Raw genomic sequence first — 115,343 nt, 5'->3', positions numbered from 1 at the left:
ATTTTGATTTGCAAGTTACACATTTCTTCCTATATTTGCACCCGTTAAAACAACGGCCTCGTGGCGCAACTGAATAGCGCATCTGATTACGGCTCAGAAGGTTACAGGTTTGAATCCTGTCGAGGTCACAAAACCCTGCTAAAGCAGGGTTTTTTTTTGCCTCCCCAAATTTAAAGCTTACCCTCAATTTTAATCATAATTAACTGATTTTTAGTTATATTTATAATAAATAATCTGTTAGGTCCTTCAAAATGATTTTTGAGAAAATAAGCAGCTGGTTTCTAAAACGCCCTAAAACTTCAGGGCTGTTTATCTTTTTGATTATTCTCGTTGGATTAAACTCAACCATATTCCTCCAGTATCTCGTTGTTAAAAACAAACAGCTCGACGAAATGAACAATATTCTAGCAGTGGTGCATCAGAATATTGAGCAAACTTTAAAAAACAGCTACGCAACTACCATAAGTTTGGCCCTTACCGTAGATGATGAAGGAAACGTCAACAATTTTGAAGAACTTGGAAAAAAACTGGTAACCGCCAACAATGCCATTGATGCTGTACAACTTGTACCCAACGGGGTCATTAAATACACCTATCCGCTGAAAGGCAATGAAGCCGCAAGAGATTTCGATATTTTAAACAGCCCCCTGCATCGCGAAGCCGCACTCAAAGCAATCGAAACCCAGAAGATGTATTATGTCGGCCCCATTAAGCTAAAACAAGGCGGTATCGGTATTGTAGGACGACTTCCGGTTTACAAAAAAGGTAAATTCTGGGGATTCTCTGCGGTTGTCATTCATTTTTCCACGTTTATTAAATCGTCAGGGATTCAGAATTTCAGCAGCGACAAATACTATTTCCAGCTTTCCAAAAAGAACGGAACAGAAGGAAAAGAAGTTTTCTTCATGGAAGACAAATCCAATTTCAGAGACAAAACCTATAAAAGCGTAACCATTCCTGAGGGCGATTGGACACTGTATATGATTCAGAAAAACGAATCCAAACTCCTGTGGCTTACCCTCCCTATTTTCATACTGGCTTTCATTCTGGCCCTGATTTGCGGGATGTTTGTAACCCACATTCTTCAAAAACCTTCCGATTTACAAAAACTGGTCAAAGAGCAAACGGAAAAACTGGTTAAAAGCCAATTGCTTTTCAAATCTATTTTTGACAATGCCGGACTGGGGATAACCCATACGGATTCCAACACCGGTGAATACATCAAAGTGAATGATAAATTTGCGGAATTAACCGGTTATAGCCGTGAAGAACTGGAAAAAATGACCGTTATGATGATTACCCATAAAGATGATCATGAAAACGACACCAAACAAATGAACCTACTCAAAGAAGGTAAAATTGACAGTTTCTCACTTGAAAAAAGATACCATCATAAAACCGGTCATTTAATCTGGGTAAACATAACAGTAACACCGCTTTGGCGAAAAGGCGAAACCCCTAACGCCCACATGACCATAGTGGAAGACATCACCAAAAGAAAACAGTACGAAAGAGACCTGCTTCAATCACGATTAAGTCTGGAATCCCTCATCAATACTATTGACGGAATTGTTTGGGAAGGTTACCCGGACAAACCCGGCGTTACGTTTATCAGCAAGCAATCGGAATCTATTTTAGGTTACACGGCTGAGGAATGGAAAAGCAACGATAACTTCTGGTACGATCATCTGTACCCTGAAGACCGGGACAAAGTAATTGAACTCACCAAAGAATGGTCAAGTTTGAAAAAACCGCATATACACGAATACCGCATGATCGGTAAAAAAGGGAATCTTATCTGGGTAAGGGACATCGTTAATGTATTTATCGAGAAAAACGGTTCTTTCAAATTCAGAGGGATTTTGATCGACATCACCAAATCGAAGGAAACGGAAATCGAACTCAACAATTCGTTCAAACTGGTATCGGAACAAAACAAAAGATTGCTTAATTTTTCACATATTGTTTCCCATAACCTTCGTTCCCACACCAGCAACATCCAGTCACTTATCAACCTGATTGAAATGAGTGAAGACAAAACGGAGCAACAGGAATTGTTAGGCTTGCTGAAATCGGTTTCTGAAACACTGGACGAAACCATGGACAATCTGAACGAAGTGGTATCGATCCAAACCAACATCAATCCGTTGGTTGAAGAGCTGAACCTAAACCGATTCATCAAACGTGTTCAGGAAATATTGCGAGATCAGATCCTTAAAAACGAAGCGACGATAATCAATCATGTTTCCGAGGATGTTTCCGTAAAATTCAATGCTGCTTATCTTGAAAGTATATTGCTTAACTTTATATCCAATTCGATTCGTTACAGGCATCCGGACAGAAAACCGGTTATAGAGCTTTCGTATCTTGAAAGAGATAATTATAAAATATTGGAAATCAGCGATAACGGCATCGGAATTGATTTAAAAAAGAACGGCGAAAAACTCTTCGGGATGTACAAAACCTTTACCAACAACCCGGAATCAAGAGGAATTGGACTGTTCATCACCAAAAATCAGATTGAAGCCATGCACGGAAAGGTTGAAGTGGAAAGCGAAATAAACAAAGGAACCCTATTCAGAATTTATTTTAAGTAAAATGCCGCAGGACAAAACCATATGTATTATAGATGATGACCCTATCTATCAGTTAGTCACCAAAAAGATGATTGATAAATCCGGGCTGTTCCACGATGTTTATTCTTTTACCAACGCCCTGGACGCCATACATCATTTTAAAGAAAACGAAAACCTTCCGGATGCCATACTGCTGGATATCGAAATGCCGCAGATGGATGCCTGGGATTTTCTTGATGAACTGATAACCGTTCAGCCTTCTTTTCAAAACCAAAAAATAATTTACATTGTAAGTTCCTCCATTGCTTCTGAAGACAAACAGAAAGCCGAACATTACAATTGTGTCAAAAATTTCCTGAGTAAACCGGTAAATTTAGAAAAACTGCAAACCATCGCAGAAGGTTAATAGCTATATTTGTACTTTAATTATGTGCAATGACAGCTGATTTCATCTACGACAAAGAATACAAAAACAACATTTTTTCGGCCTACGAACTCCAGTACAAGGAATTCGAAAACTGTACTTTCATCAACTGTGATTTTACTGAGGCCGGATTTTCAGGTACCGTTTTTATTGATTGTACCTTTTACGAATGCAATTTTAAGGATGCCAAAATAGGTCACGTTAGTTTCCGAAACAGCATTTTCAACCATTGCAATTTCACGGCTGTAAACTTTGCGATGACCGATCAGGTGATTCACGAGTTCCATTTTAATACCTGCCTTTTGGATTATGCCCAATTCTATGCGTTGAAACTCCGTAAAATCAGTTTTACCAATTGCAGTATGGTCAGTGTGGATTTTATGCAAACCGATTTGTCCGATGCCTTATTTGACAACTGCAACCTGCGTTTAGCCGTTTTTACGGATGCCAACTGTGAAAAAGCCGATTTTTACACCAGTTATGATTATTCCATCGATCCTGAAAAAACAAAACTGAAGAAAGCGATTTTCTCTTCGGATGGCATAAAGGGATTGTTAGCCAAGTACAACCTTGTGATAAAAGATTAATTATGATGATCAGACGTTATCAGAAAGAGGATTTCAACGAGCTAATCGCCTTACTCAAACGCAATATTCCGGAATATTTCGCACCGGAAGAAGAAGCGGATTACAGTGACTATCTCACCCATCATCTGGAAGATTATTTTGTGGTAACTGAAGACGACACTATCATCGGAGCTGGCGGTATCAACTATTTCCCGGAAGAAAAAACTGCCAGAATTTCCTGGGATGCCATACATCCTGATTTTCACGGAAAAGGTGTCGGACGCAAACTAACCCAATACCGAATCGACCTGCTGAAAAACAATCCCGAAATCAATCTGATTGTAGTGAGAACCACACAATTGGTTTATAAATTCTATGAAAAAATGGGGTTTCAGTTGGAAAAAACAGAGAAAGATTTTTGGGCGGAAGGCTTCGATTTATACCAAATGAGCATCCGTCTTAAGTAACGGTGTTACTCTTTGATAATCATAACAGAACCTTTAAAACCTGTCGCTAGATCCCACTGATTTCCGGTAATCAGCGCTCCTTTTTCATCAACAATATAGAATTCTGCTGTGTTTGGCCCTGAAGTCCCTTGGTTTAGCGCCTCAAATTCAATTTTATTAAAGCCTTCGGTCAACCCAATCTCAATGGATCTTGATTGATTAATCAGCTGAACCTGATCAACAACCACCATATTGTTGATGTAGATTTTAATCTTATCACCGTCTTCCGCCATATGGTCACGGTAGAGGATTTTCACAACTTTGGATTTGGTCTTAAATTCACCAAAAGACTGGTTTCTCCTGAAAACCTTGGTGTTTTCATCACCTTGCTGCTTCGGTAAAGCATTTTTAGGTATTTCTCTCGGATTGGCAAACACTTCTTTTTTTACGGAAGCCTGATCCCCTCCTATTTCAAAGGATTTGTTTTCTTTAGGAAAGGTAAGCGGTTTATGTTCATCATAAATAGACGGACTGAAATCAATGGCTTTAAACCTTGATTCGGCTTCTTTTTGCGGTACAAGTTCTACATCGGGGTTCTTAGTCTGTGGAATTACGATGGAATTCAATCCTTTATCTTTTTGAGCAAATGCTTTAAAAGAAAAGGTTGACAGCAACAATAACCCAATTATAATTTGTTTCACTTGTTTAGGATTCGTTTACATCACAAAACATTATTTTTAAACAGCGTTCTGTGAATTACATTTTCAAAAATAGTAAATCAAAAACTATTCCATTCATAAAATTTTCACAGAAATCGTTAAAAATGGTTAAATTTGATTACAAACCAATTTGCAAATGGAAGAACTTTTACTCTTTTTTGCTTTAGCATTACTTGCTGAAATAATTGGAACTGTAAGCGGTTTTGGTTCTTCAATACTATTTGTTCCGCTAGCCGCTTTATTTTTTGATTTTAAAACTGTACTTGGAATTACCGCTGTATTTCATGTATTCAGTAATATTTCTAAAATCATGTTGTTCCGCAAAGGCATTGACAAAGCTATTTTTATCAAACTGGGACTGCCGGCAATTGTTTTTGTGATTATAGGTGCTTTTTTAACCAAATACATTCCACAGAAAGAAATTGAACTCGGCATGAGCTTTGTATTACTATCATTATCCGTCTACTTAATTTTTAACATCCATAAAACACTTAACAGGACCGACAAGAATCTTTTTATTGGGGGAACTTTATCCGGGTTTCTGGCCGGCTTAATCGGTACTGGTGGTGCCATTCGCGGACTTACTTTAAGCGCTTTCAATCTGGAGAAAGACATTTTTATTGCCACATCTGCTTTAATCGATTTAGGAGTTGACTCCAGCAGGGCTGCAATTTATATATACAACGGTTATTTCCTCAAAGAACATCTCATTTATATTCCCGGACTGGTTATTATTAGCATTTTAGGGACCTGGATTGGGAAAAAGATTTTAGAGAAAACCTTGCAAAAGTACTTTCGTTATATTGTTTTGGGAGTGATTCTGATTACCTCAGTGTTACAATCGGTGAATTATTTTTACAAATAAAAAAGTCCCTCAAAAATGAGAGACTTTCTTTTATAATTTAAATGATGACTAGAAAACGAACATCGCTCTTTCGCTCATCATGTCGTTTACCTCATCGGCAACCTGTTCCAGTACTTCTTCGTTGGTATGGTTCATGATAACACGGTCGATCATGTCCACAACCGTTTCCATATCTGCTTCCACCAAACCACGAGTTGTGATTGCAGGCGTTCCCACACGGATACCTGAAGTTACGAATGGTGATTTATCATCAAAAGGCACCATGTTTTTGTTCACGGTGATTTCCGCTTTTACTAACGCGTTTTCAGCTTCTTTACCGGAAATTCCTTTGTTTCTCAAGTCGATTAACATCATGTGATTGTCTGTTCCTCCGGAGATGATGTTGTAGCCTCTTTTTACGAAAGCTTCCGCCATTGCTTTAGCGTTTTTCTGCACCTGCATTGCATATTGGAAGAACTCATCTGTTAAAGCCTCACCGAAAGCAACTGCTTTAGCCGCAATAATGTGCTCTAACGGACCACCTTGATTTCCTGGGAAAACCGACATATCCAATACGTGTGACATCATACGGATTTCTCCTTTTGGAGTGGTTAAGCCCCAAGGGTTTTCAAAATCTTTCCCCATCATGATCATTCCACCGCGAGGCCCACGCAACGTTTTGTGCGTAGTTGTTGTAATAATGTGACAATGAGGAACAGGGTCGTTCATTAATCCTTTAGCGATTAGACCTGCAGGATGCGCGATGTCTGCCATTAAAATTGCTCCAACAGAATCCGCGATTTCACGGAAACGTTTGAAATCCATATCACGGGAATAAGCTGAAGCACCGGCAATGATTAATTTTGGCTGTTCTTTAGTAGCTATTTCCTGGATTTTATCGTAGTTCAGACGACCTGTCTCCTGCTCTACACCGTAAAAAACAGGTTGGTATAATTTTCCTGAGAAGTTAACCGGAGAACCATGTGTTAAGTGACCACCGTGCGATAAATCGAAACCTAAAATTTTATCACCTGGCTTTAAACAAGCTGACAAAACAGCTGTATTTGCCTGTGAACCAGAATGTGGCTGCACGTTTACGTATTCAGCTCCGAAAAGTTCTTTGGCTCTGTCGATAGCGATCTGCTCGATAACGTCTACCACCTCACAACCACCGTAATATCTTTTACCCGGATAGCCTTCTGCATATTTGTTGGTTAAAACAGAACCAGCAGCTTCCATCACCTGGTCGCTTACAAAGTTTTCTGATGCAATAAGTTCTAATCCGTGGATTTGTCTGTCTTGTTCTTCAAGAATTAAGTCGAAAATTTGTTCGTCGCGTTGCATTTTCAATAAAGTTTGTTAAATCGAGTTCAAAAATACAAAAAGTGTTTGGTAAAATCCCAATTGAAAGTATATTTGATGATTGAAAATTCAACATTTACTAAAAACACGACATCATGCCTATAACAGCAAACGATCCTAATAGAACATCATGGTTATCAGTTCCTGAAAATTGTGATTTCCCCATTCAGAATATTCCTTTCGGAGTTTTTATCACTAAAGAAGATGTGGTGACCATCGGTACACGAATCGGTGATTTTGCCATCGATATGGGAGCGCTTCAGCAATTGGGCTATTTTGAAGGTATCGACTTAACTGACGATATGTTCATGCAGGACACTTTAAACGATTTTATCGGAGACGGAAAAAAAACCTGGAGACTGGTTCGTAACCGTTTAGCTGATATTTTCGATGCCAACAATTCCGAATTACGCGATAATAAAGCACACCGCGACGTAGTGGTTTTCAAGATCAGCGATGTGGAAATGCAATTACCGGTTCATATCGGAGATTACACAGATTTCTACTCCAGCAGAGAACATGCTACCAACGTAGGTAAAATGTTCCGTGACCCGGCAAATGCCTTGTTGCCGAACTGGTTACACATTCCGGTTGGGTACCACGGAAGAAGCTCTACGATTGTGCCTTCAGGGATTCCGGTACACCGTCCAATGGGACAAACATTACCAAATGACGCTACAGAGCCTGTTTTCGGACCATCCCGCTTAGTGGATTTCGAATTGGAAACCGCTTTCATCACTACCGATGCCAACATCATGGGGGAAAATATCCCGGTTGGTGAAGCTGAGGATTATATCTTCGGAATGGTATTATTGAACGACTGGTCTGCGCGTGATATCCAGAAATGGGAATATGTACCACTTGGACCCTTCTTAGCGAAAAACTTCGCTTCGTCAATTTCACCATGGATTGTAACGATGGATGCTTTGGAGCCTTTCCGTTGTGCATCCCCTAAACAGGAGCCTACGCCGCTTCCGTATTTACAGCAAACAGGAGATCACGCTTTTGATATCAACTTAGAAGTGTCGATTACTCCGGAAAATAATCAGGAGACTTTGGTTTGTAAATCAAACTTTAAATACATGTACTGGACCATGAGCCAGCAATTGGCACACCATACTATCAACGGATGCCGAATCAATTCCGGGGATATGATGGGCTCAGGAACTATTTCGGGATCGGCCGAAGATTCTTTCGGATCGATGTTGGAACTTACCTGGGGCGGGAAAAACCCAATCCAGATGAAAGACGGTTCTGAGCGTAAATTCATCAACGACGGGGATACGGTTATCATGAAAGGTTTCTGTAAAAATGATACAGTACGAATTGGTTTTGGAGAAGTTTCCAGCAAGTTGCTTCCTCCTATTCCAACGAAATAATTTCAATTTCAAAAACTCCGAAAATCGTCTTCGGAGTTTTTTTTTTTGCCATTTTTCAGATAATGCCCTAGCCCCGATAGAAACGGCATCCTTTTTGTATTACTTTTTCTGTAAGACAAAAAGATATAGTGAATAGCGGGAAAAGCTCCTGAAAAATTATATTTTTGCTAAAATTTATCGTTTATGAAGAAAATTACTTCTCTGGTTTTATTATTGGTATTTGCTTATTCCTGCGGTGTAAAACAAACACAAAGCATGTTGAGCGATGGTGACTACGACGGTGCCATTTCCCGTGCTGCGGAAGCCTTAAAAACGAACAAGACTTCTAAAGGAAAACAAGATTATATCTACCTGATGGAAGAGGCTTTTGCCAAAGCGAAAGAGCGCGATTTACGTGCCGTGGATTTGCTGGCGAAAGACGGTAACCCTGCCAATCTTGAGAAAATATACAATACGTATTTACAATTGAATTCGCGTCAGGAAAAAATCCGACCGTTATTGCCTTTGCGTTTGATCAAAGAAGGCAGAAATGCGATTTTCCCTTTTGAGGATTATTCCACGGAGATTGTAAACAGTAAAAACGCTTTATCGAAACATCTTTACGACAACTCCAAATTACTGTTGAAAACCAATGACAAAATGAGTTTCCGTCGTGCTTATGATGATTTCGCCTATCTGGAAAACATTAATCCGGGTTACAAGGATGTGAAACAATTGATGGACGAGGCGCAGTTTAAAGGAACTGATTTTGTGCACGTTTACACTAAAAATGAAACCAACATGGTGATTCCTGCGCGTTTACAGAACGACTTACTGGATTTCAGCACGTTCGGGCTTAACGATAAATGGACCGTTTACCACAACAACCGCCAGAAAGGGATTAATTACGATTACGGCATGATCGTGAATTTCCGTCAGATCAACATTTCTCCGGAGCAGGTTAAAGAGAAAGAGTTCATCAAGGAAAAACAAGTTAAAGACGGTACAAAACCTTTATTGGATGCTAACGGGAACCCGGTTAAAGACAGTTTAGGGAATCCAATCCGCGTGGATAATTTCAAAACCATCCGTGCCAATATTTATGAATTCCGCCAGTTCAAAGCCTGCCAGGTAACCGCTAAAGTGGATTATATTGATTTCAGAACCAATCAGTTGATCGACGCTTTCCCTATCGCAAGTGAATTCAACTTCGAATATATTTATGCTAATTACAATGGAGACAAACGCGCTTGCGAAGACAATTATCTTCCTTATTTCGAAAGAAGAGCGGTTCCGTTCCCAAGCAACGAACAAATGGTTTACGATACGGGTGAAGACCTGAAAGCAAAACTGAAGAACATCATTACGCGAAACAAGTTCAGAAGATAAAATCTAAAATTTTTGTATTAAATTACAGTAAACACCTTGTTATCAAGGTGTTTTTTTTTGTTCCTAATTTATTTTTGTAATATATTTACTACTTAATATTTAATTTTTTATTTATGAAAACAAAATTTTTATTGTGCGCCACATTACTTCTCGGACTTCAGTTTCAGGCACAGGAGCTCTCCAAACCAAGGGAAATTGCAATTAAGGGGGCCTATTCCAATCCCGTTGCTTCTCCGGACGGTAAGTATGTTTTGCTGACCAAAGAACACAACAAAGGCGTTTATCTGCTTGAAATGAAAACCAAAAGAATAACCGTGGTGTCCGACAAAGACGGAAGCGGTTACGCCTACACCTGGAATAAGGACAGCAAAACCTTCTATTACAAAGAAAAAGGTGAAAAAGCGTATTTCTCCGATTCAAAAGTGAAAGCGTTTTCCGTAACACAGAAGAAAGCAAAACCACTAAACCTGAACCACAATTTCCTGCCATCCTTCAAAGGCAATAGCAAAAAGGTTGTCCACACGAATCCATCAACTTTAAAAATTGAAGCCACGGATTTAGAATCTTCCAAAAACTGGGTGGTAACCAATGACGAAGGCCAATTCTACAATGCAATCCTCTCCAACGACGGCACAAAAGTAGCCGTTCATAAAGGAGCTGATATTTACCTTTATAATGTTGACGGAAACGATAAAGGAAAATACATCGGTACAGGATTGGCAACGGCTTGGTCTAAAGATGATAAGTACTTAATCGGTTTTTTAGATGAAAGCAAAGACGGGCATTCGGTAAGCAATGCCGAAATACTGTTGTTCGATGTTAGAACTTCGAAAACGATAAAACTGACCACCACTGAAAATCAAATCGAAATGCTCCCTTCGCTTTACGGAAACAATCAGGTGATTTTCTCCGATGAAAAAACCGGTAAACTATTCGTCTCACAATTAAAATTCTAAGCCATGAAAAAACTATTCACTATACTTTTCGCCCTCTTTGCCGCCTTTACACTAAAGGCTCAAATTGTAGTTATCGATCCGGGGCATGGCTACGGAGCCACCACAAGCGACAATCCCGACGGAAGAACCGCTACCGAAATCGAAACTTCACTGGAAGTAGGTTTACGCACCCGAACCTTGATCCAGAATTCCTGTTCTGCCTGGACGGTTCAAATGACACGAACCACCAACCTAAACAGCTGGATTTCCGTAACGCAACGTGCCCAGATGGCCAATAACTGGAATGCCGACCGTTTGTTAAGCATCCATTGCAATGCCGGTGGAGGAACCGGAACGGAAACTTTCTATTGTACCGATTCTGATACTAATACAGCACCTGATATTGCTTTCGCACAGAAAATCCAAAACGATATGGCCACAAACGGCGCCTGGAACAACCGCAGATGTGTGGAAGACAATAGCTTTTTAGCGTATCATTTGGGGGTATTGAAATACTCTTCTGCAACGGGCTGTTTGAACGAAATCGGTTTTGTGGATTCTGCGGATGCTACGAAACTTACTAGTTCTGCCTGGCGTGATACGTTTGCCCTCTCCTATTTTAATTCCTTAAAATCAAACTTAGGCGTTACCTGTTCGGCTCCGCTTCCGGGTGCTTTTACACTTACAGCAACTCCGGAATGCAGTGGAACAACCAGTCAAATACGATTGAACTGGACGGCTTCTTCCAATGCGAATTCTTACGATATTTACCGAAACGGAAATCTATATGCCAGTGACATAACCGGAACCCAGTTTCTGAATACCTACATTACAGTCGGAACAAATTACACTTATTATATCAAAGCCAAAAACACCACCGGTTCCACCAATAATTCAAATGGGACTTTATCGGCAACGGCCATTACTTGTGCTCCGGGAAGTTTTACTTTAACAGCAACAGCCACGTGCAGCGGAACTACAAGCGCCATCAATTTAACATGGACGGCTTCGGCAAATGCGACCAGTTATGATATTTACAGAAACGGCAATTTATACGCTGCCGATGTTACCGGAACGTCTTTTTTAAATACCTATCTGATTACCGCCGGTTCAACGTATACCTATTACTTAAAAGCTAAAAACAGTGTGGGTTCCATTACTAATTCCAACGGAACAAGATCGGTTACGGCGATTAGTTGTGCAAAAATATCTGATGAAACTGCAACCTCTAATGAGCCGGAATTTACATTTTATCCTAATCCAGCCAGTGATTTTATAACATTGGAGTTTGAAAAACCAACTGTTGAGAATATTGAAGTAACGATAATGGATGTAAACGGCAAAACAATTTTTACAGACAATATCCCTTCGGACAAACAGACTAAAACCATTGATATCAGCGGATTTTCATCCGGAATTTACTTTCTGAAAGCAGCCAGCAACGGCAAACAACATTTCAGGAAAATCATTAAAAAATAATCTTAAAAATCCGGAGTTAACCACTCCGGATTTTTTTTTGCTTTTTTATTTTACAAAATCCCTTTTCAATCGTCTTCCTTTTGACAAAGCAAAATATTTTAAAATAAATAGTACCTTGTATTGCATAGTATTATTTTTTGCATTAGCTTTGCACCATCATCATCAATCAACCCGAGGCGCAGCCGAACTGTTTGGAGCGTAGCGGAAAAAAAATTAATCAAAATGAAAGTAAAAGCGATCATGCTTTGCTTATTAGCTTCTGTTGCTACTATGCAGGCTCAACAATCCGTTCCCCCAACAATTACAACTTCTGTTAAAATGGATGCCACGGGAACTTTATCCGGAAAAATAATCGACCGGAAAACAAATGAACCTTTACCTTATGCGACCGTTACGGTCAAAGAGGGAAACAATGTAATTTCCGGCAGTCTTACTAAAGAAAACGGGACCTTTAGCCTAAACAATTTACCGTTAAAAACATTAACCGTTGAAATTGGTTTCATGGGTTATAAGAAATTTGAAACCACCCTGAATTTTTCAAAAGAGGAAAACACTATCAATTTAAAAAACATTGCGTTAGAAGAAGAAGCAAGACAATTGAGCGAAGTAGTGATTACCAAAGAGAAAACGGCTATTGTTCAAAAGATTGACAGAAAAGTCGTTACCGTTGGAAAAGATTTACAGGCTACGGGTGCCACTGCTGCCGAAATAATGAACAACATCCCAACAGTAAACGTTGATTTACAAAACAATACGGTAAGTTTAAGAGGCAACGAAAATGTAAAAATCCTTATTAACGGAAAGCCTTCAAATTTAACGGCACTTCAGGCTTTGCAACAAATTCCGTCTACATCCATCAAACAAATTGAGTTGATTACCAATCCATCGGCAAAATACAATCCGGAAGGAATGAGCGGGATTATCAATATCGTTCTGAATAAAAATTCAATGATGGGTTTTAACGGGAATGTAAATTCGGGAGTGGTTTTCGGTATCGTTCCGAAGTTCAACGGTTCCATCGACATGAATTACAAAGTAAATAAATTCAATTTTTACAGTACCTATTCTTTAAATCACGGGAAAAGAATAAACGAGGGCATTGTGCATTGGGACAAATATAACAGTGCCGAGGATTATGATTTGACCTTTAAAATCACGGAATTCAACAAAGAACATTTTACCAAATTAGGCACGGATTATTACATCAACGATAAAAATACTTTGTCATTTTATACTTTACAAACGTTTAACAGCCCGGTTTTTAAATTTGAAAATGGTGTAAATTATTACAATCCGGCTACTGCTGATCAGGTTCAAAATCAAAATGCTACAGGTAAAACCAAAAATCAAACTTATAATGTAGCCTTCAAACATATTTTTGACAAAGAGGAAAAAACATTAGACATCGAATTAAATTACAATACAGACAAATCGCCTGAAAACAGTATATATGTAGACGGAAATGATACTTTTTTACGTAAAAACGATGTCACCAAAAACGGAAAAAACTTTATCGGGAATATTGATTTTGTCAATCCGATAAACGAAACAACCAAGATTGAATTAGGTCTTGAAAGCCGATTAGACGAAACGTCCAACAACTTTTTTGTAAACGATGCTTTTGATGCCGACTTTAACTTTAAAAGAGATATTCAGTCTGCCTACGGAAACATTAGCAAACAATATACAAAATGGAGTTATCAGCTTGGATTGCGTCTGGAAAGTTATAACGTAAACGGAACCTTCAATAAAACTGGGTTTTCGAATGAAACCTTCACGGATTATATTTTTACAGCCTATCCCTCAGCATTTTTGACGTATACTCCTTCTGAAAACAATTCCTTCAATTTTAATTATTCAAGAAGAGTTGACCGTCCAAACATGGAGCAGGTAAATAAAATCAGACAATGGAGCACTTCAACTGTTGAACAGATAGGAAATTCGGAATTAAAACCTCAGTTCACAAATTCAATAGAAGCAAATTACACCCGAAAACTGGAAAAAGGGAACATTACAGCCGGTGCTTTTGTAAGACTTATCAAAGACGACATCAATCAGGTGTTAACAAGTAATCCTTACGATCCAACAAAGCAGTTGATGACCTTTAGAAACTTTGACAAAAATCAGGAATATGGCTTAGAACTTTCAGGTAGTTATGAATTCAAAAAATGGTGGAATGTAAACTTTGGACTGGACAATTATTTTACCAATTCAAGAGGAGTCCTTGAGAAAAGAGACGGGAATTTATACGAAGAAAAGTTAAATGCTGTCATTTTCAATTCAAGAATGAATCACACTTTTAAAGTAACTAAAAACTTCAGATTGATTTGGTTTACCATGTATTCCGGCGGAAAAAAGGGCCTACAATTCTCCAATAAAGATATGTGGAAAACCGATTTAGGATCACGATTAGACCTGTTTGAAGGAAAAGGCTCTTTAAGCTTACGATTCAACGATGTTTTCAAAACGATGAAATCCCGCTTTATTTCTACAGAACCGGCACACATAACCGGTACTTTCAAATGGGAGAGCCAAACGGTTAACCTAAATTTCAGCTATCGATTTGGAAGCGGTAAAAACAAATCGCTTGACCGAAAACAAAGAGACAATAACGTAAAACAAGGCGGAGGAATGTTTTAAAACCAACCTTTATCTTACCAAAATGCCTGCTTTAATCAGCAGGCATTTTTATTTTAGTACAAATTACAGAAACCGTTTTAAATCTTCGGCATCAATACCGTCATGGGAAACATCATAAACCGCCTTTCCGTCTTTAATCACAATTAGTTGTGGCGACTGATGCACCACCTCAAATAATGAGGCAATTTCATTGGAAACCGGTCTGTATTCCAACAAATCCAGAAAATAAGGTGTGATGCTGTCCTGAAAATCAAAGGCGTTTTCAAACTGCTTCAAAGCCATCCTGCTGATACTGCAACGGGTGCTGTGCTTAAAAATAAGAATGGGTTTTTCTAAAGATTGCTTTACGATTTCCTCTAACTGATGCAATTCGGTTAAAGGTTCCCAATTCATTTTTGATTGCGAATTTCTGTCTTCAGATTCTCCAAAAAGACTTTTAAAAAAACTCATGTTATTGTAGTGTTTCTAATTGATTTTTCATGATTTCAGCATCAGGCAACAGATTGTGCTTTTCATAAAAGGCAATCAATTTCCCAAATCTTTCAACCGTATTAAAACCAAAATTATGATTCATTTTTTTCACACAAACCGAACATAACGTATTAGGTCTTGAATCGGCTTCCGGTAAGTTATTTACTCCGTTCATTACACATTGTGCGTGTGTACAATGCTTCATTTTAAACATGTGCCCGATTTCATGTGCCGAAACTTTTATGGTTCTTCTCAACGCTAACGAAAAATCATTGCCGTTAGGCTCATAGCGAAACATGGAACCCACTCCTACCCCCTCTGAATAAGAGGCCAAACCGAAAACATAATTCCAGGAAGGCTTCGGATACAAATCTTTGGAAGTGATCATCATGATCACCAAAGCATCTTTAGGTTTCAAACCGGGAATATACTCATGAATCAGGAAAGCGGCATCGAGCTGTTCGTTCATTTCATTCATTCTTCGTTTATCGACGGGCACAACATTATCCTTAATGGCAGGCATCTTCACGGTTTTAATTCCGTAGAAAAGCTCGAGGTACTCCACAGTCAAATCTAAAATTTTACTTTCCTCTGGTGTGAAATCGCCCATTGGTAATATGTAAATCTTATTTTGCTTGTCATTGGGCTTCATCGGAGTCAATTTTGAATAAGCCTCAAAGGTTTGCCCTTTTTCAGGATGGTCCGCTAACCATTCTCCGGGTTGTGGTTCTCCCAACAAAACATCGGTTTCTGCAATTTTCTGAAAATCATCCTTCTCTTTACAGGAAAACAAAAGCAAAAACAAGACTAGTAAGACTGCTGATTTCGTCATTATTTCATAAATTTAAGACATTTTGTCTTAGTTTTTCATCCATTTAACCTTTAAAACCCATCAAAACCAGTCATTTTGTCCTATTTTTCACATTGGAACACAAATTGTCTATTTGATTGCAAAGCTAAACAAAAACAACGAACGAGATATAGCACATAATAGTATGAACGTAAATAATTTAACCATCAAATCCCAGGTTTGATATTAAGAGGAGGAAGCCCAGTGGGCTTCAGGTATACAAACTTTAGCGTGTTACTAAACAAAACAAATAGATAAAAATTATGAACATAAATAACTTAACAATTAAATCGCAAGAAGCTTTGCAGCACGCACAGCAGATTGCACAAGGCAACGGCCAGCAACAGTTGGAGAACGAACACATCTTCAAAGGTATTTTGGAAGTGGACGAAAACGTTGCACCCTTTATCCTGAAGAAACTGAATGTAAACCTAAACCTGTTCCGACAGATTTTAGACAGCACCATTCAGAGTTTCCCGAAAGTTTCCGGTGGTGATTTAATGCTTTCCCGTGAAGCCGGAACCGCTTTAAACGAAGCCAACATCATCGCTAAAAAAATGAACGACGAATATGTTTCCATCGAACATTTGATTTTAGCCATTTTCAAATCGAAGAGCAAAGTTGCCCAAATCTTAAAAGATCAAGGTGTAACCGAAAAAGGCCTGGAAGCCGCTATTGGCGAAATCCGTAAAGGAGAGCGTGTAACTTCAGCCTCAGCCGAAGAAACCTACAATGCGTTAAACAAATACGCGAAAAATTTAAATCAGTTGGCCAATGACGGTAAACTCGATCCGGTAATTGGCCGTGATGAAGAAATCCGTCGCGTATTACAGATTTTATCGCGCAGAACGAAAAACAACCCAATGCTGATTGGGGAACCCGGTGTAGGTAAAACCGCGATCGCAGAAGGATTAGCACACAGAATTGTAGCCGGAGATGTTCCAGAAAACCTTAAAGACAAAATTGTTTTCTCTTTAGACATGGGAGCCCTGATTGCCGGTGCAAAATATAAAGGGGAATTTGAAGAACGCTTAAAATCGGTAGTAAAAGAAGTAACTTCCGCGGAAGGCGACATTGTTCTTTTCATTGACGAAATCCACACGTTGGTGGGTGCCGGAGGTGGCGAAGGCGCAATGGATGCCGCGAACATCTTAAAACCTGCATTAGCCCGTGGTGAATTAAGAGCCATCGGAGCTACAACTTTAGACGAGTATCAAAAATATTTCGAAAAAGACAAAGCGTTGGAGCGTCGTTTCCAGAAAGTCAACATCGATGAGCCGGATACCGAAAGTGCGATTTCCATCCTGCGCGGTATCAAAGAAAAATACGAAACACACCATAAAGTACGAATCAAAGACGATGCGATTATTGCTGCGGTGGAATTGTCCCAGCGCTACATCACCAATCGTTTCCTGCCGGACAAAGCCATCGATTTAATGGACGAAGCCGCTTCCAAATTGCGCATGGAAATCAATTCAAAACCGGAAGAGTTAGACGTTTTGGATCGTAAAATCATGCAGCTGGAAATTGAAATTGAAGCGATAAAAAGAGAGAATGACGAAACGAAACTGAAAGTTTTAGGTTTAGATTTAGCAAACTTAAAAGAAGAACGCAACGAAGTCTATACCCGATGGAAATCCGAGAAAGATCTGGTAGACCACATCCAATCGGTAAAACAACAGATTGAAGATTTCAAAGCCGAAGCCGAACGTGCCGAACGCGATGGTGATTACGGAAAAGTAGCCGAAATCCGTTACGGAAAAATCAAGGACGCTCAGGAAAAACTAGACGGTTTGCAGAAACAATTACAGGAGAATCAATCGGATAAATCGTTGATCAAAGAAGAAGTAACACACGACGACATCGCTGAAGTAGTTGCAAAATGGACCGGAATCCCGGTAACCAAAATGCTGCAAAGCGAACGCGAAAAATTACTGAAACTAGAAGATGAATTACACCATCGGGTAGTCGGCCAGGAAGAAGCAATACAGGCTATCAGTGATGCCGTGCGCAGAAGCCGTGCCGGATTACAGGATCCCAAAAAACCAATCGGTTCCTTCCTGTTCTTGGGAACAACCGGTGTCGGTAAAACCGAATTGGCAAAAGCTTTGGCAGAATATTTATTCGACGATGAAAATGCAATGACCCGAATCGACATGAGCGAATATCAGGAACGTCACAGCGTGAGCCGCTTAGTAGGTGCGCCTCCGGGTTATATAGGTTACGATGAAGGCGGTCAGCTCACGGAAGCCGTACGAAGAAAGCCATATTCCGTTGTATTGCTGGACGAAATTGAAAAAGCGCATCCGGACACCTTCAACATTTTGTTACAGGTTTTGGACGAAGGACGTTTAACGGACAACAAAGGAAGATTGGCCGATTTCAAAAACACGATCATTATCATGACTTCCAACATGGGAAGCCACATTATACAGGAAAAATTTGAGAATTTAACCCGAGGCAAAGCCGAACTGAGCGGAGCTAAAGGCGGAATCGAAGCGACAACGGAAGCGGCAAAAGTGGAAGTATTAGGCTTATTGAAACAAACGGTTCGTCCGGAATTCATCAACCGTATTGACGAAATCGTGATGTTCACACCGTTAAGCAACGACAACATCCGTGAAATTGTTGGCTTACAGTTGAAAAGTGTTATCAAGATGCTGGCACAACAACACATCACAATGGATGCCATACCAGAAGCTATCGCCTATTTATCTGAAAAAGGATACGATCCGACTTTCGGGGCAAGACCGGTGAAACGCGTGATTCAGAAGGAAGTTTTAAATCAGCTTTCTAAAGAAATCCTCGCCGGAAAAATAACAACAGACAGTATTATACTGTTGGACAGTTTTGACGGACAATTGGTTTTCCGAAACCAGACAGACAAAGAGTAATTTAGTTTTTTCATATTTTTTATTTTTGGTTTTTGGTTGTACCCGACCGGTTCTTAGGAATCGGTCGGGTATTTTTTATTTAGGCAGCCAATCATCCGATAAAAATGACCATCAATAGAAAAACCGGCAGCAACCTAGCTTATCTCTTTAAAAATCACTAATTTAATATTGAAAACCACAGTTTACCGAACTCCGCCCTACAATTCAGAACCATGAAAAAGAGTATCTCAAAAATAACTGATGCGATTTCAGGGACCGAAAAAAACATCCTTAAGGCTTTATTCAAAAATGCCGTTGATCCTATAATGATTATCAATCACAATGGCGCAATTTCAGACTGTAATAAAGCCATGTGTGAGATGTTGCATCATACTCGTAAAGCCATTTTACAACTGAATATTTCATCGCTCATCAAGCAGAATGAATCCATTGAAAACAGCATCACACTGGAAACGCTACTCAGCCACAGTGGTAATTTTACAGACCTTAAATTAATCGGCCGCAATGGCAACATCGTTTATACGGAAATCAACACTCAAATTCTGAATGACCAGCAAATCCTGGTTATCTTCCACAATATCAGCGAACGGGTAAAAAAATTCAAAATCATCAACAAATCAGGAGAAAACAATAAGGATATATTTGAAAATAATGACATCGGTTACACACTGGTTGATACAAAATTCAATATTGTGTACTTCAATGAACAGGCACGGCAAAAATCAAAACTGTTTTTGGAAAAAGAATTTAAAGTCGGGGATTATTATCTCGATACGCTTGCCGAAAAGCGTAAAAATTTTGTCCTCAACAATTTCAAAAATGTCCTGAAAGGCAAAACTGCACGATACGATATTGAATATCCCGTAAAAGACGGTTCCATCAATTATCTGAAAGTGGTTATGGTTCCCATTCGCGATAAAAAAAACAATGTCATCGGCATTTGCATCTATTCCATTGATTTCTCATCCAGAAAAAAAATGGAGCATGAGAAAGACATCGCCCTTTACCAACTCAATGAAAGGATAAAAGAACTAACAACGTTATACCTTGTTGGTCAGATTTTTGAAAACGAAAAACGGTCTATTCCTTCATTGCTCAAAGAAATTGTTGACATACTTCCTTCCGGATGGCAGTTTCCGGAAATTACCGCGGCAAGGATTACCATTGGTAAACACGAAGCAAAAACCACCAATTACAAAAAAAGCCCATATCTTCAGCAAACAATCTTTTCAACCACTGATTATCAAAGCGGTACAATTGAAATCGTGTATCTTGAAGAAAAACCTAAAGAGTACGAAGGCCCGTTTCTTGAAGAAGAACGTAAATTGCTGAATATGATTGGAGAAATTCTCAGGGTTAATCTGTCAAGAAAGTACGAAATGCAGGCGCTCAAAAAATCTGAAGCCAATTTACAGGCTATTTTCAACACAACGGAAACGGCTTACACCCTGATTGATAATGATTTGAAAATCATCTCATTTAATCAACAGACAAAATCATTTTTTAAGAAAGAACTCAAAAAAGATATCAGACTTAATAAAGTTTTTCTTGATTATTTCTCTACGGAGCAAAGAGAAGATTTTTCAGTATTAATTCCGAAAGTTCTAAAAGGAGATACTATTGATTTTGAATCAAAATTCAAACAAAAAGACACTACTGAAAATTGGTACTATATCAAACTGGCACCAGTACTGGATATTTCTAAAAAAGTTTTGGGTTTTATGCTTACCGTTAATAACATTACCGAACGCAAACGATTCGACGAACACATCAGAAACCAGCTGCTGTTGCTTAAAGAACTTTCCTTTATCACTTCCCACGAATTAAGGCATGAATATGCAAAACTGCATTCCATAGTCGATGTGCTCAATCAGGACGACCGTTTACTTGGAGAAGAAAGAATCCTTGTGCAGGAAGGCATCAATTCGTTCAATAAAATAAACGCCATCATCTACAAACTGAACGATAAACTAACGTTTGGTCAGTCTATCGAAATGGACTCCATAGCACGGAAAAAGAACATGGTGGAAGACATTCTACTGGTGGATGATGATTTGATTACCAATTTGCTCCACTCAAAAGTTCTGGAGAAGTTCTACCAAAAAGAAAAAATCCATACCAGTCAATCCGTGGACGAAGCCATAATTTACTTAAAAGAAAACGACAAAAAAGGAAACCATTTGATATTGTTGGATCTGAACATGCCTAAAAAAACCGGTTGGGACTTTCTTGTAGAGTACCGGAATTTTGAAAAACAATCGCCTGTTATCATTCTTACATCCTCCATCGATCCTAAAGACAAGAAAAAAGCCAGGGAATTCGATGTGGTCAAAAATTTCGTCTCCAAACCGCTGCGTTTTGACATAATCGAAAAAATAAAACATCAGGTATATATTTGATATTTTTCATCCGTTACAGACAATTCTATTGCTGTTAGCCGGAAATCCGATTATATTTTCTAACTTGTATGGAGGAAATTACAGCGCAAAATCGATATCATGCTTCCAAAAAAAACCATCTTTTTATTGCTGCTTTTCACCACTACGGTTTTTTCTCAACAAAAAATTGAAAACATGATAATTGTAACCATTGACGGTTTGCGATGGCAGGAAGTTTTTTACGGAATGGATGCCCGGATTGCCTCTAAGAAAAAGTACAATCCTTCTAAAAGTAAAGCGGCTTTTAACGATTACAGAGGTCATAATTATAAACAACGTCGAAAAAAACTGATGCCTTTCCTTTGGACGGTCGTTGAAGAACAAGGTCAGCTGTACGGTAACCGGAAGCACGGATCGAAAGTAAACAATGCCAACCCTTACCTGTTTTCCTATCCCGGTTACAGTGAAATTTTTTGCGGTTATGTCGATAAAAACATTGATTCCAATGGCTATCCTGAAAACCCGAACACCAACATCCTGGAATTCCTCAACCTCCATCCTTCCTACAATGGAAAAGTGGCGGCTTTTACGGCTTGGGAAACTTTCAACAGAATCCTAAACGAGCAGCGTAGCGGATTTCCGGTTTTTGCAGCATTTGACAGCATAGGAGGAAAAAATCCCAATGAAAAGGAAAAACTACTGAACAACATGCTTCAAAACAGTTTAAAACCCTGGAACGATCGGGAATGTTTAGACGTTTTCACCCATTATGCCGCTATGGAATATCTGACGGCCAGAAACCCTAAAATAGTATACATTGCCTATGGCGAAACAGACGAATGGGCGCATGTGGGCAAATACCAAAACTACCTGAACGCTGCAAATCAGATTGATAAATGGCTGGAGGAAATCTGGAATTATGTGCAATCATCACCACACTATAAAAACAAGACCGCGCTTTTAATTACGGTAGATCACGGCAGAGGAAGCAAACGAAAAAGCCACTGGACCAAACACGGTGAATCCATTCCCGGGTCTGATCAGGTTTGGTTTGCCATTATGGGGCCTGGAATACCCGCTAAAGGCGAAGTAAAAAAGAAAGTACAGTTATACCAGAATCAGATTGCACAAACCATAGCCGGTCTTCTGGATATGAAATTTATTGCGGCGCATCCGGTAGAAGAAAGTTTCTGTACTGAAATCTTCAGCAAATAATCAAAATCCCCTTTTCCAAAGAATTCATCAAACGGGTACATTCTTTCTATTTTTTTCTATTTTTGAACACCAAACAAAAAAAATGGAAGAATTCACTCTAAACCAAAAGCTAAAACATTTATTCTCTTTTCCCGTAATCGTGGCGGCTTTAGGCTATTTCGTTGATATTTACGATTTATTGCTTTTCGGGATTGTTCGTGTCCCGAGTTTAAAAGACCTTAATTTAGATGCCGATACTGCCGGAACGCTGATTCTGAATTATCAGATGACGGGATTGCTTTTAGGAGGCATCCTGTGGGGAGTTCTGGGAGATAAAAAAGGAAGACTGTCTGTGCTTTTCGGCTCGATTTTAGTGTATTCGATTGCCAATATCGCCTGCGGATTTCTGCCGCAAATGCCATTTCAGGACAAAACCACCATTTATGCCTTATTGCGTTTCATAGCAGGAATTGGTCTTGCCGGAGAATTAGGCGCAGGAATCACTCTAGTTTCCGAATCGTTACCCAAACAGTTACGCGCCATCGGAACCTCCATTGTAGCAGGATTCGGTTTGCTTGGTGCGGTAGTAGCGCAATTAACCGTTGAATTAGCCGGGGACTGGACTATCGCTTACATCATTGGCGGTGGCTTAGGATTGTTATTATTGTTCTTACGGGTGAGTGTAGTTGAATCCGGAATTTACAACGACATAAAACACGAGGAAAACATCGAAAAAGGGAATTTCCTTTCCTTCTTTACCAACTGGGATCGTTTTGTAAAATACCTGAAATGCATCGCCATCGGCCTACCTACTTGGTTTTGTATAGGCATTCTTGCCATGATGGCGAATCAATTTGCACCGGTGATGGGAATCCGTGACATTACCCCCGGAAAGGCAATTATGTGGGCGTATGTGGGTATTTCTGTTGGTGATTTTGCCAGCGGTTTTATTTCCCATTGGCTGCGTTCCCGAAAAAAAGCGATCTTATACATGATGCTTTTTACCATTGTTGGCGTTGCTTTATTGCTTTTCTCCGGAAAAATAACCGAGAATATGTATTACTTCTATTGCGCCTGGCTGGGACTGGGTACCGGATATTGGGCGATGTTTGTCACGGTTGGTTCAGAACAGTTCGGAACCAATATCAGAAGTACGGCTACCACAACAATTCCCAATATGGTTCGCGGTTTAGTTCCCGTAATGCTTATTGCCTTTGACAGCTTTAAAGTAAACAGTGGTGTAATCACAGCGGCTGCAATAGTTGGTATTGTAGCTTTTTCCCTTGGAATCTATTCTACGGTAACCATCGAAGAAACCCATAACCGTGATCTGGATTTTACAGAATAAATTATTTGAATAAAAAAGAAAAGTCCCGGGTTTATTCGGGACTTTCTTTTTGGATTAAAAATATAACCCAGAAACTAAACACATATTTTTAACTCGATTATTTGCGGATAAAGATGTTGGTAAAGTATAACTTTCCATCTGCATTGGCTCTTACCGATATACCACAGTGGGTATAATTCCCTTCCATGTTTGCTTTGTGCGAAGGGCTGTTTAACCAGGCCGTTACTACAGATTGTGCTGTTAAATAGTTATAAGCAACATTCTCTCCTACTGACAGTGCTCCCACTGTAGCGCGTAAATTATCTTCTCTTTGGGCAAAAAGGGCGTGCGATAATGTATTGTTAGCAATCATATACTGATCGTGTTCTTCTGAAACATTCGAAATATGATTGATTTTCTCTAATTGATTTAAACCTAATCCGGCGCGATGAGCATTTACAAGGTTTAAGATGTCCAATTCGATTTGAGAATAGGTATAGTTATTTTTGATAACATATTCCGATGAATTGGCAGGAGATGAATCCTCAGTACTTTCTGAAGAGCAAGAAGCAAAAGTGATAAGTAGGACAATGATCGATAAGGGGCGGAAGATTGTTGATACTTTCATAAATTAAAATTTAAATGTTATTGCTTCGCTACCAATTATTTTTTCGTAACTAATTGATAACGAGACAAATGTACATCAATTTCGATTAACTGCAAATTAAATCGACGAAATGCACGAAATTTTAACATTTAAAGCTAATTTACTGGTTTTCAGTGCGTAATATCAGAATTAAGCACAAAAAAAGCACTCAAATTTGAGTGCTTTGAAGAGGTATATCTTTACTTTTTTAAATTCCTTTTAAAATATCTCCTTTAGAATTGACAACTATGCGTTTAGTTTCTTTGTCTTTAGTGAGTTTTAAATTGTATTGTTTTTTAGTAATCTCACCGTCTTCCTGAGCGTATAAATACTTGTCATTCTCAATTTTCCAACCTGGAAATTGTCTGTAAACGCCATAAACAACGGTCATTGGTAAAACAACGTTATCATATTTTTCGACAACTCTTGTAAGTTTACCTTTTTCATTATAAGTGGCTGCCAGAGAAGCGCCTTTAATTTTCATTGTCACTAAAAAATTATCATAACCTTCGTAATCTTTACCAAGCTCGTAAGCGATAAAAGCATCCTGCAAATGTTTGATTTTAGCATCTTTGCTCTCATATTCAGGTAAATAAACAGAGAAATCATCACCGGCGCGTTTAATAACGATTTCCGGTAATTTTTTGGCGTCCATGGCATTTTCATCGTCGTTGCCTTTTGGACTCTCCTGGGCGTACGAAACTACAGTAAAGCCCAAAACAAATAATAGTTTTGCAATTGATCTCATAATGTTCGATTTTGATTAATGAATTATTAAACTCGTAAAATGCCAACGCAAAGGCTTACTGTTACTTCCCCTTTTTGTTACTGATCAGCATAATGATTTAAACCGCAGCATTAGAAACCGTTAAATAGGAATAATAAGGTTAACTATAAGAGCTATAGTAGATTGAGATTTGTCAGATAAAGTTAGGTTTTTTAAATACACCCGATTGTTAAAATTATCTACATAAAATGTTATAATTTCTTAAGATATTTTTGCCCCGCTATTCTGCATAAAAAAAGCTGTCAAAAGACAGCTTATACGGTTTTGTAAATTCGTTTTATCGGAATGACCACTCCTTGTTTTAAAATGATCCGTTCGTCGGTCAGTCCCCAAATGGTTGTGTCGACCATTTTTTTGGATTTATCATCTTCAAAAAAGATTTTTATTTTTAAATGTTCAAGGTTTCCTAAGGATAACGCTCTGTTTAAATCGTTTTTGCGTTGTAAAATGGCCTGTTTGTCATCTTCCAAAACATCGTCATCCGGGAAAAACAAAGTGCTAATCAACTCTTTGTCAATTGTTTCATAATTCGGTTCCATGCTATTCTGTATTAGTTCGTAAGTTTTTGGTCTTATAAATTTAATAATTTTTATAAAATAAACAGTATTTGGAATAATTTTTTAATGCATTTCTTAAATTATTTTGAAAAGAGTATTTTTACAGAAATTTACTTCAGTATGTTAACTTTTGATTTTTCAGATTTTCCTGTTTTGGAAACCGATCGGCTGACCCTTCGACAAATCCGTAACGAAGATGCTCCGGAACTGTTTGCACTTCGTTCCAATCCGGAAGTAATGCAATACATTCCGCGTGAAATGCCCAAACAAATTGACGATGCTGTCAAACATATAGAATTTATGCGCAGCTTACTGGAAAAAGGCGAAGCGATTAACTGGGCGATTTGTCTGAAAGAAAAACAAAAGTCAATCGGTATTATTGGTTTTTTTAAAATCCAGCCGGAAAACCATCGTGCGGAAATCGGTTATATGTTAAATCCTGACTTCAAAGGAAAAGGAATCATGAGCGAAGTTTTAACAGCCGCCATCCAATACGGTTTTGAAGGCATGAAACTTCATTCGATTGAAGCCATTACCCATACTGAAAATGTTTCCAGCTGGAAATTGCTTGAGAAAAAGGAATTTGTTCGCGAAGGACATTTCAAACAGGACACTTATTGGCAGGGAGTATATTCGGATAGTTTTGTCTACTCTCTTTTAAACCCAAACGAACGTTAATTTTTCCGTTATATGAAATTACTACTTACCCTGATTATTATGTTGTCCACACAACTTGGCATTTCCCAAAACAGCACCACGACCTTCTACCTGATTCGTCATGCGGAAAAAATGGACAATTCCGGAAATCCTGAATTATCGGAAAACGGATTGAAACGAGCAGAAAACTGGAGCCGTATTTTATCCGATATAAAATTTGATGAAGTCTACAGCACCAATTACAAAAGAACTATGACCACTGCCGCTCCGACCGCAGAGAAGAATCAAAAAACGGTCAAAACATACGATCCCAGAGCACTTGACACTAAAGTATTCCTAAAAGAAAACCTGAATAAGAATGTACTGGTTGTCGGTCACAGCAACACCATTCCGAAACTTGTCAACCAGTTAATCGGGAAAGACGTTTATGCGGATATTGACGATGCGGTTTTTGGTAATCTCTACATCGTAACCATTAATGGGAATTCCGTTAGCTATCAGTTATTGAAATTACAGTAGGGAACTATTGCGCCTTCTTCAATTTGTTCTTACATTTGCGCTCCTATGCAGAAAACTGTCAACATACTAAACAAAAGGGCTAAGTTCGATTACGAAATACTCGAAAAATATACGGCCGGAATAGTTTTGACCGGAACGGAAATCAAATCGATCCGTTTGGGCAAGGCTGGTATTGCTGAAAGTTTCTGCGAATTCCACAACAGTGAGCTGTTTGTAATCAATTCAAACATAGAAGAATACCTTTACGGAACGCATTACAACCACAAAGCCAAAAGTGAACGTAAATTACTTTTAAACCGTCGTGAATTGAAAAGTCTGGAGAAAAGCCTTCAGAATAAAGGGTTGACGATTATTCCTTTGCGTTTGTTTACCAATGAAAAAGGTCTTGCAAAGTTAGACATCGCCCTTTGCCGCGGAAAGAAAACCTTCGACAAGCGAGAAACCATAAAAGACCGCGACAACAAACGCGATCTTGACCGTATCAAAAAATCACATTAATTTTTATCTTCCAACAGCGGAACAAAACGGAAATCCCCGAATTCGTGTTTCTCGAACTGGGTTTCATTTTTGCGGATTAAAAGTGTCATTACCTGTACATCTTCCCCAACCGGAATCACCAGCCTTCCTCCTATTTTAAGCTGAGCCATAAGCGGTTGCGGTATAAACGGAGCACCAGCCGTTACAATAATACTATCGAAAGGTGCATACGCAGGCAACCCTTTATAACCGTCACCAAAAGCCAAATGTTTAGGACGGATGTGCAGTTTCGGTAATAACAGCGAAGTCGTTTTGAACAATTCATTTTGTCTTTCAATGGAATACACTTTGGCACCCATCGTACACAAAACAGCCGTCTGATAACCCGAACCGGTTCCGATTTCAAGTACTTTATCATCTTTTTTCACCTGAAGCAATTCGGTTTGAAACGCCACAGTGTAGGGTTGAGAAATAGTCTGTCCGGCCCCTATCGGAAAGGGTTTGTCCTGATAGGCGAAGTCTTCAAAACTTGAATTCAGAAATAAATGACGCGGAATCTTTCTAATCGCTTCCAATACGTTTTTATCCGTAATGCCCTTTTTCTCCAATAGGCTTACCAACTGATTTCGAAGTCCTTGATGTTTGGCTAAATCTCTCACTTTTTCGGCTTATTTGTTTCTGTAAAATTAGGCTTAAAAATTCCAAAAATCAAATCCCAAACTCCAAAAAGTGTAATCGTTTTAAAATTGGAATTTGGAATTTTAAAAGTTGGGATTTACTATTTTTAATTTTACATTTGTTAAAAATAGTTTCTATGCTTAAAGTAGGCGTTTTGGGTGCGGGCCACCTTGGAAAAATACATTTGCGATTACTACAACAATCTGAAAAATATGAATTAGTAGGCTTTTATGATGAAAATCAGGACTATGCCGAAAAAATAGCTCAGGAATTCGGTTACCAGCGATTCGACACCATCGCCAAATTGATTCACGCTGTAGACGTGGTTGATATTGTAACCCCTACACTTTCCCACTACAAATGCGCTCGCGTAGCCATCAAATCCGGAAAACACGTTTTTATTGAAAAACCGATTTCCACTACTGTTGAAGAAGCCGAAGAAATCATCGCTTTGGCCAAAGAATACAACGTAAAAGGACAAGTCGGGCATGTAGAACGTTTCAATCCTGCTTTTAAAGCGGTTAAACATAAGATCGAAAACCCGATGTTTATTGAAACCCACCGTTTAGCGGAATTCAACCCGCGAGGTACGGATGTTCCCGTGGTTTTAGACTTGATGATTCACGACATCGATGCGATTCTAAGTGTTGTCAATTCAAAAGTGAAAAACGTAAATGCCAGCGGTGTAGCCGTTATCAGTGATTCTCCGGATATTTCCAACGCAAGAATTGAATTTGAAAACGGTTGTGTGGCTAACATTACTTCCAGCCGAATTTCGATGAAAAACATGCGTAAATCGCGCTTCTTTCAAAAAGACGCCTACATCTCGGTTGATTATCTAGACAAAGTTTGCGAAGTGGTAAAAATGAAAGACGCTCCGGAAGTTCCGGGTGATTTCGATATGATTTTACAGAATGCGGAAGGGGTAAAAAAACAAATCTATTACGATAATCCGTCAGTTGAACCTAACAATGCCATTTTGGACGAACTGGAAACCTTTGCGGATGCCATCAACAACAATACAACTCCGGTGGTAACTTTGGAACAGGCAACCGAAGCATTACGTGTGGCCTACCAGATCATTGACTGCATGGAAAAAAAGTAACTCATAACTCATAACTTATAATTTATACTCAACTAATGAAAAACATAGCTGTAATCGGATCAGGAACCATGGGCAACGGAATTGCTCACACTTTTGCACAATCAGGTTTCACCGTAAAATTGATTGATATTTCAGAAAAAGCCTTGGAAAAAGGAATGGCAACTATTGCTGCTAACCTTGACCGTATGGTGGCAAAAGGAACAATTTCCGAAGAAGACAAACACAAAACCATCGGAAACATCATTACGTATACTGATGTAAAAGACGGTGTAGTCGGGTGTGATTTAGTGGTGGAAGCTGCTACGGAAAACGTAACTTTAAAACTGAACATCTTCAAACAATTAAGCGAAGTTTGCGATCATAATGTAATTTTGGCGACAAACACCTCTTCTATCTCCATTACTCAGATTGCAGCGCAAGTGGTTCATCCGGAAAGAGTTATCGGAATGCACTTCATGAACCCGGTGCCGATTATGAAACTGGTGGAAATCATCCGTGGTTATAATACTTCAGACGAAGTGACTAAAATCATCATGGATTTATCGTTAAAATTAGGAAAAACACCAACGGAAGTAAACGATTATCCAGGTTTCGTAGCGAACAGAATTTTAATGCCGATGATCAACGAATCCATCGAAACTTTATACAATGGTGTGGCCGGAGTAGAAGAAATCGATACGGTTATGAAATTAGGAATGGCGCATCCGATGGGACCCCTTCAATTAGCCGATTTTATTGGTCTTGACGTATGTTTATCGATCTTAAACGTTATGTACGACGGATTCAAAAACCCTAAATATGCACCATGCCCGTTATTGGTAAATATGGTAATGGCCGGTAAATTAGGTGTGAAATCCGGAGAAGGTTTCTACGACTATTCCGAAAGCAAAAAAGCAGAGAAAGTTTCGAAACAATTCAGTAAATAAAAGTCACAGTTTACAGTCGCAGTTCTCAAAATTCTGAATACTGCGACTGTGACTGCAAACTAAGCATATGGCTCAAATCATTCCATTCAAAGCAGTTAGACCCACGGCTGATAAAGTAAGCCTGGTAACTTCGCGTTCCTACGACGATTACGGAGCAGCGGAACTGGCCGCCTACCTGGAATTTAACCCGTTTTCGTTTTTACATATCCTGAATCCTGCGTATGTCAACCAGCAGAAAATCGGTTTCGAAAAGAGATTTAAAGCCGTTGCCCACAAATACGAAGATTTCAAAAAGGAAGGCATTCTGATTCAGGAAGATAAAGCCGTTTTTTATCTGTATGAAATTCAGTCGAAGAACCATACATTTACGGGGATTCTGGCCGGAACTTCAATAGATGATTACCAGAAGAATGTCATCAAAAAACACGAAGACACCTTACAGTATCGCGTAGAATTGTTCAAAGATTATCTTCACCAGACCGGTTTCAATACCGAACCTGTTTTGATTACTTACAAAGACGATTCCGAATTAACCGACTGGATTACAGCCAAAAAAGATTCTCGACCGGTTTACGAATTCTCAACCACCAACAAAGAAAGGCATACGCTTTGGACCGTTGAAAAGGAAGAGGAAATTCTCTGGCTGAAAAACAAGTTTGAAAAAATCGGTGATCTGTATATTGCGGACGGACATCATCGTTCCGCTTCCGCAGAATTATTGTATGAGGAAGACAAGCATCTGGGCAACGAAAATCTAAATTATTTTATGAGTTTCCTGATTGCGGATTCCAACGTGAAAATTTACGAATACAACCGAATCATCAGTGACTTAAACGGACATTCCAAAGAAGATTTCATCAAAAAAGTAGCGGAAAATTTCGTAATCAAAACCAAGAAACAGGAATTATGGAAACCGAAGCACAAATTTGAATTCGGGATGTATTTCGATGGGGAATTTTATGCTTTGCGTTTGAAAGAAGAGAAATTCAAATTCAATAATGTGCTGTCAAAACTCGATGCTCAAATCCTTTACGACACCGTTTTAAAACCCATTTTAGGTATAGAGGATTTACGTACCGATGACCGAATCGCTTACATTCCGGGAACCAAATCCATAACTTCCATAAAAGAATTGGTGGATAATGGAGAATACGAAGTGGGTTTCATGCTCTACCCTATCGACATAACCGAAATTAAAGCCATTGCAGACGAAAACCTGATAATGCCACCGAAAAGCACTTATATCGAACCAAAATTCCGCAGTGGTTTGGTAGTGTATGAATTATGATGTTAGAAGTCACTTTACAAATACATGGGAAAACAAAACCATAACTATTTTTTTAAAAAAATCATGAAAACAATTCTATTACTAGTATGCTTACTATTTAGTTCAATTTTCTTTGGACAAGTTTCATATCAAATTAGTTCAAATACACCAATAATAGAGGAAAACCTTCAAACAGCAATATCAAATATTGGTACCAATCAATCAACCATATATATTAATGGAAATATCAGTTTAACGAGTTCAATAACTATTCCTAAAAATATTACTTTAAAATTTTTATCAGGTTCGCTGATTTCTTTAAATGATCATAATTTAACAATTAATGGAATTATCGATGCAGGACTTTTTCAAATTTTCAATTGTAATGGAACAGGTAAAGTAGTTGGTGAACCAATAATTGAAAATGCATATCCAGATTGGTGGAAAAACCCAGCTGAATATTTTTGGAGTGATGCAATACAAAGTGCAGTAGATTTTTATCCCAAAGTTTTCTTTTCCAGTAGACCTACAACTACACCTATTGGTGTATTTGACGTTACTGCTTATCATATACACAAACCTATCGTTTTAGACCTAAGTAAATCATCTTATTTACTTACAGGAGTGGGTAAAAAATCACAATTCAGCACATATTGGGGCCGAACTCTGCATGGATTTAATGGATTTGTATTTTCTTGTAAAATTCCACCAATTCCACCAATTCCACATCCTGGATATGATAAAGGGGTGATATTTGAAAATCTTTCTTTTTTCTGTGAAAATGGAATTCAAATTAACGATGGAGCTACTAATGCAAATTATTCAGATGATGAACAAAATATTGAGAATGTAAAAATTAATTATTGTCTTTTTAAATATGAAGGAGAAAATCCAGCAAGTTCAATAGCTATATGGTTTAAAAAAGTGTTTGATTCCGAAATATCGAATAATAAAATAGAAGGGTTTGGTGTTGGTATTAAACTTGAAGGTTCTGATATAAACAACATTAGAGACAACAGAATCACTGATTTTTATAAATATGCAATATTAGATTTAAGTCATAATACTTTTGGCTCACAAAACACAATTGTACACAATGACTTATTAGTATATAAAGGAACTGCTGAAAAAGGTGCTTTTATAAAATCTACCTCTAATCATATTATTATCAGAGATAATTATCTAGAAAATAAATCAGGGAATCCTAAACTGTTTGCCTATATTGATTGTTCAAAATTCGATTTAACAACCAACGAAATCAACACCGGAAGTTTTTCAAAATTTATAGATATTACAGGGAACAGATGTGATATAGTTAATTCTTCCGTGACAAAATGGAACTATTATATAACCGAAAAATTCAAAGGGCTGAATTTAGCCGAATTACCCAATATAAGTGATTCGAATTCTGAATTGGATTCTTTTGAAAATTTAAAGAATAAAGTTATACCCTCGACATTTGCACTTGATTCAAATATTGAAAACCCTGTCAGTCATATTCCCTTGAAAGTTATAAGTACAACCGATTGGGATAAAACCATAAATATGACAAATTGTGAATCTTTTAAAGGTTGGAATCATAGTTTTTCTACTTCAAAACTGTTAAATAATGGAACAAATGGGGAGCTAATAATTGATTCGAAAAACATTTCTTATCATAGCAAGCGCGGTGATTACTCACTTCAAAGGTTTAATTCAAGAAGCTTTTTAATAGACCCAGACAATTCGGTTTTTATAATGCTAAATCAAAAATCTGAAAATAATATTCCAATAGACTTTTTTAATGGTGGGGCAACAATCAGAATCAAAATTAGAAATTATCGGACATCTACAGCAGAAACTTTGGACACAAATACTAATGATTTATATTTTGCTATAAAAACATCTTTAGTCGCAAATCCACCTCCAACTTTTTATAAAGCAACCATAGATATTCCTGATGGTGATAATTATTCAATCATAAAAATTAATGTCCCAGAATGTGCTTTTTCAAATCCAACATGTGAATTTTTAGATTTAACTAAAGATTATTATCTTCAAATACACGCCAAAAATTCAACAAAAGAAATTAAACAGATTAGTATTGAAGGTACTGATACAACAAGTACAGTTGCTAAATCAGAAGCTGATAATCAAAGTGATCCATTAATAAACAACGAAGAGGAGACTGTTCAAACTTTAATTGTAAAAGTTGATAATACTATTAAAACATATCCAAATCCAGTGCAAACCAATTTAAGTATTGATATTAAAAATGGGGATATTATCAAATCTATAGAAGTTTATACTGAAACTGGAGCTTTTATTGGAGATTATACTGATAAAATTAAAAACAATATTATAGATATAAGCTCATTACCTAATGCAACATATTTGGTAAAAGTTAAATGTTTTACACAAACCACTAAAACAATTATTAAAGAATAAAACAATTAGTGGTTAAATACTTTTTTAAAATAAATGTCGATCCAATCCAACCTCCAACATATTAAATCCACTCTTCCGTCGCACGTAACTTTGGTAGCAGTTTCCAAAACCAAACCGGTTAGTGATCTGATGGAAGCGTACAATGCCGGCCAAAGGATTTTCGGGGAAAATTATGTTCAGGAATTGGTGGACAAACAACCCCAGTTTCCTAATGATGTTGAATGGCATTTCATTGGACATTTACAAAGCAACAAAGTAAAGTACATTGCCCCTTTCGTCAGTTTGATTCACGGAGTGGACAGTTTGAAATTACTACTGGAAATCAACAAGCAGGCTCTAAAAAACAATAGGGTGATAGACTGTTTGCTTCAAGTTCATATTGCTGAAGAAGAAAGCAAATTCGGTTTAGACGAACAGGAACTGAACGAAATTTTATCCTCCGACGCATTAAAAGGGCTGAAGAATATAAAAATTGTCGGTTTAATGGGCATGTCTACTTTCACGGACAATCAGGAGCAAATCCAAAAAGAATTTCAAAACCTGAAAGCCATTTTCGATAAATACAAAACACTGAAAACCGAAAACTGCGACCTGCAAACCCTTTCCATGGGAATGTCCGGCGATTATCCGCTGGCAATTGAGTGCGGAAGCACAATGGTTCGCATAGGAAGTAGTATCTTTGGAAGCAGATAGCAAAATAATCACTAATAACTAATAACTCATAACTTATCACTCATAACTGATTTTGTACGCAATTCTCGACATAGAAACCACCGGAGGGCAATACAACGAAGAAGGTATTACGGAAATCGCCATCTATAAATTTGATGGTCACGAGGTTGTGGATCAGTTTATCAGTTTGGTCAACCCGGAAATCCCGATTCAGCCGTTTGTGGTGAAACTTACCGGTATCAATAATGCGATGCTTCGTTCGGCACCTAAGTTCTATGAAGTGGCCAAGCGCATTATTGAAATTACGGAAGGCTGTGTCATAGTGGCGCATAACGCTTCTTTCGATTATCGCATTTTACAGACCGAATTCAGACGATTAGGTTTCGACTTTAAAAAACCGACGCTTTGTACCGTGGAACTTTCCAAAAAATTGCTTCCGGGACATCAGTCCTATAGTTTAGGTAAGCTCGTACGTTCGTTAGGCATCCCAATGGCGGACCGACACCGTGCTTCCGGAGATGCGATGGCGACTGTAAAACTTTTCAAAATGCTGCTTTCCAAAGATCTGGAAAAAGAAATCGTGAAAAGTTATGTGAAAACCGAAATCAAAACCGGTATTTCTCCTAAATTAATGGATATTGTTGATGGTATTCCTTCCAAAACCGGCATCTATTACATCCATAAAGAAGACGGAACAATTATCTACATTGGAAAAAGCAAGAATATAAAAAAACGTGTGAATCAGCATTTTACGGCTACTTCACGCAAATCCAAAAAGATTCAGAACGAAGTTTTTGCAGTTACCTATGAAGAAACAGGAAGTGAATTGATTGCCCTTTTAAAAGAAAGCGAGGAAATCAAAGTCAACAAACCGATTTACAACCGTTCGCAACGCAAAACCATTTTCCCATACGCTTTATATGCTGAGAAAAATGAAGACGGATATCTGGCCTTAAAACTTCAGAAAACAGACGGACGCAAAAAGGAAATCACTTCGTTTGCAACCCTTTTGGAAGGAAAAGCCATATTGCATAAAATAACCGAAGAGCATCAGTTCTGTCAAAAAGTAAACGGCTTGTACAATACTAAAAAAGGCTGTTTTCAATACGATTTAAAACAATGCCTGGGCGCTTGCGTAGGTAAAGAATCACCGGAAGATTACAACAAACGTGTAAATTACTTCCTGGAAAACAACCAGTTGCAAAACCAGAATATGGTTATTGTGGACCGAGGCAGAAGCATCGACGAAAGAAGTGCGGTTTTAGTGGAAAACGGTGTTTACAAAGGCTATTGTTTCTACGATTTGAATTATCAGGTCAACAACATCGAAATCCTGAAAAACATCATCATCCCGATGCAGAACAACCGTGATTCAAGGAACATCATTCAGAATTACACCCGAAAGAAAAAGGTGCTAAAGATTATTAAGTTTTAAGTCTCAGTCTCAGTCTCAGTCTCAGTCTCAGTCCTCAGTCAACAAATTTAAAAACGCAGGTTTGAATTTTTTAATCACCATAATCGGCCCGACGGCAATCGGAAAAACCGCTTTGAGCATCAAACTGGCGCAGCATTTCGGTTGTGAAATCCTTTCGTGTGACAGCCGGCAGTTTTTTAAGGAAATGCGGATTGGTACGGCTGTTCCCAATGCGGAGGAATTGGCTGCAGCGAAACATCATTTCATACAGAACATCTCGGTTTTCGATTCTTATTCGGTTGGTGATTTCGAAACGGAGGCCATTGCTAAATTGGAAGAACTTTTCAAACAGAACAATGTCCAGATTATGGTTGGCGGTTCCGGTTTGTATGTCGATGCTGTTTTAAAAGGTTTCGACGATTTTCCGGATATTGAGGCATCCGTACGCGAGGAAATCAATGCAAAATATGACACATTAGGTATTGATTATCTGCAAAATACCCTAAAAGAACTTGATCCGGATTTCTTCCGTAAAATTTCAACGGAAAACCCCCAGACCTTACAAAACCCACAGCGCATGAAACGTTTTGTGGAAGTTTGTCTGGGAACCGGAAAGCCTTATTCTTCCTTCATCGGATTACGAAAAAACCAGCGCAATTTCACACCTGTTATTATTGGTTTGGAAGCTGACAGGGAAAAAATGTACGACCGCATCAACTTAAGGGTTGATTTAATGATGAAAGAAGGTCTGCTGGAAGAAGCCAAATCGGTATATCCGAACAAACATCTTAATGCTTTACAAACAGTAGGTTATCGCGAACTTTTCGATTATTTCGACGGAATTACTTCTTTGGAATTCGCTGTTGAAGAAATCAAGAAAAACACACGACGCTTTGCCAAACGCCAAATCACCTGGTTCAAAAGAACGGAACATGCCAAATGGTTTGATTATCAGAGTGATGTTTCGGAAATCGTTAACTTTGTGAATAGCAAAATGAATTCATAATTCATAATTCATAACTCATAATTCATAATTCATAATTCATAACTCATAATTCATAATTCATAACTCAAAAAAATGCCTATCTCACCTAATTTCACTTCAGTTTATTCACACGAATGGGAAATCAATTTTACCCAATGTGCACCGAATGGCTATCTGAAATATGTGGATTTGTGCAATTTACTGCAACTCACTGCGGCGGAACATTCCATTTTGGGCGGACTGAGTTTCAACGACATGCAGGAACACCATCAGGCCTGGGTTTTGAGCAGAATCCGTATTGAAATTGACGCGTTACCGAAATGGCAGGACAAAGTAGTGGTTAAAACCTGGATTGAAAGTCTGGAAGGGAACAAATCGATCCGTAACATTGAAATGTATCTGAACGATAAAAAGATTGTCGGCACAACTACCTTTTGGGCGGTTTTCAATACACAATTGCGAAAATCGGAAGGGTTGGCTTTACCGCATGAACACTTCGAAAAATATCCGGAACATCAGGCAACTTCGAAAAGTTTTTCAAGAATCAACATTCTTCAGGAAACTGAAAAAGTTGGGAAACGTAATGTGGTTTTGTCCGATTTGGATATTGTGAATCATGTGAACAACACGAAATACCTTGAATGGTGCCTGGATAGCCTACATCCGAAAACGGTTCTTAAACAAGAATTCAAAGCCTTGGAAATGAATTTTCTGCGTGAGTTGAATCTGTTTGAAATCGTAGAAATAAATGCCAACCCAGAAAAAGATTTCTTCACCGTAACCAAAGAAGGGAAAGTCTGTTTCGCCATGGTGCTGGAAAAATAAAAAAGCCCTGATTTCTCAGGGCTTTTAACCAATAATTAGTATTCTTAACTGTCTATTCGGCAGCTTTACCTTTAACTACCAAACGGAATCCTTCTCCGTGAATATTTAAAATCTCAACGTCTTCGTCCTGTTTTAAATACTTACGTAATTTAGCGATGTAAACATCCATACTTCTGGAAGTAAAGTAGTTATCATCTCTCCATATTTTTGTCAAAGCCAATTCACGAGGCATTAAATCATTTTCGTGCAAGGCCAGCATTTTCAGCAATTCGTTTTCTTTTGGTGATAATTTGATTGGCTCATCACCCGGATAAGTAAGGAAACGCAATTTTGAATTCAAATGGAATTTACCGATTTCAAATTCGAATTTCGTAGTATCCGTTTTAGTTTCAGACGCCTTACGCATGATAATCGCTTTGATTTTCATCAGCAATACCTCAGAATCAAAAGGCTTGTTCAGATAATCATCTGCTCCAACCTTGTATCCTTTCAATACATCTTCCTTCATCGATTTGGCCGTAAGGAAAATGATAGGCACTTCTTTGTTCTTATCGCGAATCTCTCTTGCCAGCGTATAACCGTCTTTGTAAGGCATCATCACGTCAAGAATACACAAATCGAAGTTGTCTTTCTTGAATTTTTCGAAACCTTCCATACCGTTTTTGGCCAGAGTGACGTCAAAATCGTTTATCGTTAAATAGTCTTTTAAAACTGCACCAAAGTTTGGATCGTCTTCTACTAACAGGATTTTTTTGTTAATTGTATCCATATTTCTTAATTTATTAATGGCATTTTAATAGTGAAAGTACTGCCTTTTCCTTTCTCGCTTTCTACAAAAATATGACCGTTGTGGTCGTCAATAATTCTTTTTACATAGGCCAGACCTAAACCATGACCTTTTACATTATGCAAATCACCGGTGTGCTCGCGGTAGAATTTTTCAAAAATTCTCTTTTGTGCTATTTTACTCATTCCGGTTCCCTGATCTTTTATTTTAATCAGGATGAAGTCTTTCACGTTTTCCGTGGAAACTTCCACTACCGGTGTTTCCGGTGAATATTTTATCGCATTGTCCAATATGTTCACGATTACATTGGTGAAATGGACGTCATTCAATAAAATCGTTGTTCGTTTCGCGTTGAGATTTGTTTTGATCACGCCTCCCCTGTCTTCCACGATCAGGTTCACATGCTCGATGGCGTCTTCTACGATATCATGTACATCGGTTGGTTCTTTGCTGATTTCCAACTCTCGCTTTTCCAGTTTTGATATACGGAGAACATTTTCCACCTGCGCGTGCATTCGCTTGTTTTCGTCGCGGATCATTTGCAAATAGCGCTGAATCTTCTCTTTATCTTCAATGATTTTCGGATTTTTGATTGCATCGAGGGCCAAATTGATTGTAGCAATCGGCGTTTTAAACTCGTGCGTCATATTGTTGATGAAATCCGTTTTAATCTCTGAAATTTGTTTCTGCTTAATCAACTGATGTAAAGCACTGAAATAAGCCACAATGATAACGAGCGTAAAAATCAATGAAAGCAACGTAATACCTACCAATGAAGAGAAAAGGAATTTTTCCTTCTGCGGGAAACTTACCAGCAACTGGTATTTCGATTCTCCGTCATTATCGGCAAAAACAGGAACTCCGTAAGTGGAATTCTTATCGTAATTAAAATTCTCGGATTTTACTTTCGTGGCCAGACCACTGCTGTAAATACCGAATTCAAATTGCGTCTTTACTTCATACTCACGTAATTCGTTCTCAAGCATCGCTCGCAACCGTTCCACGGAAATTCTTTCCTGAATCGATTTCAAAGCCATAATATCCTTAAAATACGTTTCAAACTGTACTTTATCAAGAATATCGAGTCTTCCTGATTTTTCAATGGTAACATCCGGAGCAGAAGTCTTCTGAAGTCCCGAATTGTCAATCAGGTTACCGTTATAAATTTCAGTCTTACGCTTGGAAACGAAGTTTTTGATTTTTACTGAATCAGCATTTTTATCAAAGAACGATCGGTTGATATTGTAATCTTCCTGAATGATGGTATTCGAATAAATGATCTGCTCATTTGTTCTCGGATTGCGCTCCACATAAAAGTACTCTTTAAGTTCACTTTGCTTAGGTGCTTTACCGATACTGTCTTTCAGTCTGTTGTATTTCTGATAGAACTCAAAGGCTTCCTGTTGCTGCAACTTATTGGCTACATTTCCAATAACCTGCTTTACGTGGTATTTGAACTGCTCTTCGTTATTCTTGTACGATGTATTAATCCAATACAACTGAACCAGAATAATTCCTAAAAGGGACAAGCTCATCAAAATAACCAATAACCGGAAACGTGTCTTATTCATCAAAACAAAATTAACATTTTAACATTTAAGCCTTAAAAATATTAACCAAAGATTAACATCTGCTTAAGTTTTTACATTTTATTCAATTCTTTAAGAATTTCTTTAGCTTTTTGCTTAGCTTCTTGCAAATTGATATTTTCGATTATATAATCACTCAATGCGGCTTTTTTTTCATCCGACCATTGATTTTTCATGCGCTCAAAAACCTGATTTTCAGCTACCTTATCACGAGTTACGACTCTTTGGATCCGAACCTGTTCCGGTGCGGTAACCAAGATGATTTTATCACAATCTATATAACTGCCACTTTCGAATAATATTGCGGCTTCTTTTATCACAAACGGAAATTTATGATGTTGCCTCACCCATTCAAGAAAATGCTTTTTCACTTCTGGATGCACAACTTTATTAAGCGCTTTGAGTTTCTCTGGTGCTGAAAAAACCAATTCCGCTATTTTTTTTCGGTTCAGACAGTTGTTTTCGATTACATTTTCTTCAAAAATTGACTGCACTTTCTGGATCACATCCGGCAAATCCATTATTTCTTTGGCCGCCTCATCCGCTATATAAACAGGGACACCCATTTCATTGAAATAATTAGCGATGGTCGACTTTCCGCTACCGATACCTCCCGTTAATCCAACAATTTTAGTCATACTTTATTTTTTAAAGAAAAGCTCGGGAAAGACAACTTGCGGTTCCTTTTTCAAAAGTCTCACTTTTATAAAAGACGATATAAAGCCAATTCCGTAACCTAAAAACTGAAAAAAAGCGGCAAAAACCACTAAAAAGCCAATCAAAAGGCTCATGGTTTCTATTGAACCTACCCAAAATAAGATCAGGAAATAAGCGGCATACAGTTTTACCGGAATGGAGAAACCGAATGCCCACAAACCCAAAGACACCAACAATCCAAAAAGGAAAAATGTCGGGAACCAAAACGTTATTTTGCTGTATTTCGGATACCAGGAATCTAAAATCGGGCGCGCTTTTCCGAACTTATTAACCTGTTTGTAAAATTTACTGAAATCGATTCTTCGCTTATGATACACATAGGAATCTTGAAAAAGCCTTGTTTTAAAGCCTAATTTCCATAAACGGATGGCTAAATCAGGATCTTCTCCCGGATGGATATTTCCGAATCCCTGAGAAGCCTCAAATGCTTTTTTAGACAAACCCATGTTAAAACTTCTGGGCTGGAACTTCCCGATTTTCTCTGTTCCACCTCTTACACCGCCTGTAGTCATGAAAGAAGTCATGGTGAAATTTATCGCCTTTTGAACCGTTGAAAACGAATCCAGAGCATTATCGGGACCACCGAAACAATCCACATAATTCTCTTTCAGATTTTTATCCACGGATGCTAAATAATGCTCCGGCAAAATACAATCGGAATCCAGAATCAGAAAATAACTTCCCATGGCGTGACGCATTCCGAAATTTCTGGAATCACCAGGTCCCGAATTAGGTTTGTTGAAATAGGAAATGAATAATTTTTCTTCATATTTCTTTACAACATCATGACAGGGAATTGTTGAACCGTCTTCAACAACAACTACTTCAAAATCTTCATGGTACTTCTGTTCTGTTAAGCTTTTTAACAGTTCTTCAATCTCATCAGGGCGGTTATAGACCGGTATAATAAACGAAAAATACATTATCGGTAAATAATTTTAACAAAGATAACGCTATAAAACAAAAAAGCCACCAAAATTGGTGGCTTTTCATATTTTCTAAAAGATTTATTCTTTTACAACTTTAATTGATTTAGTCCCTTCCTGAGAACTAACCTTTACAATATAAGTCCCTGAACTCAATCCGGACATATCGATTTGTCCCTGAGTAGCATTCAATGCTTTAGCAGTTACTTTTTGACCTAACATATTAAAGATCTCTACAGAAGAAATTTCAGAAATATAAGATACATTCAACATGTCTTTAACCGGGTTCGGATAAACTTTAAACATTGCGTTATCCCACTCATTACCACTCAAAACATTGTAAACTGTTACTGCAAATCTATTTGAAGTAGCATTTCTGCTTTCGCAACCTGTTTCGTCTGTTTGTGTAGCATAGTAAGTTGTACCATCTACCAGCAATGTTGATTGAGGCAACAAATTTCCGGCTTGCGCTTCGGAATACCACCTAAGATTTGTCCCGTTAAGCTCTACGTTTGCCAGGGTTTCACCATCTGTAAAAGTCTGAACTGAATTACCGGTTGGGGCTGATGGATTAGGAGCTATAGCAGCATTGAAACTCGTCACTACTATACAGCCTGTCATAAGATCTTCAAGTCTTACATAAATCACCTGAGATGTTGACACATAACTTTGCGGATTCGTAATTATATCCATGTCTCCGTGCGCACCACTTAAAGTAGTATGATAACTAACTGCATGTGATTGAGGATTCAAACCGTTCAAAACAACCGGGGTGTTCTGTGTTAAATCAAATGTATAAGGCTGAGGCGCTGAACTACACAATACAATATCATTCGGTTGTCCGCCATTGATTTGAGGCATCGGAGTAAACGTATACGAATCGTTTAAAACTGTTGCAGCGCAATTCATGTAAGAAACTTGAGCTGTATAGGTTTCCTGAACTGTAGAGCAGGTATTTAATGTGGCTCCAGTTCCTATCGCATTTCCATCTTCAAACCATGTTATTGTCGGTACAACAACATTGCCGTTTGGTGTAAACCTCCATGCTTCATTGGTTGCTGACCAATTTCCACCATTTCTCCCCGGAGCAGCTGTTGCTATAGTCCCGGCTTGATTTTGAACACCTATCAATCCGTTACCATTTGCCCAAGAATTACAAGGCACTCTTCTCTGAACATATACATCAATAATGTTACTGCCTTCATACAATATAATTTGTGAGGTTTGCGCACCTACAGCAGCATCCGAAGAACATCCGTATTGAGCGGTTTGCGCTAAATTCAGAACAAAAACCCTGTTAGGCGCCATTCCTGCTGTATAATAATTGATATTTGGCACGGCAAACCCATTGGTTACGGCAGGATTAAGATCCTGGAAAACACCATTTATCGAATTCTTGAACGGAGCGTTGGTACTAGCTCCGGAATAAGGTATTGCCCCTGAATTCACCCAAGTACTGAAAGAACTTGGTGTATAAAGTCCTCCAGGTGTAACACCGGCGATGCTAAATGTAACAACACCATTTGTTGAAAGTAAAACTTTACTATAAGTTTGACCGTAAAAACAAAAATTAAATTCTTCAGGAGTCAAGCCTTTTAAATCAATAACGTCGCTCCATCTATCGTCAAGGTTTATTGATGTTGCTGTTCCATTCGTATAGCCAAAAGGTGGTGCATAAGGTATTGCACTGACAGCATAGGATGTTGTTTCCCTGATAGTCGGATAGTTAACTGTAAAATCATTGCATTCACCATAACAGCCCGACGTAGTTTGAATCACATCAGCCGATAATGTCTGCCCATTTGAAATAAAACTCACCAAAAGCAAGCCCAAGAAAACAAAGTAATTTTTATTCATTTTTTATTTTTTTTTGCAAAAGTAAAAAAAAAGCCACCTTTTCAGGTGGCTTTTATAAACTTTAATATAAAATTATTGTTTTACAACTTTAATGGATTTAGTTCCTTCCTGAGAAGTAACCTTTACAATATACGTTCCAGAACTCAAACCGGACATATCGATTTGTCCCTGAGTAGCATTCAATGCTTTAGCAGTTACTTTTTGACCTAACATATTAAAGATCTCTACAGAAGAAATTTCAGAAATATATGATACATTCAACATATCTTTAACCGGGTTAGGGTATGCTTTAAAGCTTGAAAGATCAAAAGAACCGGAACTCATAGAAGCATCGTAAGCAGAAATCAGATAATTAATTGCTGCTCCGCCACCATATCTCCAGGTATTAACGTAAAGAACCTCACCAGGTGTTCTTCCTGTAACGGATACTAAAGAGTAGTTACCGTCAGCACTGTCGTCGTCGTCACATTCCACAATTGTTAAACCTGCACAGTTACCCGAGTAAACAGCTAATCCGGTATCAAAGTTTCCGGAACCGTCATTATTGGTTTCAACAGTCAAACTTCCGGAAGCCGGTACAGTAACCGAATACCAAACATCATTCCCAGAAAACGAAGCACATCCTGGTGCCGGAGGATTTGAGTTGCTTGCCCCAGCAAGTGTTACTGCAGCATCATTGTCACCAAATACTGCGCCTAAAGTAAGTACAGTCGCTGTTGAACAATCATCATTTGCCGGTGGTGTAGCCAATGTAGTAAATGAAACTGTAGACCATACACTATAAGCAGGACCCGCACAAACAGTTCTCACATGCAAATAATAAGTTGTACTTGGATTCAAAGAAGAACTATTATAAGTCTCTCCCGATAATGTTGTACCTGCACCTGCTGGATCAGTTGCAACGTTATCCAATACATACTGATAATTTCCAGTTGTTGCGCCCCAGTTTACAGTAACAGAATTGTGTGTTACTCCTGAAGCTACCAATCCTGTTGGCTCCGCGCAAGATGGCGTTAACCTTACCTGTAAATTATCAATCGAAAAATCGATATCTGCACCACCGTCATCCACACCTTCTAAAGTACGGAAGGCAATTCTAATATTCTGTCCTGCAAATGCGTCCAGATCAATAATTCTTGTAGTACCAATATTTGAAGGTACATTCGTATCATTGAACGTGTATAAAACGGTCCAGTTTGACATTCCGGATGTACTTACCAAAACCTGAACAACGTCGTCAGCTTCCCAAGGTGTTGTAGGTGCGTTTGTAGACGCGTATTGGTTAGCTGCAGCATCAAACTTAAGCTCATAACCGGTAGCCGGGATTGTAAATACCGGAGAGATAACCCAGTCATTAGCAGTCGCTAAATATAAATTATATCTGATAGCGCCTGTATTTCCAACGTTTCCAAAACCGTCTTCACCCCAGCCACTTGTTCCAAGTGTTGCAGGCCCAGCTGCCAAATCACCATCTTCTCCTTCTGACCAACAATTCGGTAAATATGTATCGAAGGTTTCAGTAGCTGAAGGAGCAACAATAGCACCACATGTTGTAAATGAACTTTCACTGCAACCGGTTGCATTTCCTATTATATTGTAAGGTATTACTTTTACATAATAAGTTGTTCCCGCAGTTAATGCTCCTAAATCGTGGCTTAAAACATTTCCAACATCAAACATGTTCAGAACATTTGTTCCTCCTGGTGTTGTTCCAACGTTTAACTTATAACCTGTAGGGCCACCAGCGGCAACAGGCCATGAAACCTGACTTGAACTAACTCCTGTTTGCCCATTGGTTGGGGCAGACAATGAAGTACAAGCCGGAGGAGAAGAAGGAGTAAAAGTCACTTCCACATCAATTGTGATGGTTATGCCGTCTGAATAGGCATCATCATCATGAGACGTGATTGTAAGTGAGCCAAATCCAGTAATGCTTACTTCATTAAAATCGTTTGCACAACCGGTAATTACATTTCCACCGTCAATTGACAGGTCAAAACCATACCAGCTGGAACCATCTGCTGCGCAAAATCCGGATGTTAAACTTCCTGCAGCATTGGTCAATTTCATACTTGTTACTGCATTAGTTCCGAAACAAGTAAGATCACTTGCGTTTATGGTCAATACCGTGGGACCATCATCATCTCCCGAAACGGTAAAGGTTTGTGTACAGGTTGATTGTGCAAAGAGCTGCCAACCGGTAAGAATTAAAAAAAGAGTAAAAATTTTTCTCATATGTTTGTTTGTTTTTTAGAGTGGCTAATTTAAAAAAATATTTGTTTTTCGAGAAAAATTTTACATTTACAACAAAAAAAGACAGCCAAAGCTGTCTTTTTTAATAAAATATATGAATTTTGTTAAATTTTAATAACCTTAATCGATTTTGTAGCTCCGTTGGCAGTAACCTTAACAATATAGTTTCCTGCATTCAGTGCTGATAAATTGATTTGTGCCTGAGCTGCATTTAATTCTTTCACAAGAACTTTTTGCCCTAACACATTATAAACCTCCACTGAAGACATTTCAGTTGAATGGGATAAGTTAAGCACGTCTTTAACCGGGTTTGGATAAGCGTTAAAACCTGCTGCATCGAATGAACCCGTATTTAAGGAAGCATCGTATGCAGAAATCAGATAAGTGATGGCAGCTCCTCCACTGTATCGCCATGTATTTACATAAAGTACTTCACCAGGAGTTCTGCCTGTTAAAGCTACCAATGAATAGTTACCGTCTGCACTGTCGTCATCGTCACACTCTACCAAAACCAAACTTGCACAGTCTCCTGAATATACAGCCAATCCTGTATCAAAATTTCCTGAACCATCGTTATTCGTTTCAACCGTAAAACTTCCAGAAGCAGGAACAGTTACTCGGTACCATACATCGTTTCCGGAAAATAAAGCACATGTCGGATCCGGAGGGTTGGAATTAGTTGCCCCGGCTAGATTCACCGGCACATCATTATCTGCAAAAAGAGCTCCTAAAGTAAGAGTAGCGGCACCGGTACAATTATCATTAGCTGGTGGTGTAGCCAAAGTTGTAAATGAAACTGTAGACCAGGTACTGTAGATAGGACCTGCACAAACTGTTCTAACATGGAAATAATAGGTTGTTGATGCTAACAAAGGGCTCGCATTATAGGTTTCACCCGCTAACGTAGTTCCGGACCCAGCAGGATCAGTAGCCACATTATCCAACACATATTGATAGTTTCCAGTCGTAGCGTTCCAATTGACAACAGCAGCTCCATCGGTAACGTTTGATACCGCTAAGCCTGTCGGTTCAGCACATGAAGGCGAAACCCTGATTTCAAAATTATCTACGAAGAAATCGACATCAGCCCCACCATCTGCAGTACCTTCCACTACTCTGAACGCAAACCGTACATTTTGTCCGGCGTAAGCATCTAAATCAAGGATAGTTGCCCCTCCCAAATTTGAAGGAATATTGGCATCAGTAAACGTATGCAATACTGTCCAGTTAGTTAACCCCGTCGAGACTAAAACCTGTACATAATCATCCGCTTCCCAAGGAGTTGTTGGAGCCCCGGCTCCGTTCCATTGTGTAACAGCAGCATCAAATTTCAATTCATATCCGGTTGCCGGAATAGAAAACATCGGAGATAATACCCAATCATTTTTAACATTGGAGTAAACATTAACTTTGATAGCTCCTGTTGTTCCAGAGTTAAGATAACCATCCGCAGCCCAGTCTCCTGCTCCAAATGTAGCAGGCCCGGCCGTTAAATCGCCGTTATCTGCTTCCTGCCAACATCCCGGTAAGAAAGTGGCAAAGTTTTCAGTTGCAGGCGCTGTAATTGTCCCACAAGTAGTGAATGAAGTTTCAGTACAACCGGCAGCGTCACCGTTACCATTATACGGAGTTACTTTAACATAATAACTGATTCCTGGTGTTAAAGTTCCTAAGTTGTAGGTTGTCACATTCCCAACATCCATCATGTTAAGCACTTGTGTTCCCCCAGGAGTTGTCCCAACATTCAATTTATAACCTGTTGGACTTCCTGTGGCAGCCGTCCAGGTAATTTGGCCAGACATAACATTAACAGCTGCATTAGCCGGGTTGCTCAATGTTGTACAGCTTGGCGGTGTTGAAACAGAGATACCCTGAAGGGTGATATTCGGAACAAAACTTGCTCTGACCCCAGTTGGCGGTGCTGCCGGGTCCGGATTCGTCGTATCGCTTCTGTAATATATACTTCTGTTGGCTGCCGATGTATTATAGAAATCATCGTTTGATGTATCAAAACCAGCCATATTTTCATCCACAGCAATCAAAAGGTTGGAAGTACCATTATAAACGAAAGGAGTTGTGAAGGTAATGGTCACCCATCCCGGTCCGTTGGCAGTAACTCCTCCGGTGTATACCTGAGTTAAACCTGCTACAGGTTCCCAATCTGTTGTTGAAGCAAAAGTTGACTTAGCGGTATGTCCGATATAAACTGTCAATCCTTGTGAATTTGGGATTGTGGCACCGGCATTACCACTAAAGTACCACTGAATACCAGTAATAGTACCTGTTGCACCTATTTCAGATGCAAGATAGATTGACTGCCCATACGTATAACCGTAGTAAGGGTCAAACGGTAATGATTGCAACTGATCCGTTCCGGTACCGATCGAAATTTGACTCCATCCGGTCAGTGACATCAAAAACATTAATAATAGCGTAATTTTTTTCATGTTTATTTCTTTAGAGTTCACATAAATTTAACCAATTATAATTTGAACTTCTTAAATAATCGACATAAAACACAAAACTCACGACAAGCGTGAGTTCTATAACTGTATATGTAGTATTTTATTTACTTTTGAAACGTATCCATAACAAAATCGCTTACACCCATATTGGAAAAACCACCGTCGTGAAGCAAATTCTGAAGGGTAACTTTACGGGTAAGATCCGAAAACATCATTACCGTATAATTAGCACAGTCTAAAGCTGTTGCATTGCCAAGCGGCGACATTTTATCAGCAAAAGAAATAAATCCGTCAAAACCTTTAACACCCTGACCTGCAGTCGTTGGCGTCGGTGATTGCGAAATGGTATTTACACGTACTTTCTTATCCCTTCCGAAGAAATAACCGAACGAACGCGCAATGGATTCAAGATACGCTTTATTATCCGCCATATCATTATAATCCGGGAATACGCGCTGAGCCGCCATATATGAAAGCGCAACGATACTTCCCCACTCGTTCATGGCATCTTTTTTATACAAAACCTGCATCACTTTATGAAAAGAAACGGCCGAAACATCCCATCCTTTCTGAGTAAAATCATAATTCTGGTTGGTATAATGATTTCCTTTTCTAACATTCACGGACATACCGATGGAATGCAGAACAAAATCAATTTTACCGCCAAGGATTTCCACGGCTTTGTCCACCAGGTTTTCCAAATCTTCAACGGAAGTAGCATCGGCAGGAATAATCTGAGAACCGGTTTTTTCCGCTAACTTATCAATGGTTCCCATTCGCATGGCTATTGGCGCGTTGGTTAAAACAAAAGTTCCTCCTTCTTCGTGAACTCTTTCAGCAGTTTTCCAGGCAATGGAATTTTCATCCAAAGCACCGAAAATAATCCCTCTTTTTCCTTTTAGTAAATTATACATTTAATAAAATTTGATGATTCAAAAATTAAGCGATACTTGGTACGTTAACCATTTCGTTGGTATCTGCATTGTAATCCACACCGTCAAATCCAAATCCGAAAAGGTGGTAGAAATCCGATTTATAACCGTCCAAATCTCCTAATTCAGAAAGATTTTCAGTGGTAGCCTGAGCCCATAACACAGAAACTTTCGCCTGAATGTCGTCACGCATTTCCCAATCGTCAATACGGATTCTTCCTTTATCATCGGTTGGCACTTCTCCGCCATTATAAAGTCTTTGCTGGAACAAACGCTGCATCTGCTCGATACAACCTTCGTGAATACCTTCTTCCTTCATCGTTTTGTACAACAAGGAAATGTATAGCGGAATTACAGGAATAGCTGAACTCGCTTGCGTTACTAACGCTTTATTTACGGAAACATACGCTTTCCCGTTGATATCTTTCAATTTCTCCGTGATTTCAAAAGCAGTAGCTTCCAAATGATCTTTAGCGCGGCCGATCGTTCCTTTTCTGTACACCGGCTCTGTCAATTCAGGTCCGATATACGAATAAGCCACGGTCATTGCTCCCGGTGCCAAAACACCTGCTGATTTCAAGGCATCCATCCACATGGTCCAGTCTTCACCACCCATTACAGCAACTGTATTTTCTATATCATCACCACTGCAAGGTTCGATAGAGATTTCAGTAACATTTCCTGTATGAAAATCAACCGTTTTATTAGAGAACGTATTTCCGATAGGTTTCAAAACTGAACGGTGTAAAACACCGGTTGTAGGGTGCATACGAACCGGAGAAGCCAAACTGTATACCACCAAATCCACTTGACCTAAATCTGCTTTGATCAAATCGATAGTTTGTTGTTTCACCTCATTTGAAAAAGCGTCGCCATTGATACTTTTTGCGTACAATCCTGCTTTGGTTGCTTCCTGTTCGAAAGCTGCGGAATTGTACCAGCCCGGTGAAGCGGTTTTTCCTTCAGCAGATGGCTTTTCAAAAAACACACCGATAGTTGCCGCTCCGGAACCGAAAGCACTTGCAATTCTGGAAGCCAGACCAAATCCGGTAGATGCTCCGATTACTAATACTTTTTTCGCACCGTTGATGGCACCTTTTGATTTTACATATTCGATTTGATTTTTTACACTCTGTGCGCATCCCGTTGGGTGAGATGTCAAACAGATGAATCCTCGCATTCTAGGTTCTATAATCATGTCCTACAGTTTATTTTGATCTATTCTGATCTATTTTGGTTAGTTTGTTTATGATAACAAAAGTAATTTTTAAAAATCAATTCAGCAATGCTTTTGCGTGATTAAGTGCCGAATCACTGATATCTTTTCCGGAAAGCATTTCGGCGATTTCCACTACTCTTTCTTCTTTTGATAACAGTTTCAGTTCCGATACCGTGGTTTCTCCCTGAACACTTTTATATACTTTATAATGTTGCTCGCCTTTGGCTGCAATCTGCGGAAGATGGGTTATGGCAAAAACCTGCATTTCACTGCTCATCACTTTCATGATATCGCCCATTTTGTGCGCTACTTCTCCCGATACTCCGGTATCAATTTCATCAAAGATGATGGTCGGCAATTTCAGATAATTGGCCAGAATGGATTTGACAGCCAGCATGATACGTGACATTTCTCCGCCGGAAGCCACTTTTTTCAGCAATCCGAAATCGGTTCCTTTGTTGGCTGAAAACTGTAATTGCACTTCATCTTTACCGGAAGAAAAAAAAGTAGCTGAAGGTTTTATCTCGAACTGAAAACGAGCGTTAGGCATTCCCAACTGTGAAAGTATCGTTGCGATTTTATCCACCAATACCGGCGCAGCTTCTTTTCTTCTCTGGGAAATCTGAGCACTAAGCTGTTCTAAAACTGATGTTTTCTCCTGAATTTCGGCTTCCAGTTTTTTGATCGTATTCTCCAAATCATCTGCCAAAACCACTTTGTTGTCCAAATCGTTTTGAATTACAAGCAATTCGTCAACACTGCCCACCTGATGTTTTTTCTGAAGCGAATAAATGGTTTGCAGTTTCTGATTGACCAATTCAAGTTTTTCCGGATCGTTCACCAATTTTTCCGACTGGTTTACCAATTCTGAAGAAACATCGTCGAATTCAATCAAAACGCTTGATATCCTATCAAATAACGATTGGAACTCCTCTGAAATACCTGAAATCTTACCCAAAGAAGCCTTAACTTCTTTCAGGTTATGCAGAATCCCCATGTGTTCTTCGTTAGCAATCGCCAGGGATTTATCAAGCGATTCCCGGATAAATTCCACATTACTCAGTTTCTCCTGAATAGCTTCTAGCTCTTCCTGTTCCCCTGATTTCAGTTTGGCAGCCAACAATTCTTCCAATAAAAAAGAATTATAATCCTGTTCTTTGGAAAGCGAATCTTTCTCCGCCAGAATCTTCTTCAATTCACTTTTAACCGATTTGTAACGGGAAAGCTGTTGCTGGTAGTCCGACAAAGTTTCCTGATTACCGGCTATGGCATCCAGAATCTGAATCTGATATTCCTCATCGGTAAGTTCTCTTGTCTGATGCTGCGAATGAATATCGATGAGAAAATCACCAAGTTCCTGAAGTTCGTTCAGATTTACCGGGCTGTCGTTGATAAAAGCACGCGACTTTCCGGAAGGCAAAATCTCTCTTCGGATAATCGTAACGGCTTCGTAATCCAGATCGTTTTCAGTAAAAAAGTCCTTGAGGTTGTATTTATCGATTTGAAAATGCGCTTCGACCACACATCTCTGTTCTTTGTCTTTAAGCGAGCTTAAATCCGCACGTTTGCCCAAAACCAAGCCCAATGCCCCCAGTAAAATAGATTTTCCGGCTCCGGTTTCCCCGGTAATAATAGAAAGCCTGTCCGAAAAATTCATTTCCAGATGTTCTATTAAAGCGAAATTTTTAATGGAAAGGGATGTAAGCATAATTTGTGTCCGGTTATTTTACAACACAAATTTAAAATTTAATAGTATTCCATTTGGCGGAATTCAAAGGAGAAACCCTATTTAAGATTTCCACTAACTCTGCGATATCAACACTTGGCCCACCACTGAAAACACTCACGATTTCATCGGCCTTAGCATCGAAAAACACACGGGAAATAAAGGAATTGGGACGTACACTGTGAATCTTACTCACCGTCTTGATTGCTTTTGCAATGTTTTCCTTTGCCGTTTTGGTGTTGTCGGCAATTTTGTCCATCGCCATAAAATGATATTCATACAAACCTTCTCTGTAAGGCGAATAAGTATTGGATAACAAATCGTTGATTAAATAGTAACGATTTTGATTCTTCTCACTCTGTGTCCATCCTTTCACGCCGCTTCCTTGAGCTAAATTGGCAATATTGGAAGCTGCTTCAAGATATTTGGTTCCGCCCTGACTTGAAAACGTATCCGCATCAAGACCAACAATAATGTTTGCATAAAAAGCTATAACCGCAACCAAATTGGAATCATAGCTGTTAGGGTTGTACAAAAGATTTTCAAACTCCACATAACGGAAATCGAAATCCTTGTCATTAAAATTAAAAACCGGAGACGAATAGGTTGAATTGTAAACCGGTCTTGCCGATTGCACCTGGATGGTGGCTGAAAAATTATTGGAATCGTAACTGTTCACGGTTATGAACATGCTACAGTCTATTTTTTCGTTGGCTCCTACTGTTTTAGTAGTCCATTTTGTATTGTTGACAAACTCATTCAGGGAACGTTCAAGGGTTTTGAACACCTGAGGATTTGCATTGGTAACCTGATCGTAACTTACTTTTACGGTACATTTTAACTCCTGACCGAAGCCTAAAAAAGAAAACAACAAAAGCCCTATTAAGATCAAATTACGCATAATGTCCGATTATTTTTTTAACAATATCCTGAGCCACTTCTTCTTTAGATTTTAAATCCATGGGCTCAATTACAAAATTCCTGTCGATAAAAGTTACTTTATTGGTTGGTTTACCAAAACCGGCCCCTTCATCCTTCAGTGAATTTAGAACTATCAAATCTAAGTTTTTTTTCTGAATTTTCAGCTTAGCATGCTCAATTTCATTCTCTGTTTCCAGTGCAAAACCAATCAAAAACTGATTTTTCTTGATTTCTCCCAGTGAAGCCAGCACATCTTTAGTCTTTTCCAGTTCAATGGTAAACGTCGGATCGTTTTTCTTTATTTTCTCTGAGGCAACATTTTTGGGGCGGTAATCTGCAACGGCTGCAGCGGCAACAGCAGCATCCACGTCGTTAAAGTACTGATGACAAACCTGATACATCTGTTCAGCAGAGGTAACTCTTTCTATTTTTACCAAAGCGTGTTTCAACTGCAAATGAGTCGGTCCGGTAACCAAAATTACTTCAGCACCCATATCAGCAGCGGCTTTTGCAATATCAAAGCCCATTTTACCCGTGGAATGATTTCCGATAAAACGCACCGGATCAATAGCTTCGTAAGTTGGTCCTGCAGTAACCAATATCTTTTTTCCTTTTAACGGTAACTTACTTTCCAGGTCTTTTTCAAGAAAAGCCACGATATTTTCCGGTTCTGCCATTCGTCCTTCACCGGAAAGACCACTGGCCAATTCACCGCTTTCTGCCGGAATGATTATATTACCGAATTCGTGCAATGCCTTAAAACTTGCTAAAGTCGAAGGATGTTTATACATATCCAAATCCATGGCCGGAGCAAAATAAACCGGGCATTTAGCGGAAAGATAAGTAGCTATAAGAAGATTATCGCAATTGCCGTTTGCCATTTTGGAAAGCGTATTGGCAGTTGCCGGAGCAATGAGCATCAGATCGGCCCAAAGCGCAAAATCCACATGATTGTTCCATTCGGCATTTTGCTTCGCCTGTTCGCCTTTATGGCTCGGGTCATCTTCTTCATTGAAAAAAGAAGAATACACCGGATTTTTGGACAAGGTGGAAAGTGTTAACGGGGTAACAAAATCTTTAGAGGCAGGTGTCATGATTACTTTAACCTGAGCACCTGCCTTTATAAGTAGTCTTACTAAAATCGCTGATTTGTAAGCGGCTATTCCACCGGAAACGCCGAGTAGTATTTTTTTACCGCTTAAAACAGACATATTTTATTTGTTTGAATCTCTGTAGTAGATTTTACCTTCTAACCACTCCTGTACCGCTAATGCGTGTGGTTTTGGTAATTTTTCGTAGAATTTAGAAACCTCAATCTGCTCTTTGTTTTCAAAAATTTCCTCCAAGCTGTCGTTGTAAGTTGCAAATTCATCTAATTTATCAATCAACTCTTTTTTGATTTCAGAGTTAATCTGATTAGCTCTTCTGGCCATAATTGTAATAGCTTCGTAGATATTACCGGTTGGCTCTTCAATTTTACTTTTATTGTAAGTAATTGTGTTTACCGGAGCTGTAGTCTTCTTTAAATCCATCATTCCTTATTTAGAAAATTTTTGTAATTCCTTATCAATCTTGGCCAACATTTCGTCTGCCTCTTTTTTGTATTTTGTATCTTGTTTAAAACGCATCAATCCCGCATAAGCATTTTTGGCAACGTTTAAACGCTCTTCCATTTTAGAAGGCACACTGTTTATCGCCAGTTTATAAGCCGAATCGTATTTGTAAAACAATGCATCTTCTTTATACTTGGTTCCCGGGAAATCAGAAATAAAGTTTTCCATGGTACGGATAGCCGATTTATAATCTGAAATCTTGTTGTACTGCTTAGCAATCTCAAAGGATTTCATTTCAAGTTTTTCCCTTAAAGTTACCATTATCTTATTGGCTTCTTCAAAATTCTGGGAATTCGGATACGTATTGATATAATCCTGTAATTTTTCAATCGCTTTATTGGTATCGGCCTGATCCAGAGAATATACCGGTGAAAGCATTGAGTAACATTTTGCCCCTAAAAAAGCAGCTTCTTCTCTTTTATCACTTTTAGGATAGGTCGCTACAAACGATTCAAACTGGTAGCCAGCCAAATAGTATTGTTTTGTTTTATAGTAAGACTGCGCAAACATATAGAACAATTTTTCAGCATTGGGTTTTCCTCGGTTAGGCCCGGCAATCTGTTCGAATAAACGAATGGCTTTATTGTATTTCCCTTCTTCGTATTTTTTGGTGGCGATTTCATACTTAAACGCCAAATCTTCCGATTTTAAAGCCTTTTGAAAAGGACTACAGGAAATTATTAGTACAGAAAAAAGAAGAATATAGAGAACTTTACTCATTTTATCATTCAAATTATTTAAATGCCCCATATTTCTGAAGCAAATGCAAAATTAGTTATTAATTAGAGAATTCAAAATCTTTTTTTAAAGAAACAAAAAGATGCCTTGTGCGAGGCATCTTTATTTTATGCTGTTATCGATTTATTTTGCCGGCTGATTTCCGGAAAAACTCTTCATATCATTATCAAAAAGATACAAGCCGCCTTTATCGTCACCAATCAGATTGATTTTATCCAGAATGGTTTTTGCGGTTGACTCTTCCTCAATCTGTTCGGAAACATACCATTGCAAAAAGTTATGTGTTGCATAATCCTTTTCACCCAATGAAATATGTACCAGTTCGTTGATGCTGGCCGAAACCATCACCTCGTGTTCGTACAATTGCGTAAATAACGCCTTGAACGAAGAACAATCCAAAACCGGTTCAATAACATTCGGTATTTTAGCATCCCCACCGCGCTGATTGACGTATTTTACAAGTTTCAGCATGTGCATACGCTCTTCTTCAGACTGCTTGTACATAAACGTTGCGATACCTTCAAAACCCTGAACTTCAGCCCAGGATGCCATCGCCAAATAAATCTGTGAAGAATCCGCCTCCACTTTGATTTGACCATTAAGCGCTGTCAGAATGTTTTTTGATAACATAATGTTTCGTTTTTAGTGATTTGCTAATTTACGACTTTCTTTACAAAAGCGTCTAATCGTTTTGCTAAATCTTCGTTAACGTTTACCAAAGGTAATCTTACAGTATTCTCGGAAAGCCCAAGAGATTTAAAAACTTCTTTGATTCCCCCCGGATTTCCCTGCTCGAAAATCATGTCAATGCTGTCTGCTAATAAATAATGCAATTTGTACGCTTCATCAACTTTACGCTGCAAACCTAAACGCACCATTTCGGAAAATTCTTTTGGAAAACCTTCCCCGATTACCGAGATCACTCCTGCTCCACCGGCTAAAACCATTGATAAAGTAACCATATCATCTCCTGAAATCACCAGGAAATCTTTTGGCTTGTTTTCGATGATTTTCATGGCCTGAACAATATCTCCGGCAGCTTCCTTAATTGCGATAACATTCTGGAAATCATTCGCTAAACGTAAAACCGTTGACGGCAACATATTACTGGCCGTTCTTCCCGGTACGTTGTATAAAATCACCGGAAGCGGAGAATTCTCAGCCACCATTTTAAAATGCTGGTAAATCCCTTCCTGAGTTGGTTTATTATAGTAAGGAGAAACGGATAGTATCGCCGAAAATCCCGTGAAGTCTCTTGTTTTCAATTCTTCAACCACTTTCATTGTATTGTTGCCGCCTACACCCAAAACCAAAGGCAATCTTCCGTTGTTGGCTTCTTTGATAGTCTGGATCACCAATTCCTTTTCGTCTGCTGTAAGTGTTGCAGATTCGGCAGTAGTTCCTAAAACAACAAGATACTCCACGCCTCCGTCAATAACATAATTCACGATTCTTTTCAGGGCCTCAACATCTACAGAAAAATCTTTTTTAAAAGGCGTTACAAGTGCCACTCCTGTTCCAATGAATGATTGCATAATTATATTTTGTTTAAAATTTTTAAATATTTGAATAATTCTTCCACAAACTCTTTATGATTTTCGGCAACGGTTCCAATCATGAAATTATTCAACCGCTTGTCTATCGTTGAAAAACCGACTTTAAATTTTGCTTTCGACTGTATCGTAACCAAGCTGAGAACCGGCTTTTCTATATCGTTATAACTGACAAGCATATCGAAAGGTTTAGCCATAAAACCAACCACTTCCAAGCTGATAATGTCTCCGGTAAGCGAAATATCTTTTCTACTGAAGGCTGGATTTTCAAACACTTCCTTCTTTTTTATCTTATCCTTGTAAATTAAGATTTCAATGTTGCTTTCCGGAATTCCGTTTTTAACGATTGCTGCAACCAGTTCCTTCTCTTTTGCAAAATAGGTTTCGTCTACTAACAGACCAATGTTTTGAATCTTCTCGTCGAATACTTCCAGTTTATAATCGGATAAGGATTTCTTAATACTCTTTTTTACAAAAAAATCCTTTATAAGTTTTAAAAACATAGTACTTTTACTCTTGGTACAAATTTAATTAAATAGCTGTTATCAAAATGGTAAATTTAAGAAACAATAACCGTTTTTTTATACAAATTATCGCACTGGGCGTACTTTTTTTGTTGCAATCCTGCTCCTCAAACCAGTACTCAAATTATAAAATTGAAGGAAAACAGATTCCTGTTACCAATGCCAACGGAACAGTAAAAACGATTGAAGATTTTGTAGCGCCTTACCGAAATCATATCAACAAAGATTTAGATAATATTTTAGCGTATTCCCCTGAAACACTAGACAAAAACAAAGGGGAATGGCAAACTGCACTAAGCAATTTAATGGCCGATTTAACGGTTGAAATGGGCAACCCGATCTTCAACAAAAGAACCGGTAAAAACATCGATATCTGCCTACTCAATCACGGCGGCATCCGCGCTATTTTACCAAAGGGTGATGTAACCACCAGAACGGCTTTCGAAATTATGCCATTTGAAAACAGTTTAATCATTGTGGAACTAAAAGGAACGCAAATAAAAGAGATGGCGGAGTACATTTTGAAGGAACACAAACCGCATCCGTTACATGGCATGAAGCTCGTTTTTGACAAAAACACGATGATCATTAAATCGATTTCGGTAAACGGAAGTCCTTTGGATGAGAATAAAATCTACTATGTAGCCACTTCCGATTATCTTTCAAACGGTGGGGATAAAATGGATTTTTTCAAGAAAACCACCAAAACACACGATATGGATTATAAATTACGAAATGTAATTATTGACTATTTCAAAAAAGTTGACACTATTCCTGTCATTACAGACCAACGCATTATTGCCGAATAAAACTGCTATCATGAAAAGAAGAGATTTTTTAAAAAATACCGCTGCCAGCTCCACTCTTTTGGCTTTGGGAGGATTGTCGTTAAGCAGTTTTACCGATGATTCAGAGTCTATCAAAAAAATTACAGTACTGCATACCAACGATGTACACAGCCATATTGACCCTTTTCCGGAGAATCATCCTAAAAACCCAAATGCCGGAGGTGTTTCGAGAAGAGCGGCGCTAATTCAAAAAATACGCGAAGAAGAGAAAAATGTACTGTTGCTGGATGCCGGCGATATTTTTCAGGGAACACCGTATTTCAACTATTATGGCGGCGAACTGGAATTTAAGCTGATGAGTATGATGCAGTACGACCTGGCCACTATGGGGAATCATGATTTTGACAATGGTGTTGATGGTTTTTATGCGCAATTGCCTCATGCAAAATTCGACTTTGTTTCTGCGAATTACGATTTCAAAAACACGGTTTTAAACGGCTTGGTGAAGCCTTATAAAATTATCTTTAAAGACGGGATTAAAATCGGAATCTTCGGACTTGGCGTGGAATTACAGGGATTGGTCGACAAAAAACTGTACAAGGAAACCGTTTACAACAACCCCGTTGAAATCGCTACGGACATGTCGAGAATCCTGAAACAGCAGGAAAAGTGTGATCTGGTCATCTGTCTGTCGCATTTAGGTTTTAAATACCAGAACGATCCGGAGAAAATCTGCGATGTCATTTTAGCACAAAAAACTAAGGATATCGATTTGATAATTGGCGGTCATACCCATACCTTTCTAGACAAACCGGTTATTGAAAAAAATCTGGAAGGCAAAGAAGTCCTGATCAATCAGGTGGGTTGCTACGGTATCAACTTAGGGCGAATCGATTTCTATTTTGACAGGAATAAAAAAGGCGTGAACAATTCCGGAAGAAGCATCATTATTTAAGAATCTTCCTGTATTGGTCTTTTAGCAAAAAATAACGGGTTAAGAAAAAATACGTTAAAGCCTGGGCAAAATTACTGATGTAATCTAACATGTTTACTTCCAAAAAGTACTTGTTCAGGACATAAAAAACGTCCGAAATCACAAAGCACAAGGTAGTCAATATCATTAATAAACTCAATCGGGTTGGCTTAATGATGTAATTCAAAGACGATAAAAACCCTATCAACAAAAGCACTGTTCCATAAATAACCAGCAGCCAGATGGAACGCTCCTGAATATCCATGAGCAAATCCAGGGAACTGATAAACAGATACAGTAATAAAAACAGACAGAGTAAAATAGCAAAAAGATGCGGGCTTCGGATTTCACTCAGCCTTATCTGCATGGAATCATCAATGAGCACTTTTAAAAAGAGACTATACGCCACTATAAATATCGGCACTATAATCTGAAAGGCATGCTCGGCATCTACCAACACAAGCATATCCCCAACAAAGAATATCAGTGAACAGATAAAATAATACCAATTTAAATTCCCTTTCTTTTTCTGCATATAATAGAAGAAAATAGAAGGAATAATGACCGGTTTGGTCAAAAGAGCCAACTCCTCCATATTGAAAACGAGCGAGACCATGAACAATATGGTCACCGAAAAATATAGTATTAGAGCTGGTTTACCTGACATTTACTTACTATCGTTTTGACTGATTGCCTTCCTGCTTAAAATATAATTTACTAAAAAATAAAATGATGCTACCTGACAAACCACATTAATATAGGTGAAAATACTCAGGTCGTAATAGTAATTATACAACACATAAAACAAATCAGACATTATAAAACATAAAACCGTAATCGCTAAAAAAATATTAGATTTTGAATTGTTCAGAATGTAAAGAAAAACCGTCTGCAACCCCAACAAAAACAAGGTAAGCCCATAAATAGTTATAAGGGAGTAATTCTCCGAAGAAGTATCAAATATCAGCTTCAGCCCTACATACAAAAGACTTAACAGAAACAACGTAAAGATAATGATTGAAAACAAGTTCGAGGAATGAATTCTATTTTCCCTTAACGCGATCAGATCCTCAATTAAAAACTTGAAAAGTAAGACATAAGCAATGAGATTCATAATCATCAACGGCACAAACAAATTGTCGAGCTGAATCAAAATCATCATGTCACCGCAATAAAACATCAGGAGGATAACAGAAAATATCACGCTGACTTTTCCATTGGATTGCTGCCAATAATAAAAATAGATCGCAGGCACAATCATCGGTTTGAAAAGCATGGAAAGTGTTCCCATTTCAAAAACGATTGAAAAAATAAAAATAAATGATGCTACACAATAGAGCACCAATGCCGGGGTAAGCTTACTCATTAATTAACGCTATAAAATCATCTTCACTGATAATCGGAACATTCAGTTGATTTGCTTTCTCCAGTTTTGCCGGTCCCATATTGTCTCCCGCTACCACATAATGTGTTTTCGCAGAAATGGAGCTTCCCACTTTTCCTCCGTTGTCTTCGATGGATTTTTTTAAATCGTCTCTTGAAAACTTGGCAAAAACACCGGATACCACAAAGGTTTTTCCGGCTAATTTATCGGAAACGGAGGTGTTGTCGGAAGCGGCTGATTCAAGCTGAACTCCGTATCGTTTTAATCGTTCAATGATAGCTTTATTTTCCTGATTTTCAAAAAATTCAATGACACTTTGGGCGATTTTTTCACCTATTTCATCGACTAAAATTAATTCCGATAACGACGCTGCCGCTAAATTATCAATGGATTTATAATGTTTGGCCAGTTTTTTGGCAACAGTTTCCCCTACAAAACGGATTCCCAAAGCATATAAAACCCTTTCAAAAGGAATCTCTTTCGATTTTTCAATACCGTTTATGAGGTTTTCAGCCGATTTCTCCGCCATGCGTTCCAAAGGAATCACCTGCTCTTTCTTCAGCTCGTACAAATCGGCATAATTGGTAACCAATCCGTTATTGAAAAGCAAGGCCACCGTTTCACCGCCAAGCCCTTCAATATCCATCGCTTTTCTGGTGATATAATGCTGAACCCTTCCGATGATTTGCGGCGGACATCCGTAAAAATTAGGACAATAATGCTGTGCTTCCCCTTCTTTTCTAACCAATTCCGACTCACATTCCGGACAATGTGTGATATATTTTGTAACTTCAGAAGTATCAGGGCGTTTTTCAAAATCGACTCCAATAATCTTCGGGATAATCTCTCCTCCTTTTTCCACAAAAACCTCGTCACCAATACGGATATCCAATTTTTCAATCTGATCGGCATTGTGAAGAGAAGCTCGTTTTACAACGGTTCCGGCCAATTGCACAGGCTCCAGATTAGCTACCGGCGTTATCGCTCCGGTTCTACCCACCTGATACGAAATCGAGTTCAATCGTGTGGAAACCTGTTCTGCCTTAAACTTATAAGCAATGGCCCAACGTGGTGATTTAGCGGTATAGCCTAATTCTTCCTGTTGGTGAATATTGTTGATTTTAACCACTACGCCATCCGTTTCAAAAGGCATGTCGTGACGGTGATGATCCCAATGATTGATAAAGTCCAACACTTCTTCCATATTTTTAGCCAAATACGACTGCTTCGGCACTTTAAATCCCCACTCACGGGCTTTCTCCAAACCTTCAAATTGCGATGCAAAAGGCAAATTCGACCCGATGATGGAATACAGCAAACAATCCAACGGACGTTTGGCCACTTCGGCACTGTCCTGCAGTTTCAAACTTCCGGAAGCTGTATTTCTTGGGTTAGCATAAGGAGTTTCACCAATTTCGATCAGCTCCTGGTTCATTTTTTCAAAACCAGCCAATGGCAAAATGATTTCACCACGTATATCGAATTTAGGAGGAAAATCACCTTTTAACTGCACGGGAACCGCTTTAATGGTCTTGATGTTATTCGTTACATCATCGCCCTGAAAACCGTCACCTCGGGTTACGGCACGCTTCAGTTTTCCGTTCTCATAGGTAATACTTATGGAAGCGCCGTCATATTTCAATTCACAGGTGTATTCCAACGGAACGTCACCTAAGATTCTTTGGGCACGCGCTTCCCAATCCAGCAAATCTTCTTTGGAATACGAATTGTCCAGCGAATACATGCGGTACTCGTGCTGAACGGTTTCGAAATTTTTAGTAATGGCGCCACCAACTCGTTGCGTCGGGGAATTTTCATCGAAGTATTCCGGATGTATAGCCTCGAGCTCCTGAAGCTCTTTGAGTTTGATATCGAATTCATAATCGGAAATCGTAGGATTGTCCAATACATAATAGTTATAATTATGCTGATTCAGTTCGTCTCTCAGGGCTTGTATCTGCTGCAAAACATCCATAAAAAAGAAAATTGGCTAAAGTTTAGTTTCTGCAACTAATTTAACCAATTTCTGTAATCTATAACAATATTTTAAAGCTATTTCTCCAAAATGCTTTCCATCTGCTGGTACAGGTCTCCATCCGTAAATATTGCACCCTGTTTTACAAGATTGAAGATCTCGACATTGCGGTCATCAGCAAAAACTTTCTGCCCACGCTGTACCTCCACATTTTCGGTAAAAAGGTTGTCACTCAGCCATTGAAGCCCTTCTTTCTGCAACAAATCAACATCTTCAAACTTTGAATGTATAATAATGGTCATCATGTGAATTTCCGTACAATGGAAAAGAAAAATATAATTCTTGGAATAATGCTCCAGATATTTGGCATTTCCCAAAACACCTTCCCATATCAGATCGGAAAAAACGTCAATTTCCTGCTCCGCCACCTCAGGTTTCAATGCTTTAATGGTATCCCATTCGTCTTTATCAATAGACTGTGAAGCCAGAAATTTGATGAATTCCGGATGTAATTCTTCGAGCTGTTCTTTTGTTAATCGCGTGTATTTCATTTTTTTCGCTGTAAGTAATAGGCTTAATCCATAAGCCCTAAAGCTACGTTAATTTTTAAAAAAAAATCCCGATTTACATCGGGATTCTTTCTAAAAGATATAAGTTTTACGAATTAAGCTTGCTCAGCTACGATTTCGTATGGTAATTCAACGATTACATCACGGTGTAAACGAACTGAAGCAGTGTATTTACCAGTACGTTTAACGATACCAGAAGTGATGAATTTTTTGTCGATTGACTGACCGTTTTTCTCTAAAATCTCAGCGATGTCTGCATTAGTAACAGATCCGAATAATTTCTCACCACCCGCTTTAGCAGTAATTTTGATATCCAAAGCTTTCAAAGCCTCACCGATTGCTTTTGCATCAGCAACGATTTTTGCTTCTTTGTGTGCTTTTTGTTTCAAGTTTTCAGCTAAAACTTTTTTAGCAGAAGGAGTAGCCAAAATAGCCATTCCTTGTGGAATTAAGAAATTACGACCGTATCCTGGTTTTACAGTTACCACATCGTCTTTAAATCCTAAATTCTGAACGTCTTGTTTTAAAATAAGTTCCATGTTGTTGTCCTTTTGTATTTTTAGAAGTTAGCCCCGAGATTGTCGGAGCAACAACTGTTAATTTTAATTATTTCAATAAATCGGCCACGTATGGCATTAAAGCTAAGTGACGAGCTCTTTTCACAGCCACAGACACTTTTCTTTGGTATTTCAATGAAGTTCCTGTTAAACGACGAGGAAGGATTTTACCTTGCTCGTTAACGAATTTCAACAAGAAATCAGCATCTTTATAGTCGATATATTTGATACCTGATTTTTTGAAACGACAGTATTTTTTAGTCTTGTTAGTTTCAATGTTCAAAGGCGTTAGATATCTGATATCTCCGTCTTTTTTTCCTTTTGCAGATTGCTCAATATTTGACATGGTAATTAAGCTTTTTTAGATTTTAATTTTTCTCTTCTTCTCTCAGCCCAAGCTACTGCATGTTTGTCTAAACTTACAGTTAAGAAACGCATAACTCTTTCGTCACGACGGAACTCAGTTTCGAAAGCGATTAGGATATCTCCTGCAGCTTCGAATTGAAACAAATGGTAAAAACCAGATTTCTTGTGTTGGATTTCGTAAGCCATTTTTTTCAAGCCCCAATCCTCTTTAGATACCATCTTTGCTCCTCTGGAAGTAAGAAAATCTTCGAATTTGCTTACTGTTTCCTTTACCTGCTGCTCAGATAAAACGGGATTCAAGATGAAAACAGTTTCATAATGATTCATAATAAAAATATTTATTTGTTATAAAATTGGGTGCAAAAATAGTGATTTAAATTTAACCCACAATAGAAAAGCAAGTATTTTAGACGAAATGCAACTTTTTTACATAATTGCTTTGGATATTAAAACAATTTAGCTATTTTTATTTCAATATTAACTCTCACCAAAGGCTTATGAAAATAAATTGCATTGTTGTAGATGATAGTAGCATCCAAAGATTGACCATTACCAAACTGGTAAATGACAACCCAAATCTGGAGCTTGTAGGCGAATTTTCTAATGCTGTGGAAGCTAAGAACTGTATTACCAATAAAAACGTTGATTTAGTTTTTTTGGATATCGAGATGCCCGTTATTAATGGTTTCGACCTTTTGGACGGCTTAAAAATGAAACCGCAGGTTATCTTTATCACCTCTAAGGCAGAATATGCCGTAAAGGCGTTTGATTATGCGGCGACGGATTACCTTCACAAACCCATCACCCGAGAACGATTCAATCAGGCGGTTAAAAAAGCCATCAGCATGATTTCGTTAAGTAAAGAAAGTGGCGGTGAAGAAGAAAGTCCGCACATCTTTATTAAAAGTAACCTTAAAAAGCTTAAAATTTACATTTCAAGAATCAAATGGATTGAAGCTTACGGCGATTATGTAAAAGTAATTACCGAAGAAGACAATCACCTGGTTTTATCAACCATGAAATCGTTCGAAAACGAACTGCCGAAAGAAAAATTCATTCGCGTTCACAAATCGTTCATCGTAAATATTGATAAAATCGAGAAATTCAACAGCAAGTTTGCTGAAATCGGCCCACATAAAATCCCCTTAAGCCGAAACAAAAAAGAAGATCTTGTAAAAGCAATCGAAAACGCTTAGTAGTTATCGACGTTTACGGAAATTTTAATAGCCCTGTATTGGGCAATTGCCTCAAAACTATTCAGTACCCTCTGGATAGTTTTTTTTGTATTCCCCAAATGGTTCTGAGTTGGAATTTTAATTAAGATCGTTCGGATGTATTCGTTGCGGATGCGGCTTATCGCAGGTTCTTCCGGCCCCAGCACAGGAATCTGAAGCTGTTGCACCAACACATTGTAAATCCACAGCGAGCCTTCTTTCAGTTTATCGAAATCACGGTGCTTTAGCGTTAATTTAATCAGACGGAAATAAGGCGGATATTTAAAATTGTGACGGTCATACACTTGTTCCTTATACATTCCGAGATAATCGTTACTCACCACTTGCTGAATAACATTATGATACGGATTATAGGTCTGTATCATCACTTTCCCGCGCTTTTCGCTTCGGCCTGCCCTGCCCGCTACCTGCATCATCATCTGATACGCGCGTTCATGCGAACGGAAATCAGGTTGGTTCAGCATGTTATCGGCATTCATAACCCCAACTAAGGTTACGTTGTCGAAATGCAATCCTTTGGCGAGCATTTGGGTTCCGACCAGTATATCTATTTCCTGATTCTTAAAGGCGTCTATGATTTTTTCGTAACCGTATTTCCCGCGGGTGGTATCCTGATCCATTCTTCCGATTACCTTATTCGGAAAAAGGGACTGTAATTCAATTTCAATCTGTTCAGTACCAAAGCCTTTCGTTGACAAATCTACGGACTGACAAGCATGGCAGTGCGTCGGATTCGCAATAGAATGTCCGCAATAATGACAACGCAACTGGTTTTTAAATTTGTAATACGTCAAACTCACATCACAACTCGGGCATTGCGGTACATGGCCGCAAGTCATGCATTCCACAAAAGGGGAATACCCTCTTCGGTTCTGGAACAAAATAACCTGTTCGCCCAGGGAAAGCGATTCCGTAATGGCTTCCAGCAAATCATCCGAGAAATGACCGTTCATCCGTTTTCGCTTGTATTTATCTTTCAGATCTACTAAATAAATATCCGGTAAAACCACATTTCCGAAACGCTCGAAAAGTTCTACCAATCCGTATTTGTCGGCCTTTACATTGAAATAGGTTTCAAGGCTTGGTGTAGCCGAACCCAACAAAACTTTTGCTTTATGATTTGACGCAAGCACAATAGCCGCGTCCCTGGCATGGTAACGCGGTGCGGGATCAAACTGTTTAAACGTCTGCTCATGCTCTTCGTCAATTACGATCAATCCTAAATCACTGAAAGGCAGGAATAAAGCCGAACGCGCTCCAATGACAATCTTCGCCTTATCAGAATGCTGCAATACCTGATTCCAGACCTCAACACGCTCATTATTTGAATATTTCGAATGAAAAACCGCCACCTGATTGCCAAAATATGCCGTCAATCGGGTAACAAGCTGCGTCGTAAGAGCAATTTCCGGAAGCAGATACAAAACCTGTTTTCCGCTATCAATATATTGTTCTATCAGTTTGATGTAAATTTCGGTCTTACCCGATGCCGTAACGCCGTGGAGTAAGGTTACTGCATTGGTTTCAAAAGAAGTCTTGATTTCATCAAAGGCTTTTTGTTGGGGCGCACTCAGTTGGAATTCAGAAGCATCGTCTTTTTCAAAACTCACGCGGTCCTCTGCAATATGATATTCTTCAAAAATTGATTTATCCACTAACGATTTAACCACAGCTGCCGTACTTCCGGAGGCATCCAGTAATTTCTTAACGGAAATGGGCTTTTTCTCGCGGGCCTGCATCTGAAAATAATGCATTACCAATTCACGCTGTTTCTGGGCCCGGGATAAAATTTCCATCAGTTCGGAAAGCTGTTCCTGATTGTGGAATTCTTCCTGCAGACGAATGTATCGTGTTACTTTAGGCCTGTATTTTTCCGAAACTTCCTCCTGTAACACCAGCGCATTTTTGGCAAGCATCGCATTGAGAACCGGGAAAACATTCTTCTTCCCTAAAATGGAAATGATATCCTCTACTTTTAAGGAAGCCTGTTGCTGCAAAGCCTGATGGATTAAAAACTCGCTGTCGGTAAGTTCTTTTGTGTCAATTTCAGCATCTTTTGAGACGGAAATAATCGTTTCGCTCTCCAACAGAAAACCGCTCGGTAAAGCACTTTTAAAGACTTCTCCAATGGCGCACATATAGTACGAGGCAATCCATTTCCAGTGTTCAATCTGGATTTCGTTTACAATCGGTGCTTCGTCTACTATCTGATGAATTTCTTTTGCCTGATATAAAGCGGGCGGATTCTGATGCGATTCAACCACCAAACCGGTATAGATTTTATTTTTCCCAAAAGGAACCGCCACCCGCATCCCAATCTGGATGTAGTGGTATTCCGCCTCCGAAACCTGATAGGTAAAGGTTTTCTGCAAAGGCAAGGGTAAAACAACTTCTATAAAGTAAGGCATGGATTTTTTTTGAACTACAAATATAAGTTTCCGTAATTTATTTTGGATAAAATTTGAAATCTAAATGTTTGCCACTGATTACAATAAAAAAACTGCCCCGAAGGACAGTTCAAATTTATTTATTTCATTACGGATTATTTCCCTAACATACCTGCTTTCAGGTTTTTGTCAGCCGGTTTGTTTGACAACCAGATTCCGAACAATGCTTTTTTGAAATCGGCACCGTCGATAACTCCTTTTTCTTTTCCGTTTTTAGATACCACAACGCCTTTACCAGGAACGTTTACGATATCGAATACATCGCCTTTTTTAATCTCTTCTTTAAAGAAACCTTTGAATTGTGCGATTTTTGCTTTGATTGGCGCTGTATTTCCGTTAGTTGAATTTTCAAAACCTTCGTTTACAGCGTTAATCATTTTATCACTGGTAATCATCCCCGAGATAATGGTCAGTTTGATAGCCGCTGCATCAGCACTGGACATAATTTCAGCCGCATTGGAACTCTTTTTCGGTAAGTATAAAGCCCCAACATATAAGTCGATCCACATTTTTTCACGGATTCCTGCTCCGTTAAGTACTAAATTCTGACCTTCCATAGTAGCTTTCTGAGCCAATTTAACACCACCAACCTCAGTTGTTTGTGCCGTCATCGAAAACAAACCTGCAAAGGCTACCAATACTAATGTTAAGAACTGTTTTTTCATAATAAGTAGTTTTTGTTTTGTTAAATATATAAATTTTTTCTTCCTGATTTCTATTATTTCTTCTTTTTCGGTCGTCAGGAACCACGATTTTATTCCAATGAACTTTTTCTTTTATCGTGTTTTCTTTTGTGTTTGTTGATAATTGCATTTAACTCAAAACCTAAAAGCAAAATCATACAGTTGATCCATATGTAAAACATTAACACAAGAAGCGTACCAATTGATCCGTACAACTCGTTATAACGGGCAAATTTTGTTACGTAAATACCAAAAACATAAGAAGTTACAATAATCAAAACCACTGTAAGCATGGCGCCGGCATTGATATAAGGGATTTGTTTGGTTTCTCTGGTTCCGAATTTAAACAAGACCGAAGTTCCGACAAAAATCAAGGTAAGGATAAACAAATACCTGGCCCATTCGATGATTAAAACATCGTCTAACTGGAAACGTGCAGAAAATTTCTGGATAAAAACCTCGGAAACTACTATCGAAGAAATCGTTACGATCAGCAAAAACGAAAAAATAAGCGACAAGCCAATCGACACGGCATACTGCCTGAAATAACCTCTTTTGATAGTTACGTGATACGACGATTCAAAACCTCCTAAAACTGCATTCAAACCGTTGGCCATTAAGAAGATAGACATCAGAAAACCAAAGGAAAGTAAGCTTTTATAGGAGTTGTTCATGATATCGCTCAGAATCGTTTCCACGGCACCAAAAGTATTGGGAGGTACACTGTCTGAAACGAATTGCAGAAAGTCTTCCTGAAAACCTTCTAACGGTATGTACGGGATAAGGTTCAGGATAAAAAGCGCAAAAGGGAACAGCGCCATAAAGAAACTGAACGCAATAGCCGCCGCACGGTACGAAAACGCACCTTTAGCAATCCCTATACCGTATAATTCTAGTATTTCATAAAGCGAAACACCTTCCAAACCGGGTACCTTCATGGTTTTACACAAAGCCATCAGTTTGTTCAGGACGGGAATCTTCTCTATTTGTTCTTCTATTTCTTTTGACATCTATTCAGTTACAGTTTACAGTCTCGGTTTACAGTGTTTATATCGCTTTCAGACTCAAATCCATATTGTAAATGGAATGCGTCAATGCACCTGATGATACAAAATTCACGCCACATTCTGCATATTGACGAACTGTTTTTTCATTAATCCCGCCTGAGGATTCCGTGAGGCATCTGTTTCCGATCATTTCCACGGCTTTTCGGGTATCCTCAAAATTGAAATTATCCAACAGGATTCTGTAAACGCCTTCGTTACGGAGAATTTCAGCTACCTCATCAAGGTTTCTGGCTTCCACGATGATTTTCAGATCAAGATTGTGTTCTTTCAGATAAGCATTGGTTTTTTCAATCGCTTTTGAAATCCCTCCGGCAAAATCGTTGTGGTTATCTTTCAGCATGATCATATCATAAAGAGCGAAACGATGGTTTTCCCCTCCAGCGATTTTAACCGCCCATTTTTCAAGGGCACGGATGCCCGGAGTGGTTTTTCGGGTATCGAGTATTTTGGTATTGGTTCCACCAAGCAAATCCACAAAGACTTTGGTTTTGGTAGCAATGGCGCTCATACGCTGCATGGCGTTAAGCACTAAACGTTCTGCTTTCAGAATGGATTGGGAACTTCCCGAAACATGAAAAACCACATCGCCATATTTGACCGTTGTACCGTCTTGTATGAAAACTTCCACTTCCATATTGGGATCTACATGCTGAAAAACCATTTTGGCAAATTCCACACCGGCAATTATCCCTTCGTCTTTTACCAAAAGTTTCGCCTTTCCGGTTGCAGATGCCGGAATACAAGCCAGTGAACTGTGGTCGCCGTCGCCGATATCTTCACGGATGGCATTGGTTATTATTATTTCGAGTTCTTTCTGAAACTGTTCTTCTGAAATCATAATCGTACAATTTACTGGCTAAAATAACACATATTTTGGAATCGCAATTAACCGAACCGCCGTTTTTTACCACAATACCGGCCTTAACGGACACTTTTAACCTTTCGACAAGAATAACGATTTTGTGTTCCTGTCCTTAAAGACTACTGAAGTTTCCATATAAGAAACACGACATATATACGCTTTATATACGCTATAAATACGCTATAAATACGCTATAATCCTAATCAACCTGTAAAATTTATAGGCTTTTCAAGAGGAATACCGCTTTGGAAGCATCGGATCCGGAATTGCAGTCTAGGCTGTAAAAAACTATCTTTGCCTAAAATTCCCATATGAACATCAAACTTCTCGCCATAGGAAAGACCGATAACAAAGCGCTGCAATCGTTAATTGACGATTATACCAAGCGTTTATCGTTTTATGTTAAGTTTGATCTGGAAATCATACCCGATATCAAGAACGTTAAGAACCTTTCGGAAAACCAGCAGAAGGAAAAAGAAGGCGAACTGATACTCTCAAAGCTCACCCCTACCGACCAACTTATTCTGCTGGATGAAAACGGCAAATCGTTTTCCAGTGTAGGTTTTTCCGAAGAATTACAGAAGAAGATGAACTCCGGTATAAAAACACTTGTTTTTGTTATTGGAGGTCCGTACGGTTTTAGTGAAGAAGTGTATAAAAAAGCACAGGGGAAAATTTCGCTTTCGGCCATGACCTTTTCCCATCAGATGGTACGCCTGTTCTTCATCGAGCAAGTATACAGAGGGTTTACCATCCTTAGAAACGAGCCTTATCATCATCAGTAAATAAGAGGCAATTTACTTTACATATTTTTCTTCTGGCTTGGCTTTAGAATGGAAATCGAATGGCTGGTGTTTTCATTTCTTCTTTTCAATTTTTTGCTCTTTAACTTTTCGGTATATTTGTAAATCTCAGTAATGAAAAGTCCGCCACTATTTAAAACCGGCGTGACGTTATGTACTGCTTTATCGGAACGAATTGAAATAAAACAGTTCTAAAATTTATGTAAAATGAAGCACCCTTTTTTCTTATCTGTCCTTTGTATTTTATTAACCTCTTGTGTGTCTAGAAAAGTAATGAGTTCCGAGAGTTCCCAAAATTCTTTTGATTTTTATTTTGCGTACTCAAAGAATACCTGGATGGATGAGGCTAAATTTCAGAAATGGGTTGAGAAACAAGATACTGCAAGAATAACTTTAGGGTATTTCAGGGGTGATTGTTGCGGTAGTGTTCCTAATCCAGAAAAGATGTATGCTAAAATTACCAATGATACCATTTATTATGATTACAGAAATACACAAATACCTGATTGTGACAGTAGTACCGGCCTTTGCGGAGCGGTTATTGATTTTGTAATCAACGTAAAAAAACATCCGGATTACAGAAAGTATCCCTGGAAAAAAATCATTTCAAAAAACTAATATGAAACAAATTCTTTACCTGTCGTTTTTCATATTACTTTCCTGCAGCTCCGGCAAGCCGCAAAAAGAAATGTTTGTTTCGGCTAAAGAAGCTATCGACAGTCGCTTTCTTACTGATGTAAGCCTCAAACCGTATCATTACCAAACCGATAAGCACAAATTTCAAACAAACAACCTGGAAGTAGTTTATGATGTACAAAATGGTGTATGGGGATTACGAAACAATGCAAACAACCAAATCCTCAGAACAGACTATACTTATCTTGCTTTTCTGGATGAACAGTATCTTATAGCCGAAAAAAATTCATTAACAGGTATCATTGACACAAAGGGGACTATTATTATTCCTTTAAATTATGATAATATTAGTTGCTACACTATTGACAAGCCGTTTTTTTTAGTTCAAAAAAACGGAATACAAGCCCTTTTCGATGCTAACGGACAAGAGAAACATCCCTTCTCTATTCGTTATGTAAAATCTGAAGTTACGTATAAAAACAAAATTTTCCTTCTTATCGAAGACAATAACCAAACGGTTAAGATGCTCAAAATCAATGACGGAAAGGTTGCTGTACTTCCTTTTATTTACAGCTTTGAACAACTTAAAAGCAATTTGGCAATGGTTGCGTATACCGTCAATGGTTATTATGGTGTTTATAATATGGAAAATGATGAACGCCTTGATAATTATGCCAGTTGCTATTATCACAAACCGAGAAATGAAATTTGGGCCAAGTCTAAAAAAGCGGGGTATAAAAATTATGATGTAGTGATTGACAGCAATTTTGTTGAACGGCCTAATACGCATGAAAATGTTGTTAAAATAGAAAACGACAACTTTTTTATTGCAACCGAAAACGGGATGCAAATCATGGATTTAAAGGGCAAGATAGCACCATTTACTTATCCTAAAATTGAGTCTTATAACAATCAGACGAATCAATATTCCTTTATATACGGCAAAGACTATTCTGATTATCAAAAAAGAATATTCAAATTCTACACCAACAGGGATTCCAAAAAATACGGAATAATTGATCTGGATGGAAACATTATTGTTGACGCTGAAAAATTTGATTACGTAACCTATTCGGATCTAAACAATTTGAACTCCTACAATAAAAATTTGTCTGCCTACAAACAACACTATTTGCGGGAAAATAAATTAGATAAATTGTTTTATGCGACTAATTATTATGCTGATAAAAGCAGTCAGGTAACGATTTTCAAAGCAAATGGAACCGAATTGATAAGCATCACCATTGAAAAAGAGGATAATTGTTATTTAGAATTATCGCAATTTTCCAATCACGGTCATTTAATGGCGAAATGCGGTGAAAAAATGAAACTATACGATTTGAATACGAAAAAATCAGTTTTTGAAATAAAGGAACTCCGCAGTTATGAAAATTTCAAAGAGCGCTATCCCAATGGCTATTATTATTTTTCATATGATGAACCCAAGCATATTAAAATAAAGTATTTAAGCAACAACCTTAAACTTTTATATGATCAAAAAGTTGTTAGTGACAGCGTTTGGTACAAAATGATAAAAGGAGATAAAGTTTATTTCAAAAAGAATAATAAAATAGGTTTAATTGACTTTGACGAAAAAGAAATTGTTCCGGCCGGATATGATACCATAGCTATAATTCATCCCGATTTTAATATTGTCGCAATTGACAAAAAATATGGTGTCATTTCAAACAATAATAAAACAATCATTGAATTAATTTACGATAAAATCATTTATAACATAAGTAATCAGTCTTTTGATTGTTATTTAAATGATAAAAAAGAAATCAAATATCTAAACCAAATAAAACTTAATTAAAAAAACAGCAAACAATACTTTTAAGCTGATTTTTTACAACTAAATAAGCGGGACGTTAAGATAAGTCTAATTTCACTCCCTTTTTCCTAAAAAAGGGCTAACTTTACTAGTGACGGATATTGCTAACATACAGGCAACTACAAAAATCTACAACTCAAATCAATATTTTACATCTGGTAAAATTCAATTTAACCTCATTATTTTCAATCATGATTTTCAAATTTATAATTGCCGTATTGATTACGGCAGGGTTTGTTTCCTGTTCAAGTGACGACAGCTACGGATCTGGTGGCGGTGGTTCAAATACCACCACATTCAGGGGAACATTGAACGGATCCAGCGAAGTCCCTCCAACCCCTTCAGGGGGTACCGGTACCGCTACATTAACCTTTGACAACACAACCAAAATAGCAACGGTAAATATAATGTACAGCGGGTTAACAGGCCCAGCTACCGCCGGACATATTCATCAGGGAGCCGTAGGAGTAAGTGGTGCTCCGGTTTTTGCTTTTCCAAGCTTAACGTCACCTATAATATTTGACACTCCGGTATTATCTGCTGCACAGGAAACCACCCTGAAAGCAAACGGATACTACGTAAACCTCCACACATCAGCTTATCCTGATGGTGAAATCAGAGGGCAGTTAATAAAACAAAGTTCCGGTAGTTATTAGATCTCTTTTGAAACCTATAATGCAAACCTAGCCTCACTCTTAAAGTGGGGCTTATTCATTTTCTCAAAAAGACTTACGCATTCCATCGCTTCTTTTACATCATGCACTCTTAGTATTTTGGCCCCTTTCATCAGGGAAACCGTATTTAAAAAAGTGGTTCCGTTTAAAGCGTTTTTTGAATCGGAATTGAGAAGTTTATAGATCATTGATTTTCGGGAAACCGCTGAAAGCAAAGGCAGTTCCAGCAGCTGAAACAATTCCAGTTGTTGAAGCACTTCATAATTTTGTTCCAGTGTTTTGGCAAAACCAAAGCCCGGATCTATGATTATATCGTTAATTCCCAAGCTTCTTGCTGCTGCAATCCGCTCAGAAAAATACGTAAGCATTTCTTTTATAATAGCATCATAATCGGTTAGCGAAGTCATGGTTTGAGGTGTCCCGCGCATGTGCATCATGATGTAGGGCACTTTTGCTTCCGCTACGATGGTTAGCATCTTCTCATCTAACAAACCGGCGGAAATATCGTTGATCATGGCTGCTCCTTTTTCAATGGCAACTTTGGCAGCCTGCGAACGGAAGGTATCAACCGACAGCAGCACTTCCGGAAACTCTTTAATCAGCAAGGCAATGATCGGCTCCAGTCTTGCAATTTCTTCTTCTTCCGAAACAAAAGCGGCATTCGGTCTTGAGGAATAAGCCCCAACATCAATGAAAGCAGCGCCTTCCATCAGCATTTTTTCCGTTTGTTTCAGAAAATCGGCATCAGTTTTATATTTTCCGCCATCAAAAAAAGAATCCGGGGTGATGTTTAAAATCCCCATTATTTTCGGTGATGCTAAATCGATAAGATTTCCTTTACAGTTGATATACATTCAATTACGAATTACGAATTATGAGTTATGAATTATGAGTTATGAGTTATGAGTTATGAATTCGATAATCAATCTTCAATCTCAAATCAACAATCTTCAATCCCAATTTCAGATTTCCTTGGAATTTCTTTACATTTGAAAATTCAAGAACAAAGATAATCAGAATAATGAGCAATACCTCTCAGGAATACGATAAAGTAATCGGGATCTGTCGCGATTTGTACAGCAAAAAAATGAAAGATTACGGAAGTGCCTGGCGCATTTTACGTCTTCCTTCCCTAACCGATCAGATCTTCATAAAAGCACAAAGAATCAGAAGTTTACAAGAAAATGAAGTACGCAAGGTGGACGAAGACGAAACCGGGGAATTCATCGGTATCATCAACTATTGCATTATAGCACTTATCCAATTAGACTTAGGCGTAGCGGACCAACCGGATCTGGATTGGGAAACTGCGGTTCGTTTGTATGATGAGAAAGTTTTACTGACCAAAACCCTGATGGAAGCCAAAAACCATGACTACGGTGAGGCTTGGCGTGACATGCGCGTGAGTTCGTTGACAGATTTGATTTTACAGAAACTGCTTCGCGTAAAACAAATCGAAGACAACAAAGGAAAAACTTTAGTTTCCGAAGGAATCGATGCGAATTACCAGGACATGATCAATTATTCGGTATTTGCCTTGATTTTAATGGGTTTTGCAAAATAACCATGATTTTCAGAGAAGCACATATCGAGGACATTCCGCAAATTCAAATCGTAAGGAATTCGGTAAAGGAAAACACTTTGTCCAACCCTGCTTTGGTTAGCGATGCGGATTGTGAAGAATTTCTCTTTAAGCGAGGAAAAGGCTGGGTTTGCGAAACCGATAACCGTATTGTCGGGTTTTCGATTGCCGATTTGGAAGACAACAACATCTGGGCCTTATTTGTTCATCCTGATTTTGAAAAAAAGGGCATTGGCAGAAAGCTCCACGATTTAATGCTGGATTGGTATTTCGGGCAAAACAAAGAAACCGTTTGGCTTGGAACCGCCTTCGACACCAGAGCGGAAGCCTTTTACCGTAAAGCCGGCTGGACAGCAACCGGGATGCACGGGACCAAAGAAATAAAATTTGAAATGACGGCCAGCGAATGGCTCCAAAACCATAAAAAATAGTATGAAATACTTAGTTCATTTATCACGATTTTTAGTAGGTGTATTGTTCATCATTTCCGGATTGATCAAACTGAATGATCCTACGGGGTTTTCATTTAAACTGGAAGAATACTTTTCTGAAACCGTATTAAACCTGCCGGCTTTGGTTCCGTATGCGTTAGCCATCGCCTTGTTTGTAGTGATTTTTGAAGTGGTATTAGGCGTAGCATTACTAATCGGGTACAAACCGAAACTGACGTTATGGAGTTTACTGTTAATGATCGTATTCTTTACGTTCCTGACGTTTTATTCGGCTTATTTCAATAAAGTTACGGATTGTGGGTGTTTCGGAGATGCTTTAAAACTGACGCCTTGGCAATCGTTTTATAAAGATGTGGCTTTACTGGTATTCATCCTGATTCTGTGCTTCGGACACAAACATGTAAAACCGCTTTTCAAACCTATGGTTGGTACTTTAACCACATTAGTTTCGTTAGGACTTTGCATTTTCATGGGCTACTGGGTACTGAATCATTTACCGCTGAAAGATTTCAGAGCGTATAAAATAGGGACCAATATCCAGAAAGGAATGGAATTCCCGGAAGGCGCTGCACGTTCGGTTTATGAAATGAATTTCGTGTATAAAGTAAAAGGCAAAGAACAGAATTTCGGTGAAAAAGATTTAATGAGCCTGCCGGAAGGCGCTGAATTCGTGCGTCGTGAAGACAAACTGATTTCTCAGGGCTACGTACCCCCTATCCATGATTTCACCATCGAATTGGACGGTCAGGATTTTACAGAAGAAATGCTTAACGCTCCTAAAGTGATTTTACTTATTTCCTACGATTTGAAAAAAGCGAAAACGGACGGTTTAGCCAAATTAGAAGAATTCTCCAAAAAGGCACAGGCAAAAGGGTACAAAATAGTCGGGATGACGGCTTCACCGATTGAAGATATTGCCCAATACCGAAAAGAAAACCATATCACTTTTGATTATTACTTTTGTGACGCCACGACACTTAAAACCATCGAAAGAGCCAACCCTAGTATTGTTGTGCTGCACAAAGGAACGATTGTTGATAAGAAACACTGGAACGATATTGAAGATGTAAACTTATAATTCCCAAATCATGAAAAAGATATTTTTAGTTATTACCGGAGCTTTGATTGCCTTTGCCACGTATTCGTACACCCAGAAAAAAGACGATACGGCTTTTAAAAAAGAAGCATTGGAAAATGTAATGGTAACCACCGATGGCGGCCAGATCACCTTTAAGGAAATCCTTAAAAAATATGAAGGCAAAACCATAGTAATGGACATCTGGGCTTCCTGGTGTTCCGATTGTATCAAAGGAATGCCGAAAGTAAAAGCACTGCAAAAAGAGTTTCCGGATGCCACTTACCTGTTCATCTCGATGGACAAAACGCCGGAAGCCTGGAAAAAAGGCATTGAAAAATACGAAGTAAACGGCGAACATTATATGGCTACCGACGGCATGAAAGGTGTTTTCGGAAAAGCCGTTAACCTGGATTGGATCCCGCGCTATATGGTAGTGGACAAAAAAGGAACCATTGCCTTGTACAAAGCTATTGAAGCCGATGACCAAAAATTGATTGAGACTTTAAAAACACTTAAATAAATGAGACACAATATTGTTGCCGGAAACTGGAAAATGAATAAGAACGCCGGAGAAACTGCCGGTTTGCTTTCGGACATCCTAAACCAATTACCTTCCGGTAAAGAAGTGGAGGTGCTTGTTGCACCTTCTTTCGTTAACTTATCACAGGCCGTTCATATTCTGGAGCACACTAATGTTGGCGTTGCAGCCCAGAACATGCATCAGGCGGAAGGCGGTGCGTTTACCGGAGAAGTTTCGGCGGAAATGTTAACTTCCATCGGGGTGAACAATGTTATTCTAGGGCATTCCGAACGTCGTCAGTATTTTAAGGAAACCGATACGGTACTGGCCAATAAAGTGGATACTGCTTTAAAACACGAAATGCGCGTAATTTTCTGCATCGGTGAAGAACTGAAAGACCGTCAGAACAAACAGCATTTCAATGTGGTGGATTATCAACTACGCGACGGATTGTTCCATTTGGGCGCGAATGCCTGGGTAAACATTGTTTTGGCTTACGAACCCGTTTGGGCTATCGGAACGGGTGAAACAGCTACTCCCCAGCAGGCACAGGAAATGCATCATTTTATCCGTGAAACCATTCGTCATAAGTATGGGGAAAGTGTTTCCGAAAATGTTTCCATCCTTTACGGCGGCAGTGTAAAAGCCGATAACGCAAAAGAAATTTTCTCCCAAGCGGACGTAGACGGCGGACTGATTGGCGGCGCTTCTTTAAAAGCAGAAGATTTTGTGGCAATTGTTGACGCATTCTAATCAGATATATGGAAAACGAAGGATTATTGGACGAAGCTGAATTCGCTGTAAACTACCCAAGACGCAGAAGCCTTTTGCCGCTTTGGATTAAAATATTTACCTGGATCTTTATGATTATGGGAGCTGCGGTTCCATTCGCTTTAGTTTATGGTGCTATTGACGGCACTTTTGATTTAGCGTTATACGGCCTTGAAACCAACCAGCCTTTTTCCCTTATGGGAATGTTTGTATTATCCCTGATAAGTCTTAAGGCAGTTACAGCAATAAGCTTGTGGTTTGAAAAAGATTTCGCTATTGATTTGGCCAAAATAGACAGCTACATCGGGCTTGTGATTTCCTTGCTGATGATGCTCGTGTATCCTTTTTTTGATGAGCATGAAGGTTTTTCTCTTGAAATCCGGTTTGAAATAATTTTCCTTTACTTCTTTTTCAGAAAGATAACACAGATTGAACCAAACTGGAAGAAAACAAGGTAATAGTTATGATTACAGTTAATATTATCGGTTCCGGCAATGTGGCACAGCACCTGATTTCGGTTTTTCAACAATCCGAAAAAGTAATGCTGCAACAGGTTTTTTCGCGTAAGCGTGAAGCAGTACGCCATTTGATTTCCGATGAGAAAATCATAACCGATTACAACCTTTTAAAACCGGCCGACCTAACCATCATTTCCGTTACCGATGGTGCAATTGCTGAAGTGGCGAACGGATTGCCTTTTGAAAATCAATTGGTGGTGCATACCTCCGGCAGTATGGGACTTGATGTTTTGAACGCTAAAAACCGAAAAGGTGTTTTCTATCCGCTACAAACGTTTTCAAAATCAAAAGCAATTGATTTCAGGGAAGTTCCGCTTTGTCTGGAAACCGAAAAGGAAACCGATTATGCCTTGCTTGAAAAGGTGGGCAAAACCATTTCGGATAAAGTCTTCAAGATCAGTTCCGAACAAAGACAAAGTTTACATGTGGCAGCCGTGTTTTCCTGTAATTTTGTGAATCATCTGTATCAGTTAGGCAATGAGATTTGTGAAGAAAACAACGTTCCTTTTGAAATTCTTTTTCCGCTGATTCAGGAAACCGCCGATAAAATAAAAACGCTTTCCCCCAAAGAAGCACAGACGGGGCCTGCCCTACGACACGACCAAAAAACCATAGACAAACATCTTGCCTTTCTGGAAGATGAAAATAAAAAAGCGATTTATACGCTGCTAACCCAATCCATACAAAAAAATAATGGCTAAAAGTTATAAAGAAATCATGAACGAGATTACCACATTCGTATTCGATGTGGATGGCGTACTTACTGACGGAACCGTTCATGTTACCCCAACCGGTGAAATGCTACGTGAAATGAACATCCGCGATGGCTATGCCATGAAAGCCGCTGTGGAAAACGGCTACACGGTTTGCATCATTTCCGGCGGAAGCAATGAAGGTGTGCGCATACGATTACGAAATCTTGGTATTACCGATATTCATTTGGGCGTTCATGATAAAGTGGAAACCTTCAAAGAATTTACCGATATCTACAACATCAAACCCGGGCAGGTTTTGTACATGGGCGATGACATTCCGGATTATCACGTGATGCAATTGGTAGGCCTTCCAACCTGCCCTCAGGATGCTTCACCCGAAATTAAAGGCATCAGCAATTACATTTCCCATAAAAACGGTGGAAAAGGTGCCGTTCGTGATGTAATCGAACAGGTCATGAAAGTACAGGGAAAATGGATGGAACATTTTGATGCTAAATATGATTAGAAAAAGTTTACAGTTTACTGCAAACCACTAATTACTAACCACTAATCACTGATTACTAAATACCGAACATGAAATTCCTAAAACTAATTCGTTTCCAAAATCTGTTACTGCTGGCACTGATGCAGCTTGTTTTTCATTTTGTCTACCTGAAAAGCCAACCCGATCTTATGTTGGGCTTAACGGATCTGCAATTCGTTTTACTGACAGTAGCTACCGTTTTTATTGCGGCCGGCGGCTATGTAATCAACAACATCATGGATCAGGAAACCGATCAGATTGCCAAACCTAATGATGTTGTTGTGGGCAAACACATTTCGGAAGGGACAGCTTATAATATGTATGTGGTTTTGAACGTCATTGGTGTCGGGATTGGTTTTTATCTTTCCAACCTGATTCAGAAACCTATGTTTTCAGCCGTTTTCATCGTAATTGCCGGAACATTATACATGTATGCCACCAGTCTGAAACAAAGCTTATTGATTGGTAATTTCATTGTCGCTTTATTATTGGCTTTCAGTGTAATCATCATTGGAATTTTTGATTTATATCCTGTAGTTCATGAAGGCAATCAACAACAGATGCGCATACTTTTCAGTATTTTAATGGATTACGCCGTATTTGCTTTTATCATCAATTTCATTAGGGAAATAGTTAAGGATATTGAGGATATGGATGGGGATTACAATGCCGGGATGAACACCCTTCCAATCGTTTTAGGTAAAGACAGGACAGCAAAAGTCGTATTCGCCTTAGCTCTGATTCCTATTGCGCTTTTATTACTTTACATTAAAAACAACTTGCTGAGTCTGGACTGGGTTATGTACTATTTACTTGTGTTTGTAATAGCGCCACTGATCTACTTCCTGGTTAAAATCTGGAGTGCCAAAACTAAAAAAGAATTCAGTCATTTAAGTTTGGTTTTGAAGCTGATACTCTTTTTCGGTATTCTTTCCATCGTTGTTATTACCGTAAACATGAAACTAAATGCTTAGAGAGAAGTTAAACAACTACACCATAATTCTGGCCTCAGGTTCACCGCGAAGACAACAATTCTTTAAAGAACTGGATCTGGATTTTGAGATTCGCCTGAAAGAAGTGGAAGAGATTTATTCCGACACCCTAAAAGCCGAAGAAATCACTAATTATTTAGCCGAATTAAAAGCCGATGCCTTTGCCGGAGAACTTACCGATACCGACATTTTGGTAACCAGCGACACCATTGTCTGGCACGAAGGGAAAGCCTTGGGAAAACCTAAAGACTACAACGATGCTTTTCAGATGCTGCAATCCCTTTCCGGAAAAACGCATGAAGTAATTACTTCAGTTTGTATCAGGACCAAACACAAAAACGATACTTTTTACGAAGTAACCAAAGTGACCTTCAATCCGCTTTCTGATGAAGCCATCCGATATTATCTTGAACATTACAAACCTTTTGACAAAGCAGGTTCATACGGTATTCAGGAATGGATCGGTTTGGTGGCCATTTCAAGAATTGACGGTTCCTATGCTAACGTTGTGGGGTTACCTGTGGATAAAGTTTATCAACATTTGCTTACATTTGTAGTATAATGTTTGTGAAATGTTTGACAACCACTTTTTTTTCGAAATTGTTGCTACGGCCGTAACCCTTGTACTTTATATCTTGGCACGGCTTCTTATGCCGAAAATCATCAGGCGTTTTGCAAAAGGTTCGGAAATTATAGATCATCGACGAACCAAATTGGTTATTAAGTACATCAACATCCTCTTTTCCATTATTATTGTCATTGCGCTCTTTACCATTTGGGGTGTACGGACACAACAGGTGGTGATTTTTGCCTCGTCTATTTCTGCGGTTATCGGTGTGGCTATGTTTGCACAATGGTCGATTTTAAGTAATATAACGGCCGGCATCATCCTGTTCTTTAATTTTCCGTTTAAGATTGGCGATATCATCCTTATACACGATAAAGATTATCCAGTGCAAGGTGAAATCATAGACATTACGGCTTTCCATGCTTTACTGAAAACCAAAGATGGTGAACGCGTTACCTATCCCAACAACTTATTGATCCAAAAGGGAATTACCATCATCAAGCATTACAAAAGCAATCATAAAGAATTCATGGATTAGGAAAAAGAATACTTTCCTGTTACAAATTCGATGTATTACTTACGGAAGCAGAAAAAACCTCCAGCCGCCCCAATATGCCCTGTAGTTTTCTTCGAAACTTTTGAATTCCGCTGAAAGTGGAAGGTTTTGCTTTTCGGCATACTGATTATAGTCAGTTTCTGTTACAAATTCCTTTAGTTGTTCCGTACTCAAATCGTATACAAAAAAAGAATTTTTATAGTCATAGAATCCGCTGGACAGGTTTCCGCAAACCATATTATTTTTCAAAAGAAAAGCTGTTGTTTCCAATGGATTGCCCTCACTGGTTTCGATGTCATATAAACTCCCGTATTCGGTCCAATTGATATTACTTATTTCGTTACGGAAACCAAGTGGTATTCTTGCGCTGTCTCCCAGACCGTGGTAACCGAACGGTGTCAGCATATAAACAAATAAAACTATGGAACTCCAAATCCACAATCTTCGCTTGGATTCGAGGGCTTTCTGAAGCCAGAATACGTTTTTCCGTTTCGCTATCCCTTTAAAAATGAACCAGATAATGTTGGCATAGATAAAACCTAAAATTCCGATTTTTAAAAGTTCAAAAATAAAGTGCCCGCCGGATTCCATGGATTTGCTATGGTTAGTGTTTCGCTTACTTTCAAGCGCTGATTTGAATTTTTAAAGGTAGCAAAATAATGCAGTTTTTTTGTACACTTTTATGTAAATACTACGTATAAGTACTGATGCAATATTCAAATTCGTTTTTTATTTAAAAACACTTTATCAACTAAAAAAAACAATCATGATTTTACCAATCATTGCAGTTCTGGTGTTAATCCTTTTATCAGGATTCCGAATTGCTCAGGAGTACCAAAGAGGAGTTGTTTTCAGACTTGGACGCTTTCAATCCATAAAAGGTCCGGGACTTTACTGGATCATCCCATTTATAGACCGACAGCAGCGAGTAGACATCCGAACCAAAACCGTAGATTTGGAACAACAGGAAACCATTACCAAAGACAGTGTAACCATTAAAGTAAATGCTGTACTCTGGTTTAAGATTACCGTTCCGGAAGATGCCATCATTAAAGTGGCCGACTACAATAAAGCCGTGTATCAATTCTCCGTAACCGCACTGCGAAACATCATTGGTCAACACAGTCTTGACGAAGTATTAAGGGAAAGGGAAAAAATAAACGGCACACTTCAGAAAATTGTTGACACCGCCACCGAGCCTTGGGGGATAAAAATTGAAATGGTGGAGATGAAAGATGTCGAAATCCCTGAAGGCATGCAAAGAGCCATGGCAAGGGAAGCGGAAGCCATCCGTGAAAAACGAGCCCGTATCGTGAAAGCAGAAGCCGAATTAGACGCTTCCATCAAGCTTACACAAGGTGCTACAAAAATGGCTGAAAGTCCTATAGCTCTGGAATTAAGAAGAATGCAAATGTTATCCGAAATCGGTATCGACAATAATACGACCACTATTGTCCTGGTTCCGTCCGACTTTACCAATGCCGCCAAAAGCTTCACGGATTTAGTGAATAGCAAGAAAACCGAATAACAAATCGATTATCTTAAAAAGAAAACCCTGAGCTTTCACTCAGGGTTTCGTTTTTATCGCATATCAATACCGTATTTGATTCCGCTCTTTCTGAAAAACTCTTTCAGTAAAATTTGATGTTCGTCACATCCCCCAAGCTTGCACAAATCATTAAAATCCGAAATACTTTCAGGCGTTAAATAATATTGCCCACATTCGAAACAGATTTCCAAATGCGAAACCACATTATTGTTTTCATCCAGAAATAATACCGCATTACGAGGTTCATAACAATTTGTCATATTTACAATTACTTCCTTTGGTCTCCTTATAACTTTGAAGTTAATCATCCAATTACTCAGTTCGTCAATTTGCGAAGTTGGCAATTCGACTATCTCCGTCGCATAATATTTATACTTTTCAGAAGTAGTAAATGACTTAATTACCTTATAATTCATTTGAGTCAAGGTTATACTATCAATAACAACTTGATTGCCATTAACTATAATACCTGCATTTGGTGAAGGAAAGGCAATCAGCAAAATCTTTTTGGCTTTATCAAATGGAGCAATTTTCTTTCTTTCCAAGGGTGTTTTCTTTCCATACCAGCCACATTTCATCCCGGGATTTCTCTGTCCAAAACAAAATTGAACCGATAAAAGTAAAACTATGACACAGAAAATCTTCTTCATAAAACCACTAAATTCCCGCAATCTGCTTCAGTTCACTTACAAAACGTTCTGCCAAAACATCGGCGGCGTTTTGCGTTGGTGCTTCCGTGTAAATTCGGATGATTGGTTCGGTGTTCGATTTTCTTAAATGAACCCATTCGTTCGGGAAATCGATTTTCACTCCGTCTATTGTAGAAATATTCTCTGAAGCGTATTTTTCAGCAATTGTCTTCATTACATTATCCACATCGATTTGCGGGGTCAGTTCAATTTTGTTTTTACTCATGAAATATTGCGGATAAGCCGCTCTCATTTCGGCAACCGTTTGGGTTTGATTGGCCAAATGCGTTAAAAACAAAGCCACTCCTACTAAAGCGTCACGCCCGTAGTGAATTTCCGGATAGATGATTCCTCCGTTTCCTTCCCCACCGATAATCGCGTTGGACGCTTTCATCAGTTCTACAACGTTTACTTCACCCACGGCACTTGCCTGATAGCTTCCGTTGTGTTTTTCGGTAATATCTCTTAATGCTCTGGACGACGACATGTTAGACACTGTATTTCCGGGTGTTTTACTCAATACATAATCGGCAACGGCTACCAAAGTATATTCTTCCCCGAACATTTCACCATCGTTGGAAATGAATGCCAAACGGTCTACGTCCGGATCCACTACGATTCCAAAATCGGCTTTTTCTTCCACTACCAGTTTACAGATATCTCCCAAATGTTCTTTTAACGGCTCAGGATTGTGTGGAAAATGTCCGTTCGGTTCGCAATAAAGCTCAACCACTTCCACTCCCATTTGTTCCAACAACTTCGGAATGATGATTCCTCCTGAAGAGTTCACACCGTCTACAACTACTTTGAACTTTCTTTTAGCAACCGCTTCTGCATCCACCAAAGGCAAATTCAAAACCTCATCGATGTGAATATCCATGTAGGCGTCATTTTCAGTAATCGTACCCAGACTGTCCACATCTGAAAAATCGAAAGCTTCCGCTTCTGCAATTTCAAGGATTTTGGCACCATCAGCTCCGCTTAAGAATTCTCCCTTAGCATTCAGCAATTTCAAGGCATTCCATTGTTTCGGATTGTGCGATGCGGTTAAAATGATTCCTCCATCGGCTTTTTCCAAAGGAACGGCCACTTCAACCGTTGGTGTGGTTGATAATCCCAAATCGATTACATCAATCCCTAAACCGATTAAAGTATTGACCACCAAATTGTGAATCATCGGCCCTGAAATACGGGCATCACGACCAATTACAACCGTTAATTTAGCTTCGCTCAGTTCGGCTCCGCCTCGGGTTTCTTTATTTATGTTTTGTTTTAAGAAAGTTCCGTAAGCTGAAGCGAATTTCACGGCATCAACCGGAGTTAAATTATCACCTACTTTCCCTCCAATGGTTCCGCGGATTCCTGAAATGGATTTTATTAAAGTCATATGATGAGTATTATTCTAAATTTTAAATGTTAAATTATAAACGAGTGACAAATATAACGAATTGTGGTTTCGAGAAAATCATTTAAAATTTAAAATTCATCATTTAAAATTATTAAATTAGTCCGATGAACTTTCTCGCACACATATATCTTTCCGGGGAAAACGATTTGATCAAAATCGGGAATTTTATGGCGGATGGCATTCGCGGGCATGACTATGAGCATTTTCCTATCGATGTACAGAAAGGCGTTTTACTCCACAGAGCTATTGATACGTTTACCGATGCGCATCCGATTTTCAGACAAAGTAAACATAGATTGCATGAAAAGTATGGACATTATTCGGGTGTTGTAATGGATATTTTTTACGATCATTTTCTGGCCAAGAACTGGGCAAATTACTCCAATGAAAAACTGGAGGATTATGCCGAACGATTTTACAATGCTTTAAGAGTGAATTACGATTGGCTCAACACAAAAACACAAAACATGATGCCTTCGATGATCGGCCGAAATTGGCTGGCCAGCTATGCCACTGTTGAAGGTATTGGGATGATTTTATTCCAGATGGACCACCGTACAAAAAACCGTTCCAACATGCAGAACGCCATAAAAGAACTTAAAGAATACTATACCGAATTCGAACAGGAATTCACCACTTTCTTTGAAGACTTACGCCAACATTCCCAACAAAAACTTGCCATTTTATAATGACTTTCATTACCGAACTTGAAAAAGCTTTCCAGAAGAATGCTTCTGCCGAAATGGCCGGACCTATGGAAGCTTACATGAAAAACAATTTTACTTTTTTAGGCATTAAAACCACACCGAGACGAACAATATTCAAAGAAATCTGGAGCCTTCATAAAGAAGAAATCAAACAAAATGCCCGTGAAATTGCTTTGAAATTGTATCAGAAGAAAGAACGTGAGTATCACTATTGTGCGATCGAGATCCTGATGAAAGAACTGAAAAACAAATATCAAAAGGAAGACATCCAACGCATTGAAAAACTGATTATCACCCATTCCTGGTGGGACAGTGTGGACACGATAGCCAAGTATCTTTTAGGCAATTATCTTACTCAGTTTCCGGAAGAAATTCTAAATGTTGTTAACCGATTCTCAAATTCAGACAACATGTGGCTGAACCGTTCCGCAATTTTGTTTCAGTTGGATTACAAAGCCAAAACCGATGCCGAATTATTGTTTTCCATATGTGACAAACACAAAGATTCCAAAGAGTTTTTTATCCAGAAAGCCATTGGCTGGGCGCTTCGGGATTACAGCCGTTTCAACCCGAAAGGCGTAACCGAATTTGTAAACAAAACCGATTTAAAACCGCTGAGCAAAAGAGAAGCGCTCCGAAATTTATGATTTCCATTGAAGGAACATTTGGCAAAAATGGCGTATTTTAGCTTTTTCATTCACCAATCAAAACATGTCCAATCAAAAAGCTTCCTGGTTTACCCCATTCATACGCAGACAGTTAAAGCGTTTTGAAGCTTTTATCTTTTTACTGAAATCAGTTTTAAGCAACCGTCAGTTTTTGTACGTTTCCTGTGTTTTGGTAGGGATTTCATCGGCTTTGGCGGTAATTGTCTTAAAAACATTTGCCCACTGGGTGTTCCGTTTTGCCAATTACATCGACCGGATTTTCCACTTGCCTTATTCCAACAGTTTACTTCCGGTTATCGGTATTTTGCTGACGGCCTGGGTAGTTAAAAAATTCCTTGACGGCAGCATTGAAAAAGGTACTTCGCAAATCATGATTGCGGTGGCAAACAAATCGGGTATCATGCCCAGAAAGCAGATGTACGCCCAGATTATCACAAGTTCCTTAACGGTTGGCATGGGTGGATCAGCAGGTTTGGAGTCCCCGATTACGATTACCGGAGCAGCTTTCGGTTCCAATTACGCCCAAAAATACCGCCTGAATTATAAAGACCGGACGCTTCTACTCGCCTGTGGTGTTGCCGCCGGTATTGCAGCAGCTTTTAACGCACCTATTGCAGGGGTTTTATTTGCTATCGAAGTAATCCTGGCCGACATGAGCGTTACAGCTTTCATCCCGATTATGATTTCGGCAGCCACGGGTGCTTTAATTTCAACAATAGTTTTAAAAGAAGATATTTTACTGACCTTCCGAAACCAGTTGACTTTTGATTATCACAACATTCCATATTACATTATACTGGGGATTCTGGCAGGATTGGTTTCTGTTTATCATGCCCGAAATTTCAGAAGAGTGGAACATTTTTTCAGCCGGTTCAAATCCTCTACCTATAAAAAAGCGTTGGTCGGTGCCGGAATGCTGGCCGTCCTGATTTTCTTTTTCCCGACCTTGTTTGGTGAAGGATATGAGAGCATTAAAGCCTTGTCTTCTCCAAATCCGGGCATCTTGCTGGAAAATACCTTTTTAGAAAAATTTAAAGCCAACGAATGGATTTTACTGGCCTTTATTGGTGCCACAATGCTGATAAAATCCGTTGCTACAGGTTTAACGTTAGGCAGTGGCGGAAATGGCGGTAACTTCGCTCCTTCCCTTTTCGTAGGTTCTTATTTAGGCTATTTTGTTTCCAAATTTTTCCTGCTGACCGGAATTGATAAAGATTTACCCATCAGTAATTTTTCCGTGGTGGGAATGGCAGGATTGCTGAGCGGGTTGTTCCATGCGCCTTTGACGGCCATCTTCCTTATTGCGGAAATCACGGGAGGTTATGGTTTGTTTGTGCCGTTGATGATCGTATCGTCCATCAGTTTCATCATCTCCAAAAACATGGAAGGTCATTCCATGGACATCAAAAATTTAGCCGATACCGGAACCGTTTTTACCAGCGACAAAGACCGCAACATCCTTTCTGCCATTGAGTTGTCCAAACACATCAAAACAGATTTCACTTCCATTGCCAACACTGCAAAACTGGAAGATGTTACCATCATTTTATCGCAAACCAAGCAAACTATTTTCCCGGTAACCAATGAAAAAGGTGAATTTGAAGGCATTGTGAATTTTGATACGATCCGTCCCATCATCTTCAATGCGTTTCAGACGAAATACACTCCCTTAAAAGATGTTATCGAACAACCGAAAACCACTATCTGCTACGATGAAATCATGGAAACGGTGATGGAAAAGTTTGAAACCACCGGTTATGAAATCCTATTCGTCCTGAAAGACCACAAATGCCTGGGGTACATCGAGAAAGCCGATATCCTTACCTCGTATCGCGAAAAACTGAAATCGTTACGTATCGAGTAAAAACAAAATTTTCTTTACTAAACGACTACTGAAAATTAGCCACAAAACAGTACCTTTGCGTTTTGCACAACTACACAGCTAATTTATGTTGCATTCTGAAGAAACTATTGAAGTTTTAGGCGCCCGCGCCCATAATCTTAAAAATATAGACGTCGTCATTCCAAGGGAAAAACTTGTGGTGATTACGGGGCTTTCCGGCTCCGGAAAATCATCGTTGGCTTTTGACACCATTTATGCCGAAGGACAGCGTCGTTACATTGAAACCTTTTCGGCTTATGCCCGTCAGTTTTTAGGCGGATTGGAACGTCCCGATGTGGATAAAATCGACGGACTTTCCCCGGTAATTGCCATCGAACAGAAAACAACCAGTAAAAGCCCGCGTTCTACGGTTGGGACCATTACCGAAATTTACGATTTCCTACGTTTATTGTTTGCCAGAGCTGGAGAAGCTTACAGTTACAACACTGGCGAAAAAATGGTTTCCTATTCCGATGAGCAGATTAAGGAATTGATTTTCGAGCATTTCAACGGTAAACGCATCAACATTTTAGCTCCGATAATCCGTTCACGTAAAGGACATTACCGCGAATTGTTCGAACAGATTTCCAAACAGGGCTTCGTAAAAGTCCGTGTGGATGGCGAAATCCGTGATTTGGAATACGGCATGAAAGTGGATCGTTATAAAACCCACGACATTGAAACCGTAATCGACCGAATGGCGGTGGAGAAAACCGAAGATTTAGACAAACGCTTAACCGAAAGCATCAAAGTAGCGATGTACCACGGCGATGGCATCATGATGATTATCGAACAGGAAAGCAAAGAAGTTCGCTATTTCAGTAGAAACCTGATGTGTCCTACCACCGGGATTTCCTATCCAAATCCTGAACCCAACAACTTCTCGTTCAACTCTCCGAAAGGCGCCTGTGAACACTGTAACGGATTGGGAACGGTGAATGAAATCAACCTGAACAAAATCATACCAAACCCTAAACTTTCCATCAAACAAGGCGGATTTGCACCGCTTGGCGAACAGAAAAGCTCCTGGATTTTCAAACAGTTGGAGATTATCGGGGAAAAATTCGGTTTCAAACTGACAGATTCCATTGAAAGCCTTCCGGCCGAAGCCATGGAGATGATTTTGAACGGCGGTAACGAAAAATTCTCAGTGGTTTCCAAAGTAATGGGCATCACCAAAGATTATAAAATCGATTTTGAAGGGATTTCCAATTTCATCAAAAACCAATACGAAGAAAGCGGATCGGCTTCCATCAAACGCTGGGCGAAAGAATTCATGGACGAAATCGAATGTTCGGAATGTCACGGAACACGTCTGAAAAAAGAATCGTTATACTTTAAAATCAACGAGAAAAATATAGGTGATTTATCCGCAATGGATATTGATGAATTGTGCGAATGGTTCAACAATCTGGACAATCATTTAACTGAAAAACAAAAGGTTATCGCTGTTGAAGTCGTTAAGGAAATCAAAGCGCGATTAAGCTTTTTAGTCGATGTCGGATTGAATTATCTGGCTTTACACCGAAGTTCAAAATCACTTTCAGGTGGTGAGGCACAGCGTATTCGTCTGGCAACACAAATCGGTTCGCAATTGGTTGGGGTGCTTTATATTCTTGACGAACCAAGTATCGGGTTGCACCAGCGCGACAATGAAAAACTGATTCATTCTTTGGAGCAGTTACGAGATATCGGGAACTCGGTAATCGTTGTAGAACACGACAAAGACATGATCGAAAGGGCCGATTACGTGATTGACATCGGGCCGAAAGCTGGTCGTTTCGGAGGTGAAATCATCAGCAAAGGAACACCGAAAGAATTGCTGAAAGAAAATACGATTACCGCTCAATACCTGAACGGTAAAATGGAAATCGCGGTTCCGAAAAAACGTCGCGAAGGCAATGGTAATGTTGTAAAACTATCGGGAGCCACCGGAAATAACCTTAAAAATGTATCCGTAGAATTCCCGCTTGGAAAACTGATTTGCGTAACCGGAGTTTCAGGAAGTGGAAAATCAACATTGATTAATGAAACGCTTTATCCTATTCTGAATACGCATTTCTTCAATGCCGTTAAAAAACCACAACCTTATAAAAAAATTGAAGGTTTAGAACATATTGATAAAGTAATCGATATCGACCAAAGCCCCATCGGACGTACACCGCGCTCGAATCCGGCGACGTATACCGATGTGTTTTCGGAAATCCGAACCTTGTTTACCCAAACACCTGAAGCGCAAATCCGCGGGTACAAACCGGGACGTTTCAGTTTTAATGTTTCAGGCGGACGTTGTGAAACCTGTGAAGGTTCGGGAGTGAGGACTATCGAAATGAGCTTCCTGCCGGATGTTTACGTGGAATGTGAAACCTGTCAGGGCAAGCGATTCAACAGAGAAACGCTGGAAATCCGTTACAAAGGAAAATCGATTTCAGATGTTTTGGAAATGACCGTGGATGAAGCTGTGGATTTCTTTGAAAACATTCCGAAAATCTACAGAAAAGTAAAAACGATTCAGGATGTAGGTTTGGGTTATATCACTATGGGACAGCAGAGTACGACACTTTCCGGCGGTGAAGCACAACGCATCAAACTGGCTACGGAATTGTCCAAAAAAGATACCGGAAACACGTTCTACATTTTAGACGAACCAACAACCGGACTGCATTTTGAAGACATTCGCGTGCTGATGGACGTTATCCACAAATTAGTAGATAAAGGCAATACGGTTCTGATCATCGAACACAATATGGACGTAATCAAATTGGCTGATTATATTATTGATATTGGTTACGAAGGCGGAAAAGGTGGCGGAGAACTTATAGCCAAAGGAACTCCGGAAGAAATCATTAAAAATAAGAAAAGCTACACTGCGCAGTTTTTGAAAAAAGAATTACATTAGCAGGCTATTTAATTTTTAACGAAACGAAAGAATGAAAGAAGAATTTGAAAATGATGATTTAAGAATTCAGGATAAATTCAAACAGAAAACCTGGAACGAAATACGTGCTAACGACTCCTGGGCGATTTTTAAAATTATGTCCGAATTCGTGAACGGATATGAAACAATGGGAAGAATCGGACCTTGTGTAACGATTTTCGGATCTGCGAGAACAAAACCGGATAATAAATATTATATACTGGCTGAAAAGATTGCTTTTAAAATCAGTAAGGCCGGATATGGTGTAATTACAGGCGGTGGTCCCGGAATCATGGAAGCCGGTAACAAAGGAGCTCATTTAGGTAACGGAACCTCTGTAGGTTTGAACATTGAATTGCCTTTTGAACAACACTACAATCCGTATATCGACAAGGACAAAAACCTGAATTTTGATTATTTCTTTGTCCGCAAAGTAATGTTCGTAAAATATTCCCAGGGATTTGTGGTAATGCCCGGTGGTTTCGGAACGTTGGATGAGTTATTCGAAGCGGTTACCTTAATCCAAACTAAAAAAATTGGTAAATTCCCGATTATCCTTGTGGGAAGAGAATTCTGGAGCGGCTTATTAGATTGGGTAAAAACCGTAATGATCGACCAGGAGAAAAACGCAAGTCCTGAAGATTTAAACTTAATAAAGATAGTAGATACAGAAGACGAAGTACTGGAAGTACTTGATAATTTCTACAAAAAATACAATCTTAGTCCTAACTTCTAAGAACAAACAAAAAAGCTTCCATAGTTGTGGAAGCTTTTTTTATATAACTTATTATTTTACGATTAATCTTCTTGTAGTCGATTTGTTATCGGAAGTAATTTTCACCATATACAAACCGGACTGTAAATCAAGTTGTAAAGTTGTTGTTCCGCTGAAAACAGCTGTTTTTACTTTCTGTCCTGTAAGGCTGTAAAACTCCGCAACACCTTCATTCTGAACACCGGAAATTGTAACACTGTTAGATGCCGGATTCGGATACATCGCCATTTTTAAATCTGTAAATTCACCTGAACTTAAAGTAGCGGACCAGGGCTGACCGAAATTCGCTCCGAAAATATAATTTGCCAAAGTCGGGTGGTCAATGAACGGGTTGCGGTTCATCTGCCAGGTATAGATATAATTGTTACGGTTCATTTCAAAATCATCACGCGGATCGGAAGTGTTCCAGGTTAACAAAGTAGCTAAATCACCAATATTTCCTGAAGGCGTTACACCGTCTACCAGATATTCTGACGGATCACCATTAACCACATTCAGTCCGTTAAAGCGAACCGCCATGTAAAACAATGCTCTTGCCACATCACCCCGCCAGGAACCTTGTGTTCCCACCGGACCGGCATAGACCGTAGAGGTAGCTACCGGGCCATAATTTTTATTGTTTCGGGATGAATTTTCCTGACCGTTTTCCGCACGGATATGATGCGCGTCGGACACACCGTCTACGGTACTTGATGCACTTGTGGTTGTCCAAACGTTGATACCATCTGCGGAATCCCCTAAAGCTACTTCAAAACCGCCTCGTGACTGGCAAAAGATGTGCTCGCGGTTCCATTTTCCGACAATACTACTCCCCTGCTGCTGATCGATTTTGGCCATAGGTTGTTCGATATACATACACCACACCTGATTGGAATTCAATGGGTTTTGATCTGCTGTACGTAAGATTTCCCAAATATCGGCATAACTGTGCAGACGCACCACACTCGGATTGGCAATGATATCCTGAACGGCTTGCTTTAAAGCGGCACCGCTCAATCCTTCCAGAGAACTGTAATATCCTGCCGGAGCCGTACTTGAAACTATTCCATGCGTTGGGCTTAAAGGTGTTCCCCAAGGACTTACCTGAAAATCATTATCATAAATGCGGACAACTATATTATCATTATTAGCGACATAACCTGTTGGCAAAGGTTGGAATCGGAAGAGCATTTCCTCATCGCCTTCATCAATCGCATCGTTGGTAAGTATGATTCCGGTTTGTGTAGTCGTTTGCCCAACCGGAATGGAAACGGTTAATCCACCCGAAAAGTCAGACATGCTGAAAGCACCATTATTAAGGGTAAAATTCATTATTAAAGTCTCATTCTGAACCGGTTGACTTGTAGTAAAAGTAATATTAAAACTATCACCTTCATTATAAGAGGGTTGTGTAAAAGAAACCGTTACATAATTTATCGGGATACCGGAACCGTCGTTGTTTACCCCTGGATTTGGCGTTGTCACTACGAAACTTCCACCAAGCAATTGCATCGATTGTGTAGCTCCCGCACTATTTTGCCCTTCGTTTACACAGGTGGATAAACCCCAAATGCCCATTAAAGCAGAAGGCTGTGTTGCACCACTATTCGAATAAGCAACTGCATTTACCAAATTTGTATTTGTAGCAACAGTTCCCAGTGGAAAATCGGTACCGTTTGCCAGATATAAGGCCACGCCATCCGGACCATTCTGAATGGTATTGTTTGGAATGACTATTCTTGGCGAGGGAGAAACACCGGAATTTCCAATGAGAAAATTACCGTTTATATCCGTAGAATACGTATCTAAATCGATTGCATAATAACTTGTTGTTCCGGAATATGGATTTGATCCTGCATTGAAAAATACCAAAACATAGCCGTCTAAAGCAAAATTAGGCGAAGACGATTTTAATTCAATGAATTCTAAAACATCAGCTCCGGGGGTATCGGCATCAATTTCGCTGATTACGACTTGAGAAAAGGTAACATTTGACACTAATGCCAGTAATACTATTAGTAGTTTTTTTATCATTTTTTTTAAAATTGGGGAAGCTAAGTTACACAGTAACTTCTTCATTTTCACTATACAACTGTATATTTTTACACATTTAACCCTTTTCGTAAGAAAAACTCCCCAGTTTAAAATCATCGTCAAAAACACCGATAATTTTAATTTAATAGTATATTTACAAAAGTTGATTTTATTACTTACATGCAACCGAAGATTCCTTTTCAAAATAAATTTCTCATACTACTATTTATCAATCTGATAACCGTTTTTTCAAACGCACAGCATAAATCCGAAATCAAGGCACAGTTAGATGCGGCAAACAAACTGATACACATTGAACAACAGGTGGTTTTATACAACACTTCCAATACAACGCTCGGCAGTATCATCCTTAACGACTGGACCAATTCCTATTCCAACAACAATACACCTTTGGGAAAACGTTTTTCAGATGAATTTGTCCGCAGTTTTCTTTTAGCGAAGGAGAGCGATCGCGGTAACACAACCCTCCATGCGGTGAATGGCCAAAACAATGTGCCGCTGCAATTTTCAAGACCTGAAAACCATCCTGATTTAGTTGAAATAACACTCCAGAACCCTGTTAATCCGGGAGAATCTGCAACTTTCAGTATTAAATATACGGTGAAGATCCCCAACGACCGGTTTACGCGTTTCGGTTTTACCAACGATGAAGGTTTTGTCCTTAAGAATTGGTTCCTGAGCATTGCACGGCTGGAAGCCGACGGGTTTATCAAATACAGCAACGAAAACCTTGACGACGTTGCCAATTCGCTCACAGAATATCAGATTGTGTTCCAACTGGATAGAAAATTCCATCTTTTTACGGATTTGAATGTGGTACAGAAAACGACAGCCGAAGACCAAACCACGTATTTTCTAAACGGAAAAGAGCGTCTTGATTTCAGCCTTCAGATTGAAACGAAACCAACTTTTCACAACTATAAAAACGAAACCGGTGAAGTCGTAACCAATTTAAGAGACCGCCGTTTAAACGAAATCCAGAAAGCATTGGTTATCGACAAGGTAACAAGTTATATTGCAACAGAAGTAGGCCAACCGAAATTTGAGAAAATCGTCATTTCACAAACCGATTATGACCGAAATCCATTCTACGGCCTGAACCAACTGCCGGCTTTTATCAGCCCTTTTCCGGACAGTTTTCTGTATGAAATTAAGTTCCTGAAAATTTATACCGACAAATACCTGAAAACAGCCTTAAACATGAATCCCAGAAAAGACACCTGGATTTATGACGGCTTTCAGTCCTACCTGATCATGAAATACATTAAGGACAATTACCCGGATATGAAAATGATGGGGAACCTTTCCGATTTCTGGCTGCTGAAAGGCTACAATATTTTCAGGGCCGATTTTAACGATCAGTACACTTATATATACCTGCTGATGGCACGAAAGAATCTGGATCAGCCCATTGGCGACGACAAAAACACCTTTATCCGCTTCAACGAACAGATTTCAGGAAAATACAGAGCCGGGCTCAGTTTAAACTATCTGGACAATTATCTTGAAAAAAACATTGTCTCAGAATCGATTAAAGATTTTGCAGTACTCAACAATTCCCGTCAAACGGATGAAAAAGATTATGAAGCTATCCTGAAAAACAAGTCCGGGAAAGACATCGATTGGTTTTTCAGAACGGTAGTGGAAACAAACGACTTAATCGATTTCAAAATCACCAAAGTCAAAAAAGACCAGGATTCGCTTAAAGTTACTATTAAAAACAAAACCAAGACGAATGTACCGGTTTCACTTTACGGAGTAAAAAAGGACAATGTGGTTTTTAAACAATGGGTTGAGAACATTAAAAACGACACCATAATCAGTATTCCAAAAGGCGAAGCTGAAAAACTAGTCCTGAATTACAACAAGGAAATACCGGAATTCAATACCCGAAACAACTGGAAATCTTTAAAAACTTTCTTTGGGAATAACCGCCCGTTCAAACTGACATTTTTTAAAGACCTCGAAGATTCGGAGATGAACCAGGTTTTCTTCTTACCGGAATTCACCTACAACTATTATGATGGTTTATCAACAGGAATCCGCTTTAACAACAAATCCTTTCTGGAAAAACCGTTTATTTTCGACGTTACCCCAACCTATTCTTCAAAGACCCAAACACTGATCGGGAACTTTTCCCTTACTTCCAACAAATATTATCGCGATGAAGACGAATTGTTTCAGATACGCTACGTTTTACAGGGTTCGACATTTCATTATGCTCCCGATGCCCGGTATACAAAACTGACACCTTCGGTAATTTTCCGTTTCCGTGAGAACAACCTGAGAAGCAACAACAATGAGTATGTATTACTCCGACATACAACGGTAAACAGAGATCAATCCGAAGTGTATTCCATCGCCGAGGAAAATTATTCTGTTTTTAATCTTCGTTATGGAAAAAACAGATCCCAGCTAACCAAACATTTCAACTATTATTCTGATTTGCAATTGGCCAACAGCTTCGGGAAAATGTCCGGAGAATTACAGTACCGCCGCTTGTTTAACGACAACAGACAGGTAAACCTTCGTTTTTACAGCGGTTTCTTTCTATACAGAAGCACCACCTCTGATTTTTTCAGTTTTGGATTAGACCGCCCAACCGATTATATGTTTGATTATGAATTTTTAGGCCGTACCGAAACAACCGGTTTATTGAGCCAACAGTTCATTTTGGCTGAAGGTGGTTTTAAATCAAAACTCGGCAACCGGTACGCTAACCAATGGATATCTACCATAAATGCAAGTTTTAATATTTGGAGCTGGATAGAAGTATATGGCGACACCGGTATAATTAAAAGCAAATATACTGCACCGGAGTTTGTATACGACAGCGGAATCCGTTTCAATCTGGTACCGGATTATTTCGAATTATACTTCCCGGTATATTCCAAAAACGGATGGGAAATTGCGCAGGACAATTATCAGCAAAAAATCAGATTCGTGATTACTTTGAGTCCGAAAACACTTATATCGCTTTTCACCAGAAAATGGTTTTAATCTTTTTTTGTAAAACTTGAAATATTTTTTTATTAATTTATTTGAAAAATATTCAACAAAAAACACATTACACTAAATATATCTGAATCAAGAACAGTATTTTGAGTAAATAATTGTCAAAAGTGAAATTATAATTTATGCAATGCATTGCTTTGTATTGTTGAATTCGTTAAATTTGTCCAATAACATAATTTTATATGAACCAAACTGCCACTAAAGAAATATTATCGTTTGAAGACTTCAAAACCGAAGTGATTAACGATTATAAAATTGCCACAGTAAGCCGCGAATGCAGCCTTTTAGGGCGTCGTGAAGTACTTACCGGTAAAGCCAAATTCGGGATTTTCGGAGACGGAAAAGAAGTACCGCAATTGGCCATGGCAAAAGCTTTCAAAAACGGTGATTTCCGTTCCGGCTATTACCGCGACCAGACCTTTATGATGGCAATCGGCCAGATGACCATTCAGCAGTTTTTTGCTGGTTTATACGGTCACACGGATTTGGCTCATGATCCAATGAGTGCCGGACGTCAGATGGGTGGTCACTTTGCCACGCATTCCCTGGACGAAAACGGTAATTGGAAAAACTTAACACAACAGAAAAATTCAAGTGCGGACATCTCTCCTACCGCCGGTCAAATGCCGCGTTTGTTAGGATTGGCCCAGGCTTCGAAAATATACAGAAACGTTGGTGGGATCAACCAGACCAATTTCTCCGAAAAAGGAAATGAAGTGGCTTGGGGAACCATCGGAAACGCTTCAACGTCCGAAGGTTTGTTTTTTGAAACCATAAATGCTGCCGGTGTTTTACAGGTGCCGATGGTAATGAGTGTATGGGACGACGAATACGGAATTTCAGTACACGCCCGTTACCAGACTACCAAAGAAAACATCTCAGAAATCTTAAAAGGTTTCCAACGCGATGAAGAGAACAAAGGATACGAAATCATTACAGTAAAAGGTTGGGATTACCCGGCTTTGGTGGAAACATATCAAAAAGCATCCCAAATCGCAAGAGATGAGCACGTACCTGTTTTAATCCACGTTAAGGAATTGACTCAGCCTCAGGGGCACTCTACTTCCGGTTCGCACGAGCGTTATAAAAATGCCGACCGTTTGGCCTGGGAAGCCGAATTTGACTGTTTGGCACAAATGCGCAAATGGTTAATCGAAAATAACATCATCACTGCAGAAGAAATCGAAGCAATTGATAATCAAGCTAAAAAAGATGTTCTGGAAGGTAAAAAAGCCGCATGGAACGCTTTTGTAGAACCTATCAAAGCCGAACAGCAGGAATTGGTTACCCTATTAAATTCGATTGCGGCTTCAAGTGAGAACAAAGTTTTCATCGACAAATACACTAACGATTTAGCTTCTTTAAAAGAACCTATCCGTAAAGATATTATCACGACTGCCCGTAAAGTTTTACGCTTAATCATCAAAGAAAACGGAAAAGCGCAATTGGCAGCCTGGATTTCGGCATATACTGAAAAAATTCAGCCAAAATTCAGCTCGCATTTGTTCTCGCAATCCGATAAGAATGCAGAAGCCGTTAAAGAAGTATTGCCACATTACGACGAAACGTCTGAAGAAGTGGATGCGCGTTTAATTTTACGTAACAACTTCGATTCCATCTTCGAAAAACACCCTGAAACCTTGATTTTCGGTGAAGATTCCGGTAATATCGGAGACGTAAACCAAGGTTTGGAAGGCATGCAGGAGAAATATGGTGAATTCCGTGTGGCCGATGCAGGTATCCGTGAAGCGACTATTCTTGGGCAAGGTATAGGAATGGCAATGAGGGGTTTACGTCCTATTGCTGAAATTCAGTATTTGGATTATCTTTTGTATGCGATTCAGATCATGAGTGATGACTTAGCTACTTTACAATACAGAACTTCAGGTCGTCAGAAAGCGCCGCTTATCATCAGAACGCGCGGTCACCGTTTAGAAGGGATTTGGCATTCCGGATCACCAATGGGAATGATTATCAATGCGATTCGCGGTATTCACGTATTGGTTCCGAGAAACATGACCAAAGCAGCAGGTTTTTACAACACTTTATTAGAAACTGACGAACCGGCTTTATTGGTGGAATGCCTTAACGGTTACCGCCTTAAGGAAAAAATGCCAACCAATTTAGGGGAATTCAAAACGCCTATCGGTGTGGTGGAAACCATCAAACAAGGTCACGACATTACTTTAGTTTCTTACGGTTCGACTTTACGTTTAGTGGAACAGGCGGCCAAAGAACTATTGGAAGTAGGCATCGACGTGGAAATCATTGATATTCAGTCTTTATTACCTTTCGACATCAATCATGACATCGTTAAATCGGTAGCAAAAACAAATCGTTTGCTTGTAATTGACGAAGATGTACCGGGTGGTGCTTCAGCTTTTATTTTACAGCAGATTATCGACGAACAAAAAGGATATAAGCATTTAGACAGTAATCCTGAAACGTTGACTGCAAAAGCACATAGACCGGCTTACGGAACCGATGGTGATTATTTCTCGAAACCTTCCGTTGAGGATATTTTCGAAAAAGTATACAGCATTATGCATGAAACCAATCCGTCAAAATATCCAAGTTTGTACTAAAATTCATTTAGCATCATAAAAAAAGCCCGGCAGTAAAATGTCTGGCTTTTTTGTTTAACACTTTTTACGGGAAAACCACAACAAAAATTGGTTAAAAAAGAGGAACTTGTAGACAAGAATCAATGACACGAAGATCCAAAGCAAATCGTCTATAATTCGTTAGTTTTCATAGATTTATCAAGGCAAAACAAATCATAATCCCAACAGATGAGCTATATTTACTACAAAGATTCGGTTATGGTGGAAAATGAATCAAATACCAGATACACTATAAAAAAAGAATTTCAGCACGGCTTTGAGAAATATGCTGCTTTTGACAATATGATTGAAGGTGTGCAGGTAGTTACTTTTGAATGGCGTTACTTCTATGCGAATGAATCTTTGGCCAAAATGGGATTAACCACAATTCAGGAGATGATGGGCAACACCATGATGGATATTTATCCCGGTTTCGAAAAAACGGAAATATTCCAATCCCTGAAAAAAAGTATGGACGAGAGAATTCCGGTGGCCACGGTTACCGAATTTAAGTTTCCGGACGGATCGACTGGCTGGTTTGAGGTAAGTGCCCAACCGGTTCTGGAAGGCATTCTTATCCTTTCCACAGACATCACAAAACTGATGCGGACGGAAGCCGAACTGAAAAGGAAATTGGCCGAGCGTACCGAAATGATCAATCAGATCAGCAAACAGAAACAACAGCTGGAAGAATTCTGTCAGATCATCGCCCATAATTTAAGAGCGCCGCTTAGCAATCTTTTGCAGTTGAGCGAAATGATAAACAACAGTGAAAAGCAGGAAGAAAAACTGAATTATCTCAAAATACAGAAAACAGTACTCGATACGTTACAGCAAACCTTTGAAGAATTAGTCGATATCACAAAAACCACCATGGATTTTGCGGTAAAAAGACAGGAAATAGATCTAAATCAGGAAATAAAGCTAATCCTAAAAAGCCTTTCGAATGAAGTAAAAGCCTTTAAAGCGGATATCAGTTTTGATTTTTCAGATATCGCAACACTAACCTATCCGAAGAAATACATACGAAGCATTATTACCAATCTTTTAAGCAATGCAATTAAATACAGTAGTCCTGACAGACCGCCCAAAATCCGTATCAGCAGTAAAATTAAAGACGGCTGGATCTGTATCGAGGTAAAAGACAATGGTTTAGGCATCGATTTAAAAAAACACAAAAAGAGCTTATTCAAATTACACAAAACGTTTCATAACCATCCTGACTCGAAAGGATTCGGGTTATTCCTGATCAAAACCCAAGTGGAAGCGCTTGGCGGAAGTATCAATGTTAAAAGCAAAATCAATAAAGGAAGTACATTTTCCGTTATATTATACAAAGAAAGGCCCCAATGAAAAAAATTAAGAACATATACGTGATCGATGACGATGCTATCTTTCAGTTTTTAACACAGAAAGTTATTGCCGATACCAATCTTGTAAAAGATGTCAATGTGTTTTCGAATGGTCTGGAAGCCTTAAAAAATCTGGAAATTGCCAATTTAGAGAACGAAAAGCTGCCGGATTTAATTCTGCTGGATCTTTTTATGCCGATAATGGACGGCTGGAGTTTTCTCGATGAATATAAAGCACTTCAGGCAAAAATCAACAAAGAAATACCGATTTATATCGTTTCCTCTTCCATTGACCCTACCGATATTCAAAAATCGAAAAAGATAAAAGCGGTGGCGGATTATATCGTAAAACCGTTAACCAAGGAGAATTTCATGTTTATCATGAACAACTACAAAAACCGTAAGCAAAACAAAAACCTCCATAAAAATCATATGAAAAACAAATTAAATAGCTAACTTTATTAGCCTTATTAAGCTTGTAACTAGTGCTCTATTAAATCTGTATTTCAAATGAAGCATGTTGTAAAAGTCCTTAAAGCCAATTTCATCACGCATGATGTGAAGTCTTTTGTTGTAGAAAAACCCAAGGGATTTAATTTCATTCCCGGTCAGGCCACGGAAGTATCGATCAATCATCCAAAATGGAAAAAAGAAGCGCGCCCCTTCACCTTTACCAGCCTTACCGACTCGAATTACCTTGAATTCATGATAAAGATTTACAAAGACCGACACGGTGTCACCAATGAACTCGGCAAAGTAAATGCCGGAGACGAACTGATTCTTCACGATGTTTTCGGAACCATTAATTACAAAGGGCCGGGTGTTTTTATTGCTGCCGGTTCGGGAATCACTCCTTTTATCTCCATCTTCCGGGATTTATACAAAATGAACCAATTGCGCGGCAACAGACTGATTTACGTTAATAAAACTTCTGAAGATGTTATCATGGGCAATGAACTCCATAAAATGCTGAAAAACGATTTCATCAATTATTATACCAGGGAAAATGTAATCGGTTTTACCGGCAGAAGGATAGACCGCAACTTCCTTATAGAAAACATAGTGAATTTCAGCCAGAACTTTTACGTGTGCGGGCCTGAAGACTTTGTTACTACAGTCAAAAACATCTTATTAGACCTGGGCGCAAGCCCCGAAACAATAATATTTGAAGAATAAGCCACTAAAAAACTCCGGACGAAATATCCGGAGTTTTCTTTTATATACTGACATTATTCTTTAATCAGCCTCATTGTTTTTCTGTTTGTACCCTGCTCTACTACAGTTAGATAAATTCCTCTTGGTAAATCTTCCCCGAAATAAAGCACAGTGTCGTCATAATCTTTGATTTGTTTCACCATTCTGCCTGAAACATCGTAAACCGTAACCGAAACTTTTTCCAGCGAACCATTTTCAATAATCATGGTAAACTGAGAATTACTAGGATTAGGATATGCTTTAACATCGAAAGCTAAAGTATTGATATCCAAATCTTTTATTAAAACCGGCGGTTGACAATTTGGAGTACAATTTCCTAAGAAATCGCCATGAGCCAAATGTTCAGCCACAGCATCATCATCAACACATATTTTCACACATGGATTTTTGACACTACCTGTTTTATGGCATAATGTTACTTTTGCTCTTCCGCTGTTTCCCGCAAAACAACGCACATCGTCCGCATGAATATGTTTTGAAGTAGTCACCACACAACCGTCAGCATCTGTTATTGTAGCCGTAATATCAGCATCTGCCATTAAATTTACAGTGACAGCGAAAGATCCCGAAGCAATTGTCTTAGTCGATTTTGGTACCGAAGAAACTGTTGATGGAAATGCCATACAGGAATTATTAATGGTTACTCCACCGTTTCCTCCTACCCAACTCTCATCACCACTATCATTAACCTGATTACATTTCAGGGCTCGGTTCATGGTAATTTCAATTGCATAAGGCGCTTTTCCTCCTGATGGTGTTACGGTAAATACCGAAGACTGATCCCCTGTATAACCATAGTAAAGCTCATCATTAGTATTTGTTACTGCAGCTGCTAACTGCGCAGGTCTTGTCACCACAAAGGAACAATTCGCGATATTTCCACCGGCATCCGTCACGCTGTAACTTATGGTTGTTGATGTTCCGTTTGCAAATTGTGAGCCCGAAGCAGGACCGGCTGTTTGCACAATCTGATACCCGGAACAATTGTCGAGCACTGTAGGCAAACTCCATGAAGCCGTTGCCTGACAGGCTTTCAGACAAATATTCTGAGGACAGGTAATTGTTGGCGGAACTGTATCATCGATAAACACCCTTTGAACTGCTGTACTTTCATTACCATTACCGTCGTTAAATGTCCAGGTTACCAAGGTTTCCCCCTGAGTGGTGATTGGGAACACGGTTGCAGTGATTCCGGTTATATTGCCTTCGCAGTTATCCGGAGCGGTTGGAGCGGTTATAGATGCTACGGAGCATTGTGCCAGTACATCATCCAAAGCGGGTGCTTCCGGTGCGATGGTATCGTCAATATAAACTCTTTGTACCGATTGACTCTGATTACCGTTTCCGTCGTTGAATGTCCAGGTCACCAAGGTTTCGCCTTGTGTGGTGATTGGGAACACGGTTGCAGTTATTCCGGTTATATTGCCTTCGCAGTTGTCCGGAGCGGTTGGAGCAGTTATAGAAGCTACCGAGCATTGTGCCAGTACATCATCCAAAGCGGGTGCTTCCGGTGCGATGGTATCGTCAATATAAACTCTTTGTACCGATTGACTCTGATTACCGTTTCCGTCGTTAAAAGTCCAGGTCACTAAAGTTTCCCCCTGAGTGGTGATTGGGAACACGGTTGTAGTGATTCCGGTTATGTTGCCTTCGCAGTTGTCCGGAGCGGTTGGAGCGGTTATAGAAGCTACCGAGCATTGTGCCAGTACATCGTCCAAAGCGGGTGCTTCCGGTGCAAGGGTATCATCAATGAAAACTCTTTGTACCGATTGGCTCTGATTACCGTTTCCATCATTAAAAGTCCAGGTCACTAAGGTTTCGCCCTGAGTGGTGATTGGGAACACGGTTGCAGTGATTCCGGTTATATTGCCTTCGCAGTTGTCCGGAGCGGTTGGAGCGGTTATAGATGCTACGGAGCATTGTGCCAGTACATCATCCAAAGCGGGTGCTTCCGGTGCAAGGATATCGTCAATATAAATTCTTTGTACCGATTGACTCTGATTACCGTTTCCGTCGTTAAATGTCCAGGTCACCAAGGTTTCGCCTTGTGTGGTGATTGGGAACACGGTTGCAGTGATTCCGGTTATGTTGCCTTCGCAGTTGTCCGGAGCTGTTGGAGCATCGATAGACGCTACGGAGCATTGTGCCAGTACGTCATCCAAAGCAGGGGCTTCCGGTTCAATCGTATCGTCAATGAAAACTCTTTGTACCGCTGTACTTTCGTTGCCATTACCGTCGTTGAATTTCCAGGTTACCAAAGTTTCACCTTGTGTAGTGATTGGGAATGTTGTTGCAGTTGTTCCGGTCACACTGCCCACACAGTTGTCCGGAGCGGTTGGCGCATCAATAGAAGCTACCGAGCATTGTGCCAGTACATCATCCAAAGCGGGTGCTTCCGGTGCGATGGTATCGTCAATGAAAACTCTTTGTACCGATTGGCTCTGATTACCGTTTCCGTCGTTAAAAGTCCAGGTCACTAAAGTTTCCCCCTGAGTGGTGATTGGGAACACGGTTGTAGTGATTCCGGTTATATTGCCTTCGCAGTTGTCCGGAGCGGTTGGCGCATCAATAGACGCAACCAAGCATTGTGCCAGTACATCATCCAAAGCGGGTGCTTCCGGTGCGATGGTATCGTCAATATAAACTCTTTGTACCGATTGACTCTGATTACCGTTTCCGTCGTTAAATGTCCAGGTTACCAAGGTTTCGCCCTGAGTGGTGATTGGGAACACGGTTGAAGTGATTCCGGTTATATTGCCTTCGCAGTTGTCCGGAGCGGTTGGAGCGGTTATAGAAGCTACCGAGCATTGTGCCAGTACATCGTCCAAAGCAGGCGCTTCCGGTGCAAGGGTATCGTCAATATAAACTCTTTGTACCGATTGACTCTGATTACCGTTTCCGTCGTTAAATGTCCAGGTTACCAAGGTTTCGCCCTGAGTCGTGATTGGGAAACTCGTTGAAGTTATTCCGGTTACATTGCCCACGCAGTTATCCGGAGCTGTTGGAGCGGTTATAGATGCTACAGAACATTGGGCAGTTACATCTGGTAAACTTGGTGCGTTTGGCGCCTGATTATCAGTAACCGTTACTTTAAAAGATTTTATTACGTCTCCACATCCGTTCGATCCTTTTACATAAACAACAGTTTCTCCAACCGGATAATCTCTCGGATTTGCTAATTCTGACCCAAAATTGGTCAAACTATAAGTGAAAGTAGGTAGCGGACTATCCGAAGAGGAAATATTACTTCCTAAAGTTACCGCCGCATAACAAAACCCAGGTTTATTGTTTACAGTTATATCCGAAACTGAAAAGGAAGGTCCGGAACCGATATTAACCTGAGGCTGATTGGTCGGTGCCGGAAATTGTGTCGTTGTAAAATCATTTCCAACCCAGGCTGTTGTCGTAAATGGGTAGGGATTAGAAACTGAAACCGGTGCATTTGCTGTAAATGATATCACAATCGATTCACCAACTCCTAAACCGTTTGAAGCCCCACCTGTCCTACTGACATTGATATTTCCGGATGAAAAACTAATGGCAAACCTACTCGACAAGCTTGTTGCCAAAGCGGAAACCGAGGTAAATGCAGCCGGAACAGCAATTCTAATCGATCCTGCCCTTGCATTGTTTCCGGTTGGCGGTCCTACAGTTAAATTTGTAATTGTAACGGAATAACTGGCATTTGCCCCGGAACACAAACCTGAAGGATTTGTCGCGATACTCGCAGAAAATTCCAAAGCATCAGTAAAAGTCGTCTGAGCCATTAAACCTGAGGATTGTCCTGTAGCCGTTACAACAAAAGCAACCCCCAAATGGTAGGTGTTAAAATAGAACTGATTATAAAAAACATTCCCGTTGGAATCGGCAACCGTATAACGATTATGCCCATTTGGACATACCGTCGGTGTTTCATCAAAATGCAATTGAACCGTTTCTCCGGGTTGCCATCCGGATCCGTAGAGACGTAATGTATCTCCCGGTTGATAATCCGGCCTGTCTGAAACAATGGATGCGGATGATTTTCTAAAGGATATTTTTTTCTTTACAGAGGGATGGTGGTCGTGACCAAACACTACGATACTCATCAACAGCATCAGTAAAATCATAAAGCAACCCCAAAATCCTTTTTTGTGTATAAATGTTTCCATATGCTAAAGGTTTACTTAAACAAATTGTATAAACGAAAACAATACTAACTCATAGAAGTTGTACTGCCCATAAACTATAATAAATAGAATGAGTAAAAGTATTCCTGGTAAGTTTAAGTGCTTGTTGTGGTATTTAGCCGCTTAAACCAAATTGAAGTTCAAAATGTATTTACAACAACTAATTTATAACATGTAAATCTACAAGCTTAACATTTCCTTTTATTTTCGATAAAAGACGTAAAAAGTCATATCAAACAACTTTAAAGTTTGCATTATTAAAACAATTCTTATAATTTAAAATGCTAAATTCGTATACCAAAGAATTTAACAGCACAACGTTTTACCTGCACCTACAATGAAAAAACTGATCCTCTCCTCTGTTTTACTGGCTTTTTGCACGTCAATAGCAGCCCAGACCAAAATCGATCAAAAGGAAATCGAACCCAAAATGCAGTGGTTTGCCGATGCTAAACTCGGGATCTTTATTCATTGGGGCATTTATTCGGTAAATGGTATTGATGAAAGCTGGAGTTTCCACAACAAAAAAATTTCGCATAAGGACTATATGAAACAGCTTGGCGGTTTCACGGCAAAAAACTACAATCCGGAATATTGGACAGCATTGATTAAACAAAGCGGTGCACGTTATGCCGTAATCACAACCAAGCATCATGACGGTGTAGCGCTTTGGAACACTAAAATGAACGATTTAAGTATTGCAAAAAAATCACCGGCCAAGCGCGACGTATTAACGCCTTTTGTGAATGCTTTACGAAAAAACGATATCAAAGTTGGCGCGTATTATTCCCTGATTGACTGGACGGATAAAAACTATCCGGGCTTTTTAAAAGATTCAGCCAAATATGATCTCAAAAAACAACCGGAACGCTGGAAGAAGTTTTTAGGCTTTTATCAGGGGCAAATACTGGAACTTTCAACGCTTTTCAATCCCGATTTGTTCTGGTTTGACGGTGATTGGGAACACAGTGCCGAAGAATGGCAGGCCGAAAAAGTCCGTAAAATGATTTTAGCCCATAACCCCAATGCAATTATTAACGGGCGTTTACAGGGTTATGGCGATTACGACACTCCGGAGCAAAATTTCCCTATTACCCGACCAAATCTTAAATGGTGGGAATTGTGCATGACCACAAACAACAATTGGGGGTATCAACCTACCGACCTGAATTACAAAACCCCTTATGAAATCATTACCATTTTTGCAGATTGCATCAGCATGGGAGGTAATATGCTATTGGATATCGGACCGAAAGAAGACGGAACCATTCCTTGGCAACAGGAAACCATTTTAAAAGAATTAGGCAAATGGACTTCCAAACACAGTGAAGCCATTTTCAATACAACTGCCGGACTGCCACAAGGCCATTTCTACGGACCGTCAACGGTATCAAAAGATACTAAAACCATCTATTTATTTGTTCCGGGTAAGGCAAATGGTAATCTTGTATTAAAAGGGCTGGACACAAAAATTAAGGCAATAACCATCCTTGGGACTTCCCAAAAACTGCAACATAAAATTGTTGGCAAAATTTCGTGGAGCAGCGTACCCGGCTTAGTATACATTGACGTTCCCAACTCAAATGCAGACGAATACATGACGGTACTTAAAGTAGAATTAGAAGCACCTTTAAAATTATATCAAGGAAAAGGAGGTCTTAATTAAAGTCAGTTTTTTAAAGTACTGGGAAGTAATTAAGCAAAAGCAGGACGAAATTAATATTGATTTAACCCGTTAAAAGAACAGAAATTGGTAACTTGTATGTAGTATTTTTACTTAATCTTCGTCATCATGGAAACAAGCCATTCGTCTGAAAAAATTCCAACTTCGATTTTCAAAACCTCCGAAGAAGCCTCCGTTTTTGTGGCTAATGAAATTGCCGATTTAATCCGGACCAAACAAAAAAAAGGAGAACACTGCGTACTTGGTTTAGCAACCGGTTCCACCCCGACAAGAGTTTACGAGGAATTGATCCGTTTGCATAAAGAAGGATTGAGCTTCAGGAATGTTTTTACTTTCAATCTTGACGAATATTACCCGATACAGCCCGACTCACTACAAAGTTATGTTCGGTTTATGCACGAGCATTTGTTTGACTTAATCAACATTCCAAAAGAAAACATCCATATCCCTGACGGAACTTTACCTAAAGAAAAAGTACAGGATTTTTGCGCTGCTTACGAAAAGAAAATAGCCGCATTAGGTGGTATCGACCTGCAAATTCTTGGCATTGGACGTACCGGCCATATAGGTTTCAACGAACCCGGATCATCGATAAACTCAACCACAAGGATGATTACACTGGATCAGGTGACACGTTTGGATGCGGCCAGTGACTTTTTTGGCGAAGAGCATGTTCCGATTAAGGCGATTACCATGGGCGTCGGCACCATTCTTAAATCGAAACGAATCATCATGATGGCTTGGGGAGAAGGCAAAGCCGCCATAGTCCATAAAGCTGTTGAAGGGCCCGTGGTAGATCAAATCCCGTCTACTTTTCTGCAGTTGCACCAACAAACCACTGTTGTTTTAGACGATGCTTCTTCTGCTGAACTTACAAAAATAAAAACACCTTGGCTGGTGGGTCCGTGCAATTGGAACGACAATGCCTTAATCCGAAAAGCAGTGGTTTGGCTATGCTTTCATTTAAACAAACCGATCCTGAAACTGACCAACAACGACTACATGGAACACGGAATGGCGGATCTTGTAACCGAATTCGATACGGCTTATCACATCAATATTCGTATTTTCAATGAGTTGCAACACACCATAACCGGTTGGCCCGGCGGAAAACCCAATGCCGATGACAGCGACCGTCCTGAACGGGCAAATCCGTTTCCTAAGCGTGTGGTGTTGTTCAGCCCGCATCCGGACGACGATGTGATTTCCATGGGCGGTACGTTTATTCGCCTTGTGGATCAGGGGCATGATGTACACGTAGCCTATCAAACCTCCGGAAACATTGCCGTTTTTGATGACGATGTGATCCGTTTTACTGATTTTGTAAATGACTTTCACGAAATGTTCGGCTTAAAGAAAGAGGAAACCAATCAAATGTATTCTGACGTGGTTCGTTCCATTAAAGAAAAAAGCCCGGGCGAAATTGACAGCAGGGAGGTCATGAACATCAAAGCACTCATCCGAAGAGGCGAAGCAAAAGCCGGATGCCGCTACGTAGGGATTCCCGACAGCAATGCCCATTTTCTGGACATGCCTTTTTATGAAACCGGGAAGGTGAAAAAAAATCCTATCGGTGAAGAAGATGTAAAAATCATTGTCGATTTGCTGCAAAAGATAAAACCACACCAAATTTACGCTGCCGGAGATTTATCCGATCCGCACGGCACCCACAGAGTTTGCTTAGAAGCTATTTTCAGAGCTTTAGAGCAATTAAAAACAGAATCATGGATGAATGACTGCTATGTTTGGTTATATCGCGGTGCATGGCAGGAATGGGATATCGATCAGATTGAAATGGCCGTTCCGCTAAGTCCGGACGAAGTAATGCGCAAACGCAAAGCGGTATTTAAGCATCAGTCCCAAAAAGACGCTGCTTTATTTCCGGGAAATGACCCTAGAGAATTCTGGGTTCGCGCAGAAGACCGAAATCATCATACCGCAGAACAGTACAACAAATTAGGCCTGGCAGAATACGAAGCTATTGAGGCATTTGTGCGGTACCGGTTTTAACTGTTCCCGAAAGTAAAATTCCAGCGCTTTTCTTTTTCATACCACAATTGTCCGTTTCGCACTTCGAGCGGGCAATCAAAATTATTGGTATAAAGCGCTCCGGTTCCCAATCCCTGAGGCATCGGATTTTTTAAGGTAAAGGTAAATTGTGCAATGGCATTCAACCCGATGTTTGATTCCAATGCTGAAGTAATCCACCAACCGATTTTATATTTTTCAGCCAAGGCAATCCATTCCAATGTACCACGAAAACCACCTACCAAACTTGGTTTCAAAATGATGTATTGCGGCTTGATTTTCTGAAGTAATGCTTCCTTTTCTTCGTGTTGAAAAATCCCTATCATCTCTTCATCCAAAGCAATGGGTAACGGAGTGTTTTCACATAGAACTGACATCATGTCAGTGTTGTTTTTTTGAATTGGCTGTTCTATACTATGTAATTTAAATCCAGATAGTTGATCTAATTTACCTAAAGCTTCATTTAAATCAAAAGCCCCATTAGCATCAACCCTGATTTCGATGGTTTTTTCATCAAAATGGTTGCGGATAAACTGCAATAAATCGAGTTCTTTCTGGAAATCTATGGCCCCTATTTTAAGTTTTATACAGTTGAAACCGGTAGCAATTTTTTCTTCAATCTGAGCTTTCATGAAAGCCTCATCCCCCATCCAAACCAGACCGTTTATCGGAATACTTTTGGCTCCCGAAGTGAATTCCGAAGGAAATAATAAAAACGGATTTTCGCTTTCCAAAGACAAAAAAGCCTGCTCCACACCAAACTGAATCGAAGGGAATTCCAGCAAAGATTCCCAAAGTTTATCCTTACCTAAATGGATATTTTTACAAACCCACTTTAGTTTTTCTTCATAATCCGGACGGTCATCGATGCTCAATGTTCGAAGGATTCCACACTCACCTATTCCTTTTTTACCGTCTTTTTCAAGAACGATAAACCAGGTTTCTTTTTCGGTCAGAATGCCACGTGACGTTCCAGACGGACGTTTAAAATTTAGAATGTATTTTTTATAACCGGCTTTAATCATGGTTTCTTACAGCTAATGCCTAGCCCCTATACTTCACTAGACTTTTATTTTTTATCGGAGTTCAGTGAATACTTTGCATTTGAGGCGGTATCCTCGCATCTCGTTTTTGGAACGAGAGAAGAGATAAAGCCGAAAGCGGGAAAATGCTCCAAAAAATTATAATTCAATAGAAGCTCCAATCTCCAAAAGCATTAAGTCTTTGCCTTTGTCGAAGAATTTCTTGATCGCTTCTTCATGGTTGATTACAATAAAACCGAACGTATCGTAATGATAACCAAGGATTTTATCACAATCCAGGAAGTCAGACGCAATGATGGCATCGTCTACGTCCATCGTGAAGTTACTGCCAATCGGAAGAATAGCTAAATCCAGCTTCGTACGCATCGGAATCAGCTTCATATCCATTGTAAGTGCCGTATCGCCGGCAATGTAGATGTTTTTATGCTCGCCTTCGATTACAAATCCGCCCGGGTTTCCGCCGTAAGAGCCGTCTGCGAAAGAACTGGTATGGATGGCGTTTACGTATTTTACGGTACCGAAGTCGAATTTCCAGCTTCCGCCGTGATTCATCGGGTGGTAATTCAGCTGTTTATTGCCGAAATGCGATGCAATTTCGTAATTGGAAACGATAACAGCGTTGGTTCTTCTTGCAACAACTTCCACATCAAGTAAGTGGTCCTGATGCGCGTGGGTTACCAGAATATAATCTGCTTTTAACGTATTGACATCAATATGAGACGCCAATGGATTTCCGGTGATGAACGGATCGACCAAAATGTGTTTTCCGCTTACTTCAATGCCGATGCAGGCGTGACCGTAGAATGTTATTTTCATATTCGTTTGACTAATATTTCTTTAAAATTACTAAAAATAAAAAGAACAGCAGGGACAGCAAAAATGTTCCCATAGCCACTTTTTTAAGCTCCGGATCGAAATCTTTGTACGTTTGGGCTTTGTTGACTACTTTCAAGTGCCGTATAAGGATAAAACTCGCAATCAGTATAGGAATAGGCGAAGTTTTGGTTAAAACCGAAAACGTGAACATGCATGGAATCGGCATAAAAATAAGTGCGTTATGGTAATGCTTGGCCGCTTCCAAGCCCATTTTCACCACCAAAGTATTCTTGCCGGAATTTTTATCGTTTTCAATGTCGCGCATGTTATTCAGGTTTAATACCGCCACACTTAACATCCCGATGGAAATGGCAGGCAACAGCAGCATCCATTCAAAATGCTTGGTAAACAGGAAATTGCTCCCCAACACACTCACCAATCCGAAGAAGATGAACACGAATACATCTCCGAAACCACTGTAACCATAGGCGCTTTTACCAACGGTGTATTTAATCGCAGCCACAATCGAGGCAATCCCTAAAAAGAAGAACAACAATGAATATCCGAAATCTTTCTTTCCAAAAGCTATATAAATAAGTGAAACAGCCGAAATCAAGGACAGCAGCGCCGTAATAATGATAGCCGTTTTCATCTGTCGAACCGAAATCGCTCCGCTTTGTATGGCACGTTTTGGCCCTACCCTGTTTTCGTTATCGGTTCCTTTTACACCGTCACCGTAATCATTAGCGAAATTGGATAATATCTGGAAGAAAAGCGTGGTCAATAACGCCAAAACCACAATTTTCCAGTTGTCGTGTCCTTTAAAATAAGCATAACTGCTTCCTACTATAATTCCCGATACCGATAACGGCAACGTTCTGAGCCTCGCGGCTTTAATCCATTCTTTCATATGATATTCTGTTACCCGAACATTTTAAACAAATAAAATACGGTCAGGCCATTTATAAGCAAGGCATAAAGCCAAAGCTTTCTGTAATTAAAATTATTTTTGATGAGCATTATCAGGTTTAGCACCGGTAAAACGAAAAGCAGGATCAGAAAAGGAAACCAAAGCAGTTCAAAAATAGCCCCTACAACGGCATACTCGTAAACATTTTCGATAAGGTTTGCCGCAAGCCAATATATAAAAAGCAACAAGCTTAAAATGAGCGCTGTTTTGCTTTGTTTTTCGAAGAAACCAAGTACTTTTCCCATAAATTTTATCAATTCCATTTACTGAACACTAAACTGGCTACTGATCTACATCCAGTTCTTTTCCGTGGTTTCCACCTGATACAACCAGATATTTGCCAATTCTTTTATCTGCTGAAAATTCCCCAGATGAAACGACACATTCCCTCCGGCCGTACAAATGATGATACTGCCAACATTTGCAGGTTTATGCCAGAAGAACTGACTTACTTTTATAGACTGAATCTTGTGCGGTTCTATAATTTCGTTATCAATGTCCCACGCCCCGCTTTGTTTGATGATGTATTGGTTGTTTACAAACAAACGATAATGCCTGAAACTGAAATACAACATTATACCCACAAAACTCAAATACAGCGGAAGAAACAACGAATACTCAAACGCTTGAGCCTCTATATTGAAGCCAATAAAAAACCACAGGCTCACAGGCAGCACCATGTAAAACAGCACCGGAAATATAAAATAACGCCAGTTAGGTTTTTGAACAGCTCCTCTTTGCGGAAGTTTACTGAAAAGTAGTTTTAAGATTTCATCTTTCTCCACAGCGTTACAACCCGGGATTTCAAGCGCCGATTTTTTATTCTCTTTGTCTGTTTCGCTACCGGAGGCCTGTTTGATTTTGATGTTTAACACATCCATCTTTTTCTGTAACCAGTTTTGACTCAAAGCCACAATCTGTACTTTTTCCGGTTTGATGATGGTGTTTTTAGTATTCAGCAATCCGTAAGACAGTAATAGTGAATGGTTTTGTTTGGCCAGTTTAAAGTCGAAATAACGGATGATTGTCCTCACCAGATTCACTACTAAAATCAAGGCGAACATCAGTAAAATGAA

At 39.2% G+C, this 115,343-nt stretch carries 103 protein-coding genes and 1 tRNA gene (1 of these 104 cut by a window edge); 57 read left to right on the top strand and 47 right to left on the bottom strand.

Annotation, left to right across the window (positions count from 1 at the left end):
• Positions 1-54 precede the first annotated feature (54 nt).
• From ACWPKD_RS01050 to ACWPKD_RS01030, 5 genes are all read left to right on the top strand, one after another.
• A tRNA-Arg gene (locus ACWPKD_RS01050) sits at positions 55-128 on the top strand.
• Positions 129-392: 264 nt separating this feature from the next.
• Positions 393-2,597, top strand: coding sequence for a sensor histidine kinase (locus ACWPKD_RS01045; protein WP_455410821.1), 2,205 nt, complete (start codon positions 393-395; stop codon positions 2,595-2,597).
• A gap of 1 nt (position 2,598) precedes the next feature.
• Positions 2,599-2,982, top strand: coding sequence for a response regulator (locus ACWPKD_RS01040; RefSeq protein ID WP_455410820.1), 384 nt, complete (start codon positions 2,599-2,601; stop codon positions 2,980-2,982).
• Positions 2,983-3,011: 29 nt separating this feature from the next.
• Positions 3,012-3,587 (top strand): pentapeptide repeat-containing protein, encoded by a 576-nt coding sequence (locus tag ACWPKD_RS01035; RefSeq protein ID WP_455410819.1) that lies wholly within the window; start codon positions 3,012-3,014, stop codon positions 3,585-3,587.
• 2 nt (positions 3,588-3,589) lie between these two features.
• The gene (locus ACWPKD_RS01030) at positions 3,590-4,033 is read left to right on the top strand and encodes a GNAT family N-acetyltransferase (protein WP_455410818.1); all 444 of its coding nucleotides are present in this window, start codon (positions 3,590-3,592) and stop codon (positions 4,031-4,033) included.
• A 5-nt stretch (positions 4,034-4,038) separates the two neighbouring features.
• Here the strand turns inward: ACWPKD_RS01030 and ACWPKD_RS01025 are convergent, their stop codons facing one another.
• The gene (locus ACWPKD_RS01025; protein ID WP_455410817.1) at positions 4,039-4,713 is read right to left on the bottom strand and encodes a hypothetical protein; all 675 of its coding nucleotides are present in this window, start codon (positions 4,711-4,713) and stop codon (positions 4,039-4,041) included.
• 154 nt (positions 4,714-4,867) lie between these two features.
• Between ACWPKD_RS01025 and ACWPKD_RS01020 the strand changes: the two genes are divergently transcribed.
• Positions 4,868-5,596, top strand: a complete 729-nt coding sequence (locus ACWPKD_RS01020; protein WP_455410816.1) for a sulfite exporter TauE/SafE family protein — start codon at positions 4,868-4,870, stop codon at positions 5,594-5,596.
• 48 nt (positions 5,597-5,644) lie between these two features.
• Here ACWPKD_RS01020 and glyA read toward each other — a convergent pair whose 3' ends face one another.
• A complete protein-coding gene (glyA, locus tag ACWPKD_RS01015) occupies positions 5,645-6,919 on the bottom strand; it encodes a serine hydroxymethyltransferase (protein ID WP_455410815.1) in 1,275 nt (424 codons plus the stop codon).
• Between the two features lie 113 nt (positions 6,920-7,032).
• On the opposite strand from glyA, the gene fahA reads away from it, so the two are divergent.
• The 5 genes from fahA to ACWPKD_RS00990 all read left to right on the top strand — a co-directional run bounded on the left by fahA (position 7,033) and on the right by ACWPKD_RS00990 (position 14,738).
• On the top strand, positions 7,033-8,316 hold the full coding sequence (gene fahA, locus ACWPKD_RS01010; RefSeq protein WP_455410814.1) for a fumarylacetoacetase: 1,284 nt from the start codon (positions 7,033-7,035) through the stop codon (positions 8,314-8,316).
• A 183-nt stretch (positions 8,317-8,499) separates the two neighbouring features.
• Positions 8,500-9,684, top strand: a complete 1,185-nt coding sequence (locus ACWPKD_RS01005; RefSeq protein ID WP_455410813.1) for a hypothetical protein — start codon at positions 8,500-8,502, stop codon at positions 9,682-9,684.
• Positions 9,685-9,797: 113 nt separating this feature from the next.
• Entirely contained in the window at positions 9,798-10,640 is an 843-nt protein-coding gene (locus ACWPKD_RS01000) for a hypothetical protein (RefSeq protein ID WP_455410812.1), read from the top strand.
• Between the two features lie 3 nt (positions 10,641-10,643).
• Positions 10,644-12,098 carry an N-acetylmuramoyl-L-alanine amidase gene (locus ACWPKD_RS00995; protein WP_455410811.1) on the top strand — a complete coding sequence of 485 codons (1,455 nt, stop codon included), beginning with the start codon at positions 10,644-10,646 and terminating at the stop codon, positions 12,096-12,098.
• Positions 12,099-12,320: 222 nt separating this feature from the next.
• Positions 12,321-14,738, top strand: a complete 2,418-nt coding sequence (locus ACWPKD_RS00990; RefSeq protein WP_455410810.1) for a TonB-dependent receptor domain-containing protein — start codon at positions 12,321-12,323, stop codon at positions 14,736-14,738.
• A gap of 63 nt (positions 14,739-14,801) precedes the next feature.
• Here ACWPKD_RS00990 and ytxJ read toward each other — a convergent pair whose 3' ends face one another.
• A complete protein-coding gene (ytxJ, locus tag ACWPKD_RS00985; RefSeq protein ID WP_455410809.1) occupies positions 14,802-15,188 on the bottom strand; it encodes a bacillithiol system redox-active protein YtxJ in 387 nt (128 codons plus the stop codon).
• Between the two features lies 1 nt (position 15,189).
• Positions 15,190-16,041 (bottom strand): archaemetzincin, encoded by an 852-nt coding sequence (locus ACWPKD_RS00980; RefSeq protein ID WP_455410808.1) that lies wholly within the window; start codon positions 16,039-16,041, stop codon positions 15,190-15,192.
• Between the two features lie 281 nt (positions 16,042-16,322).
• On the opposite strand from ACWPKD_RS00980, the gene clpB reads away from it, so the two are divergent.
• The 4 genes from clpB (at position 16,323) to ACWPKD_RS00960 (ending at position 23,873) form a co-directional block, all read left to right on the top strand.
• Positions 16,323-18,953, top strand: coding sequence for an ATP-dependent chaperone ClpB (gene clpB, locus ACWPKD_RS00975; protein WP_455410807.1), 2,631 nt, complete (start codon positions 16,323-16,325; stop codon positions 18,951-18,953).
• A 212-nt stretch (positions 18,954-19,165) separates the two neighbouring features.
• Positions 19,166-21,352, top strand: coding sequence for a PAS domain S-box protein (locus ACWPKD_RS00970; protein ID WP_455410806.1), 2,187 nt, complete (start codon positions 19,166-19,168; stop codon positions 21,350-21,352).
• A 99-nt stretch (positions 21,353-21,451) separates the two neighbouring features.
• Entirely contained in the window at positions 21,452-22,546 is a 1,095-nt protein-coding gene (locus ACWPKD_RS00965) for a sulfatase-like hydrolase/transferase (RefSeq protein WP_455410805.1), read from the top strand.
• An 82-nt stretch (positions 22,547-22,628) separates the two neighbouring features.
• Entirely contained in the window at positions 22,629-23,873 is a 1,245-nt protein-coding gene (locus ACWPKD_RS00960; RefSeq protein WP_455410804.1) for an MFS transporter, read from the top strand.
• A gap of 97 nt (positions 23,874-23,970) precedes the next feature.
• Here ACWPKD_RS00960 and ACWPKD_RS00955 read toward each other — a convergent pair whose 3' ends face one another.
• The 3 genes from ACWPKD_RS00955 to ACWPKD_RS00945 all read right to left on the bottom strand — a co-directional run bounded on the left by ACWPKD_RS00955 (position 23,971) and on the right by ACWPKD_RS00945 (position 25,824).
• Entirely contained in the window at positions 23,971-24,480 is a 510-nt protein-coding gene (locus ACWPKD_RS00955) for a CAP domain-containing protein (RefSeq protein ID WP_455410803.1), read from the bottom strand.
• A gap of 226 nt (positions 24,481-24,706) precedes the next feature.
• Complete coding sequence (locus ACWPKD_RS00950) at positions 24,707-25,246, bottom strand: hypothetical protein (RefSeq protein WP_455410802.1); 540 nt, start codon at positions 25,244-25,246, stop codon at positions 24,707-24,709.
• 293 nt (positions 25,247-25,539) lie between these two features.
• On the bottom strand, positions 25,540-25,824 hold the full coding sequence (locus ACWPKD_RS00945) for a hypothetical protein (protein WP_455410801.1): 285 nt from the start codon (positions 25,822-25,824) through the stop codon (positions 25,540-25,542).
• Positions 25,825-25,962: 138 nt separating this feature from the next.
• On the opposite strand from ACWPKD_RS00945, the gene ACWPKD_RS00940 reads away from it, so the two are divergent.
• From ACWPKD_RS00940 to smpB, 3 genes are read left to right on the top strand one after another with little or no spacing between them, the layout of a single operon-like run.
• Positions 25,963-26,520, top strand: coding sequence for a GNAT family N-acetyltransferase (locus ACWPKD_RS00940; protein ID WP_455410800.1), 558 nt, complete (start codon positions 25,963-25,965; stop codon positions 26,518-26,520).
• A 12-nt stretch (positions 26,521-26,532) separates the two neighbouring features.
• On the top strand, positions 26,533-27,018 hold the full coding sequence (locus ACWPKD_RS00935) for a phosphoglycerate mutase family protein (protein WP_455410799.1): 486 nt from the start codon (positions 26,533-26,535) through the stop codon (positions 27,016-27,018).
• 45 nt (positions 27,019-27,063) lie between these two features.
• On the top strand, positions 27,064-27,516 hold the full coding sequence (gene smpB / locus ACWPKD_RS00930) for an SsrA-binding protein SmpB (protein WP_455410798.1): 453 nt from the start codon (positions 27,064-27,066) through the stop codon (positions 27,514-27,516).
• On the opposite strand, the gene ACWPKD_RS00925 is transcribed toward smpB, so the two are convergent.
• Positions 27,513-28,154, bottom strand: coding sequence for a protein-L-isoaspartate(D-aspartate) O-methyltransferase (locus ACWPKD_RS00925; protein WP_455410797.1), 642 nt, complete (start codon positions 28,152-28,154; stop codon positions 27,513-27,515). The genes smpB and ACWPKD_RS00925 overlap by 4 nt on opposite strands.
• A 155-nt stretch (positions 28,155-28,309) precedes the next feature.
• On the opposite strand from ACWPKD_RS00925, the gene ACWPKD_RS00920 reads away from it, so the two are divergent.
• The 8 genes from ACWPKD_RS00920 (at position 28,310) to ACWPKD_RS00885 (ending at position 37,794) form a co-directional block, all read left to right on the top strand.
• Entirely contained in the window at positions 28,310-29,278 is a 969-nt protein-coding gene (locus ACWPKD_RS00920; RefSeq protein WP_455410796.1) for a Gfo/Idh/MocA family protein, read from the top strand.
• A gap of 35 nt (positions 29,279-29,313) precedes the next feature.
• The gene (locus ACWPKD_RS00915; RefSeq protein WP_313807516.1) at positions 29,314-30,204 is read left to right on the top strand and encodes a 3-hydroxyacyl-CoA dehydrogenase family protein; all 891 of its coding nucleotides are present in this window, start codon (positions 29,314-29,316) and stop codon (positions 30,202-30,204) included.
• Between the two features lie 67 nt (positions 30,205-30,271).
• A complete protein-coding gene (locus tag ACWPKD_RS00910; protein WP_455410795.1) occupies positions 30,272-31,492 on the top strand; it encodes a DUF1015 domain-containing protein in 1,221 nt (406 codons plus the stop codon).
• Between the two features lie 63 nt (positions 31,493-31,555).
• Positions 31,556-33,898, top strand: coding sequence for a T9SS type A sorting domain-containing protein (locus ACWPKD_RS00905; protein ID WP_455410794.1), 2,343 nt, complete (start codon positions 31,556-31,558; stop codon positions 33,896-33,898).
• Positions 33,899-33,931: 33 nt separating this feature from the next.
• Positions 33,932-34,591 carry a YggS family pyridoxal phosphate-dependent enzyme gene (locus ACWPKD_RS00900; RefSeq protein WP_455410793.1) on the top strand — a complete coding sequence of 220 codons (660 nt, stop codon included), beginning with the start codon at positions 33,932-33,934 and terminating at the stop codon, positions 34,589-34,591.
• A 52-nt stretch (positions 34,592-34,643) separates the two neighbouring features.
• A complete protein-coding gene (locus ACWPKD_RS00895) occupies positions 34,644-36,005 on the top strand; it encodes an exonuclease domain-containing protein (RefSeq protein ID WP_455410792.1) in 1,362 nt (453 codons plus the stop codon).
• A gap of 61 nt (positions 36,006-36,066) precedes the next feature.
• Positions 36,067-36,990, top strand: coding sequence for a tRNA (adenosine(37)-N6)-dimethylallyltransferase MiaA (gene miaA, locus ACWPKD_RS00890; RefSeq protein ID WP_455410791.1), 924 nt, complete (start codon positions 36,067-36,069; stop codon positions 36,988-36,990).
• A 72-nt stretch (positions 36,991-37,062) separates the two neighbouring features.
• Complete coding sequence (locus ACWPKD_RS00885) at positions 37,063-37,794, top strand: acyl-[acyl-carrier-protein] thioesterase (protein WP_455410790.1); 732 nt, start codon at positions 37,063-37,065, stop codon at positions 37,792-37,794.
• Between the two features lie 52 nt (positions 37,795-37,846).
• On the opposite strand, the gene ACWPKD_RS00880 is transcribed toward ACWPKD_RS00885, so the two are convergent.
• The 17 genes from ACWPKD_RS00880 to ACWPKD_RS00800 all read right to left on the bottom strand — a co-directional run bounded on the left by ACWPKD_RS00880 (position 37,847) and on the right by ACWPKD_RS00800 (position 57,593).
• Complete coding sequence (locus tag ACWPKD_RS00880; protein WP_455410789.1) at positions 37,847-38,563, bottom strand: response regulator transcription factor; 717 nt, start codon at positions 38,561-38,563, stop codon at positions 37,847-37,849.
• 5 nt (positions 38,564-38,568) lie between these two features.
• Positions 38,569-40,152 carry a sensor histidine kinase gene (locus ACWPKD_RS00875; RefSeq protein ID WP_455410788.1) on the bottom strand — a complete coding sequence of 528 codons (1,584 nt, stop codon included), beginning with the start codon at positions 40,150-40,152 and terminating at the stop codon, positions 38,569-38,571.
• A 71-nt stretch (positions 40,153-40,223) separates the two neighbouring features.
• On the bottom strand, positions 40,224-40,808 hold the full coding sequence (gene coaE, locus ACWPKD_RS00870) for a dephospho-CoA kinase (RefSeq protein WP_455410787.1): 585 nt from the start codon (positions 40,806-40,808) through the stop codon (positions 40,224-40,226).
• Positions 40,809-40,811: 3 nt separating this feature from the next.
• On the bottom strand, positions 40,812-41,810 hold the full coding sequence (locus ACWPKD_RS00865) for a glycosyltransferase (protein WP_455410786.1): 999 nt from the start codon (positions 41,808-41,810) through the stop codon (positions 40,812-40,814).
• Between the two features lie 84 nt (positions 41,811-41,894).
• A complete protein-coding gene (locus ACWPKD_RS00860; protein WP_455410785.1) occupies positions 41,895-43,670 on the bottom strand; it encodes a T9SS type A sorting domain-containing protein in 1,776 nt (591 codons plus the stop codon).
• 72 nt (positions 43,671-43,742) lie between these two features.
• Positions 43,743-45,905 (bottom strand): T9SS type A sorting domain-containing protein, encoded by a 2,163-nt coding sequence (locus ACWPKD_RS00855; protein WP_455410784.1) that lies wholly within the window; start codon positions 45,903-45,905, stop codon positions 43,743-43,745.
• Positions 45,906-46,027: 122 nt separating this feature from the next.
• Positions 46,028-48,370: a T9SS type A sorting domain-containing protein gene (locus tag ACWPKD_RS00850; RefSeq protein ID WP_455410783.1), complete on the bottom strand. Its 2,343-nt coding sequence runs from the start codon at positions 48,368-48,370 to the stop codon at positions 46,028-46,030.
• Positions 48,371-48,492: 122 nt separating this feature from the next.
• Positions 48,493-49,302 (bottom strand): enoyl-ACP reductase FabI, encoded by an 810-nt coding sequence (locus tag ACWPKD_RS00845; RefSeq protein WP_455410782.1) that lies wholly within the window; start codon positions 49,300-49,302, stop codon positions 48,493-48,495.
• 25 nt (positions 49,303-49,327) lie between these two features.
• Positions 49,328-50,518, bottom strand: coding sequence for an enoyl-ACP reductase FabV (gene fabV / locus ACWPKD_RS00840; RefSeq protein ID WP_455410781.1), 1,191 nt, complete (start codon positions 50,516-50,518; stop codon positions 49,328-49,330).
• A gap of 76 nt (positions 50,519-50,594) precedes the next feature.
• Positions 50,595-52,247: a DNA repair protein RecN gene (gene recN, locus ACWPKD_RS00835; protein WP_455410780.1), complete on the bottom strand. Its 1,653-nt coding sequence runs from the start codon at positions 52,245-52,247 to the stop codon at positions 50,595-50,597.
• A gap of 31 nt (positions 52,248-52,278) precedes the next feature.
• Positions 52,279-53,166 carry a type IX secretion system protein PorD gene (gene porD, locus ACWPKD_RS00830; protein ID WP_455410779.1) on the bottom strand — a complete coding sequence of 296 codons (888 nt, stop codon included), beginning with the start codon at positions 53,164-53,166 and terminating at the stop codon, positions 52,279-52,281.
• Positions 53,159-54,397 (bottom strand): bifunctional phosphopantothenoylcysteine decarboxylase/phosphopantothenate--cysteine ligase CoaBC, encoded by a 1,239-nt coding sequence (gene coaBC, locus ACWPKD_RS00825; protein WP_455410778.1) that lies wholly within the window; start codon positions 54,395-54,397, stop codon positions 53,159-53,161. The genes porD and coaBC overlap by 8 nt, the downstream gene beginning before the upstream one ends.
• A gap of 3 nt (positions 54,398-54,400) precedes the next feature.
• The gene (locus ACWPKD_RS00820; protein ID WP_026979862.1) at positions 54,401-54,718 is read right to left on the bottom strand and encodes a DNA-directed RNA polymerase subunit omega; all 318 of its coding nucleotides are present in this window, start codon (positions 54,716-54,718) and stop codon (positions 54,401-54,403) included.
• A gap of 6 nt (positions 54,719-54,724) precedes the next feature.
• On the bottom strand, positions 54,725-55,519 hold the full coding sequence (locus ACWPKD_RS00815; RefSeq protein WP_455410777.1) for an outer membrane protein assembly factor BamD: 795 nt from the start codon (positions 55,517-55,519) through the stop codon (positions 54,725-54,727).
• Between the two features lie 141 nt (positions 55,520-55,660).
• Positions 55,661-56,167: a ferritin gene (locus tag ACWPKD_RS00810; RefSeq protein WP_455410776.1), complete on the bottom strand. Its 507-nt coding sequence runs from the start codon at positions 56,165-56,167 to the stop codon at positions 55,661-55,663.
• Between the two features lie 23 nt (positions 56,168-56,190).
• Positions 56,191-57,072 (bottom strand): 4-hydroxy-tetrahydrodipicolinate synthase, encoded by an 882-nt coding sequence (dapA, locus tag ACWPKD_RS00805; protein ID WP_455410775.1) that lies wholly within the window; start codon positions 57,070-57,072, stop codon positions 56,191-56,193.
• 2 nt (positions 57,073-57,074) lie between these two features.
• The gene (locus tag ACWPKD_RS00800; protein ID WP_455410774.1) at positions 57,075-57,593 is read right to left on the bottom strand and encodes a DUF6913 domain-containing protein; all 519 of its coding nucleotides are present in this window, start codon (positions 57,591-57,593) and stop codon (positions 57,075-57,077) included.
• Between the two features lie 47 nt (positions 57,594-57,640).
• On the opposite strand from ACWPKD_RS00800, the gene ACWPKD_RS00795 reads away from it, so the two are divergent.
• Complete coding sequence (locus ACWPKD_RS00795) at positions 57,641-58,423, top strand: 5'-nucleotidase C-terminal domain-containing protein (RefSeq protein ID WP_455410773.1); 783 nt, start codon at positions 57,641-57,643, stop codon at positions 58,421-58,423.
• 10 nt (positions 58,424-58,433) lie between these two features.
• Positions 58,434-59,357, top strand: a complete 924-nt coding sequence (locus ACWPKD_RS00790) for a bifunctional metallophosphatase/5'-nucleotidase (RefSeq protein WP_455410772.1) — start codon at positions 58,434-58,436, stop codon at positions 59,355-59,357.
• Here the strand turns inward: ACWPKD_RS00790 and ACWPKD_RS00785 are convergent.
• The 7 genes from ACWPKD_RS00785 to rpsF all read right to left on the bottom strand — a co-directional run bounded on the left by ACWPKD_RS00785 (position 59,350) and on the right by rpsF (position 64,553).
• Positions 59,350-60,042, bottom strand: coding sequence for a lysoplasmalogenase family protein (locus ACWPKD_RS00785; RefSeq protein ID WP_455410771.1), 693 nt, complete (start codon positions 60,040-60,042; stop codon positions 59,350-59,352). The genes ACWPKD_RS00790 and ACWPKD_RS00785 overlap by 8 nt on opposite strands.
• The gene (locus ACWPKD_RS00780; RefSeq protein ID WP_455410770.1) at positions 60,043-60,741 is read right to left on the bottom strand and encodes a hypothetical protein; all 699 of its coding nucleotides are present in this window, start codon (positions 60,739-60,741) and stop codon (positions 60,043-60,045) included.
• On the bottom strand, positions 60,734-62,734 hold the full coding sequence (gene ligA / locus ACWPKD_RS00775; protein WP_455410769.1) for an NAD-dependent DNA ligase LigA: 2,001 nt from the start codon (positions 62,732-62,734) through the stop codon (positions 60,734-60,736). The genes ACWPKD_RS00780 and ligA overlap by 8 nt, the downstream gene beginning before the upstream one ends.
• 77 nt (positions 62,735-62,811) lie before the next feature.
• Positions 62,812-63,285 carry a DUF6495 family protein gene (locus ACWPKD_RS00770; RefSeq protein ID WP_455410768.1) on the bottom strand — a complete coding sequence of 158 codons (474 nt, stop codon included), beginning with the start codon at positions 63,283-63,285 and terminating at the stop codon, positions 62,812-62,814.
• 113 nt (positions 63,286-63,398) lie between these two features.
• The gene (gene rplI, locus ACWPKD_RS00765; protein ID WP_455410767.1) at positions 63,399-63,842 is read right to left on the bottom strand and encodes a 50S ribosomal protein L9; all 444 of its coding nucleotides are present in this window, start codon (positions 63,840-63,842) and stop codon (positions 63,399-63,401) included.
• 67 nt (positions 63,843-63,909) lie between these two features.
• Positions 63,910-64,206, bottom strand: coding sequence for a 30S ribosomal protein S18 (gene rpsR, locus ACWPKD_RS00760; RefSeq protein WP_091096943.1), 297 nt, complete (start codon positions 64,204-64,206; stop codon positions 63,910-63,912).
• Between the two features lie 5 nt (positions 64,207-64,211).
• Entirely contained in the window at positions 64,212-64,553 is a 342-nt protein-coding gene (gene rpsF / locus ACWPKD_RS00755; RefSeq protein WP_455410766.1) for a 30S ribosomal protein S6, read from the bottom strand.
• Positions 64,554-64,723: 170 nt separating this feature from the next.
• Between rpsF and ACWPKD_RS00750 the strand changes: the two genes are divergently transcribed.
• On the top strand, positions 64,724-65,422 hold the full coding sequence (locus tag ACWPKD_RS00750; RefSeq protein WP_455410765.1) for a LytR/AlgR family response regulator transcription factor: 699 nt from the start codon (positions 64,724-64,726) through the stop codon (positions 65,420-65,422).
• Here ACWPKD_RS00750 and priA read toward each other — a convergent pair.
• The 4 genes from priA to nadC all read right to left on the bottom strand — a co-directional run bounded on the left by priA (position 65,419) and on the right by nadC (position 70,496).
• The gene (gene priA, locus ACWPKD_RS00745) at positions 65,419-67,869 is read right to left on the bottom strand and encodes a replication restart helicase PriA (protein ID WP_455410764.1); all 2,451 of its coding nucleotides are present in this window, start codon (positions 67,867-67,869) and stop codon (positions 65,419-65,421) included. The two genes, ACWPKD_RS00750 and priA, sit on opposite strands and share 4 nt — an antisense overlap.
• 134 nt (positions 67,870-68,003) lie before the next feature.
• A complete protein-coding gene (locus tag ACWPKD_RS00740; protein ID WP_455410763.1) occupies positions 68,004-68,573 on the bottom strand; it encodes a chalcone isomerase family protein in 570 nt (189 codons plus the stop codon).
• Between the two features lie 89 nt (positions 68,574-68,662).
• Complete coding sequence (locus tag ACWPKD_RS00735; RefSeq protein ID WP_455410762.1) at positions 68,663-69,601, bottom strand: YihY/virulence factor BrkB family protein; 939 nt, start codon at positions 69,599-69,601, stop codon at positions 68,663-68,665.
• Positions 69,602-69,638: 37 nt separating this feature from the next.
• Positions 69,639-70,496: a carboxylating nicotinate-nucleotide diphosphorylase gene (gene nadC / locus ACWPKD_RS00730; protein ID WP_455410761.1), complete on the bottom strand. Its 858-nt coding sequence runs from the start codon at positions 70,494-70,496 to the stop codon at positions 69,639-69,641.
• A gap of 335 nt (positions 70,497-70,831) precedes the next feature.
• Between nadC and rlmH the strand changes: the two genes are divergently transcribed.
• The 4 genes from rlmH (at position 70,832) to ACWPKD_RS00710 (ending at position 74,449) form a co-directional block, all read left to right on the top strand.
• Positions 70,832-71,305 carry a 23S rRNA (pseudouridine(1915)-N(3))-methyltransferase RlmH gene (gene rlmH, locus ACWPKD_RS00725; RefSeq protein WP_455410760.1) on the top strand — a complete coding sequence of 158 codons (474 nt, stop codon included), beginning with the start codon at positions 70,832-70,834 and terminating at the stop codon, positions 71,303-71,305.
• 276 nt (positions 71,306-71,581) lie between these two features.
• Positions 71,582-71,941: a hypothetical protein gene (locus tag ACWPKD_RS00720; RefSeq protein ID WP_455410759.1), complete on the top strand. Its 360-nt coding sequence runs from the start codon at positions 71,582-71,584 to the stop codon at positions 71,939-71,941.
• A 1-nt stretch (position 71,942) separates the two neighbouring features.
• Positions 71,943-73,775: a WG repeat-containing protein gene (locus ACWPKD_RS00715; protein ID WP_455410758.1), complete on the top strand. Its 1,833-nt coding sequence runs from the start codon at positions 71,943-71,945 to the stop codon at positions 73,773-73,775.
• A 209-nt stretch (positions 73,776-73,984) separates the two neighbouring features.
• Positions 73,985-74,449: a CHRD domain-containing protein gene (locus ACWPKD_RS00710; protein WP_455410757.1), complete on the top strand. Its 465-nt coding sequence runs from the start codon at positions 73,985-73,987 to the stop codon at positions 74,447-74,449.
• Positions 74,450-74,463: 14 nt separating this feature from the next.
• On the opposite strand, the gene folP is transcribed toward ACWPKD_RS00710, so the two are convergent.
• Positions 74,464-75,321 (bottom strand): dihydropteroate synthase, encoded by an 858-nt coding sequence (folP, locus tag ACWPKD_RS00705; protein WP_455410756.1) that lies wholly within the window; start codon positions 75,319-75,321, stop codon positions 74,464-74,466.
• A gap of 167 nt (positions 75,322-75,488) precedes the next feature.
• Between folP and ACWPKD_RS00700 the strand changes: the two genes are divergently transcribed.
• The 11 genes from ACWPKD_RS00700 to ACWPKD_RS00650 all read left to right on the top strand — a co-directional run bounded on the left by ACWPKD_RS00700 (position 75,489) and on the right by ACWPKD_RS00650 (position 82,725).
• Positions 75,489-76,031, top strand: coding sequence for a DUF1599 domain-containing protein (locus tag ACWPKD_RS00700; RefSeq protein ID WP_455410755.1), 543 nt, complete (start codon positions 75,489-75,491; stop codon positions 76,029-76,031).
• 2 nt (positions 76,032-76,033) lie between these two features.
• Positions 76,034-76,480: a GNAT family N-acetyltransferase gene (locus tag ACWPKD_RS00695; RefSeq protein ID WP_455410754.1), complete on the top strand. Its 447-nt coding sequence runs from the start codon at positions 76,034-76,036 to the stop codon at positions 76,478-76,480.
• 1 nt (position 76,481) lies between these two features.
• On the top strand, positions 76,482-77,579 hold the full coding sequence (locus ACWPKD_RS00690; protein ID WP_455410753.1) for a BT_3928 family protein: 1,098 nt from the start codon (positions 76,482-76,484) through the stop codon (positions 77,577-77,579).
• A gap of 10 nt (positions 77,580-77,589) precedes the next feature.
• Complete coding sequence (locus tag ACWPKD_RS00685) at positions 77,590-78,099, top strand: TlpA family protein disulfide reductase (RefSeq protein ID WP_455410752.1); 510 nt, start codon at positions 77,590-77,592, stop codon at positions 78,097-78,099.
• Positions 78,100-78,852, top strand: coding sequence for a triose-phosphate isomerase (gene tpiA / locus ACWPKD_RS00680; RefSeq protein WP_455410751.1), 753 nt, complete (start codon positions 78,100-78,102; stop codon positions 78,850-78,852).
• Between the two features lie 8 nt (positions 78,853-78,860).
• Positions 78,861-79,328, top strand: a complete 468-nt coding sequence (locus ACWPKD_RS00675; RefSeq protein WP_455410750.1) for a hypothetical protein — start codon at positions 78,861-78,863, stop codon at positions 79,326-79,328.
• A gap of 5 nt (positions 79,329-79,333) precedes the next feature.
• Positions 79,334-80,089 (top strand): Rossmann-like and DUF2520 domain-containing protein, encoded by a 756-nt coding sequence (locus ACWPKD_RS00670; RefSeq protein WP_455410749.1) that lies wholly within the window; start codon positions 79,334-79,336, stop codon positions 80,087-80,089.
• Positions 80,082-80,609: a KdsC family phosphatase gene (locus ACWPKD_RS00665; protein WP_455410748.1), complete on the top strand. Its 528-nt coding sequence runs from the start codon at positions 80,082-80,084 to the stop codon at positions 80,607-80,609. The genes ACWPKD_RS00670 and ACWPKD_RS00665 overlap by 8 nt, the downstream gene beginning before the upstream one ends.
• 68 nt (positions 80,610-80,677) lie before the next feature.
• Positions 80,678-81,601: a geranylgeranylglycerol-phosphate geranylgeranyltransferase gene (locus tag ACWPKD_RS00660; RefSeq protein WP_455410747.1), complete on the top strand. Its 924-nt coding sequence runs from the start codon at positions 80,678-80,680 to the stop codon at positions 81,599-81,601.
• A complete protein-coding gene (locus tag ACWPKD_RS00655) occupies positions 81,594-82,181 on the top strand; it encodes a Maf-like protein (RefSeq protein ID WP_455410746.1) in 588 nt (195 codons plus the stop codon). Before ACWPKD_RS00660 ends, ACWPKD_RS00655 begins: the two co-directional genes overlap by 8 nt.
• Positions 82,182-82,191: 10 nt before the next feature.
• Positions 82,192-82,725 carry a mechanosensitive ion channel domain-containing protein gene (locus tag ACWPKD_RS00650; RefSeq protein ID WP_455410745.1) on the top strand — a complete coding sequence of 178 codons (534 nt, stop codon included), beginning with the start codon at positions 82,192-82,194 and terminating at the stop codon, positions 82,723-82,725.
• A gap of 39 nt (positions 82,726-82,764) precedes the next feature.
• On the opposite strand, the gene ACWPKD_RS00645 is transcribed toward ACWPKD_RS00650, so the two are convergent.
• Positions 82,765-83,334, bottom strand: coding sequence for a hypothetical protein (locus ACWPKD_RS00645; protein WP_455410744.1), 570 nt, complete (start codon positions 83,332-83,334; stop codon positions 82,765-82,767).
• 175 nt (positions 83,335-83,509) lie between these two features.
• On the opposite strand from ACWPKD_RS00645, the gene ACWPKD_RS00640 reads away from it, so the two are divergent.
• A complete protein-coding gene (locus tag ACWPKD_RS00640; RefSeq protein WP_455410743.1) occupies positions 83,510-84,271 on the top strand; it encodes an SPFH domain-containing protein in 762 nt (253 codons plus the stop codon).
• Between the two features lie 53 nt (positions 84,272-84,324).
• On the opposite strand, the gene ACWPKD_RS00635 is transcribed toward ACWPKD_RS00640, so the two are convergent.
• Positions 84,325-84,942, bottom strand: a complete 618-nt coding sequence (locus ACWPKD_RS00635; RefSeq protein WP_455410742.1) for a hypothetical protein — start codon at positions 84,940-84,942, stop codon at positions 84,325-84,327.
• A 7-nt stretch (positions 84,943-84,949) separates the two neighbouring features.
• A complete protein-coding gene (glmM, locus tag ACWPKD_RS00630) occupies positions 84,950-86,368 on the bottom strand; it encodes a phosphoglucosamine mutase (protein WP_455410741.1) in 1,419 nt (472 codons plus the stop codon).
• 125 nt (positions 86,369-86,493) lie between these two features.
• Between glmM and ACWPKD_RS00625 the strand changes: the two genes are divergently transcribed.
• The 5 genes from ACWPKD_RS00625 to ACWPKD_RS00605 all read left to right on the top strand — a co-directional run bounded on the left by ACWPKD_RS00625 (position 86,494) and on the right by ACWPKD_RS00605 (position 93,299).
• Positions 86,494-87,078 (top strand): acyl carrier protein phosphodiesterase, encoded by a 585-nt coding sequence (locus tag ACWPKD_RS00625; protein ID WP_455410740.1) that lies wholly within the window; start codon positions 86,494-86,496, stop codon positions 87,076-87,078.
• Positions 87,078-87,743, top strand: a complete 666-nt coding sequence (locus tag ACWPKD_RS00620; RefSeq protein WP_455410739.1) for a DNA alkylation repair protein — start codon at positions 87,078-87,080, stop codon at positions 87,741-87,743. The genes ACWPKD_RS00625 and ACWPKD_RS00620 overlap by 1 nt, the downstream gene beginning before the upstream one ends.
• Before the next feature lie 64 nt (positions 87,744-87,807).
• The gene (locus ACWPKD_RS00615; protein ID WP_455410738.1) at positions 87,808-89,628 is read left to right on the top strand and encodes a chloride channel protein; all 1,821 of its coding nucleotides are present in this window, start codon (positions 87,808-87,810) and stop codon (positions 89,626-89,628) included.
• A gap of 85 nt (positions 89,629-89,713) precedes the next feature.
• Entirely contained in the window at positions 89,714-92,545 is a 2,832-nt protein-coding gene (uvrA, locus tag ACWPKD_RS00610; RefSeq protein WP_455410737.1) for an excinuclease ABC subunit UvrA, read from the top strand.
• Between the two features lie 31 nt (positions 92,546-92,576).
• Positions 92,577-93,299 carry an LOG family protein gene (locus ACWPKD_RS00605; RefSeq protein ID WP_455410736.1) on the top strand — a complete coding sequence of 241 codons (723 nt, stop codon included), beginning with the start codon at positions 92,577-92,579 and terminating at the stop codon, positions 93,297-93,299.
• A 51-nt stretch (positions 93,300-93,350) separates the two neighbouring features.
• Here the strand turns inward: ACWPKD_RS00605 and ACWPKD_RS00600 are convergent, their stop codons facing one another.
• Positions 93,351-95,351 carry an endonuclease gene (locus ACWPKD_RS00600; RefSeq protein WP_455410735.1) on the bottom strand — a complete coding sequence of 667 codons (2,001 nt, stop codon included), beginning with the start codon at positions 95,349-95,351 and terminating at the stop codon, positions 93,351-93,353.
• Between the two features lie 180 nt (positions 95,352-95,531).
• On the opposite strand from ACWPKD_RS00600, the gene ACWPKD_RS00595 reads away from it, so the two are divergent.
• The 5 genes from ACWPKD_RS00595 (at position 95,532) to ACWPKD_RS00575 (ending at position 103,518) form a co-directional block, all read left to right on the top strand.
• Entirely contained in the window at positions 95,532-98,372 is a 2,841-nt protein-coding gene (locus ACWPKD_RS00595; RefSeq protein WP_455410734.1) for an aminopeptidase, read from the top strand.
• 197 nt (positions 98,373-98,569) lie between these two features.
• Entirely contained in the window at positions 98,570-100,972 is a 2,403-nt protein-coding gene (locus tag ACWPKD_RS00590) for an alpha-ketoacid dehydrogenase subunit alpha/beta (RefSeq protein WP_455410733.1), read from the top strand.
• Between the two features lie 207 nt (positions 100,973-101,179).
• A complete protein-coding gene (locus ACWPKD_RS00585; protein ID WP_455410732.1) occupies positions 101,180-102,343 on the top strand; it encodes an ATP-binding protein in 1,164 nt (387 codons plus the stop codon).
• Positions 102,340-102,798 carry a response regulator gene (locus ACWPKD_RS00580; RefSeq protein ID WP_455410731.1) on the top strand — a complete coding sequence of 153 codons (459 nt, stop codon included), beginning with the start codon at positions 102,340-102,342 and terminating at the stop codon, positions 102,796-102,798. The genes ACWPKD_RS00585 and ACWPKD_RS00580 overlap by 4 nt, the downstream gene beginning before the upstream one ends.
• Positions 102,799-102,852: 54 nt before the next feature.
• A complete protein-coding gene (locus ACWPKD_RS00575) occupies positions 102,853-103,518 on the top strand; it encodes an FAD-binding oxidoreductase (RefSeq protein ID WP_455410730.1) in 666 nt (221 codons plus the stop codon).
• Between the two features lie 53 nt (positions 103,519-103,571).
• On the opposite strand, the gene ACWPKD_RS00570 is transcribed toward ACWPKD_RS00575, so the two are convergent.
• Complete coding sequence (locus tag ACWPKD_RS00570; protein WP_455410729.1) at positions 103,572-107,708, bottom strand: HYR domain-containing protein; 4,137 nt, start codon at positions 107,706-107,708, stop codon at positions 103,572-103,574.
• Between the two features lie 355 nt (positions 107,709-108,063).
• On the opposite strand from ACWPKD_RS00570, the gene ACWPKD_RS00565 reads away from it, so the two are divergent.
• Both ACWPKD_RS00565 and nagB read left to right on the top strand, forming a co-directional pair.
• On the top strand, positions 108,064-109,392 hold the full coding sequence (locus ACWPKD_RS00565) for an alpha-L-fucosidase (RefSeq protein ID WP_455410728.1): 1,329 nt from the start codon (positions 108,064-108,066) through the stop codon (positions 109,390-109,392).
• 126 nt (positions 109,393-109,518) lie between these two features.
• Entirely contained in the window at positions 109,519-111,420 is a 1,902-nt protein-coding gene (gene nagB / locus ACWPKD_RS00560; protein ID WP_455410727.1) for a glucosamine-6-phosphate deaminase, read from the top strand.
• Here nagB and ACWPKD_RS00555 read toward each other — a convergent pair.
• From ACWPKD_RS00555 to ACWPKD_RS00535, 5 genes are all read right to left on the bottom strand, one after another.
• Complete coding sequence (locus ACWPKD_RS00555; RefSeq protein WP_455411396.1) at positions 111,417-112,460, bottom strand: o-succinylbenzoate synthase; 1,044 nt, start codon at positions 112,458-112,460, stop codon at positions 111,417-111,419. The two genes, nagB and ACWPKD_RS00555, sit on opposite strands and share 4 nt — an antisense overlap.
• A 159-nt stretch (positions 112,461-112,619) precedes the next feature.
• Positions 112,620-113,297, bottom strand: a complete 678-nt coding sequence (locus ACWPKD_RS00550; protein WP_455410726.1) for a metal-dependent hydrolase — start codon at positions 113,295-113,297, stop codon at positions 112,620-112,622.
• Between the two features lie 10 nt (positions 113,298-113,307).
• Positions 113,308-114,207, bottom strand: coding sequence for a 1,4-dihydroxy-2-naphthoate polyprenyltransferase (locus ACWPKD_RS00545; protein WP_455410725.1), 900 nt, complete (start codon positions 114,205-114,207; stop codon positions 113,308-113,310).
• Between the two features lie 11 nt (positions 114,208-114,218).
• Positions 114,219-114,512, bottom strand: a complete 294-nt coding sequence (locus ACWPKD_RS00540; RefSeq protein WP_455410724.1) for a hypothetical protein — start codon at positions 114,510-114,512, stop codon at positions 114,219-114,221.
• 45 nt (positions 114,513-114,557) lie between these two features.
• Positions 114,558-115,343: the 3' portion of a PH domain-containing protein gene (locus ACWPKD_RS00535; protein WP_455410723.1), read on the bottom strand. Its footprint extends 741 nt past the window's final position; only the last 786 of its 1,527 coding nucleotides appear in the window; the start codon falls outside the window, past its right edge; its stop codon occupies positions 114,558-114,560.

The sequence above is a fragment of the Flavobacterium pedocola genome (assembly GCF_053764385.1).
This window is presented reverse-complemented; position numbering and strand designations above follow the sequence as displayed.

What these genes read in the sequence shown, in the direction of transcription:
- ACWPKD_RS00595 (WP_455410734.1), top strand. Translation starts at nt 95,532, where the DNA reads ATGCAACCGAAGATTCCTTTTCAAAATAAATTTCTCATACTACTATTT.
- ACWPKD_RS00640 (WP_455410743.1), top strand. Translation starts at nt 83,510, where the DNA reads ATGATTTTACCAATCATTGCAGTTCTGGTGTTAATCCTTTTATCAGGA.
- ACWPKD_RS00735 (WP_455410762.1), bottom strand. Translation starts at nt 69,601, where the DNA reads ATGTCAAAAGAAATAGAAGAACAAATAGAGAAGATTCCCGTCCTGAAC.
- ACWPKD_RS00590 (WP_455410733.1), top strand. Translation starts at nt 98,570, where the DNA reads ATGAACCAAACTGCCACTAAAGAAATATTATCGTTTGAAGACTTCAAA.
- ACWPKD_RS00855 (WP_455410784.1), bottom strand. Translation starts at nt 45,905, where the DNA reads ATGAGAAAAATTTTTACTCTTTTTTTAATTCTTACCGGTTGGCAGCTC.
- ACWPKD_RS00950 (WP_455410802.1), bottom strand. Translation starts at nt 25,246, where the DNA reads ATGAGATCAATTGCAAAACTATTATTTGTTTTGGGCTTTACTGTAGTT.
- ACWPKD_RS00740 (WP_455410763.1), bottom strand. Translation starts at nt 68,573, where the DNA reads ATGAAAAAACAGTTCTTAACATTAGTATTGGTAGCCTTTGCAGGTTTG.
- ACWPKD_RS00750 (WP_455410765.1), top strand. Translation starts at nt 64,724, where the DNA reads ATGAAAATAAATTGCATTGTTGTAGATGATAGTAGCATCCAAAGATTG.
- ACWPKD_RS01045 (WP_455410821.1), top strand. Translation starts at nt 393, where the DNA reads ATGAACAATATTCTAGCAGTGGTGCATCAGAATATTGAGCAAACTTTA.
- ACWPKD_RS00670 (WP_455410749.1), top strand. Translation starts at nt 79,334, where the DNA reads ATGATTACAGTTAATATTATCGGTTCCGGCAATGTGGCACAGCACCTG.
- ACWPKD_RS00690 (WP_455410753.1), top strand. Translation starts at nt 76,482, where the DNA reads ATGAAATACTTAGTTCATTTATCACGATTTTTAGTAGGTGTATTGTTC.
- ACWPKD_RS00645 (WP_455410744.1), bottom strand. Translation starts at nt 83,334, where the DNA reads ATGGAATCCGGCGGGCACTTTATTTTTGAACTTTTAAAAATCGGAATT.
- ACWPKD_RS00990 (WP_455410810.1), top strand. Translation starts at nt 12,321, where the DNA reads ATGAAAGTAAAAGCGATCATGCTTTGCTTATTAGCTTCTGTTGCTACT.
- ACWPKD_RS00665 (WP_455410748.1), top strand. Translation starts at nt 80,082, where the DNA reads ATGGCTAAAAGTTATAAAGAAATCATGAACGAGATTACCACATTCGTA.
- ACWPKD_RS00605 (WP_455410736.1), top strand. Translation starts at nt 92,577, where the DNA reads ATGAAAGAAGAATTTGAAAATGATGATTTAAGAATTCAGGATAAATTC.
- ACWPKD_RS00715 (WP_455410758.1), top strand. Translation starts at nt 71,943, where the DNA reads ATGAAACAAATTCTTTACCTGTCGTTTTTCATATTACTTTCCTGCAGC.
- priA (WP_455410764.1), bottom strand. Translation starts at nt 67,869, where the DNA reads ATGCCTTACTTTATAGAAGTTGTTTTACCCTTGCCTTTGCAGAAAACC.
- clpB (WP_455410807.1), top strand. Translation starts at nt 16,323, where the DNA reads ATGAACATAAATAACTTAACAATTAAATCGCAAGAAGCTTTGCAGCAC.
- ACWPKD_RS00850 (WP_455410783.1), bottom strand. Translation starts at nt 48,370, where the DNA reads ATGAAAAAAATTACGCTATTATTAATGTTTTTGATGTCACTGACCGGA.
- ACWPKD_RS00660 (WP_455410747.1), top strand. Translation starts at nt 80,678, where the DNA reads ATGAAATTCCTAAAACTAATTCGTTTCCAAAATCTGTTACTGCTGGCA.
- ACWPKD_RS00885 (WP_455410790.1), top strand. Translation starts at nt 37,063, where the DNA reads ATGCCTATCTCACCTAATTTCACTTCAGTTTATTCACACGAATGGGAA.
- ACWPKD_RS00620 (WP_455410739.1), top strand. Translation starts at nt 87,078, where the DNA reads ATGACTTTCATTACCGAACTTGAAAAAGCTTTCCAGAAGAATGCTTCT.
- ACWPKD_RS00580 (WP_455410731.1), top strand. Translation starts at nt 102,340, where the DNA reads ATGAAAAAAATTAAGAACATATACGTGATCGATGACGATGCTATCTTT.
- ACWPKD_RS00905 (WP_455410794.1), top strand. Translation starts at nt 31,556, where the DNA reads ATGAAAACAATTCTATTACTAGTATGCTTACTATTTAGTTCAATTTTC.
- ACWPKD_RS01000 (WP_455410812.1), top strand. Translation starts at nt 9,798, where the DNA reads ATGAAAACAAAATTTTTATTGTGCGCCACATTACTTCTCGGACTTCAG.
- ACWPKD_RS00940 (WP_455410800.1), top strand. Translation starts at nt 25,963, where the DNA reads ATGTTAACTTTTGATTTTTCAGATTTTCCTGTTTTGGAAACCGATCGG.
- ACWPKD_RS00970 (WP_455410806.1), top strand. Translation starts at nt 19,166, where the DNA reads ATGAAAAAGAGTATCTCAAAAATAACTGATGCGATTTCAGGGACCGAA.
- ACWPKD_RS00915 (WP_313807516.1), top strand. Translation starts at nt 29,314, where the DNA reads ATGAAAAACATAGCTGTAATCGGATCAGGAACCATGGGCAACGGAATT.
- ACWPKD_RS00965 (WP_455410805.1), top strand. Translation starts at nt 21,452, where the DNA reads ATGCTTCCAAAAAAAACCATCTTTTTATTGCTGCTTTTCACCACTACG.
- ACWPKD_RS00565 (WP_455410728.1), top strand. Translation starts at nt 108,064, where the DNA reads ATGAAAAAACTGATCCTCTCCTCTGTTTTACTGGCTTTTTGCACGTCA.
- ACWPKD_RS00790 (WP_455410772.1), top strand. Translation starts at nt 58,434, where the DNA reads ATGAAAAGAAGAGATTTTTTAAAAAATACCGCTGCCAGCTCCACTCTT.
- ACWPKD_RS00695 (WP_455410754.1), top strand. Translation starts at nt 76,034, where the DNA reads ATGATTTTCAGAGAAGCACATATCGAGGACATTCCGCAAATTCAAATC.
- glmM (WP_455410741.1), bottom strand. Translation starts at nt 86,368, where the DNA reads ATGACTTTAATAAAATCCATTTCAGGAATCCGCGGAACCATTGGAGGG.
- ACWPKD_RS00625 (WP_455410740.1), top strand. Translation starts at nt 86,494, where the DNA reads ATGAACTTTCTCGCACACATATATCTTTCCGGGGAAAACGATTTGATC.
- ACWPKD_RS00820 (WP_026979862.1), bottom strand. Translation starts at nt 54,718, where the DNA reads ATGGATTTAAAGAAGACTACAGCTCCGGTAAACACAATTACTTACAAT.
- ACWPKD_RS00570 (WP_455410729.1), bottom strand. Translation starts at nt 107,708, where the DNA reads ATGGAAACATTTATACACAAAAAAGGATTTTGGGGTTGCTTTATGATT.
- ACWPKD_RS00935 (WP_455410799.1), top strand. Translation starts at nt 26,533, where the DNA reads ATGAAATTACTACTTACCCTGATTATTATGTTGTCCACACAACTTGGC.
- porD (WP_455410779.1), bottom strand. Translation starts at nt 53,166, where the DNA reads ATGCGTAATTTGATCTTAATAGGGCTTTTGTTGTTTTCTTTTTTAGGC.
- uvrA (WP_455410737.1), top strand. Translation starts at nt 89,714, where the DNA reads ATGTTGCATTCTGAAGAAACTATTGAAGTTTTAGGCGCCCGCGCCCAT.
- ACWPKD_RS00550 (WP_455410726.1), bottom strand. Translation starts at nt 113,297, where the DNA reads ATGAAAATAACATTCTACGGTCACGCCTGCATCGGCATTGAAGTAAGC.
- ACWPKD_RS01020 (WP_455410816.1), top strand. Translation starts at nt 4,868, where the DNA reads ATGGAAGAACTTTTACTCTTTTTTGCTTTAGCATTACTTGCTGAAATA.
- coaE (WP_455410787.1), bottom strand. Translation starts at nt 40,808, where the DNA reads ATGACTAAAATTGTTGGATTAACGGGAGGTATCGGTAGCGGAAAGTCG.
- ACWPKD_RS01005 (WP_455410813.1), top strand. Translation starts at nt 8,500, where the DNA reads ATGAAGAAAATTACTTCTCTGGTTTTATTATTGGTATTTGCTTATTCC.
- ACWPKD_RS01040 (WP_455410820.1), top strand. Translation starts at nt 2,599, where the DNA reads ATGCCGCAGGACAAAACCATATGTATTATAGATGATGACCCTATCTAT.
- ACWPKD_RS00910 (WP_455410795.1), top strand. Translation starts at nt 30,272, where the DNA reads ATGGCTCAAATCATTCCATTCAAAGCAGTTAGACCCACGGCTGATAAA.
- ACWPKD_RS00585 (WP_455410732.1), top strand. Translation starts at nt 101,180, where the DNA reads ATGAGCTATATTTACTACAAAGATTCGGTTATGGTGGAAAATGAATCA.
- ACWPKD_RS00815 (WP_455410777.1), bottom strand. Translation starts at nt 55,519, where the DNA reads ATGAGTAAAGTTCTCTATATTCTTCTTTTTTCTGTACTAATAATTTCC.
- ACWPKD_RS00880 (WP_455410789.1), bottom strand. Translation starts at nt 38,563, where the DNA reads ATGGATACAATTAACAAAAAAATCCTGTTAGTAGAAGACGATCCAAAC.
- ACWPKD_RS01030 (WP_455410818.1), top strand. Translation starts at nt 3,590, where the DNA reads ATGATGATCAGACGTTATCAGAAAGAGGATTTCAACGAGCTAATCGCC.
- ACWPKD_RS00810 (WP_455410776.1), bottom strand. Translation starts at nt 56,167, where the DNA reads ATGTTATCAAAAAACATTCTGACAGCGCTTAATGGTCAAATCAAAGTG.
- ACWPKD_RS00655 (WP_455410746.1), top strand. Translation starts at nt 81,594, where the DNA reads ATGCTTAGAGAGAAGTTAAACAACTACACCATAATTCTGGCCTCAGGT.
- fahA (WP_455410814.1), top strand. Translation starts at nt 7,033, where the DNA reads ATGCCTATAACAGCAAACGATCCTAATAGAACATCATGGTTATCAGTT.
- ACWPKD_RS00795 (WP_455410773.1), top strand. Translation starts at nt 57,641, where the DNA reads ATGGTAAATTTAAGAAACAATAACCGTTTTTTTATACAAATTATCGCA.
- rpsF (WP_455410766.1), bottom strand. Translation starts at nt 64,553, where the DNA reads ATGAATCATTATGAAACTGTTTTCATCTTGAATCCCGTTTTATCTGAG.
- ACWPKD_RS00800 (WP_455410774.1), bottom strand. Translation starts at nt 57,593, where the DNA reads ATGTTTTTAAAACTTATAAAGGATTTTTTTGTAAAAAAGAGTATTAAG.
- ACWPKD_RS00685 (WP_455410752.1), top strand. Translation starts at nt 77,590, where the DNA reads ATGAAAAAGATATTTTTAGTTATTACCGGAGCTTTGATTGCCTTTGCC.
- dapA (WP_455410775.1), bottom strand. Translation starts at nt 57,072, where the DNA reads ATGCAATCATTCATTGGAACAGGAGTGGCACTTGTAACGCCTTTTAAA.
- ACWPKD_RS00900 (WP_455410793.1), top strand. Translation starts at nt 33,932, where the DNA reads ATGTCGATCCAATCCAACCTCCAACATATTAAATCCACTCTTCCGTCG.
- ACWPKD_RS00845 (WP_455410782.1), bottom strand. Translation starts at nt 49,302, where the DNA reads ATGTATAATTTACTAAAAGGAAAAAGAGGGATTATTTTCGGTGCTTTG.
- ytxJ (WP_455410809.1), bottom strand. Translation starts at nt 15,188, where the DNA reads ATGAGTTTTTTTAAAAGTCTTTTTGGAGAATCTGAAGACAGAAATTCG.
- ACWPKD_RS00540 (WP_455410724.1), bottom strand. Translation starts at nt 114,512, where the DNA reads ATGGGAAAAGTACTTGGTTTCTTCGAAAAACAAAGCAAAACAGCGCTC.
- ACWPKD_RS00650 (WP_455410745.1), top strand. Translation starts at nt 82,192, where the DNA reads ATGTTTGACAACCACTTTTTTTTCGAAATTGTTGCTACGGCCGTAACC.
- ACWPKD_RS00710 (WP_455410757.1), top strand. Translation starts at nt 73,985, where the DNA reads ATGATTTTCAAATTTATAATTGCCGTATTGATTACGGCAGGGTTTGTT.
- ligA (WP_455410769.1), bottom strand. Translation starts at nt 62,734, where the DNA reads ATGGATGTTTTGCAGCAGATACAAGCCCTGAGAGACGAACTGAATCAG.
- ACWPKD_RS00675 (WP_455410750.1), top strand. Translation starts at nt 78,861, where the DNA reads ATGGAAAACGAAGGATTATTGGACGAAGCTGAATTCGCTGTAAACTAC.
- ACWPKD_RS00960 (WP_455410804.1), top strand. Translation starts at nt 22,629, where the DNA reads ATGGAAGAATTCACTCTAAACCAAAAGCTAAAACATTTATTCTCTTTT.
- ACWPKD_RS01035 (WP_455410819.1), top strand. Translation starts at nt 3,012, where the DNA reads ATGACAGCTGATTTCATCTACGACAAAGAATACAAAAACAACATTTTT.
- rpsR (WP_091096943.1), bottom strand. Translation starts at nt 64,206, where the DNA reads ATGTCAAATATTGAGCAATCTGCAAAAGGAAAAAAAGACGGAGATATC.
- ACWPKD_RS00635 (WP_455410742.1), bottom strand. Translation starts at nt 84,942, where the DNA reads ATGAAGAAGATTTTCTGTGTCATAGTTTTACTTTTATCGGTTCAATTT.
- ACWPKD_RS00980 (WP_455410808.1), bottom strand. Translation starts at nt 16,041, where the DNA reads ATGACGAAATCAGCAGTCTTACTAGTCTTGTTTTTGCTTTTGTTTTCC.
- tpiA (WP_455410751.1), top strand. Translation starts at nt 78,100, where the DNA reads ATGAGACACAATATTGTTGCCGGAAACTGGAAAATGAATAAGAACGCC.
- ACWPKD_RS00785 (WP_455410771.1), bottom strand. Translation starts at nt 60,042, where the DNA reads ATGTCAGGTAAACCAGCTCTAATACTATATTTTTCGGTGACCATATTG.
- rlmH (WP_455410760.1), top strand. Translation starts at nt 70,832, where the DNA reads ATGAACATCAAACTTCTCGCCATAGGAAAGACCGATAACAAAGCGCTG.
- ACWPKD_RS00545 (WP_455410725.1), bottom strand. Translation starts at nt 114,207, where the DNA reads ATGAAAGAATGGATTAAAGCCGCGAGGCTCAGAACGTTGCCGTTATCG.
- nagB (WP_455410727.1), top strand. Translation starts at nt 109,519, where the DNA reads ATGGAAACAAGCCATTCGTCTGAAAAAATTCCAACTTCGATTTTCAAA.
- ACWPKD_RS00860 (WP_455410785.1), bottom strand. Translation starts at nt 43,670, where the DNA reads ATGAATAAAAATTACTTTGTTTTCTTGGGCTTGCTTTTGGTGAGTTTT.
- folP (WP_455410756.1), bottom strand. Translation starts at nt 75,321, where the DNA reads ATGTATATCAACTGTAAAGGAAATCTTATCGATTTAGCATCACCGAAA.
- fabV (WP_455410781.1), bottom strand. Translation starts at nt 50,518, where the DNA reads ATGATTATAGAACCTAGAATGCGAGGATTCATCTGTTTGACATCTCAC.
- nadC (WP_455410761.1), bottom strand. Translation starts at nt 70,496, where the DNA reads ATGATTTCAGAAGAACAGTTTCAGAAAGAACTCGAAATAATAATAACC.
- recN (WP_455410780.1), bottom strand. Translation starts at nt 52,247, where the DNA reads ATGCTTACATCCCTTTCCATTAAAAATTTCGCTTTAATAGAACATCTG.
- ACWPKD_RS00945 (WP_455410801.1), bottom strand. Translation starts at nt 25,824, where the DNA reads ATGGAACCGAATTATGAAACAATTGACAAAGAGTTGATTAGCACTTTG.
- ACWPKD_RS00995 (WP_455410811.1), top strand. Translation starts at nt 10,644, where the DNA reads ATGAAAAAACTATTCACTATACTTTTCGCCCTCTTTGCCGCCTTTACA.
- smpB (WP_455410798.1), top strand. Translation starts at nt 27,064, where the DNA reads ATGCAGAAAACTGTCAACATACTAAACAAAAGGGCTAAGTTCGATTAC.
- ACWPKD_RS00955 (WP_455410803.1), bottom strand. Translation starts at nt 24,480, where the DNA reads ATGAAAGTATCAACAATCTTCCGCCCCTTATCGATCATTGTCCTACTT.
- ACWPKD_RS00700 (WP_455410755.1), top strand. Translation starts at nt 75,489, where the DNA reads ATGAGCAATACCTCTCAGGAATACGATAAAGTAATCGGGATCTGTCGC.
- ACWPKD_RS00575 (WP_455410730.1), top strand. Translation starts at nt 102,853, where the DNA reads ATGAAGCATGTTGTAAAAGTCCTTAAAGCCAATTTCATCACGCATGAT.
- coaBC (WP_455410778.1), bottom strand. Translation starts at nt 54,397, where the DNA reads ATGTCTGTTTTAAGCGGTAAAAAAATACTACTCGGCGTTTCCGGTGGA.
- ACWPKD_RS00865 (WP_455410786.1), bottom strand. Translation starts at nt 41,810, where the DNA reads ATGTATTTTTCGTTTATTATACCGGTCTATAACCGCCCTGATGAGATT.
- ACWPKD_RS00770 (WP_455410768.1), bottom strand. Translation starts at nt 63,285, where the DNA reads ATGAAATACACGCGATTAACAAAAGAACAGCTCGAAGAATTACATCCG.
- glyA (WP_455410815.1), bottom strand. Translation starts at nt 6,919, where the DNA reads ATGCAACGCGACGAACAAATTTTCGACTTAATTCTTGAAGAACAAGAC.
- rplI (WP_455410767.1), bottom strand. Translation starts at nt 63,842, where the DNA reads ATGGAACTTATTTTAAAACAAGACGTTCAGAATTTAGGATTTAAAGAC.
- ACWPKD_RS00600 (WP_455410735.1), bottom strand. Translation starts at nt 95,351, where the DNA reads ATGATAAAAAAACTACTAATAGTATTACTGGCATTAGTGTCAAATGTT.
- ACWPKD_RS00615 (WP_455410738.1), top strand. Translation starts at nt 87,808, where the DNA reads ATGTCCAATCAAAAAGCTTCCTGGTTTACCCCATTCATACGCAGACAG.
- ACWPKD_RS00875 (WP_455410788.1), bottom strand. Translation starts at nt 40,152, where the DNA reads ATGAATAAGACACGTTTCCGGTTATTGGTTATTTTGATGAGCTTGTCC.
- ACWPKD_RS00920 (WP_455410796.1), top strand. Translation starts at nt 28,310, where the DNA reads ATGCTTAAAGTAGGCGTTTTGGGTGCGGGCCACCTTGGAAAAATACAT.
- ACWPKD_RS00780 (WP_455410770.1), bottom strand. Translation starts at nt 60,741, where the DNA reads ATGAGTAAGCTTACCCCGGCATTGGTGCTCTATTGTGTAGCATCATTT.